This window comes from Lelliottia sp. CFBP8978 (assembly GCF_034046055.2).
Taxonomy (GTDB): Bacteria; Pseudomonadota; Gammaproteobacteria; order Enterobacterales; family Enterobacteriaceae; genus Enterobacter.
Genome location: NZ_CM188253.1, coordinates 4,248,158 through 4,363,500, shown reverse-complemented (window position 1 = coordinate 4,363,500; position 115,343 = coordinate 4,248,158). Strand labels below are relative to the sequence as shown.

At 54.4% G+C, this 115,343-nt stretch carries 97 protein-coding genes, 8 tRNA genes, 3 rRNA genes and 1 riboswitch (2 of these 109 running past the window's edge); of the genes, 72 read left to right on the top strand and 36 right to left on the bottom strand.

Features of this window, described 5'->3' with window-relative positions; all coding sequences use genetic code 11:
• The 5 genes from fieF to SOM82_RS20470 form a co-directional block, all read left to right on the top strand.
• On the top strand, positions 1-811 hold the 3' portion of the coding sequence (fieF, locus tag SOM82_RS20490) for a CDF family cation-efflux transporter FieF (RefSeq protein WP_154128689.1). It extends 83 nt beyond the left edge of the window; only the last 811 of its 894 coding nucleotides appear in the window; its start codon lies beyond the left edge, outside the window; its stop codon occupies positions 809-811.
• Positions 812-986: 175 nt separating this feature from the next.
• Positions 987-1,949, top strand: a complete 963-nt coding sequence (pfkA, locus tag SOM82_RS20485; protein ID WP_095283980.1) for a 6-phosphofructokinase — start codon at positions 987-989, stop codon at positions 1,947-1,949.
• A 209-nt stretch (positions 1,950-2,158) separates the two neighbouring features.
• Positions 2,159-3,148 (top strand): sulfate ABC transporter substrate-binding protein, encoded by a 990-nt coding sequence (locus SOM82_RS20480; RefSeq protein WP_320461593.1) that lies wholly within the window; start codon positions 2,159-2,161, stop codon positions 3,146-3,148.
• 111 nt (positions 3,149-3,259) lie between these two features.
• Positions 3,260-4,003: a CDP-diacylglycerol diphosphatase gene (locus tag SOM82_RS20475; RefSeq protein ID WP_320461594.1), complete on the top strand. Its 744-nt coding sequence runs from the start codon at positions 3,260-3,262 to the stop codon at positions 4,001-4,003.
• 73 nt (positions 4,004-4,076) lie between these two features.
• Positions 4,077-5,381, top strand: coding sequence for an SLC13 family permease (locus SOM82_RS20470; protein ID WP_320461595.1), 1,305 nt, complete (start codon positions 4,077-4,079; stop codon positions 5,379-5,381).
• Positions 5,382-5,463: 82 nt separating this feature from the next.
• Here SOM82_RS20470 and tpiA read toward each other — a convergent pair whose 3' ends face one another.
• Together tpiA and SOM82_RS20460 are read right to left on the bottom strand one after the other, a co-directional pair.
• Positions 5,464-6,231, bottom strand: coding sequence for a triose-phosphate isomerase (tpiA, locus tag SOM82_RS20465; protein WP_154128693.1), 768 nt, complete (start codon positions 6,229-6,231; stop codon positions 5,464-5,466).
• 111 nt (positions 6,232-6,342) lie between these two features.
• Positions 6,343-6,939: a DUF1454 family protein gene (locus SOM82_RS20460; RefSeq protein ID WP_154128694.1), complete on the bottom strand. Its 597-nt coding sequence runs from the start codon at positions 6,937-6,939 to the stop codon at positions 6,343-6,345.
• 112 nt (positions 6,940-7,051) lie between these two features.
• Here SOM82_RS20460 and SOM82_RS20455 point away from each other — a divergent pair, with 112 nt between their 5' ends.
• Positions 7,052-7,471, top strand: a complete 420-nt coding sequence (locus tag SOM82_RS20455; protein ID WP_154128695.1) for a DUF805 domain-containing protein — start codon at positions 7,052-7,054, stop codon at positions 7,469-7,471.
• On the opposite strand, the gene fpr is transcribed toward SOM82_RS20455, so the two are convergent.
• The 4 genes from fpr to SOM82_RS20435 form a co-directional block, all read right to left on the bottom strand.
• Positions 7,472-8,218: a ferredoxin--NADP(+) reductase gene (fpr, locus tag SOM82_RS20450; RefSeq protein WP_320461596.1), complete on the bottom strand. Its 747-nt coding sequence runs from the start codon at positions 8,216-8,218 to the stop codon at positions 7,472-7,474.
• Between the two features lie 96 nt (positions 8,219-8,314).
• On the bottom strand, positions 8,315-9,325 hold the full coding sequence (glpX, locus tag SOM82_RS20445; protein ID WP_320461597.1) for a class II fructose-bisphosphatase: 1,011 nt from the start codon (positions 9,323-9,325) through the stop codon (positions 8,315-8,317).
• Positions 9,326-9,668: 343 nt separating this feature from the next.
• The gene (glpK, locus tag SOM82_RS20440) at positions 9,669-11,177 is read right to left on the bottom strand and encodes a glycerol kinase GlpK (RefSeq protein WP_154128698.1); all 1,509 of its coding nucleotides are present in this window, start codon (positions 11,175-11,177) and stop codon (positions 9,669-9,671) included.
• A 21-nt stretch (positions 11,178-11,198) separates the two neighbouring features.
• On the bottom strand, positions 11,199-12,044 hold the full coding sequence (locus SOM82_RS20435) for an MIP/aquaporin family protein (RefSeq protein ID WP_320461598.1): 846 nt from the start codon (positions 12,042-12,044) through the stop codon (positions 11,199-11,201).
• A gap of 393 nt (positions 12,045-12,437) precedes the next feature.
• On the opposite strand from SOM82_RS20435, the gene zapB reads away from it, so the two are divergent.
• Positions 12,438-12,683 carry a septal ring assembly protein ZapB gene (gene zapB, locus SOM82_RS20430; protein WP_154128700.1) on the top strand — a complete coding sequence of 82 codons (246 nt, stop codon included), beginning with the start codon at positions 12,438-12,440 and terminating at the stop codon, positions 12,681-12,683.
• 199 nt (positions 12,684-12,882) lie between these two features.
• On the opposite strand, the gene rraA is transcribed toward zapB, so the two are convergent.
• The 7 genes from rraA to priA all read right to left on the bottom strand — a co-directional run bounded on the left by rraA (position 12,883) and on the right by priA (position 20,878).
• Entirely contained in the window at positions 12,883-13,368 is a 486-nt protein-coding gene (gene rraA, locus SOM82_RS20425) for a ribonuclease E activity regulator RraA (protein ID WP_154128701.1), read from the bottom strand.
• Between the two features lie 92 nt (positions 13,369-13,460).
• Positions 13,461-14,387 (bottom strand): 1,4-dihydroxy-2-naphthoate polyprenyltransferase, encoded by a 927-nt coding sequence (gene menA, locus SOM82_RS20420; RefSeq protein WP_320461603.1) that lies wholly within the window; start codon positions 14,385-14,387, stop codon positions 13,461-13,463.
• Between the two features lie 62 nt (positions 14,388-14,449).
• A complete protein-coding gene (gene hslU, locus SOM82_RS20415; protein WP_320461599.1) occupies positions 14,450-15,781 on the bottom strand; it encodes an ATP-dependent protease ATPase subunit HslU in 1,332 nt (443 codons plus the stop codon).
• A gap of 9 nt (positions 15,782-15,790) precedes the next feature.
• Complete coding sequence (gene hslV / locus SOM82_RS20410; RefSeq protein ID WP_320461600.1) at positions 15,791-16,321, bottom strand: ATP-dependent protease subunit HslV; 531 nt, start codon at positions 16,319-16,321, stop codon at positions 15,791-15,793.
• A 92-nt stretch (positions 16,322-16,413) separates the two neighbouring features.
• Positions 16,414-17,433, bottom strand: a complete 1,020-nt coding sequence (gene ftsN / locus SOM82_RS20405; protein WP_320461601.1) for a cell division protein FtsN — start codon at positions 17,431-17,433, stop codon at positions 16,414-16,416.
• A 93-nt stretch (positions 17,434-17,526) separates the two neighbouring features.
• The gene (cytR, locus tag SOM82_RS20400) at positions 17,527-18,594 is read right to left on the bottom strand and encodes a DNA-binding transcriptional regulator CytR (RefSeq protein WP_501083537.1); all 1,068 of its coding nucleotides are present in this window, start codon (positions 18,592-18,594) and stop codon (positions 17,527-17,529) included.
• A gap of 88 nt (positions 18,595-18,682) precedes the next feature.
• Complete coding sequence (priA, locus tag SOM82_RS20395; RefSeq protein WP_154128706.1) at positions 18,683-20,878, bottom strand: primosomal protein N'; 2,196 nt, start codon at positions 20,876-20,878, stop codon at positions 18,683-18,685.
• 273 nt (positions 20,879-21,151) lie between these two features.
• On the opposite strand from priA, the gene rpmE reads away from it, so the two are divergent.
• Positions 21,152-21,364, top strand: a complete 213-nt coding sequence (gene rpmE, locus SOM82_RS20390) for a 50S ribosomal protein L31 (RefSeq protein WP_015960996.1) — start codon at positions 21,152-21,154, stop codon at positions 21,362-21,364.
• A 49-nt stretch (positions 21,365-21,413) separates the two neighbouring features.
• On the opposite strand, the gene metJ is transcribed toward rpmE, so the two are convergent.
• Positions 21,414-21,731, bottom strand: a complete 318-nt coding sequence (gene metJ / locus SOM82_RS20385; RefSeq protein WP_015960995.1) for a met regulon transcriptional regulator MetJ — start codon at positions 21,729-21,731, stop codon at positions 21,414-21,416.
• Between the two features lie 276 nt (positions 21,732-22,007).
• On the opposite strand from metJ, the gene metB reads away from it, so the two are divergent.
• The 4 genes from metB to katG all read left to right on the top strand — a co-directional run bounded on the left by metB (position 22,008) and on the right by katG (position 29,479).
• On the top strand, positions 22,008-23,168 hold the full coding sequence (gene metB / locus SOM82_RS20380; protein WP_154128707.1) for a cystathionine gamma-synthase: 1,161 nt from the start codon (positions 22,008-22,010) through the stop codon (positions 23,166-23,168).
• Between the two features lie 2 nt (positions 23,169-23,170).
• Positions 23,171-25,603 (top strand): bifunctional aspartate kinase/homoserine dehydrogenase II, encoded by a 2,433-nt coding sequence (locus SOM82_RS20375; RefSeq protein WP_154128708.1) that lies wholly within the window; start codon positions 23,171-23,173, stop codon positions 25,601-25,603.
• Between the two features lie 603 nt (positions 25,604-26,206).
• The gene (gene metF, locus SOM82_RS20370; RefSeq protein ID WP_320461602.1) at positions 26,207-27,097 is read left to right on the top strand and encodes a methylenetetrahydrofolate reductase; all 891 of its coding nucleotides are present in this window, start codon (positions 26,207-26,209) and stop codon (positions 27,095-27,097) included.
• Between the two features lie 201 nt (positions 27,098-27,298).
• Complete coding sequence (katG, locus tag SOM82_RS20365; protein ID WP_320461604.1) at positions 27,299-29,479, top strand: catalase/peroxidase HPI; 2,181 nt, start codon at positions 27,299-27,301, stop codon at positions 29,477-29,479.
• 46 nt (positions 29,480-29,525) lie between these two features.
• Here katG and SOM82_RS20360 read toward each other — a convergent pair whose 3' ends face one another.
• The 4 genes from SOM82_RS20360 to ptsP all read right to left on the bottom strand — a co-directional run bounded on the left by SOM82_RS20360 (position 29,526) and on the right by ptsP (position 35,199).
• Positions 29,526-30,731, bottom strand: coding sequence for an ISL3 family transposase (locus SOM82_RS20360; RefSeq protein ID WP_320461766.1), 1,206 nt, complete (start codon positions 30,729-30,731; stop codon positions 29,526-29,528).
• 173 nt (positions 30,732-30,904) lie between these two features.
• Entirely contained in the window at positions 30,905-32,008 is a 1,104-nt protein-coding gene (gldA, locus tag SOM82_RS20355) for a bifunctional L-1,2-propanediol dehydrogenase/glycerol dehydrogenase (RefSeq protein ID WP_320461717.1), read from the bottom strand.
• A 12-nt stretch (positions 32,009-32,020) separates the two neighbouring features.
• Positions 32,021-32,683: a fructose-6-phosphate aldolase gene (gene fsa, locus SOM82_RS20350; RefSeq protein ID WP_320461718.1), complete on the bottom strand. Its 663-nt coding sequence runs from the start codon at positions 32,681-32,683 to the stop codon at positions 32,021-32,023.
• Positions 32,684-32,697: 14 nt separating this feature from the next.
• Positions 32,698-35,199: a phosphoenolpyruvate--protein phosphotransferase gene (gene ptsP, locus SOM82_RS20345; RefSeq protein ID WP_320461719.1), complete on the bottom strand. Its 2,502-nt coding sequence runs from the start codon at positions 35,197-35,199 to the stop codon at positions 32,698-32,700.
• A gap of 315 nt (positions 35,200-35,514) precedes the next feature.
• Between ptsP and SOM82_RS20340 the strand changes: the two genes are divergently transcribed.
• From SOM82_RS20340 to SOM82_RS20320, 5 genes are read left to right on the top strand one after another with little or no spacing between them, the layout of a single operon-like run.
• The gene (locus SOM82_RS20340) at positions 35,515-36,594 is read left to right on the top strand and encodes a PTS fructose transporter subunit EIIC (RefSeq protein WP_320461720.1); all 1,080 of its coding nucleotides are present in this window, start codon (positions 35,515-35,517) and stop codon (positions 36,592-36,594) included.
• A gap of 14 nt (positions 36,595-36,608) precedes the next feature.
• Positions 36,609-36,929, top strand: a complete 321-nt coding sequence (locus SOM82_RS20335) for a PTS fructose-like transporter subunit IIB (protein ID WP_320461721.1) — start codon at positions 36,609-36,611, stop codon at positions 36,927-36,929.
• 51 nt (positions 36,930-36,980) lie between these two features.
• Entirely contained in the window at positions 36,981-39,275 is a 2,295-nt protein-coding gene (locus SOM82_RS20330) for a formate C-acetyltransferase (RefSeq protein ID WP_320461722.1), read from the top strand.
• Positions 39,241-40,116 (top strand): [formate-C-acetyltransferase]-activating enzyme, encoded by an 876-nt coding sequence (locus SOM82_RS20325; RefSeq protein WP_320461723.1) that lies wholly within the window; start codon positions 39,241-39,243, stop codon positions 40,114-40,116. Before SOM82_RS20330 ends, SOM82_RS20325 begins: the two co-directional genes overlap by 35 nt.
• A gap of 1 nt (position 40,117) precedes the next feature.
• Positions 40,118-40,474, top strand: coding sequence for a PTS fructose-like transporter subunit IIB (locus tag SOM82_RS20320; protein WP_320461724.1), 357 nt, complete (start codon positions 40,118-40,120; stop codon positions 40,472-40,474).
• Here the strand turns inward: SOM82_RS20320 and SOM82_RS20315 are convergent.
• From SOM82_RS20315 to argE, 3 genes are all read right to left on the bottom strand, one after another.
• A complete protein-coding gene (locus SOM82_RS20315; protein WP_320461725.1) occupies positions 40,461-41,309 on the bottom strand; it encodes a helix-turn-helix transcriptional regulator in 849 nt (282 codons plus the stop codon). The genes SOM82_RS20320 and SOM82_RS20315 overlap by 14 nt on opposite strands.
• Positions 41,310-41,404: 95 nt before the next feature.
• Positions 41,405-44,056 (bottom strand): phosphoenolpyruvate carboxylase, encoded by a 2,652-nt coding sequence (gene ppc / locus SOM82_RS20310; RefSeq protein WP_320461726.1) that lies wholly within the window; start codon positions 44,054-44,056, stop codon positions 41,405-41,407.
• Positions 44,057-44,313: 257 nt separating this feature from the next.
• Positions 44,314-45,465, bottom strand: coding sequence for an acetylornithine deacetylase (gene argE, locus SOM82_RS20305; protein WP_154128720.1), 1,152 nt, complete (start codon positions 45,463-45,465; stop codon positions 44,314-44,316).
• A gap of 88 nt (positions 45,466-45,553) precedes the next feature.
• On the opposite strand from argE, the gene argC reads away from it, so the two are divergent.
• The 4 genes from argC to oxyR all read left to right on the top strand — a co-directional run bounded on the left by argC (position 45,554) and on the right by oxyR (position 50,011).
• Positions 45,554-46,558 carry an N-acetyl-gamma-glutamyl-phosphate reductase gene (gene argC / locus SOM82_RS20300; protein WP_320461727.1) on the top strand — a complete coding sequence of 335 codons (1,005 nt, stop codon included), beginning with the start codon at positions 45,554-45,556 and terminating at the stop codon, positions 46,556-46,558.
• Between the two features lie 6 nt (positions 46,559-46,564).
• Positions 46,565-47,341: an acetylglutamate kinase gene (gene argB / locus SOM82_RS20295; RefSeq protein WP_154128722.1), complete on the top strand. Its 777-nt coding sequence runs from the start codon at positions 46,565-46,567 to the stop codon at positions 47,339-47,341.
• 53 nt (positions 47,342-47,394) lie between these two features.
• A complete protein-coding gene (gene argH / locus SOM82_RS20290) occupies positions 47,395-48,768 on the top strand; it encodes an argininosuccinate lyase (protein ID WP_154128723.1) in 1,374 nt (457 codons plus the stop codon).
• A 325-nt stretch (positions 48,769-49,093) separates the two neighbouring features.
• Entirely contained in the window at positions 49,094-50,011 is a 918-nt protein-coding gene (oxyR, locus tag SOM82_RS20285) for a DNA-binding transcriptional regulator OxyR (protein WP_154128724.1), read from the top strand.
• Here the strand turns inward: oxyR and sthA are convergent.
• Positions 49,994-51,394 carry a Si-specific NAD(P)(+) transhydrogenase gene (gene sthA / locus SOM82_RS20280; RefSeq protein ID WP_100778401.1) on the bottom strand — a complete coding sequence of 467 codons (1,401 nt, stop codon included), beginning with the start codon at positions 51,392-51,394 and terminating at the stop codon, positions 49,994-49,996. The two genes, oxyR and sthA, sit on opposite strands and share 18 nt — an antisense overlap.
• 196 nt (positions 51,395-51,590) lie before the next feature.
• Between sthA and fabR the strand changes: the two genes are divergently transcribed.
• On the top strand, positions 51,591-52,232 hold the full coding sequence (gene fabR / locus SOM82_RS20275) for an HTH-type transcriptional repressor FabR (protein WP_320461728.1): 642 nt from the start codon (positions 51,591-51,593) through the stop codon (positions 52,230-52,232).
• Between the two features lie 3 nt (positions 52,233-52,235).
• Positions 52,236-52,595, top strand: a complete 360-nt coding sequence (locus tag SOM82_RS20270; RefSeq protein WP_154128726.1) for a YijD family membrane protein — start codon at positions 52,236-52,238, stop codon at positions 52,593-52,595.
• 63 nt (positions 52,596-52,658) lie between these two features.
• On the opposite strand, the gene trmA is transcribed toward SOM82_RS20270, so the two are convergent.
• Positions 52,659-53,759 carry a tRNA (uridine(54)-C5)-methyltransferase TrmA gene (trmA, locus tag SOM82_RS20265; RefSeq protein ID WP_320461729.1) on the bottom strand — a complete coding sequence of 367 codons (1,101 nt, stop codon included), beginning with the start codon at positions 53,757-53,759 and terminating at the stop codon, positions 52,659-52,661.
• 104 nt (positions 53,760-53,863) lie between these two features.
• Positions 53,864-54,041, top strand: a riboswitch (cobalamin riboswitch).
• Between the two features lie 66 nt (positions 54,042-54,107).
• On the opposite strand from trmA, the gene btuB reads away from it, so the two are divergent.
• The 9 genes from btuB to SOM82_RS20220 all read left to right on the top strand — a co-directional run bounded on the left by btuB (position 54,108) and on the right by SOM82_RS20220 (position 62,596).
• Positions 54,108-55,958 (top strand): TonB-dependent vitamin B12 receptor BtuB, encoded by a 1,851-nt coding sequence (gene btuB, locus SOM82_RS20260; RefSeq protein ID WP_320461730.1) that lies wholly within the window; start codon positions 54,108-54,110, stop codon positions 55,956-55,958.
• Complete coding sequence (gene murI / locus SOM82_RS20255) at positions 55,903-56,754, top strand: glutamate racemase (protein WP_320461731.1); 852 nt, start codon at positions 55,903-55,905, stop codon at positions 56,752-56,754. The genes btuB and murI overlap by 56 nt, the downstream gene beginning before the upstream one ends.
• 383 nt (positions 56,755-57,137) lie before the next feature.
• Positions 57,138-58,677 (top strand): 16S ribosomal RNA (locus SOM82_RS20250).
• Positions 58,678-58,748: 71 nt separating this feature from the next.
• Positions 58,749-58,825, top strand: a tRNA-Ile gene (locus tag SOM82_RS20245).
• 110 nt (positions 58,826-58,935) lie between these two features.
• Positions 58,936-59,011: transfer RNA gene (locus tag SOM82_RS20240), tRNA-Ala, on the top strand.
• 207 nt (positions 59,012-59,218) lie between these two features.
• Positions 59,219-62,125 (top strand): 23S ribosomal RNA (locus SOM82_RS20235).
• A gap of 92 nt (positions 62,126-62,217) precedes the next feature.
• Positions 62,218-62,333, top strand: a 5S ribosomal RNA gene (gene rrf / locus SOM82_RS20230).
• The 16S, 23S and 5S rRNA genes sit together here with 4 tRNA genes alongside, the layout of an rRNA operon.
• A 55-nt stretch (positions 62,334-62,388) precedes the next feature.
• Positions 62,389-62,465, top strand: a tRNA-Asp gene (locus SOM82_RS20225).
• A gap of 55 nt (positions 62,466-62,520) precedes the next feature.
• Positions 62,521-62,596 (top strand) — tRNA-Trp (locus SOM82_RS20220).
• A 91-nt stretch (positions 62,597-62,687) separates the two neighbouring features.
• Here the strand turns inward: SOM82_RS20220 and hdfR are convergent.
• The gene (hdfR, locus tag SOM82_RS20215) at positions 62,688-63,509 is read right to left on the bottom strand and encodes an HTH-type transcriptional regulator HdfR (protein ID WP_320461514.1); all 822 of its coding nucleotides are present in this window, start codon (positions 63,507-63,509) and stop codon (positions 62,688-62,690) included.
• Between the two features lie 118 nt (positions 63,510-63,627).
• Here hdfR and SOM82_RS20210 point away from each other — a divergent pair, with 118 nt between their 5' ends.
• On the top strand, positions 63,628-63,966 hold the full coding sequence (locus SOM82_RS20210) for a MaoP family protein (protein ID WP_154128957.1): 339 nt from the start codon (positions 63,628-63,630) through the stop codon (positions 63,964-63,966).
• A gap of 32 nt (positions 63,967-63,998) precedes the next feature.
• Here SOM82_RS20210 and SOM82_RS20205 read toward each other — a convergent pair whose 3' ends face one another.
• Positions 63,999-65,519, bottom strand: a complete 1,521-nt coding sequence (locus SOM82_RS20205) for a YifB family Mg chelatase-like AAA ATPase (protein ID WP_320461513.1) — start codon at positions 65,517-65,519, stop codon at positions 63,999-64,001.
• Between the two features lie 343 nt (positions 65,520-65,862).
• Here SOM82_RS20205 and ilvL point away from each other — a divergent pair, with 343 nt between their 5' ends.
• The 7 genes from ilvL (at position 65,863) to ilvA (ending at position 72,411) form a co-directional block, all read left to right on the top strand.
• The gene (gene ilvL, locus SOM82_RS20200) at positions 65,863-65,961 is read left to right on the top strand and encodes an ilv operon leader peptide (RefSeq protein ID WP_023620831.1); all 99 of its coding nucleotides are present in this window, start codon (positions 65,863-65,865) and stop codon (positions 65,959-65,961) included.
• A gap of 86 nt (positions 65,962-66,047) precedes the next feature.
• Complete coding sequence (gene ilvX, locus SOM82_RS20195) at positions 66,048-66,098, top strand: peptide IlvX (protein WP_414672135.1); 51 nt, start codon at positions 66,048-66,050, stop codon at positions 66,096-66,098.
• Positions 66,099-66,100: 2 nt separating this feature from the next.
• Positions 66,101-67,747 (top strand): acetolactate synthase 2 catalytic subunit, encoded by a 1,647-nt coding sequence (ilvG, locus tag SOM82_RS20190; RefSeq protein ID WP_154128955.1) that lies wholly within the window; start codon positions 66,101-66,103, stop codon positions 67,745-67,747.
• Positions 67,744-68,007 carry an acetolactate synthase 2 small subunit gene (gene ilvM / locus SOM82_RS20185; protein ID WP_320461512.1) on the top strand — a complete coding sequence of 88 codons (264 nt, stop codon included), beginning with the start codon at positions 67,744-67,746 and terminating at the stop codon, positions 68,005-68,007. Before ilvG ends, ilvM begins: the two co-directional genes overlap by 4 nt.
• 18 nt (positions 68,008-68,025) lie before the next feature.
• Entirely contained in the window at positions 68,026-68,958 is a 933-nt protein-coding gene (gene ilvE / locus SOM82_RS20180; RefSeq protein ID WP_320461511.1) for a branched-chain-amino-acid transaminase, read from the top strand.
• A gap of 55 nt (positions 68,959-69,013) precedes the next feature.
• Complete coding sequence (gene ilvD, locus SOM82_RS20175; RefSeq protein WP_320461510.1) at positions 69,014-70,864, top strand: dihydroxy-acid dehydratase; 1,851 nt, start codon at positions 69,014-69,016, stop codon at positions 70,862-70,864.
• Positions 70,865-70,866: 2 nt separating this feature from the next.
• Complete coding sequence (gene ilvA / locus SOM82_RS20170; RefSeq protein WP_320461516.1) at positions 70,867-72,411, top strand: threonine ammonia-lyase, biosynthetic; 1,545 nt, start codon at positions 70,867-70,869, stop codon at positions 72,409-72,411.
• Here ilvA and ilvY read toward each other — a convergent pair.
• Positions 72,408-73,298 (bottom strand): HTH-type transcriptional activator IlvY, encoded by an 891-nt coding sequence (ilvY, locus tag SOM82_RS20165; RefSeq protein ID WP_320461509.1) that lies wholly within the window; start codon positions 73,296-73,298, stop codon positions 72,408-72,410. The two genes, ilvA and ilvY, sit on opposite strands and share 4 nt — an antisense overlap.
• A 151-nt stretch (positions 73,299-73,449) precedes the next feature.
• Between ilvY and ilvC the strand changes: the two genes are divergently transcribed.
• Entirely contained in the window at positions 73,450-74,925 is a 1,476-nt protein-coding gene (ilvC, locus tag SOM82_RS20160; RefSeq protein ID WP_154128950.1) for a ketol-acid reductoisomerase, read from the top strand.
• 175 nt (positions 74,926-75,100) lie between these two features.
• Here the strand turns inward: ilvC and ppiC are convergent, their stop codons facing one another.
• Entirely contained in the window at positions 75,101-75,382 is a 282-nt protein-coding gene (gene ppiC, locus SOM82_RS20155) for a peptidylprolyl isomerase PpiC (protein WP_015960967.1), read from the bottom strand.
• A gap of 150 nt (positions 75,383-75,532) precedes the next feature.
• On the opposite strand from ppiC, the gene rep reads away from it, so the two are divergent.
• Positions 75,533-77,554 (top strand): DNA helicase Rep, encoded by a 2,022-nt coding sequence (gene rep / locus SOM82_RS20150; protein WP_320461508.1) that lies wholly within the window; start codon positions 75,533-75,535, stop codon positions 77,552-77,554.
• Positions 77,555-77,561: 7 nt separating this feature from the next.
• Here rep and gppA read toward each other — a convergent pair whose 3' ends face one another.
• Positions 77,562-79,046 carry a guanosine-5'-triphosphate,3'-diphosphate diphosphatase gene (gppA, locus tag SOM82_RS20145; RefSeq protein WP_320461515.1) on the bottom strand — a complete coding sequence of 495 codons (1,485 nt, stop codon included), beginning with the start codon at positions 79,044-79,046 and terminating at the stop codon, positions 77,562-77,564.
• A gap of 5 nt (positions 79,047-79,051) precedes the next feature.
• Positions 79,052-80,317: an ATP-dependent RNA helicase RhlB gene (gene rhlB / locus SOM82_RS20140; protein WP_154128948.1), complete on the bottom strand. Its 1,266-nt coding sequence runs from the start codon at positions 80,315-80,317 to the stop codon at positions 79,052-79,054.
• A 144-nt stretch (positions 80,318-80,461) separates the two neighbouring features.
• Between rhlB and trxA the strand changes: the two genes are divergently transcribed.
• From trxA to SOM82_RS20045, 19 genes are all read left to right on the top strand, one after another.
• Complete coding sequence (gene trxA / locus SOM82_RS20135) at positions 80,462-80,791, top strand: thioredoxin TrxA (protein ID WP_006179218.1); 330 nt, start codon at positions 80,462-80,464, stop codon at positions 80,789-80,791.
• 330 nt (positions 80,792-81,121) lie between these two features.
• A complete protein-coding gene (rho, locus tag SOM82_RS20130; protein ID WP_061706582.1) occupies positions 81,122-82,381 on the top strand; it encodes a transcription termination factor Rho in 1,260 nt (419 codons plus the stop codon).
• A 239-nt stretch (positions 82,382-82,620) separates the two neighbouring features.
• Entirely contained in the window at positions 82,621-83,724 is a 1,104-nt protein-coding gene (wecA, locus tag SOM82_RS20125) for a UDP-N-acetylglucosamine--undecaprenyl-phosphate N-acetylglucosaminephosphotransferase (RefSeq protein ID WP_320461507.1), read from the top strand.
• Positions 83,725-83,737: 13 nt separating this feature from the next.
• Positions 83,738-84,784 carry an ECA polysaccharide chain length modulation protein gene (gene wzzE / locus SOM82_RS20120; protein ID WP_154128947.1) on the top strand — a complete coding sequence of 349 codons (1,047 nt, stop codon included), beginning with the start codon at positions 83,738-83,740 and terminating at the stop codon, positions 84,782-84,784.
• A gap of 56 nt (positions 84,785-84,840) precedes the next feature.
• Positions 84,841-85,971: a non-hydrolyzing UDP-N-acetylglucosamine 2-epimerase gene (gene wecB, locus SOM82_RS20115; RefSeq protein ID WP_320461506.1), complete on the top strand. Its 1,131-nt coding sequence runs from the start codon at positions 84,841-84,843 to the stop codon at positions 85,969-85,971.
• Positions 85,968-87,230, top strand: a complete 1,263-nt coding sequence (wecC, locus tag SOM82_RS20110; protein ID WP_320461505.1) for a UDP-N-acetyl-D-mannosamine dehydrogenase — start codon at positions 85,968-85,970, stop codon at positions 87,228-87,230. The genes wecB and wecC overlap by 4 nt, the downstream gene beginning before the upstream one ends.
• Positions 87,227-88,294, top strand: coding sequence for a dTDP-glucose 4,6-dehydratase (gene rffG, locus SOM82_RS20105; RefSeq protein ID WP_320461504.1), 1,068 nt, complete (start codon positions 87,227-87,229; stop codon positions 88,292-88,294). Before wecC ends, rffG begins: the two co-directional genes overlap by 4 nt.
• A gap of 14 nt (positions 88,295-88,308) precedes the next feature.
• Positions 88,309-89,190, top strand: a complete 882-nt coding sequence (gene rfbA / locus SOM82_RS20100; RefSeq protein ID WP_320461503.1) for a glucose-1-phosphate thymidylyltransferase RfbA — start codon at positions 88,309-88,311, stop codon at positions 89,188-89,190.
• Positions 89,168-89,842 carry a dTDP-4-amino-4,6-dideoxy-D-galactose acyltransferase gene (gene rffC / locus SOM82_RS20095; RefSeq protein ID WP_320461502.1) on the top strand — a complete coding sequence of 225 codons (675 nt, stop codon included), beginning with the start codon at positions 89,168-89,170 and terminating at the stop codon, positions 89,840-89,842. The genes rfbA and rffC overlap by 23 nt, the downstream gene beginning before the upstream one ends.
• 4 nt (positions 89,843-89,846) lie before the next feature.
• On the top strand, positions 89,847-90,977 hold the full coding sequence (rffA, locus tag SOM82_RS20090; protein ID WP_320461501.1) for a dTDP-4-amino-4,6-dideoxygalactose transaminase: 1,131 nt from the start codon (positions 89,847-89,849) through the stop codon (positions 90,975-90,977).
• 1 nt (position 90,978) lies between these two features.
• Positions 90,979-92,229, top strand: a complete 1,251-nt coding sequence (wzxE, locus tag SOM82_RS20085) for a lipid III flippase WzxE (RefSeq protein WP_320461500.1) — start codon at positions 90,979-90,981, stop codon at positions 92,227-92,229.
• On the top strand, positions 92,226-93,305 hold the full coding sequence (locus SOM82_RS20080) for a TDP-N-acetylfucosamine:lipid II N-acetylfucosaminyltransferase (RefSeq protein WP_320461499.1): 1,080 nt from the start codon (positions 92,226-92,228) through the stop codon (positions 93,303-93,305). The genes wzxE and SOM82_RS20080 overlap by 4 nt, the downstream gene beginning before the upstream one ends.
• Positions 93,302-94,651: an ECA oligosaccharide polymerase gene (wzyE, locus tag SOM82_RS20075; RefSeq protein ID WP_320461498.1), complete on the top strand. Its 1,350-nt coding sequence runs from the start codon at positions 93,302-93,304 to the stop codon at positions 94,649-94,651. Before SOM82_RS20080 ends, wzyE begins: the two co-directional genes overlap by 4 nt.
• A gap of 12 nt (positions 94,652-94,663) precedes the next feature.
• Complete coding sequence (wecG, locus tag SOM82_RS20070) at positions 94,664-95,404, top strand: lipopolysaccharide N-acetylmannosaminouronosyltransferase (protein ID WP_320461497.1); 741 nt, start codon at positions 94,664-94,666, stop codon at positions 95,402-95,404.
• Between the two features lie 195 nt (positions 95,405-95,599).
• Entirely contained in the window at positions 95,600-96,982 is a 1,383-nt protein-coding gene (gene thrP, locus SOM82_RS20065) for a bifunctional threonine/serine APC transporter ThrP (RefSeq protein WP_320461496.1), read from the top strand.
• 105 nt (positions 96,983-97,087) lie between these two features.
• Positions 97,088-97,164, top strand: a tRNA-Arg gene (locus SOM82_RS20060).
• Positions 97,165-97,232: 68 nt separating this feature from the next.
• Positions 97,233-97,308 (top strand) — tRNA-His (locus SOM82_RS20055).
• A 20-nt stretch (positions 97,309-97,328) separates the two neighbouring features.
• Positions 97,329-97,415: transfer RNA gene (locus tag SOM82_RS20050), tRNA-Leu, on the top strand.
• A 42-nt stretch (positions 97,416-97,457) separates the two neighbouring features.
• Positions 97,458-97,534 (top strand) — tRNA-Pro (locus tag SOM82_RS20045).
• Between the two features lie 572 nt (positions 97,535-98,106).
• Here SOM82_RS20045 and hemY read toward each other — a convergent pair.
• Genes hemY through hemC form a run of 4 tightly spaced genes read right to left on the bottom strand, consistent with a single transcriptional unit; the run spans position 98,107 to position 102,193 of the window.
• Positions 98,107-99,303 carry a protoheme IX biogenesis protein HemY gene (hemY, locus tag SOM82_RS20040; protein WP_320461495.1) on the bottom strand — a complete coding sequence of 399 codons (1,197 nt, stop codon included), beginning with the start codon at positions 99,301-99,303 and terminating at the stop codon, positions 98,107-98,109.
• A 2-nt stretch (positions 99,304-99,305) separates the two neighbouring features.
• Positions 99,306-100,493: a uroporphyrinogen-III C-methyltransferase gene (hemX, locus tag SOM82_RS20035; RefSeq protein WP_320461494.1), complete on the bottom strand. Its 1,188-nt coding sequence runs from the start codon at positions 100,491-100,493 to the stop codon at positions 99,306-99,308.
• Positions 100,494-100,514: 21 nt separating this feature from the next.
• Entirely contained in the window at positions 100,515-101,255 is a 741-nt protein-coding gene (hemD, locus tag SOM82_RS20030; RefSeq protein WP_154128934.1) for a uroporphyrinogen-III synthase, read from the bottom strand.
• Positions 101,252-102,193 carry a hydroxymethylbilane synthase gene (gene hemC, locus SOM82_RS20025; RefSeq protein ID WP_320461493.1) on the bottom strand — a complete coding sequence of 314 codons (942 nt, stop codon included), beginning with the start codon at positions 102,191-102,193 and terminating at the stop codon, positions 101,252-101,254. Before hemC ends, hemD begins: the two co-directional genes overlap by 4 nt.
• 347 nt (positions 102,194-102,540) lie before the next feature.
• Between hemC and cyaA the strand changes: the two genes are divergently transcribed.
• Complete coding sequence (gene cyaA / locus SOM82_RS20020) at positions 102,541-105,084, top strand: class I adenylate cyclase (RefSeq protein WP_320461492.1); 2,544 nt, start codon at positions 102,541-102,543, stop codon at positions 105,082-105,084.
• Between the two features lie 97 nt (positions 105,085-105,181).
• On the opposite strand, the gene cyaY is transcribed toward cyaA, so the two are convergent.
• Entirely contained in the window at positions 105,182-105,505 is a 324-nt protein-coding gene (gene cyaY / locus SOM82_RS20015; protein WP_320461491.1) for an iron donor protein CyaY, read from the bottom strand.
• Positions 105,506-105,643: 138 nt separating this feature from the next.
• On the opposite strand from cyaY, the gene lptM reads away from it, so the two are divergent.
• The 8 genes from lptM to corA all read left to right on the top strand — a co-directional run bounded on the left by lptM (position 105,644) and on the right by corA (position 112,573).
• Positions 105,644-105,847, top strand: a complete 204-nt coding sequence (gene lptM, locus SOM82_RS20010; protein WP_154128930.1) for an LPS translocon maturation chaperone LptM — start codon at positions 105,644-105,646, stop codon at positions 105,845-105,847.
• Positions 105,848-105,882: 35 nt separating this feature from the next.
• Positions 105,883-106,707 carry a diaminopimelate epimerase gene (gene dapF / locus SOM82_RS20005; protein WP_154128929.1) on the top strand — a complete coding sequence of 275 codons (825 nt, stop codon included), beginning with the start codon at positions 105,883-105,885 and terminating at the stop codon, positions 106,705-106,707.
• A complete protein-coding gene (locus SOM82_RS20000; RefSeq protein ID WP_154128928.1) occupies positions 106,704-107,411 on the top strand; it encodes a DUF484 domain-containing protein in 708 nt (235 codons plus the stop codon). Before dapF ends, SOM82_RS20000 begins: the two co-directional genes overlap by 4 nt.
• Positions 107,408-108,310 carry a tyrosine recombinase XerC gene (xerC, locus tag SOM82_RS19995; protein WP_320461490.1) on the top strand — a complete coding sequence of 301 codons (903 nt, stop codon included), beginning with the start codon at positions 107,408-107,410 and terminating at the stop codon, positions 108,308-108,310. Before SOM82_RS20000 ends, xerC begins: the two co-directional genes overlap by 4 nt.
• A complete protein-coding gene (gene yigB / locus SOM82_RS19990) occupies positions 108,310-109,026 on the top strand; it encodes a 5-amino-6-(5-phospho-D-ribitylamino)uracil phosphatase YigB (RefSeq protein WP_320461489.1) in 717 nt (238 codons plus the stop codon). The genes xerC and yigB overlap by 1 nt, the downstream gene beginning before the upstream one ends.
• A 78-nt stretch (positions 109,027-109,104) precedes the next feature.
• The gene (uvrD, locus tag SOM82_RS19985; protein ID WP_154128925.1) at positions 109,105-111,267 is read left to right on the top strand and encodes a DNA helicase II; all 2,163 of its coding nucleotides are present in this window, start codon (positions 109,105-109,107) and stop codon (positions 111,265-111,267) included.
• 149 nt (positions 111,268-111,416) lie between these two features.
• Positions 111,417-111,473, top strand: coding sequence for a YsgD/CorL family protein (gene ysgD / locus SOM82_RS19980; protein WP_212743980.1), 57 nt, complete (start codon positions 111,417-111,419; stop codon positions 111,471-111,473).
• A gap of 149 nt (positions 111,474-111,622) precedes the next feature.
• Positions 111,623-112,573 carry a magnesium/cobalt transporter CorA gene (gene corA, locus SOM82_RS19975; RefSeq protein WP_154128924.1) on the top strand — a complete coding sequence of 317 codons (951 nt, stop codon included), beginning with the start codon at positions 111,623-111,625 and terminating at the stop codon, positions 112,571-112,573.
• 68 nt (positions 112,574-112,641) lie between these two features.
• Here corA and rarD read toward each other — a convergent pair whose 3' ends face one another.
• Both rarD and yigI read right to left on the bottom strand, forming a co-directional pair.
• Positions 112,642-113,538 (bottom strand): EamA family transporter RarD, encoded by an 897-nt coding sequence (gene rarD / locus SOM82_RS19970; RefSeq protein WP_154128923.1) that lies wholly within the window; start codon positions 113,536-113,538, stop codon positions 112,642-112,644.
• A 51-nt stretch (positions 113,539-113,589) separates the two neighbouring features.
• Entirely contained in the window at positions 113,590-114,057 is a 468-nt protein-coding gene (yigI, locus tag SOM82_RS19965) for an acyl-CoA thioesterase YigI (protein WP_154128922.1), read from the bottom strand.
• Positions 114,058-114,217: 160 nt separating this feature from the next.
• On the opposite strand from yigI, the gene pldA reads away from it, so the two are divergent.
• Together pldA and recQ are read left to right on the top strand one after the other, a co-directional pair.
• The gene (pldA, locus tag SOM82_RS19960; protein WP_154128921.1) at positions 114,218-115,087 is read left to right on the top strand and encodes a phospholipase A; all 870 of its coding nucleotides are present in this window, start codon (positions 114,218-114,220) and stop codon (positions 115,085-115,087) included.
• A 91-nt stretch (positions 115,088-115,178) separates the two neighbouring features.
• On the top strand, positions 115,179-115,343 hold the start of the coding sequence (gene recQ / locus SOM82_RS19955; RefSeq protein ID WP_320461488.1) for an ATP-dependent DNA helicase RecQ. The gene runs 1,665 nt beyond the window's last position; 165 of the gene's 1,830 nt are visible here — the first part of the coding sequence; its start codon is at positions 115,179-115,181; the stop codon falls past the right edge of the window.

The following is a 115,343-nucleotide window of genomic DNA, read 5'->3' as shown; positions in this document are numbered from 1 at the left end:
TTTCGCCTGGTGGTATACCGGCTCGGTCAGTATTTTGGCGGCGCTGGTGGATTCGCTGGTGGATATTGCCGCGTCGCTCACCAATCTGCTGGTGGTGCGCTACTCCCTGCAACCGGCTGATGAAGAGCACACTTTTGGTCACGGCAAGGCGGAATCGCTGGCGGCGCTGGCGCAAAGTATGTTTATTTCCGGTTCTGCGCTTTTCCTCTTTTTAACCGGAATTCAGCACCTCGTTTCGCCTACTCCGATGAACGATCCGGGCGTCGGCGTTATCGTCACGGTAATTGCACTTATTAGCACACTTGTTCTGGTAACGTTCCAGCGATGGGTGGTTCGAAGAACGCAAAGCCAGGCGGTACGCGCAGATATGCTTCATTATCAGTCTGATGTTATGATGAATGGCGCGATTCTTATTGCGCTCGGTCTGGCGTGGTATGGATGGCATCGCGCCGACGCGTTGTTCGCGTTAGGGATTGGGGTTTATATTTTATACAGCGCCCTGCGTATGGGTTATGAAGCGGTGCAATCGCTTCTCGACCGCGCGCTTCCCGATACCGAACGGCAAGAAATCTTCGAAATCGTGACCTCCTGGCCGGGCGTCAGCGGTGCCCACGATCTTCGGACGCGGCAGTCAGGGCCGACCCGCTTTATTCAGATTCATTTAGAAATGGAAGACAATTTACCCCTTGTTCAGGCGCATTTAGTCGCTGAACAGGTTGAGCAGGCGATTTTGCGGCGTTTTCCGGGTTCAGATGTGATTATTCACCAGGATCCCTGCTCAGTTGTACCCGGACATTTTGAGCTTTCGTAATTCGTTTCAAAAAAGTGAGCCAGGCCAGCATTTTGTGGATAAATTACCGCCATTTGGTCTGACCTGAATCAATTCAGCTGGAAGTGATTGATATACTATTTGCAGTATTGGTTGGTCGAACAGACGTCTTCCGGCAACAGATTTCATTTTTGCATTCCTAAGTTCAGAGGTAGTCATGATTAAGAAAATCGGTGTGTTGACAAGCGGCGGTGATGCGCCGGGCATGAACGCAGCCATTCGTGGAGTGGTCCGCGCGGCATTGACGGAAGGCCTGGAAATTTTTGGTGTTTATGATGGTTACCTCGGTCTGTACGAAGACCGCATGGTGCAACTCGATCGCTATAGCGTATCTGACATGATTAACCGTGGCGGTACCTTCCTCGGTTCTGCACGCTTCCCGGAATTCCGCGAAGAGCACATCCGTCAGGTAGCGATTGAAAACATGAAGAAACGCGGCCTGGACGCGCTGGTTGTTATCGGCGGTGACGGCTCCTACATGGGTGCAAAACGTCTGACTGAAATGGGCTTCCCATGCATCGGTCTGCCAGGCACTATCGACAACGACATCAAAGGCACCGACTACACCATCGGCTTCTTCACCGCTCTGGGTACAGTTGTTGAAGCGATTGACCGTCTGCGTGACACCTCTTCTTCTCACCAGCGTATCTCCATCGTTGAAGTGATGGGCCGTTACTGCGGCGATCTGACCCTGGCGGCAGCCATTGCTGGCGGCTGCGAGTTCATCGTGGTTCCGGAAGTCGAATTCAGTCGCGAAGATCTGGTTAACGAAATCAAAGCCGGTATCGCGAAAGGTAAAAAACACGCCATCGTCGCGATTACTGAGCACATCTGCGATGTAGATGAGCTGGCGAAATACATCGAAACTGAAACCAAACGCGAAACGCGCGCCACGGTTCTGGGCCACATCCAGCGCGGCGGTTCCCCGGGTCCTTACGACCGTATCCTCGCTTCCCGTATGGGCGCATATGCCATCGATCTGCTGCTGCAAGGCCACGGCGGTCGTTGCGTGGGCATCCAGAACGAAAAACTGGTTCACCACGATATCATCGACGCGATTGAAAGCATGAAGCGTCCATTCAAAGGTGACTGGCTGGACTGCGCGAAAAAACTGTATTAATTGCGGTGTGATGCCTTCATCCCAGCCATTTAACACGGGGAGAGGGCAAAAACGGAAAACGGTAACCTTTGGGTTACCGTTTTGCTTTTATCTCCGCCGACTATTTTTTATTCCGCTTAGTTATAGCCAATCTTTTTTTATTCTTTAATCATTGGTTAGCTTTCTGGCACGCTGCATTCATCAAACACAACATTCAAGAGAGTTGGAAGATGAATAAATGGGGCGTGGGCTTAACTTTATTGCTGGCATCGACCAGCGTTCTGGCTAAGGATATCCAGTTACTTAACGTGTCTTACGATCCGACGCGTGAGCTTTACGATCAATACAACAAAGCCTTTGCGGCGCACTACAAACAGGAAACCGGCGATAACGTGGTGATTCGCCAGTCGCACGGCGGCTCTGGCAAGCAGGCGACTTCTGTCATCAACGGTATTGAAGCCGATGTGGTAACGCTGGCGCTGGCCTATGACGTCGATGCCATTGCTGAACGCGGTCGTATTGATAAAAACTGGATTAAACGCTTGCCGGACAACTCCGCGCCGTATACCTCCACCATCGTTTTCCTGGTGCGCAAAGGTAACCCGAAACAGATTCATGACTGGAATGACCTGGTTAAGCCGGGCGTATCCGTGATCACCCCGAACCCGAAAAGCTCCGGCGGCGCTCGCTGGAACTATCTGGCGGCATGGGGCTATGCCCTGCATCACAACAACGGCGATCAGGCCAAAGCTCAGGATTTCGTCAAATCCCTGTTTAAAAACGTCGAAGTGCTGGACTCCGGCGCACGCGGTTCAACCAACACCTTCGTGGAGCGTGGAATCGGCGATGTGCTGATCGCCTGGGAAAACGAAGCCCTGCTGGCAACCAACGAACTGGGCAAAGATAAGTTCGAAATCGTCACCCCAAGCGAATCTATTCTGGCAGAACCGACCGTCTCGGTTGTCGACAAAGTGGTCGAGAAGAAAGACACCAAAACCGTAGCGGAAGCCTACCTGAAGTATCTCTACTCTCCGGAAGGCCAGGAGATCGCGGCGAAGAATTTCTATCGTCCACGTGACCCGGCGGTGGCGAAGAAATATGACAGCGCGTTCCCGAAACTGAAGTTGTTCACCATCGACGAGGAGTTTGGCGGCTGGGCGAAAGCGCAGAAAGAGCACTTCTCTAACGGCGGCACGTTCGACCAGATCAGCAAACGCTAAACGCGTAGCCACGAATGACACGGTGACCCGGTGTGAGAAATCTGCCGGGTTTTTTATTTGGTCATTATTTTGCGTTACTCTTTCGCTTCAAAGGAATACAGGGAACGCGTAATGAAAAAACTGATGGTCTTGATGGCGGTCGCCATTCTCCTCGCCGTAGGCGGCTGGATCTGGATAAAATCCGGCAATCCCGACGCGTTACGCCATATCGTTGTCGATCGGTGCTTGCCTAATCAGCAACACAACCGCAATCCAGCCCCGTGTGCGCAGGTGAAACCGGACGCCGGTTATGTGGTATTCAAAGATCGCAACGGACCGCTGCAATATCTGCTTATGCCCACTTATCGCATCAACGGCACCGAAAGCCCGCTGCTTACCGAGCCACAGACGCCTAACTTTTTCTGGCTGGCATGGCAGTCACGTAATTTTATGAGCATGAAGCGCGGGGCAGATGTGCCGGACAGCGCGGTTTCTCTGACGATCAACTCCCCGACCGGCCGTACGCAAAATCATTTTCACATTCATATCTCATGCCTGCGCCCTGACGTGCGCGAAAAGCTCAATGCGCATCAGGGGGAAATCAGCACCCAGTGGCTGCCGTTTCCCGGTGGGCTGGAAGGACATGAATATCTTGCGCGTCGGGTAACGGAAAATGAGCTGGTAAAGCGCAGTCCGTTTATGATGCTGGCGGATGAAGTCCCCGAGGCGCGCAACCATATGGGACGTTTCGCGCTGGCGATGGCGCAGCAGTCGGACGGCTCGTTTGTACTGCTGGCGACCGAACGCAATCTGCTGGTGTTAAACCGCGCTTCGGCTGAGGAATTACAGGATCATCAATGCGATATCCTCCAGTGACCCCACTATAAATAGCGTTTACTCGCACTGCCTGTCGCCGTAGACTTGCTGAAAAAATCTACAGGAGACAGGTATGTCGCTCTGGTTTACTCACCCTCTGTTTCTGCCCTCACTCATTGTTGGCGTCACGATTGTGCTGTGGGCGACATCGCTCCTGCCGGAATTTATCACCGCGCTGCTGTTCTTCACGGCGGCGATGACCGCCAAAATCGCGCCACCGGACGTGATTTTTGGCGGTTTTGCGTCGTCAGCATTCTGGCTGGTGTTCAGCGGATTTGTGCTGGGTGTCGCGATCCGCAAAACCGGGCTGGCGGACAGGGCCGCAAGGGCGCTCTCGGCGAAACTCACCGATTCGTGGATGCTGATGGTCGCGAGCGTGGTGTTGCTGAGCTACGCGCTGGCGTTTGTGATGCCATCTAATATGGGGCGCATCGCGCTGCTGATGCCCATTGTGGCGGCAATGGCGAAAAGAGCGGGGATTGCCGATGGTTCAAGAGCGTGGTTTGGCCTGGCGCTGGCCGTCGGATTTGGCACTTTTCAGCTCTCTGCGACGATCCTCCCGGCCAACGTACCGAATCTGGTGATGAGTGGTGCGGCGGAAGGTTCCTACGGCATCCACCTGAATTACATGCCCTATCTGCTGCTGCACACGCCGGTGCTTGGCATTCTCAAAGGATTGATTCTGATTGGTCTGATCTGCTGGCTGTTTCCCGGTGCGCCCAAACCCGCGCGGGATCTTGCGCCAGCCGCCCCAATGGGAAGGGATGAAAAGCGTCTGGCGTGGCTATTAGCGGTGGTGCTGGTTATGTGGGTAACGGAGAGCTGGCATGGCATTGGCCCTGCGTGGACAGGGCTTGCTGCGTCGATCATTGTGATGCTGCCGCGCATTGGCTTCATTACCGGAGAGGAGTTCTCGGCGGGCGTCAATATGCGCACCTGCATCTATGTGGCGGGGATTCTGGGGCTGGCCATTACCGTGACGCATACCGGTATCGGCAACGCGGTGGGTGAGGCGTTGCTGCGGATGATGCCGCTGGATGCAGCCAAACCGTTCACCAGCTTCCTGGCGTTGACCGGCATTACCACGGCGCTCAATTTCATCATGACGGCGAATGGCGTTCCGGCGCTTTATACGACGCTGGCGCAAAGTTTTTCCGATGCGACCGGTTTCCCGCTGCTGTCGGTGATTATGATTCAGGTTCTGGGCTATTCCACACCGCTGTTGCCTTATCAGGCGTCGCCGATTGTGGTGGCGATGGGTCTTGGAAAAGTGCCTGCGAAGGCGGGAATGTTGCTGTGTGTGGCGCTGGCAGTAGCGACCTGGCTGGTGCTGTTGCCGCTGAATTATCTGTGGTTTAGCGTGTTGGGACGGTTGTAAAAAAGCCCGGTGGCGACTCGCGCTAACCGGGCCTGGCGTTTTGTCGGACGGGTCAGCGAAGCGCCACCCGCCACAACAGCGATTACGCCTGTTTAGCTGCTTCTGCTGCTTTCACAATCACCGCGAAAGCGTCTGCTTTCAGGGATGCGCCGCCAACCAGCGCGCCGTCGATGTCCGGCTGGGTGAACAGTTCTGCCGCGTTTGCTGCGTTTACGGAACCGCCGTACTGGATGATCACTTGTTCAGCCACTTTGGCGTCTGCTTTAGCAATGTGGTCACGGATGAATTTGTGTACAGCCTGTGCCTGTGCTGGGGTGGCAGATTTGCCGGTGCCGATTGCCCATACTGGCTCGTAAGCGATAACCGCGCCTTCGAACGCCGCTGCGCCCTGAGTTTTCAGCACGGCGTCGATCTGACGTGCGCACACTTCTTCGGTTTTGCCTGCTTCGTTTTCTGCTTCGGTTTCACCGATGCACAGTACCGGGATCAGACCCTGTTCTTTCAGCACGGCGAATTTCTTCGCGATGAACTCGTCGGATTCTTTGTGGTAAGTACGACGCTCAGAGTGACCGATGATGATGTATTTCGCACCGATATCTTTCAGCATTTCAGCGGAAGTTTCGCCGGTGAATGCGCCAGACAGGTTAACGTCAACGTTCTGCGCGCCCAGCACGATGTGGCTGCCGTCAGCGGCGTGTTTGGCCAGATCCAGATACATGTCCGGCGGAGCGATTGCTACAGCACAGCCTGTTACGCCAGCCAGCTCTTTACGCAGGTTCGCGATCAGCTCGTTTACCATGTGGCGGCTGCCGTTCAGTTTCCAGTTACCCATCACTAAAGGATGTCGCATTTCAATTCTCCACGCTAAAAAAGCGAATTAAGGATTATGGCCGCCCGTGAGAGCAGCATGGTCTGTGAATCAGTATAGAGATTTTCCCTCGAAAGGCTTTGCTTTTTGTCATTAATTCGCCCCTCCGAGTGTGTCAGATAGTGCCAGCTTAATCGGTTCAACAGCGAAGGTCAGTCCCTTTTCGCCGTTATCTGCGACAACATAGCGGATCGCGCCGTCTGTTTCGGCGTAGTAGCGCTTGTTTTTCCCGGCAGTCAGCAATTTTTGCAGCTTTTGCTGGCTCTGTGCTTTGGTCAATATCGGCGTGAAAGCCCGCAAAATGGCGCTCATATATTCCAGCGCTTTGGCTTTTGCGGCCTTTTGCTCCGGCCCCTGAATGGGAAGCCAGGTGATCTGCATGCTTTTAATTTTTAAGGTGCCGCGCTCCAGTGCGGTGGAGGCGTACAGATTTTCATTAATTTTACTGGCGGCACGCGTCAGAGTGGGCGTGTCCCGTGCGCCGTCAATGGCGCGGAATTCACCCAGTGCCAGCGCAGGATTGTCTTTATTGAAGTTTTCACGAAACGCGCTAATGGATTGATCGAACGAGGGCGCGCCTTGTAGCAGGTATGGCGCGGTCGCTGGCGCGGAGGTGTCATTTGCGTGCAGAGAAAAGCTGGCGCTCAACATGGTGAAACACAGCAAAAAAGGGTGAGCCCATCTTTTCATCAATATTGTCCCTGGTCGTCACTGTTCATGATTAAAACGATATCTGGTCTTCTTGTCAAAAGGTCACAACTCCAGGGTAAACTACGCAGCATACGATAATAAGGAACCTGACATGACCATACAGCAGTGGCTGTTTTCATTCAAAGGGCGTATTGGACGCCGTGATTTTTGGATCTGGATGGGCACGTGGATTGTTGCGATGCTGGTGCTTTTCGGTGTGGCATATAATAACTGGTTGAGCACCCAAACGGCGGCGTTTGCGCTTGTTTGCCTGCTTTGGCCGACAGCGTCGGTCATGGTTAAACGCCTGCACGATCGCGGACGTTCGGGGCTATGGGCGTTGCTGGTGATTCTGGCGTGGATGCTGCTGGCAGGAAACTGGTCAATGCTGCCGTCAGTGTTGCCCTGGGTGGTAGGAAAACTCATTCCAACCGTTATTTTTGTGATGACGGTTATCGACTTGGGCGCGTTTGTCGGCACCCAGAGCGAGAACAAGTACGGCAAGGACACGCTGGAAGTAAAATACTTTTAATTACCAGTAGTGTTCAGCCGTCATATGACCCGGCCGACGACGCAAATGTTTGGTCATCTGTCGGGAATCTTTCAGCAACTGCTGGGTATCACGCACCATCTGCGGGTTGCCGCACAGCATCACATGGCTGGTTTCCGTATTCATCGCTAAACCGACGGCGTTTTCCAGCGCGCCGCTTTCAATCAGCGCCGGAACGCGCCCGGTCAGCGAACTTTCTGCCGTTTCGCGACTGACCACGGTCTGGATTTTCAGTTTCCCTTCGTAGCGCTTTTCCAGCTCCTGCATCAGCGGGAGATAGCTCAGATCGGCCGCATAGCGCGCAGCGTGAACCAGCACGATATGTTTGAAGCGCTCCAGATCCTGTCCGTACTGCAAAATAGAGAGATACGGCCCGATAGCCGTACCGGTTGCCAGCATCCACAGCGTGTCGCAGTCCGGGATTTCATCCAGCACGAAGAAACCGGCGGCCTCGCTAACGATCTGGATCTCATCGCCAGGTTTGAGCGCGGCCAAACGCGGACTCAGCTTGCCGTCGGGAACGGTGACCAGGTAAAACTCCAGATCAGGATTATCCGGCGCGTTAACGTAGGAATAGGCGCGTTGCACGCGTTCGCCGTCAATTTCCAGCCCCAGCTTGGCAAATTGCCCTGCGGAAAAAGGATGAACGGGGGCATGCACGGTGAGGCTAAATAGTGCATCAGTCCAGAACTCTACCTTTGTGACTTTTCCTGTTACCCACTCCGCCATGATCTTCTCCTGTGCTGGTTTCTTACACTATCTTCCTTTCTTGCGGGGGAGATTTCCAGCCTGCGTCGGCTGGAAAGCTCAATCGATCAAATACGCTTACAGAATGTGCGTTTGTACATTCGGGTCTTTGCGGTCCAGATAGTGAATCGACTGGATACGACGAATTGTGCGTGACTTACCGCGAATCAGCAGCGTTTCGGTGGTCGCCATGTTGCCCTTACGCGTGATGCCGTCCAGCAGGTCGCCTTTGGTGATGCCGGTCGCTGAGAAGATAACATTGTCGCTGCGCGCCATTTCGTCCAGACGCAGCACTTTGTTGGTCTCGATGCCCATCGCTTTGCAGCGTGACAACTCTTCCTCACCGATGCGGCGGTTCTCTTCGCTGTCGCCTTTAACGTCGTGACGTGCCAGCAGGCGGCCCTGCATATCGCCATCCAGCGCGCGAATCACGGCGGCTGACACTACGCCTTCGGGGGCGCCGCCAATACCGTACAGAACATCCACTTCGCTGTCCGGCATACAGGTCAGAATCGAGGCAGCAACGTCGCCATCGGGGATGGCGAATACGCGCACGCCCAACTGCTGCATCTGCATAATGATGCTGTCATGACGCGGTTTTGCCAGAATAGTGACCGTGAGTTCGCTCAGCGGTTTATCCAGCGCAGCGGCGATGTTACGCAGGTTATCTTCCAGCGGCAGGTTGAGATCGATTGACCCTTTTGCGCCCGGACCGACAATTAGCTTTTCCATGTACATATCCGGTGCGTTGAGGAAGCAGCCTTTATCGCCGACGGCCAGTACAGCGAGTGCGTTGGCCTGGCCCATGGCGGTCATGCGCGTGCCTTCGATCGGATCGACCGCGATATCCACGGCGTCGCCGTTGCCGGTGCCCACTTTCTCACCGATAAACAGCATTGGCGCTTCGTCGATCTCGCCTTCGCCGATGACGATAGTGCCATCAATGTTGACCTGGTTGAGCATAATGCGCATCGCGTGGACGGCAGCGCCATCAGCAATATTTTTGTCGCCACGGCCTAACCATTTATAGCCTGCCAGCGCGGCGGCTTCGGTTACGCGGGAAAATTCGATAGCAAGTTCACGTCTCATCAGATACTCGTGCAGTCAAAAGGAATTGCTCGAAGTTTATCACAGAGTGGGGGAGGGTGCGGTTTGGTGACCCCTCACCCCGGCCCTCTCCCCAAAGGGGCGAGAGTGAAAGGTCCGGAGTAGTCCTGTCCCCAAAGGGGTGAGGGTGAAGATACGGTCCGGAGCGGTCCCTCTCCACATAGGGACGAGGGTGAAAGGTCCGGAGCAGTCCTGTCCCCAAAGGGACGAGAGTGAAAAGTCGGCCCGGAGCAGTCCCCGTCCCCAAAGGGGCGGGGGTGAAGAGCGGCGCGGAGTAATCCCCTCTCCCCTATGGGGAGAGGGTTAGGGTGAGGGGAATGGTCTATTACTCTTCGTGCTCTTCCCACGCCAGCGCGCGTTTCACCGCTTTTTTCCAGCCGCTGTAGCGATAGTTACGCTCGGTGGTTTCGATACCTGGGCGGAATTCGCGTTCGATAACCGCTTTCTCCTGCAGCTCATCCAGGTTCTGCCAGAAACCAACCGCCAGACCGGCCAGATACGCCGCGCCCAGCGCCGTCACTTCGCGTACTTCAGGACGCTCAACGCGGGTGCCCAGAATGTCGGACTGGAACTGCATCAGGAAGTTATTCGCAACCGCGCCGCCGTCAACACGCAGAGCGTGCAGACGAATACCGGAGTCAGCCTGCATCGCTTCCAGAACATCGCGCGTTTGATAAGCGATAGATTCCAGCGTGGCGCGGATGATGTGGTTAGAGTTCACCCCACGCGTCAGGCCGAAAATCGCGCCGCGAGCATACGGGTCCCAGTATGGCGCGCCCAGACCGGTGAAGGCGGGCACCACGTACACGCCGTTGGTGTCTTTCACTTTGGTCGCAAAATATTCGGAATCGAATGCATCGCTGATGAGTTTCATTTCGTCGCGCAGCCACTGGATGGAGGCGCCCGCCATAAACACGGCACCTTCCAGTGCGTAGTTCACTTCGCCGCGTGGGCCGCAGGCGATGGTGGTCAGCAGGCCGTTCTCAGATTTCACCGCTTTTTCACCGGTATTCATCAGCATAAAGCAGCCGGTACCGTAGGTATTTTTCGCCATCCCTTCTTTTACGCACAGCTGGCCAAACAGCGCTGCCTGCTGGTCACCGGCGATACCGGAGATCGGAATACGCGTGCCGCCTTTACCACCGATATTGGTCTGACCGTAAACTTCGGAAGATTTGCGGACTTCCGGCAGCATGGCGCGCGGGATATCCAGCGCGTCCAGCATTTTATCGTCCCAGTCCAGATCGTGGATGTTGAACATCATGGTCCGCGAGGCGTTGGTGTAATCCGTAACGTGTACGCGCCCCTGAGTCATTTTCCAGATAAGCCAGGTGTCAACAGTACCGAACAGCAGCTCGCCGCGTTTTGCACGCTCACGCGAACCCTCCACGTGATCGAGGATCCACTTCACTTTGGTGCCAGAGAAGTAGGGGTCAACGACCAGGCCGGTGGCGCTACGGATGTAATCTTCCATGCCGTCACGCTTGAGCTTCTCGCAGATTTCTGCGGTACGACGGCACTGCCAGACGATGGCATTGTAAATCGGTTTACCGGTTTCGCGTTCCCACACGATGGCAGTTTCACGCTGGTTGGTGATACCAATCGCGGCAATCTCATCGGAACTGATATCGGCTTTCGCCAGCACTTCGACCAGCGTGGAGCTTTGTGATGCCCAAATCTCCATTGGGTCGTGTTCAACCCAGCCTGGCTTAGGGTAAATCTGCTCGAATTCGCGCTGTGACACGCTGACGATGTTCGCGTCATGATCCATTACGACAGCGCGGGAGCTGGTAGTGCCCTGGTCGAGCGCAACGATATATTTTTTGTCAGTCATAGTATTTGTCCCGTAGTCAGATTACAGCGAAGCTTTTTGTTGTGCGGCAGAGGGAGTTTCCTTCTCTTCTTCCACACAGGTGTCGCACGGTAAGTGGCGACCAATGAATTTACGATAACCGAATGCACCCAGCGCTGCGCCGACAACCGGGCCGAACAGAGGCACCAGGAAATACGGAATATCTTTGGCGCCGGTGAAGGCAACTTCGCCCCAGCCCGCGAAGAACGCAAAGGTTTTCGGTCCCAGGTCACGCGCCGGGTTCATCGCAAAGCCGGTCAGTGGACCCATAGAAGCACCAATCACGGCGATCAGTAAACCGATCAGCAGAGGCGCCAGCGGACCACGCGGGATGCCGTTACCGTCATCGCCCAGCGCCATAATGACACCCATCAGAATAGCGGTAATCACCATTTCAACCGCGAAGGCCTGCACAAAATTGATATGCGGATTTGGATAGGTGGAGAAGATGCCCGCCAGATCCAGACTTTCGACGCTACCGCGCACCATATGATGCGTCTGTTCGAAGTCGATGAAAAGATTGTAATAAAGCCCGTAAACTAATGCCGCTGCGCAAAAGGCGCCGGCAAATTGAGAAAGGATAAAAGGGACGACTTTGCGTCCGTCGAAGCACGCGAACAGCCACAACGCGATGGTTACCGCCGGGTTAAGATGTGCGCCGGAAACCCCTGCGGTCAGGTAGATGGCCATTGCCACGCCCAGACCCCAGATGATGCTGATTTCCCACTGGCCGAAAGTAGCACCCGCCACTTTCAGTGCAGCGACGCAGCCTACCCCGAAGAAAATCAACAACCCGGTACCAAGGAACTCGGCGATGCACTGGCCTTTTAAGGTTGATGTCTGACTCATAATCGGAATCCTGAAAAAGATGAATGTTATTGTTAGCGCAGCGACAGCGGACAGCCACGATGTCCTGTAGACATGGTGTTAATTTATCGTTAACGAGCAAAAACGAGAAATATCGAAATCAAAATGTGTGTGCTGTGTCAATAAAATGAGCGTTATCGCGCCATAAAGCGCATTTTTGCACCATTTCACAAGTGTGAGCTGAATCATTTCATTAACTAAAGTGTTAACAATTTAGTGGTAGTTGCGCCGAACGCACCAGGACCAGACCTAAAAGTGTTGCAAACCGCGATCTACGCGGCATGCCGCTGGACAGCGACGGCGGTGCTCCATACAATCGACACAATATGTTGTGCGCGTTTATCTTAAAGCGTCGCCTTGCAATTCAGGAGAGGTATGACCATGTCATTAGAAGTGTTTGAGAAACTGGAATCGAAAGTACAGCAGGCGATTGACACCATTACGCTGCTGCAGATGGAAATCGAAGAGCTGAAAGAAAAGAACAACTCGCTGGCGCAGGAAGTGCAGTCTGCACAGCACGGTCGTGAAGAGCTTGAGCGTGAAAACAGCCAGCTGCGTGAACAGCAGAACGGCTGGCAGGATCGTCTGCAGGCGCTGCTGGGACGTATGGAAGAAGTCTAATTCCCCGTTATCTTTCGCGCCGTAGCGGCGTTGGCAGCGCTCATTCACCCCAGTCACATAGGTTTCTATGTTCCTGGGGGATTGATTCGCTTGCTGCCTTGCAACAACGCGAAATCGCCAGGGGAATGAGCAATCTCCAGGGAATGAATAGTGACGCAGAAAAGTAGGCCGGGTAAGCGCTAGCGCCACCCGGTTTTTTTTATTCGATATCCAGCGGATCTTCGGAAAGGATAATACCGGTGTTGTCGGCATAAAGATGGTCGCCAGAGAAGAAGGTGACACCGCCGAAATTAACGCGCACGTCGCTTTCGCCGATCCCTTCACCTGCCGCACCCACTGGAATTGCCGCAATGGCCTGGATACCCAGATCCAGCTCTTCCAGATCGTCCACCTGACGCACCGCGCCATACACCACAATGCCTTCCCACTCGTTTTGCGTGGCAAGACGGGCCAGATCGGCGTCGATTAACGCACGACGCGTTGAACCGCCGCCATCGACCAGCAAAATGCGGCCACGGCCATTCTCTTCGAGCAGATCATAAAGCAACCCGTTGTCCTCGAAACATTTCACCGTGATGATTTGTCCGCCAAATGACGACCGTCCACCAAAGTTGGAAAACAGCGGTTCAACGACGTTGACATCTTCCTGGTAGATGTCACAAAGCTCGGAAGTATCGTATTTCATAGGATTAACTTCTGGTTGCTGCGAATGTGTTCAGTATATCGCGCGAAACGTGTTGTTGGCAAAATCATCAATTGTTAATTGATATTTGTCAGTTAACCCACGGTCTGGCTCAGGACAATCCCAATCACGAACAACAGGTTAGTCAGCAGTGCGCCTTTTACCGTGCGTTCGAGCATCGGAGGCATCGCGGCTGCGCTTTTCTCACGCATCACGAAAAGTGCCTGTTTGACCAGCAATGGGGCCGCCAGAATGAATAACCAGCCCCAGAGACTCTGTAGATAAATCAGGTTAAACAGCGCCAGACAGACCAAAGCGCCCATCAGCAGACCGGTATGATAGCGGCGAGCATTGACCGGGCCTAACCGTACCGCCAGCGTGTTTTTACCGTTCACCCGGTCGCTGTCGATATCGCGCAGGTTATTGATATTCAGAACCGCCGTCGCCAGCAATCCGCACGCTGTGGCAGGCAAAAACAGTGCCGGGATCAGCGTATGTGCCTGTAAATATCCGCTCCCCATGACGCTCAGCCAGCCGAAAAACACCAGCACTGAAATATCACCCAGACCAATATAACCATACGGGCGCGTGCCAACGGTGTAAGTGATAGCCGCCACGATAGCCAGCCCGCCCAGCACCATAAAGCCGATGAAATCCGCGGTGGTTTTACAGGCCACCGATACCAGCGACAGACCCGACAGACAAATCAGCACCACGGTGACGATCAGCGCGCGCTTCATCTGCGCCTGAGTAATGGCACCTTTCTGCATCCCGCGCAGTGGCCCGATACGGTCAGGTTTGTCGCTGCCTTTTACGGCATCGCCATAGTCATTAGCGAGATTGGAGAGAATTTGCAGAAGACCAGCGGTGACAAGCGCCAGAAGCGCAACCAGCGGATCGAAATGACCCTGCCACCAGGCCAGTGCAGTACCAACGACAATAGCGGCAAATGCCAAAGGTAATGTCTTAGGGCGCAGGCTTTCCAGCCACGCCTGAGTACGGCTGATATCAGTCATAGTAATTTAGCCAATAAAAATGGGGGCATTAGCCCCCATCAACAGTGATGAAAATGCAGTAACCGCGATTATAGGATAAAACGGCTCAGATCTTCATCTGCCACTAACGCATCAAGATGTTTACTCACATATTCTGCATCAATGGTAATGCTTTGACCGTTCAGGTCGCTGGCATCATAGGAGATATCTTCCATCAGGCGTTCCAGCACGGTATGCAAACGACGAGCACCGATGTTCTCGGTGGTTTCGTTCACCTGCCACGCGGCCTGTGCGATACGTTTGATGCCATCTTCGGTGAACTCAATGTTCACGCCCTCGGTGCCCATCAGCGCTTTGTACTGCACGGTGATGGACGCATTCGGCTCAGTCAGGATGCGTTCAAAATCTTCTGTGGTCAGCGCCTGCAGTTCAACGCGGATCGGCAGACGGCCTTGCAGCTCCGGAATTAAATCCGAAGGCTTGGCGACCTGGAATGCGCCGGAAGCGATAAACAGAATGTGATCGGTTTTGACCATCCCGTGTTTGGTCGACACGGTACAACCTTCTACCAGCGGCAGCAGGTCGCGCTGCACGCCTTCGCGCGAAACGTCCGGACCGTTGGATTCACCGCGCTTACAAATCTTGTCGATTTCGTCGATAAACACGATGCCGTGCTGTTCAACGGCGTCGATAGCGTCCTGCTTCAGCTCTTCAGGATTAACCAGTTTTGCCGCCTCTTCTTCAATCAGCAGCTTCATTGCGTCTTTGATTTTCAGCTTACGCGGTTTCTGTTTCTGACCGCCCAGGTTCTGGAACATGGACTGCAGCTGGCTGGTCATCTCTTCCATACCCGGAGGAGACATAATTTCTACGCCCATAGGTGCTGCGGCGAGATCGATTTCAATCTCTTTGTCGTCCAGCTGTCCTTCACGCAGTTTTTTGCGGAATGACTGACGCGCGGCAGACGGCTCAGCAGTCTGCTCAGACTGGCCCCAGTTATTTTTTGCAGGCGGGATCAGCACGTCGAGAATACGCTCTTCCGCCATTTCTTCTGCGCGGTAGCGGTTTTTTTCAATCGACTGGATACGCACCATTTTGATCGCGGAATCGGTCAGATCGCGGATGATAGAGTCCACTTCCTTCCCGACATAGCCCACTTCGGTGAATTTAGTCGCTTCCACTTTGATGAACGGCGCGTTGGCCAGTTTCGCCAGACGACGAGCGATTTCAGTTTTACCGACACCGGTCGGGCCGATCATCAGAATATTTTTAGGGGTCACTTCATGGCGCAGCTCTTCTTCGAGCTGCATGCGACGCCAGCGGTTACGCAGGGCGATGGCAACGGAGCGCTTGGCGTTATCCTGGCCGATAATGTGTTTGTTCAGCTCGCTGACAATTTCGCGTGGGGTCATTTCAGACATGGGAGATCCTTACGCTTTAGAGTTCAATTCTTCGATGGTATGGAAGTGGTTGGTGTAAATGCAGATATCACCTGCAATTCCCAACGCCTTCTCGGCAATTTCACGGGCGCTTAAATCGGTGTTTTCGAGCAGCGCGCGTGCTGCGGCCTGGGCGTACGGGCCGCCAGAGCCGATGGCAATCAGATCGTTTTCTGGCTGAACGACGTCACCGTTGCCGGTGATAATCAGAGAGGCATTCTCATCCGCCACTGCCAGCAAAGCTTCAAGCTTGCGCAGCATGCGGTCGGTACGCCAGTCTTTTGCCAGCTCAACGGCGGCTTTCACCAGGTGACCCTGATGCATTTCCAGTTTGCGTTCAAACAGTTCAAACAGCGTAAAGGCGTCAGCAGTACCACCCGCGAAACCGGCGATCACTTTGTCGTTGTACAGACGGCGCACTTTCTTCACGTTGCCTTTCATGACGGTATTCCCCAGCGTGGCCTGGCCATCACCGGCAATCACCACCTGGCCGTTACGGCGTACACTTACTATTGTTGTCACGAGCAGACCCCCTGGTTACAAAATCGGAACAGGTGCCCTGAGCCTGTGCTCAGGGCTGAATAGTATGATAGATGGGGGGGATTTCGGGGGTTTCAACCCCCGGAAGCGAGTCGAATGCAGTTTGTGTGGCCGGCGATCTTAAGACGGCTAATGGTGCCATCGGCGTTTTCTTTGCCTTTGACCGGGCCGATAACCACGCGATTCCAGCCATTGTTAGTGGTGATGCGGGAATCAAATCCTTCGAACGCGAGCTGAGCGCGCACGGTTTCTGCCTGCTCTGCGCCCTTAAATGAACCGCACTGAACCATCCAGCGGCGCTCATCTTTTTTCTCAGCCGTTTGCTTTGGCGCTTCGGTTTGCTGCGTCACCGGCGCGCTCTGCTGTTGCTGGGCTTTAGGCTGCTGTGCGGCGGTATGCGCAGGCGTTTGCAACAGATCCTGATACGGCTGGGCCGACGTGGCGGGTTTCTGCGGCTGTGCTTTAGGCTGCTGCTGAACGGGCTGTGTCTGCACCGTGCGCGTTTGCTGCTGCGGCTGCTGATACGGTTGTTCCGTTACGCGCGGCTGAGACCGGGGCTGTTGTACCGGCTGCGTTTGCGTCCACTGTTGTTGCTGTTGCTGCTGCACTTGTTGCTGAACCTGGCGCTGACGTTGCAGCGTTTGCTGACGCTGCTGCGGCGTCTGCTCATTCCACGGCACTTCATTCAGCTGAGTCGGCTGCTGACGCATATCGGCCTGCATTTGAGCCAGTAACTGGCGCTGCTCGTTGGTCAGCTGATCGGCATTTTTCACCTCGCCACCGGCAGAAGGCTCGGTAGGCGCACGCACGCCCGGCTGGCGGCTTTCCAGCTCTTTGATGTAGCGCCAGCGCTCTTCAGGTTTTGGCGGCAAGCCATTCCCGGCAACTTTGTTACCCTGCAGCGCTTCAGACTCTTCTTTCTTGTGGTGAGTAATAAAGTACAGACCGCCAATAAAGGCCACCAGGACAGCCGCGGCAATAGCCACCATTGCTGGCGAGACAGAAGACAGGCTACGTTGCTTGCTCCGTGATGTGCTCTTTTTGCGTCGCGAAGGTGCCGGCTGGCCGCGACGTACATAATCTCGTTGTGCCACTATCGTTTCGCTGTATTTATTCGTTCGTCAGCCCGCCATGTTACTTAAGCGGCGGGCCTTTGACCAGATGAGGGAGTCTGAAAGCCGTTTACTTTAAGTAAGAGCCTGTGTTGAACCCCGGATGATGAGTTCACAATCGAGTAAACGCGACCCGCTGTTGACCGTTTGCCCGTGTAATTGATCGAGAAGCAACAGCATCGCCTCGCGCCCAATATCATAGCGTGGCTGGGCCACCGTCGAGAGCGGAGGATCGCAAAACTCGGACAAGGAAATATTATCGAAGCCGATGATAGACAAATCTTTTGGCACCCGCAGACCCCGACGTTTTGCGCAGGACAACGCGCCCAGCGCCATCACATCGCTATGGCAGAAAACCGCCGTTGGCGGCTCAGGGAGCGCCAGCAGTTTTTCCAGCGCCAGGCCACCGGCTTCGAGGGTGAAATCACCGCGAGCAATATAGTGTGGATCGACCGTAACTCCGGCCCGGCGCAGCGCCTGCACATAACCCTGCAGGCGGTAGTGGCACAGCGGCATCTCTTCTGGCCCGGCAATACAGCCGATGCGTTTATGTCCGAGCTCCTGAAGATAGTTGACGGCGTTAAAAGCTGCCGTCAGGTTATCAATATGGACGGTGGGCAGCTCAAGTTCTGGGGCAAATTCATTCGCCATTACCATTGGCGGCAGGTTGCGCTGCTCTTCGATGCTGGCATCAAACGGCAGGCGTGAGCCGAGCAACAGCATGCCGTCGATTTGCTTGGTGATAATCAGGTCAATGAAGGTTTTTTCTTGCTGATTCTGATGGGCGCAGTCGCCAATCAGCACCAGATAGCCTTGCCTGGCGGCGGTGACTTCGATGCCGCGTATAATTTCGCTGAAAAAGGGATCGCAAATATCCGGCACAATCACCAGAATCGTGCGTGATTCGTTACGCTTGAGGTTACGCCCCATGGCTTGTGGTAAATAGCCCACTTCCAGCGCCGCCTGCTCCACCCGATTGCGAGTGGCCTGAGAGACTTTATCCGGATTCATCAACGCGCGTGATACCGTTGCCGTGGATACTTTGGCTTTCTGGGCAACGTCTTTCATGGTCGCCGGAGCAACCTCTTTCCTGGACTTCAACGTCTTCTCCTCGCAGGACCAACGAACTTCTGACTCACTCATTTTTACAGATAGTTTGTGGAAGCGGTTACAGAATTTTCATAAAAAGTGTGAGGTACGTTAGATTTCTCGATCACTCTCGCATCGTTCTTTAACCTTCGATCGGATCGACGTCGAGAACCCACTTCACCTTGCGCGCTTCAGGCAGGGTATTGATCAACGCCAGCGCGCCGCTGATAACGTGTTGCAGACGGACGCGGGAAGGGTGCTGGAGTAAAATCTGCCAGCGATAGCGGCCGCCGCGTTTGGGGGCCAGCGCCGGGACCGGGCCTAAAATCCACAGCTGATTATCCACCAGCGGGCTGGCCTGCAGCAGATTTCGTAACTGCTGAAGGAATAGGGGAGCCTGCTGATTATTATGATCTTCCGCACGGATAATGACGTGGCTGGTCCACGGCGGGAGCTGCATGGTCTGGCGTTCGGCCAGCGCCTGTTCGGCAAAAGCGTCATAGCCTTTGTGAAGCAGCGTTTGCAGCAGGGGATGTTCCGGATGATGGGTTTGCAAAACCACTTCGCCCTGTTTGCCTGCGCGTCCGGCACGCCCCGCAACCTGCGTGTAGAGCTGCGCAAAGCGTTCGGCCGAGCGGAAGTCGGCAGAGAACAGAGCGCCATCGACATCCAGCAGCGCGACCAGCGTAACGTCCGGGAAGTGATGCCCTTTTGCCAGCATCTGTGTGCCAATCAGAATACGGGCGCCACCGCGATGAACCTCGGCCAGCTGTTGCTCAAGCGCCCCTTTTCGACTGGTGGTGTCGCGGTCGATGCGCGAGAGCGGCACGCCAGGGAAGAACGGTGCCAGCGCCTGTTCCAGTTGTTCTGTCCCCAGACCCACGGGCACCATATGCGTCGAGCCGCATGACGGGCACTGGCGTGGAACAGGGCGCTGGCTGTCGCAGTGGTGACAGCGGAGATGATGTTGCGCCTGATGGAGCGTGTAGTAATGATCGCAACGCGGGCACTCGGCTATCCAGCCGCAGTCATGGCATAACAGTGCCGGGGCGAATCCACGGCGGTTAAGGAACAAAATCACCTGATTATCGGCCTGCAAATGCTGGCGCATACGGCTGATTAACGCGGGCGCTAATCCGGCCTGTACCTGCTGACCTTTCAAATCGAGCACATGCTGAGTGGCCGGGCGGGCATTTCCTGCGCGGCGCGTGAGGCGGAGCATATGATATTTACGCTGTCGCACATTGTGCAGCGTCTCCAGTGCCGGAGTTGCAGAGCCCAGAATAATCGGAATTTGTTCGCTGTGCGCACGGTACACGGCCAGATCGCGGGCATGATAGCGCCAGCCTTCCTGCTGTTTATAAGAGCTGTCATGCTCTTCATCAATGACGATCACGCCCAGGTTTTTAAACGGCGTAAACAGCGACGAGCGCGTGCCAATCACGATCGCTGCCTCGCCGTTTTTCGCTTTTAGCCAGGCGTTCAGGCGCTCAGTATCGTTTAGGCCCGAGTGCAAAACTTCCACCGGCGCATGAAAACGTTCGCGAAAACGGGCGATTGTTTGAGGCGTCAAACCGATTTCCGGCACCATCACCAGCGCCTGTTTACCCTGCGCGAGGACATTTTCCAGAACGCTCAGATAGACTTCAGTCTTTCCCGAGCCGGTGACACCAGCTAATAGCCATGCAGAAAAACGATCGGAGGCGCTATGAATGGCCCCTACCGCGGTCGCTTGTTCGGTATTGAGACGCAGACGCTCGCCGGTGACCGTGTAGCCGTCGCGCCAGTCCATCAGGGCCGGAGTTTCGCTGGCCAGCTCGCTCAGACCTTTCTTTCTTAACCCCTGAAGCGCGGCATCGTTAAACTCAAGATCGTTGACCTGATGACGCCAGATCCTCCCCTGACGCAGCGCCGCCAGGGCCTGCTGCTGTTTGGGCGAACGCTTCAGGCTGTTGATATCCACTGCCTGCCCCTGCTCCGTGGCAAACCAGTACCACGTTGGCGCATGGCTGGCGCTTTTACCCTGACGTAGCAAAATGGGTAAGGCGTGGAACAGCACATCGCCAATCGGGTGATGATAATACTCTGCGGCCCACAGCAGCAGTCGCCAGACGCTGGCGGAGTAAACCGGCTCGTCGTCCAGCACTTCAACCACGGCTTTGAGTTCATTGAGCGGCAATTCGCTTTTTTCGCTCACTGATACTACGATCCCGACGCGCTGTTGCTTGCCAAACGGCACGCTCACGCGACAGCCCGCTTTGGCGGTCATGCTGTCGGGCAGCAGATAGTCAAAGGTGCGTGGAAGCGGAACGGGCAGGGCAACGTGAGCGACGGACATCTAATCTTCCTGACTTGAAAAGTGGCGCGTTAGTATACACATTAGTCACTGTAGACGTGCGGATCAGTTTGCATACGCTGGTTGAATTCTGTATGATTCGCCGCCTTTGGTGTCGGTTTATCCGCATCAAAATAGCTATTACCCGAGGATTTCGCGCTGCTTGCATGCAGCTAACGCATCAGCGGCGTGAAAGGTAACGGGCAATTATTAACATCGCGTGGTGTCTGGCGTTAGGGCTGGAAGAGCGACGCGGCCTTAACTGAGGTTCTCCCCATGAAAAAAGATATTCACCCGAAATACGATTTTATTACTGCAAACTGCTCTTGCGGTAACGCGATCAAAATCCGCTCTACAGTGGGTCACGATCTGAACCTGGACGTGTGCGGCCAGTGCCACCCGTTCTACACTGGTAAGCAGCGTGATGTTGCAACCGGTGGCCGTGTTGACCGCTTCAACAAGCGTTTCAGCATCCCGGGCGCTAAATAAGCTACCCCGAAAAAAAAGCGCCGAAAGGCGCTTTTTTTGTGTCTGTAAATCAGTATTCCCACGTATCCGGGTCAATCCCCAGTTCACGCATGATCACTTTCGCCGCTTCCGGGATTTCATCGCTACGCTCTTTGCGCAGGTCTTCATCGTTCGGTAACGGTTGGCCAGTAAACGCATGCAAAAATGCTTCGCAAAGCAGTTCGCTATTGGTTGCGTGACGCAGGTTGTTCACCTGACGACGCGTGCGTTCATCGGTGAGGATCTTCAACACTTTCAGAGGAATGGAAACCGTAATTTTCTTTACTTGCTCACTCTTCTTACCGTGCTCAGCGTATGGGCTGATATATTCGCCGCTCCATTCAGCCATGAGACCTTTAATCCTCTTTGTCATTAATAAAGGTACAACACCCTAAATAAAATGGGGGTTTTGCACCGTAATCTCGCGTAGTTTACCGTAGAGACGATACCGTGACACGGATATTGCGCCTGCGGCGTGCACTAAAGCATGTAATTTTAACGGCTATTCTCGCATTGCTCAATCTATACGCAAAGAAGTTTAGATGTCCAGATGTATTGACGTCCATACTTTCAGTGTTTACTCTGGTGCCTGACTTTTCACCTCATTAGCCAGGAAGCCTTCACCATGACGCGTAAACAGGCCACTATCGCAGTGCGTAGCGGATTGAATGATGACGAGCAGTACGGCTGCGTTGTCCCGCCGATTCATCTTTCCAGTACCTACAATTTCACCGGATTTAATGAACCCCGTGCGCATGACTACTCGCGTCGTGGCAACCCTACGCGTGACGTGACTCAACGCGCGCTGGCTGAGCTTGAAGGCGGAGCGGGCGCGGTATTGACCAATACCGGCATGTCGGCCATTCACCTGGTCACCACGGTGTTTCTGAAGCCTGGCGATCTGCTGGTGGCTCCGCATGACTGCTATGGCGGCAGCTACCGTCTGTTTGATAGCCTGGAAAAGCGCGGCTGTTACCGCGTTCTTTTTGTCGATCAAAACGATGAACAGGCGCTAAAACAGGCGCTTGCGCAGAAACCCAAACTGGTTCTGGTGGAAAGTCCAAGCAATCCGTTATTGCGTGTCGTCGATATTGCGAAAATTTGTCAGCTCGCAAGGGATGCAGGAGCGATAAGTGTAGTGGATAATACCTTCCTCAGTCCGGCGCTTCAGAACCCGCTTTCGCTGGGTGCGGATCTGGTTTTGCATTCATGCACAAAATATTTGAACGGCCACTCTGACGTGGTTGCGGGCGTGGTGATTGCAAAAGATCCGGAGGTTGTCACCGAACTGGCATGGTGGGCCAATAACATTGGTGTCACCGGCAGCGCATTCGACAGCTATTTACTGCTGCGCGGTTTGCGCACGCTGTCGCCGCGTATGGAAGTGGCACAGCGCAATGCCCAGGCGATTGTCGATTTCCTGAAAACCCAGCCGCTGGTGAAAAAGTTGTATCACCCGTCGCTGCCGGAAAATCAGGGCCACGAGATCGCCGCGCGCCAGCAGAAAGGCTTTGGCGCGATGTTAAGTTTTGAACTGGATGGCGACGAGCAAACGCTGCGTCGTTTCCTGAGCGGGTTGTCACTGTTTACGCTGGCGGAATCGTTAGGGGGTGTTGAAAGCTTGATCTCCCACGCCGCAACCATGACGCACGCGGGCATGGCGCCAGAGGCGCGTGCCGCCGCCGGCATTTCTGAGACGCTGTTGCGTATCTCAACCGGCATTGAAGATTGTGAAGATTTAATTGCCGATCTGGAAAATGCCTTCCGGGTCGCAGCCAAGGGGTAATCATGAGTGTGATAGCGCAGGCAGGGGCGAAGGGTCGCCAGCTGCACAAGTTTGGTGGTAGTAGTCTTGCTGATGTGAAATGTTACCTGCGTGTCGCAGGGATCATGGCGGAGTATTCGATGCCGGGCGACATGATGGTTGTCTCGGCGGCGGGCAGCACTACCAACCAGTTGATTAGCTGGCTCAAATTAAGCCAGACCGATCGCCTTTCTGCGCATCAGGTTCAACAAACATTACGTCGCTATCAGAGTGATTTGATTTCTGGCCTGCTGCCTGCGCAAGCGGCTGACGGCCTGATCAGCGCCTTCGTTCACGATCTGGAGCGTCTCGCTGGATTACTGGACAGCGGCATTACCGATGCGGTGTATGCTGAAGTGGTCGGCCATGGCGAAGTGTGGTCTGCGCGCCTGATGGCCGCGGTGCTTGAGCATCAAGGGCTGGAAGCCGCCTGGCTGGATGCGCGCGATTTCCTGCGCGCCGAGCGTGCGGCACAACCCCAGGTCGACGAAGGATTATCCTACCCGCTGCTGCAACAGCTTTTAGTTCAGCATCCCGGCAAACGCATCGTGGTGACCGGCTTTATCAGTCGCAGCAATGCGGGTGAAACCGTGCTGCTGGGCCGTAACGGTTCTGACTACTCAGCAACGCAAATCGGAGCGCTGGCGGGGGCTTCTCGCGTCACCATCTGGAGTGACGTTGCCGGTGTTTACAGCGCCGATCCGCGTAAAGTCAAAGACGCGTGCCTGCTGCCGTTGCTGCGCCTGGACGAAGCGAGTGAGCTGGCGCGCCTGGCGGCTCCGGTGCTGCACGCCCGTACTTTGCAGCCTGTCTCCGGCAGCGATATCGACCTACAGCTGCGCTGTAGCTACACGCCGGACCAGGGGTCAACCCGAATTGAACGCGTGCTGGCCTCCGGTACAGGCGCGCGCATTGTCACCAGCCATGATGACATTTGCCTGATCGAGTTCCAGGTGCCTGCCGGACAAGACTTCAAACTGGCGCACAAAGATATCGACCTGATCCTCAAGCGTGCGCAGATACGACCGCTGGCCGTTGGCGTTCACAACGACCGCCAGTTGCTGCAATTCTGCTATACCGCCGAAGTGGCCGATAGCGCGCTTAAAACTCTCGATGAAGCGGGCCTGCCGGGCGAGCTTCGTCTGCGTCAGGGGCTGGCGCTGGTCGCCATGGTCGGCGCGGGCGTCACCCGTAACCCGCTGCATTGCCACCGTTTCTGGCAACAGCTGAAAGGCCAGCCGGTTGAATTTACCTGGCAGTCGGAAGAGGGCATCAGCCTGGTTGCGGTACTGCGTAAAGGCCCAACCGAGAGCCTGATTCAGGGGCTACACACCACGCTGTTCCGCGCGGAAAAACGCATCGGCCTGGTGCTGTTTGGGAAAGGTAACATCGGTTCCCGCTGGCTGGAGCTGTTTGCCCGCGAGCAAACGACGCTCTCTGCACGCACCGGTTTTGAATTTGTCCTGGCGGGCGTGGTGGACAGCCGCCGCAGCTTGTTGAACTACGACGGGCTGGATGCCAGCCGCGCGCTTGCGTTCTTCAACGATGAAGCCGTTGAGCAGGACGAAGAGTCCCTGTTCCTGTGGATGCGCGCGCACCCGTATGACGATTTAGTGGTACTGGACGTGACCGCGAGCGAACAGCTTGCCGATCAGTATCTCGATTTTGCCAGCCACGGTTTCCACGTCATCAGTGCGAACAAACTGGCTGGCGCAAGCAGCACCGATAAATACCGCCAGATCCACGATGCGTTCGAAAAAACGGGTCGTCACTGGCTGTATAACGCTACCGTCGGGGCAGGTTTGCCGGTTAACCACACCGTCCGTGACCTGATCGACAGCGGCGACAGTATTCTGGCTATCAGCGGTATCTTCTCCGGGACGCTCTCCTGGCTGTTCCTGCAGTTTGATGGCACCGTACCGTTTACCGATCTGGTGGATCAGGCGTGGCAGCAGGGGCTCACAGAGCCTGACCCGCGCGTTGACCTTGCCGGTAAAGACGTCATGCGTAAGCTGGTGATTCTGGCGCGTGAGGCGGGTTACGATATCGAGCCTGGGCAGGTTCGCGTGGAGTCGCTGGTCCCTGCGGGCTGCGAAGAAGGTTCCGTCGATCACTTCTTTGAGAACGGCGACGAGCTGAACGATCAAATGGTGCAGCGTCTGGAAGCAGCTCGCGAGTTAGGCCTGGTGCTGCGCTATGTGGCACGCTTCGATGCGAATGGTAAAGCGCGTGTGGGCGTTGAGGCCGTGCGTCCGGAACATCCGCTGGCCGCCTTGCTGCCGTGTGATAACGTCTTCGCTATCGAAAGCCGATGGTATCGTGATAACCCGCTGGTGATCCGCGGTCCAGGGGCGGGGCGCGACGTTACCGCCGGGGCGATTCAGTCTGATATCAACCGTCTGGCGCAGCTGCTGTAGATTTTTTCCCCTCACCCCGGCCCTCTCCCCAAAGGGGCGAGGGGGAGAAGACAGCTCGAAGCAATTTCCTTTCCCCATATGGGCGAGGGGGAAAAGACAGCTCAGAGCAATTCCCTCTCCTCAAATGGGCGAGGGGGAAAGACGGCTCGCAGTAATTTCCTTTCCCCATATGGGCGAAGGGAAAAAGACAGCTTGAAGCAATTCCCTCTCCCCAAATGGGCGAGTGGGAGAAGACAGTTCGCAGCAATTCCCTCACACCAAATGGGCGAGGGAGAAAAGACAGCCCGAAGCAATTCCCTTTCCTCAAATGGGCGAGGGGGAAAGACGGCTCGCAGTAATTTCCTTTCCCCATATGGGCGAAGGGAAAAAGACAGCTTGAAGCAATTCCCTCTCCCCTGCGGGGAGAGGGTGAGGGTGAGGGGACCAGACCGCACTCACCTCACCATCATGAACGTTCTTCATCTTCCCTGAACATTCCTCACCGTTATTACTGATGATTTCTGTTGACGCCATCCGGCTTTTCCGTCATTTTTACATCCAGACGTCTAAATGGATAGATGTTCATAAACAGCAATAATTATCACGCGATTGATGAGGTAAGGTATGAGCTTTTTTCACGCCAACCAGCGGGAAGCCCTGAATCAGAGCCTGGCTGAAGTGCAGGGCCAGATTAACGTCTCTTTTGAATTCTTTCCGCCGCGCACCAGTGAAATGGAGCAAACCCTGTGGAGCTCTATCGATCGCCTGAGCAGCCTGAAGCCGAAGTTTGTGTCAGTGACTTACGGCGCTAACTCCGGTGAGCGCGACCGGACACACAGCATTATTAAAGGCATCAAGGATCGTACCGGCCTGGAAGCGGCACCGCACCTGACCTGTGTTGATGCAACGCGCGACGAGCTGCGCACTATCGCCCAGGATTACTGGAATAACGGTATTCGTCATATTGTTGCCCTGCGCGGTGACCTGCCGCCAGGCAGCGGCAAGCCGGATATGTATGCCACCGATCTGGTCGCGCTGCTGAAAGAGGTGGGCGATTTTGATATCTCCGTGGCGGCGTACCCGGAAGTGCACCCGGAAGCGAAAAGCGCGCAGGCCGATTTGCTCAACCTGAAACGCAAAATTGATGCCGGCGCGAATCGCGCTATCACGCAGTTTTTCTTCGATGTGGAAAGTTATCTGCGCTTCCGTGATCGCTGCATCACGGCCGGTATTGATGTCGAAATCATTCCGGGCATCCTGCCAGTCTCGAATTTTAAGCAGGCGAAGAAATTCGCTGACATGACCAACGTGCGTATCCCGCTGTGGATGTCGAAAATGTACGAAGGTCTGGACGATGACGCCGAAACCCGCAAACTGGTCGGGGCGAATATCGCGATGGACATGGTGAAAATTTTAAGCCGCGAAGGGGTGAAGGATTTCCACTTCTACACGCTCAACCGCGCCGAAATGAGTTACGCCATCTGCCATACCCTCGGCGTCCGCCCTGGAGTGTAATCGACAAGCCCTCTTCGGAGGGTTTTTCGTCTCCTCCTCTTTTCCCGTCATATCAACGTTCCCGCTCCGCGCGATAAAGCACATATAATTTCCATGGTGAATTAAACGGAATTAACTATCGAATCCGTGCGTTATCTCAACTATACCTTCTTAGCAGGCGTGTATATCTTTAAGGTACTACTGTAGAGGGAGCATAGAGTGATGAGCACAGCAGACGATACCCATAATACGTTATCAGCCGGAAAGTGCCCTTTTCATCAGGGCGGGCACGATCAGAGTGCGGGCGCTGGCACCAGCAGTCGAGACTGGTGGCCAAAGCAACTCCGCGTCGATCTTCTGAACCAACATTCCAACCGTTCAAACCCATTGGGTGAAGACTTCGATTACCGCAAAGAATTCAGCAAACTTGACTACTCCGCCCTGAAAGGCGATCTCAAAGCCCTCCTGACCGATTCCCAGCCCTGGTGGCCTGCCGACTGGGGTAGCTACGCTGGCCTGTTTATTCGTATGGCCTGGCATGGCGCAGGCACCTATCGTTCTGTTGACGGACGAGGCGGAGCAGGTCGCGGCCAGCAGCGTTTTGCGCCCCTCAACTCCTGGCCGGATAACGTGAGTCTCGATAAGGCTCGTCGCCTGTTATGGCCGGTTAAGCAAAAATACGGACAGAAAATTTCCTGGGCCGACCTGTTTATCCTGGCGGGTAACGTGGCGCTGGAAAACTCTGGCTTCCGTACGTTTGGATTTGGCGCCGGGCGTGAGGATGTCTGGGAGCCGGATCTGGATGTGAACTGGGGTGATGAAAAAGCCTGGCTGGAGCACCGTGACCCGGAAGCGCTGGCGAAACGTCCTTTGGCCGCCACTGAAATGGGCCTTATCTACGTCAACCCGGAAGGGCCAAACGCCAGCGGTGAACCGCTGTCAGCGGCGGCGGCCATTCGTGCCACCTTTGGCAACATGGGGATGAATGATGAAGAAACCGTCGCGCTGATCGCCGGTGGACATACGCTGGGCAAAACCCACGGTGCCGCAGAAGCGACGCATGTCGGCGTTGATCCGGAAGCCGCACCTATCGAATCTCAGGGCTTGGGCTGGGCCAGCACCCACGGTAGCGGTGTCGGTGCAGATGCGATCACCTCCGGTCTGGAAGTGGTTTGGTCGCAAACGCCAACCCAGTGGAGCAACTACTTTTTCGAGAACCTGTTTAAATTCGAATGGGTACAGACGCGCAGCCCGGCAGGCGCTATTCAGTTTGAAGCCTCTAATGCACCAGAGATTATTCCTGACCCGTTCGACCCGTCGAAAAAACGTAAGCCAACCATGCTGGTCACCGACCTGACTCTGCGTATGGACCCGGAATTCGAGAAGATTTCTCGTCGTTTCCTCAACGATCCGCAGGCGTTTAACGAAGCCTTTGCCCGTGCGTGGTTCAAACTGACGCACAGAGACATGGGGCCAAAAGCGCGGTATATCGGCCCTGAAGTACCGAAAGAAGATCTGATCTGGCAGGACCCGCTGCCGCAGGCGGTTTACCATCCAACGAAAGAGGACATTGACAGCCTGAAAGCGGAAATCGTGGCTTCCGGGCTTTCCGTCAGTGAACTGGTGTCGGTGGCCTGGGCGTCTGCCTCCACCTTCCGTGGGGGCGACAAGCGCGGCGGAGCCAATGGCGCTCGTCTGGCGCTTGCGCCGCAGCGTGACTGGGATGTTAACGCAGCAGCGGTACGTGCGTTGCCAGCGCTTGAGGCTATTCAGCGCACCACCAACAAAGCCTCGCTGGCCGACATTATTGTGCTGGCTGGTGTGGTCGGTGTTGAGCAGGCAGCGAAAGCGGTGGGTATCTATATCACGGTGCCGTTTACGCCAGGGCGCGTGGATGCGCGCCAGGATCAGACCGATATTGAGATGTTCGACCTGCTTAAACCTGTTGCGGATGGTTTCCGTAACTATCGCGCGCAGCTTGATGCTTCCACAACGGAATCGTTGCTGATCGATAAAGCGCAGCAGCTGACGTTAACCGCACCAGAACTGACCGTGCTGGTGGGTGGGCTGCGTGTTCTGGGGGCTAACTTTGATGGTAGCCAGAATGGCGTTTTCACCGATCGTGTGGGCGTGCTCAACAATGATTTCTTTGTGAATCTGCTGGATATGAACACCCAGTGGAAAGCAACGGATGCCTCGAATGAACTGTTTGCAGGCAGCGATCGTCAAAGCGGAGAGGTGAAATACACCGCAACGCGTGCCGATCTGGTGTTCGGCTCTAACGCGGTTCTGCGTGCTCTGGCTGAAGTCTACGCCTGCCAGGATGCTAACGAGAAGTTCGTGAAGGACTTTGTTGCGGCCTGGGTGAAAGTGATGAACCTGGATCGTTTCGACGTTCAGTAATCTTGTGCTCATAAAAATCCCCGCATTGGCGGGGATTTTTTTTGGTTCATCGCGCCTTACCGGGGAACGCTGCTTTTATCTTCATAAAAAAGTAGTCGTTATCCCGGTATCCGTATGCCATTCGTTTTATCACTTTGATCTTGTTGTTCATTCCCTCAAGTACGCTGGTATTCAGACGATGCGTGGCACTCGCGATTATGCCGCTCACGTAACCCTTCAGCTTATCAGCGAACTGCTGCAACGCCCTGATGCCACTTTCCTGTGCCTGCCTGTACCACTCATTCCAGCGACGCTTCGCAACGTCTTTATCCGGGGCATACCACAGCTCTTTCAGGGCTGTTTTCATCACATACACCGTATTTAACGGCTGGTTCGCCGCCAGCAACTCTGCCAGTTTCACCTCATGCCCGGCCGGCAGGTTCTCTGGATTACGCAACAGCAACCAGCGGCTGCGTTTGATAACCTTCCGCGCCTTGCTGTTGTCACGCAACTGATTCGCCTGATCGACCCTCACTCTGTCGATGACTTCCCGGCCGAACTTCGCCACAACATGGAACAGGTCATACACCACTTCCGCCTGCGGGCACTGCGCTCTCACTTCCAGGTCCAGCGCCGTATTCATATCCATCGCGACAGATTCGATGGCGGCACATCCTTCCGGGCCCAGCCAGGTGAAGAACGGACGGAAGGCTACCCGGCTGCGCCCTTCACCGACCCACAGCACCCGTTGTGTATCTGCATCCACCACAACCGTGGCATAGCGATGCCCTTTGAACAGCGCGAACTCATCCATTATCAGGCGGCGCAGCGTGTGCCGTTCAGGCTCCCGGAGTTCCCGCCGCAGGCGTCGGCAGTCGATATTTTTAATGGTGTGCCAGTGCAGACCGGTCAACTGTGCCACATGCTTAACCGGCAATAACCGGGTAAGAGATTCCACCCAGGTCGCTAACGAGGACGTGTAACGTTGCCGTTCAGGCACCCATGAGATGCGCTCGGTGACAATCCCGCAGCGGGAACAGCGCAGACGGCGAACGGGAAGCTGAAGTGTGACGCGCCAGTGAAGTAAATCGCGCTCACGAACCCGTCGCACAGAGACATCATGGACAGCACAGTCTCTACAGCCACATCGACGGCAGGACGGCGCAAAACCGGGGTCAGGCCGGAGCGTAATAAGCAGAGCATCCGGTGCAGGATGAGTGAAGGAATCAACAGTGAAACCTTCCCAGAAGAGGGAAGAAAGATTAGCATTCATGGCAGACGGCGGTTGAGTGGCTGGTTAGTGTTTTGGCGAATACAAAACTAACCACTTTTACCGCCGTTTTCTATTGGTTCACGCTTAACCGCGATGAACCTTTTTTTTGCCCGGCGGCGCTACGCTTGCACGGACCTACGATTTTTGTAGGCAGTGCCACCCGGCACTTTCAACTATTCCCACTCATGCAAAAAACGCTGCCCATATTGGTCGGCAACTAACAATGCTGCGTACACCTGATCCGGTATCACACCGCCCGGCATGTTGTGAATCGTCTCGCCTTCCGCACAGGACGCCTCTGCCACCAGACGCATTTTCCCCGGAATATCCTCTTTAATATCCAGCTGCGCCAGGGTAATCGGCAAGCCCACACTGTGACACAGCGCGGCAACCGTTTCGATCTCGTCAAGCGGTGCGTTTTCCAGCACCAGTTGAGTGAGCGTGCCAAATGCGACTTTTTCACCGTGATAATAGTGGTGGGCATCCGGGATGGCGGTCAGGCCGTTGTGAATCGCATGGGCCGCGGCTAATCCGCCGCTTTCAAAGCCCACACCGCTCAGGTAGGTATTGGCTTCAATTACGCGTTCGAGGGCGGGCGTCACCACATGCTGCTCGGCCGCCAGCATTGCTTTTTCACCCTCTTCGAGAAGTGTTTTGTAGCACAGCTCGGCGAGTGCCAGAGCGGCCTGAGTGCATTTACCGCCCGCCATGGTGGTCGCTCCGCTTCGGGAACACGCCCGCGCTTCGAACCAGGTGGCCAGCGCATCGCCAATCCCCGCCGCCAGTAAACGTGCAGGCGCACCGGCCACCACTTTGGTGTCGACGATAACCATGTTTGGGTTATGCGGCAGCATCAGATAGCGATCGAATTCGCCGCTGTCGGTGTAGATGACGGAAAGCGCGCTGCACGGCGCATCCGTGGAGGCAATAGTTGGCGCGATGGCGACCGGCACATTCATAAAGTGGGCCAGTGCTTTGGCGGTATCCAGCGTTTTCCCGCCGCCAATACCCAGCACGGCCTGGCAATCGGCACTTTTCGCCAGCTTGCGCAGGCGGTCGATTTCATTCTGGGAACATTCGCCGCCAAAGGGTGCAATTTCGACATGCAGTTCAGCATCTTTGAAGCTTTTACGCAGAGTCTCTTCAGCAAAGCCGAGAACGAATTTATCACCGACGACCAGCCAACGTGCGGCCAACGGTTTCAGATAGTCGCCAAGACGGGTAAGAACATCCGCGCCCTGAATGTATTTGCCTGGTGATTGAATGATACGGTCCATAACGTTTCTCCCTTAGAGATTGAGGTTACCAAACGCGTTTTTCCAGTCGTACTCGAACTTCTCTATTGCTGACTCTACCGCTGGCGTGCCGAGCATTTGTTGCGCTACATCTAAAGGAAGTGTGATTGCCTGACATCCGGCAAGCAGACAGTCGAGGGCCTGGCGTGGGGTTTTGAAACTGGCGGCCAGCACTTTGCTCTCTGGCGCGTGAAGTTCCAGCAGGGATTGCAGTTCCTGAACCATGCGAATGCCGTCTCCTCCTTGCGCGTCAACGCGATTCACGTAAGGCGCAACGTATTTCGCGCCAGCAACCGCCGCCAGTAAACCCTGCGCTGCGCTATAAACGGCGGTGCCGAGTGTCGTAATACCTTCTTTTTTCAGGATCTTGATTGCCGCCAGACCCTCTGCGGTTACCGGGATTTTCACCACGATACCCGCAAACTCATTGTTCAGGCGTTTAGCTTCGGCCACCATACCGTCGGCGTCGCGAGCTAAGGTCTGCGCAAACAGAATGCCCTCCGGACCGATGGCTTGTTGCAGGCGTGGCAGCACATCCCAGAGGGGGTCGTGGCTCGCAGCGACTATGCTCGGGTTGGTGGTGACGCCAGCAATCGGAAAAATACGGGCCAGACGTTCAACTTCCGCCACGTTGGCGGTATCCAGATACAGTTCCATGACTCTTCCTCTGTTTACAGTTCTAATTCACGTTGCAGCAGGGCCGCGATGGCCTCTTCGGAGCTGGCGTTCACCAGCGCGTTGCGGAAATCTGCGTGCATGATGCGCCGCGCCAGACGCGAGAAAATACGCATGTGCTGATCGCCCGCCGCGTGTTTATTGAGGGTCAGCATGATGATGAATTGTGCCTCTTCATCGCCCCACTGCACGGGGGCTTTAAGGCGCGCGACGCTGATGGTGGATTGTTCAATATGCTCGGATTTGCTGTGTGGAATGGCAAAACTGAAACCCAGACCGGTCGAGAACACGGCTTCACGCGCCCACAAATCGGCTTCCAGTTTGCGCGGATAACGGCAGCGTCCGGCGAGCAGCAGCTTATCGGTCATGCCTTTCATGACCTCTTCCTTGCTGGCCCAGTCGTTATCCAGCGAAATGCAGTACGGCGTCACCAGCGGCGTATCCTGATGATTCATGCGGAACTGGGCGAGCAGATGCTCCACTTCCAGCGAGGTGCGACACGCCATTGCCTGATTGAGCAACTGGCGGCACGCGCGGCTGTCCAGCTGTGCCAGGCGCGCTTTGGTCGCGGGAATCGACGGTGATCCCATGCTGAGCTCATCCAGCCCCAGCCCGACCAGCAGCGGCAGCACCGACCCTTTTGCCCCCAGCTCACCGCAAAGACCAATCCATTTTCCCTGGCGATGCACGGCCTGCACGGCGAAATCGAGCGCCCGCAGGAACGCCGGATTCAGGCTGTTGTAATGACGCGTCACTTTGGCGTTATCCCGGTCGACCGCCAGCAGATATTGCGTCAGGTCATTACTGCCGATGCTAAAGAAATCAATCTCTTCACAACACTGGTCGATGATGAACATCACCGACGGCACTTCGAGCATGATGCCGAGCGGGATCTTCTCTTCGAACGGAATATGCTCGGCGCGCAGTTGTTGTTTGGCTTCGGCGAGTTTTTCTTTCACCCATAGGATCTCTTCCATCGAGGAGATCATCGGGATCATTATCTTGAGACTGCCGTGGGCAGAGGCGCGGAGGATCGCCCTGAGCTGAGTGGTGAACAGCGCGGCGTACTCTTCGTAAATACGTACCGCGCGATAGCCGAGGAACGGGTTGTTCTCTGCCGGAATGTTGAGGTATTCAACAGGTTTGTCACCACCAATATCCATAGTGCGCACGATGATGCTGCGCCCGTTCGCACTCTCCAGGGCCTGACAAAAAATGTTGTACAGTTCGTTTTCACAGGGGGCGCTGGCGCGGTCCATGTACAGCATTTCGGTGCGGAACAGGCCAACGCCCTCGGCCCCGTTACCAAATGCGGCCTGCGCTTCAGCTGAATGGGCAATGTTGGCTGCAATTTCAATGCGTAGACCGTCTGCGGTTCTCGCTTCGCGATTGAGCCAGACGCTCTGCTGCTCGCGCAGCATCTGCTGTACGTCGCGTTCCTGCTGGTAATAACGCTCAACGGCGATGCTGGCATTCACCACCACCACACCGGCGTTCCCGTCTATAAATACCGGCTGGTCGCGCCACGAAAGCAGGCTGTCGCTGTCGACGCCGACCAGCGTTGGGATGTTAAAGGAACGCGCCAGAATCACAGTGTGTGAAGTGGTCCCGCCACTTTTCAGCAGCAGACCTTTCAACAGCGTTTTATCCAGTTCGAGGAACTGGCCTGGCGTGAGGTCGTCGGCAAGACAAACGGACGGCTGCGTGAGTTGGCCCGGAGCCGGAAAGCGCTCCTCGCTGTAGATTTGCTGTAACAGCTGATAGCAGACATCGCGCACGTCGAGCACACGCTCCTGTAAATAGCTGCTGCTGGAGCGCGAAAACTCGGCGCAGAAATGATTTGCCGTGGCGATGACCGCTTGCGCACAGCTCAGTCCCTGGTTGACGCCCGTCAGCAGATGCTGGCGCAGAGAGGTGTCTGTCGCCAGCGAGCGGTGGGCTTCCAGAATCGCACTCGCGGTGCTGTCGCTATCCAGCGCGCGCAGCCCAATGTTTTTTACCAGCAGCGTCAGGCCCTGATCCAGCGCAGACTGTTCCTCTTCTGTGCCCCGGGCATCAGGAAGAGAGGTGAGTGCGTTGAGATCGAGTGAAGTAAGTAACGTCAGCACGCCGTGCTCGCTCCCGCTGCACACGGGCAGGGCGCGAAACAGCGTTGGATTCAGGCGAGTCAGGGATTCCGGCAGTGGGTCGAGATCGGTGCTGATGGCGGCGGCCAGCGGCGCATCACAGTGGGGGAACTCCTCTTTTAGCCACTGTGCCAGACGTTCAAAGGCGCTTTGCTCATCTTCGCCCGTGATAATCAACCGGCAGGAGTCACCTGTTAGCGTATCGGTACCAATCAGCGCCAGCGCACTTTTAGCATCACCTGTGCGGTCAGTGCGCAGGTTATGCCACTCAATTTTCGATGAAAATGTATTGCACAGCGTTTCAACGCAACTTGCCGGGCGGGCATGTACGCCATTAGGTAACTCACAGATAAATTCCACTACCAGAGACATACGCTCACTCCTGAAATCCAAAACCATCATTAGTGGAAAGCATACGAGCGTGACGGTGAAGCGCGCCATGTGACAAAACTGCCAAAAGCTGGACAAATGTAATGTCTGGTGAAAAGTGAGATTTAACTCACAGGTTGGCTGTTTTTGCTCATTGCTAAGCGGGGCGTAAATTTCGAGGCGGATCGCATTTTTCTTTCTACATTACAAAAATCCAGCAAATGGCCTTTTTGTCCACTGTCAGGCCGCTTCCCGATTGCCTATTGTTTGCCACAACATCTCTATGGATAAGGGCGGGCATAAGCTCAGGAGCGACACATGAAAGAGTTGGTGCATATTCTCAAGAACACGCGGCAGCATCTGATGACGGGGGTGTCGCACATGATCCCCTTTGTCGTCGCAGGCGGTATTTTGCTGGCTATTTCGGTCATGCTCTACGGCAAAGGGGCTGTCCCGGACGCTGCCACCGATCCTAATCTGAAAAAATTGTTCGATCTCGGCGTGGCAGGCTTAACGCTGATGGTGCCTTTTCTGGCGGCCTATATCGGTTACTCCATTGCTGAACGTGCGGCGCTTGCGCCCTGCGCTATCGCGGCATGGGTTGGTAACAGCTTCGGCGCAGGGTTCTTCGGCGCGATCATCGCCGGGATACTCGGCGGTATTGTTGTCTTCTATCTGAAAAAACTGCCGGTGCCGAAAGTGCTGCGCTCGGTGATGCCAATTTTCATTATTCCTATCATCGGCACCTTCATCACCGCAGGCATCATGATGTGGGGACTCGGCGAACCGGTCGGCGCGCTCACCAGCGGTTTAACACACTGGCTGCAGGGCATGCAGCAGGGAAGCATCGTGGTACTCGCCGTCATCATGGGGCTGATGCTGGCCTTCGACATGGGTGGCCCTATCAACAAAGTGGCCTACGCCTTCATGCTGATTTGCGTGGCGCAGGGGGTTTATACGGTGGTCGCCATCGCGGCGGTCGGAATCTGTGTTCCACCGTTAGGTCTCGGGCTGGCGACGCTAATTAACCGCAAGAATTTCAATGCAGAAGAGCGTGAAGCGGGTAAAGCGGCGCTGGTTATGGGCTGCGTTGGCGTGACGGAAGGGGCGATTCCCTTTGCCGCCGCCGATCCGCTGCGCGTGATCCCCTCCATCATGCTTGGCTCTGCCTGTGGCGCAGTCACCGCCGCCGTATTTGGCGCGCAGTGCTATGCCGGATGGGGCGGCCTGATTGTTTTGCCGGTAGTGGAAGGCAAACTCGGGTATATCGCCGCCGTCGCCGTGGGTGCGGTAGTCACTGCGGTCAGCGTCAACGTGCTCAAAAATATTGCGCGAAAGAACACGAAACAGGTTGAGGAAAAAGAAGACGACCTGGATCTGGATTTTGAAATTAACTGAGTGAGGAAGAGAACATGGTCCGAATTATTGCAGTCACTGCCTGTCCGTCTGGCGTTGCCCACACCTATATGGCCGCTGAAGCGCTGGAAAGTGCCGCCAAAGCCAAAGGCTGGGAAGTCAAAGTCGAAACTCAGGGCTCTATCGGCCTGGAAAACGAACTGACCGCTGAAGACGTTGCGGCGGCGGATATGGTCATCCTGACCAAAGATATCGGCATTAAGTTTGAAGAGCGTTTCGCCGGGAAAACCATTGTGCGCGTTAACATCAGCGATGCGGTGAAACGCGCAGACGCCATCATGAACAAAATTGATGCCCACCTGGCGCAAACCGCCTGACGTCCTCCCGCCCTTTGGGGCGGGCTTGTTTTCAGCTACAGGAGTTCCCTCATGACGAATCGTATTCAGCGCCTGAAAGACGCCTTGTTCGCCAGCCCACGTGAAATATCCCTTGAACGTGCGCTGCTCTATACCGAATGCCATCAGCAGACGGAAGGCGAACCGGTCATTTTGCGCCGGGCGAAAGCGACGGCGTATATTCTTGACCACGTCGAGATAGCGATTCGTGATGACGAACTGATTGCCGGTAATCGCACGGTCAAACCGCGCGCCGGGATTATGTCGCCCGAAATGGACCCATACTGGCTACTGAAAGAGCTGGAGCAATTCGCCACCCGACCGCAGGATCGTTTTTCTATCTGCGAAGAGGATAAACGCCTCTATCGCGATGTGCTTTATCCGTACTGGGAAAAACGGTCGATGAAGGATTTCATCAACAGCCAGATGACGGATGAAGTGAAAGCGGCGGTGAGCACGCAGATTTTCAGCGTTAACCAGACGGACAAAGGCCAGGGACACATCATCATTGATTACCCGCGCCTGCTCAATAACGGGCTGGGGGCGCTGGTGGCAGAAATGGACGAACACTGTCAGCGCGAGCCGCAGAATCATTTCTATCAGGCCGCGCTGCTCCTGCTTGAGGCCTCTCAGCGCCATATTCTGCGCTACGCAGCGCTGGCGGAGGCGATAGCGGAACGCAGTGACGAACCGCGTCGCCAGGAATTGCTGACCATCGCCGCAAATTCGCGCCATAACGCGCGGTATAAGCCGCAAACTTTCTGGCAGGCCTGTCAGCTGTTCTGGTACATGAACGTCATTTTGCAGTATGAATCCAACGCCAGCTCGCTCTCTATCGGGCGCTTCGACCAGTATATGCTGCCGTTTTATCAGGCCTCTCTGACTCAGGGCGAAGACCCTGCGTTCCTCAAAGAACTATTAGAATCCCTGTGGGTAAAATGCAACGATATCGTGCTGCTGCGCTCGACCAGCAGCGCCCGCTATTTTGCTGGTTTCCCGACCGGTTACACCGCGCTGTTAGGTGGCCTGACGGAGAATGGTCGCAGCGCGGTTAACGTGCTCTCATTCCTGTGTCTCGATGCGTATCAGAGCATCCAGCTTCCCCAGCCGAACCTCGGCGTGCGGGTGAATGAGTTTATCGACAGACCCTTCCTGCTCAAGACGGCAGAAACCATCCGTCTGGGCACCGGTATTCCGCAGATTTTCAATGACGAAGTGGTGGTGCCTGCGTTCCTGAACCGCGGCGTGTCGCTGGAAGACGCGCGCGATTATGCGGTTGTCGGCTGCGTGGAACTCTCCATTCCGGGCAAAACCTACGGACTGCACGATATCGCCATGTTTAACCTGCTGAAAGTGATGGAAATCGCGATGCAGGAGAACGAAGGCAATGCTGATCTCAGTTATGACGGGCTGCTCGAACATATCCGCCATAAAATTAACCACTACATTGCGTTGATGGTGGAGGGCAGCAATATCTGCGACATCGGCCATCGCGACTGGGCGCCGGTTCCGCTGCTCTCTTCGTTTATCAGCGATTGTCTCGTTAATGGCAAAGACATCACGGAGGGCGGAGCGCGGTATAACTTCTCCGGCGTTCAGGGCATTGGTATCGCCAATCTGAGTGACTCACTTCATGCGCTGAAAGGGTTGGTGTTTGAACAGCAGCGCTTAAGTTTTGATGAACTGCTGGCGGTACTAAAGGCAAACTTCGCTACGCCGGAGGGCGAAAAGATTCGTGCAAGGCTGATCAATCGCTTTGAAAAGTATGGCAATGATATCGATGAAGTCGACAATATCAGCGCTGAACTCCTGCGTCATTACTGCAAAGAGGTCGAGAAATATCGAAACCCGCGCGGGGGGCAATTCACGCCGGGGTCGTACACCGTCTCAGCGCACGTGCCGCTTGGCGCTGTCGTTGGAGCCACGCCAGATGGACGCTTTGCCGGTGAACAGCTGGCCGACGGTGGGCTATCGCCGATGCTCGGTCAGGACATGCAGGGCCCGACGGCAGTGCTGAAATCTGTGAGTAAGCTGGATAACTATCTGCTCTCGAATGGCACCTTACTGAATGTGAAATTCACACCGGCGACCCTAGAAGGGGATGCAGGTTTACAAAAACTGGCCGATTTCCTGCGCGCTTTTACTCACCTCAAGCTCCAGCATGTGCAGTTCAACGTGGTGAATGCGGATACGCTTCGCGAAGCGCAGCAGCGCCCGCAAGATTTCGCCGGGCTGGTGGTCCGCGTCGCCGGGTACAGCGCCTTCTTTGTCGAGCTGTCGAAGGAGATTCAAGATGACATTATCCGCCGCACCGCGCACCAGCTGTGAAGTGATCGAAACCCGCGCCGATGTGGCGCGGATTTTCAACATCCAGCGTTACTCCCTGAACGATGGGCGGGGCATACGTACTGTCGTGTTTTTCAAAGGCTGCCCCCACTCCTGCCCGTGGTGTGCGAACCCGGAATCCATCTCGCCAAAGATTGAAACCGTGCGCAGAGAGAGTAAATGTCTGCACTGTGCGCCCTGTCTGCGGGATGTCGAGGAGTGTCCTTCCGGTGCGTTTGAGCACATTGGGCGTGATGTGACGTTGGATGAACTCGAACGCGAGGTGATGAAAGACGAGGTCTTCTTTCGCTCATCCGGCGGGGGTGTGACGCTCTCCGGTGGTGAAGTCCTGATGCAGGCCCCGTTTGCCACTGCGCTTTTGCAGCGACTGCGTCGATGGGGGATTCACACCGCCATTGAAACTGCAGGCGATGCGCCGATTTCCCGCCTGTTACCCCTCGCAAAGCAGTGCGATGAAGTGCTGTTCGATCTAAAAATCATGGATGCAGACCAGGCGAAAACGGTGGTGAAGATGAATTTACCACGGGTGCTGGATAACCTGCTGCGTCTGGCGGAAGAGGGTATCAGCGTGATCCCACGCGTGCCGCTCATCCCCGGTTTTACGCTGAGCGAAGCGAATATGAATCGCGTGCTGGCATTTCTGATACCCTCAGGAATACGGCAGTTGCATTTGCTGCCCTTTCATCAGTACGGGGAACCGAAATACCGGCTGCTCGGACACGAATGGACGATGAGTCAGGTGGCTGTACCCACGGAAGAGGAGATCGCCACAATGCAACAAATGGCCGAACGGGCAGGATTTTTGGTTACCCTTGGAGGTTAACATGACAGCGAACGCAGGGCACCGTATCGCCGCCGTCACCGCCTGTGTCAGCGGTGTCGCTCATACCTACATGGCTGCCGAACGGCTGGAAAAGCTCTGTTCACAGGAAAAATGGAGCGTTCGGATTGAAACTCAGGGCGCTCTGGGCATTGAGTGCGAACTGACTGACGAAGACATTCGTCAAGCGGAGGTCGTTCTGCTGATTACCGATATAGAGCTGTCTGGAATGGAACGCTTCGAACAGTGTCGCTATGTGAAGTGCGGTATCAATGCCTTCTTACGTGAGCCGCAAAAGGTGATGAGTGCAGCGCGTAAGATGCTTTCTGCTCCACAGCATACCCATCTTATTCTGGATTAACTGTTTTGCCGGTGAGCTGGCTGTGATACTGGCGGCGATACTCCGACGGCGAACGCTCTGTATTCTTGCGAAACAGTCGGCAAAAATAGTTACTGTCTACAAACCCGCAGCTGTGCGCGATCTCTTTGACCTTCAGATCATACCCTTTCAGTAACTGGCGCGCGTGCTCCAGCCGGGTATGTGTCAGATATTCGTTAAACCCTACCGCACCGGTCTTCTGGAAAAGATGCGACAGATAGTTGGGTGAGATGTAGAACGCTTTAGCGACGGATTCGCGGGTGAGCGGTGAGGCGTAGTGCTCATCAATATAGTCGCGAACGGCGCCGAATAAGGCTTCGCTGCGTGATGCGGTCTGAATCTGGCTGCCTAGCAGGTCGGTACAATGGCTGAGCAGGCTTAACGTTATCAGGCGCGCGGTGTGTTGTTCCTGCGGTTGCATCTGCATTTCATGCAGCGTTTGTAACAGGAAAGAGCCAATGCGCGGGCCACGGCGTGCAACGTGCTGCTTGGCCAGATTGCGAAGGACGACGCCGTCCCATTGCACCAGGCTAAATCCAAGCTGCTGCTTGCCAAACAGAATGCTCAGGGCGGTTGCAGGCTGCTGCCATTGTGGAAAGTTCCAGCCACCCGCCGGGACGTACAGAACATCATTCGGGTGCAAAACCCCCGTTGATGCATTCTGCACTGAGCCTTCCAGCACGATCTCCAGACGCGGAAAATCGACCTGCAGTGCCAGCTCGGGTGCGAGAGAGGTGGGGTTAGCGAAATGCACCTGCCGCAGTGATGTCGGGCCATTAATCAATCCGGCCAGGATCAGGCTGATATCTTGCTGCATGGTGTTTCCTTTCACGTTGACCAAAGAGAAAACCTTACCTGCAGGCATAAAAAAAGGCCACACATAGTGTGGCCTGATAAGCGTAAAACAAGAGGTTAGCCCGTGTTACGCATGCCTGCGGCGACGCCCGCGATGGTGACCATTAGCGCTTGCTCAACGCGCGGATCCGGCTCTTTGCCTTCTTCTTCCGCTTGACGAGAGCGATGCAATAGCTCTGCCTGCAGTACGTTCAGTGGGTCGGTGTAGACATTACGCAACTGGATAGACTCAGCAATCCACGGAAGATCTTCCATCAGATGTGAGTCGTTGGCGATATCCAGTACCACTTTGATATCGCCTTCCAGCAGCTCGCGCAGCTCTTTACCCAGGCCCCACAGCTCGGGTTTTACCAGCCGCTGATCGTAGTATTCTGCCAGCCACAGGTCGGCTTTGGAGAACACCATCTCAAGCATGCCCAGACGGGTGGAGAAGAATGGCCAGTCGCGACACATTGTTTCCAGCTCATGCTGTTTGCCATCTTCGACCACTTTTTGCAGCGCCGCACCGGCACCGAGCCAGGCGGGCAGCATCAGACGGTTTTGCGTCCAGGCGAAAATCCACGGAATGGCGCGCAGGGATTCCACACCGCCTGTCGGGCGACGTTTCGCAGGGCGAGAGCCGAGTGGCAGTTTGCCCAGCTCTTGTTCAGGCGTGGCAGAGCGGAAGTAAGGAACGAAATCTTTGTTTTCACGCACGTAGCCGCGGTACAGGTCGCAGGAGATGTCCGACAGCTCGTCCATGATGTGACGCCATGCGTCTTTCGGCTCCGGAGGTGGCAGCAGGTTCGCTTCCAGAATCGCGCTGGTGTAGAGCGACAGGCTGCTGATGGTCACTTCCGGCAGACCGTATTTAAAGCGGATCATCTCGCCTTGCTCGGTGACGCGCAGGCCGCCTTTCAGGCTGCCCGGCGGTTGCGAAAGCAGTGCCGCGTGAGCCGGCGCGCCGCCGCGGCCAATGGAGCCGCCGCGTCCGTGGAACAGCGTCAGTTCGATACCCGCTTTTTCGCAGGTCTTGATCAGCGCGTCTTGTGCCTGGTACTGCGCCCAGGATGCCGCCATTACGCCCGCATCTTTTGCCGAGTCGGAATAGCCAATCATCACCATCTGTTTGCCCTGAATAAAGCCGCGATACCAGTCGATATTCAGCAACTGGGTCATGACATCGTTGGCGTTGTTCAGGTCGTCGAGGGTTTCAAACAGCGGCGCTACGGGCAGCGCAAAAGTGATCCCGGCTTCTTTCAGCAACAGGTGAACGGCCAGCACGTCGGAAGGGGTCTTCGCCATGGAGATCACATAGGCGGCGACAGATCCTTTTGGCGCATCAACGATCGCTTTACAGGTGTTGAGCACTTCGCTGGTTTCTTCGCTCGGTTCCCAGCTACGTGGCAGGAGTGGGCGTTTTGAATTCAGTTCGCGGATCAGGAACGCCTGTTTATCGGCTTCTGACCAGCTTTCGTAATCGCCGATACCGAGATAGCGAGTCAGTTCGCCCAGCGCTTCGGTGTGGCGGGTACTTTCCTGACGCACGTCGATACGCACCAGCGGCACGCCGAAACACTTCACGCGGCGCAGGGTATCGAGCAGTTCGCCGTTGGCGATGATGCCCATGCCGCATGCCTGCAGGGATTTGTAACACGCGTAGAGCGGGTCCCACAGCTGTTCGTTCTGGCTCAACAAACCTGCAGGTTTTGGCAGACGCTGGCCTTTCAGACGCGCTTCCAGCCATGCCTGGGTTGCCAGCAGCTGGCTGCGCAGGTTTTTCATCAGATAGCGGTACGGCTCGCTGGCCCCCGCTTCGCCCACCAGTTCCAGCAGCTCTGGCGTGGCTTCTACCATCGACAGCTCGGAAATCAGGATCTGAATATCTTTCAGGAACAGGTCGGTCGCTTTCCAGCGGCTGAGCAGCAGGACGTGACGGGTGATTTCAGCGGTGACGTTCGGGTTGCCGTCGCGGTCGCCACCCATCCATGAGGTGAAGCGTACCGGCACAAAATCCACCGGCAGGCGATAACCCAGATTCTCTTCGAGCTGCTCGTTAAGCTCGCGCAGATAATTCGGCACGCCTTCCCAAAGACTGTTTTCGACGACCGCAAAGCCCCATTTGGCTTCGTCGACCGGGCTTGGGCGATATTTACGGATTTCATCGGTGTGCCAGGATTGCGCAATCAGCTGGCGCAGACGACGCATCAGCTGGTTACGTTCGTAATCAACGATGTCTTTGTTATCTAACTGCTTCAGGCAGTTGTTCACTTCCACCATTTTGTGGATCAGCGTACGACGGGTGATCTCGGTGGGGTGTGCGGTGAGCACCAGCTCAAGTGACAGCGATTCGACCGCTTTTTTAATCGTCGCTTCGTTAAGGTCGGGTTGCTCTTTGAGTTTTCTGAGCGTACGGGCAATGACTTCCGGGTTGCTGGCAGCTTCGCCGTTTGGCGAGATGCTGTGGTATTGCTCGGCTGTGTTGGCCAGGTTCAGAAACTGGCTAAACGCGCGCGCAACGGGCAGAAGCTCATCGTTAGACAGGTTCTGCAAGGTGGTGAGCAACTCCTGACGGTTCGCTTCATTTCCAGCACGGGAGGATTTGGACAGCTTACGGATTGTTTCAACGCGGTCGAGAATGTTCTCCCCCAACGCATCCTTGATGGTATCTCCCAGCACTTTGCCGAGCATACTGACATTACTACGCAACGCGGAATATTGTTCGTTCATAAAACCCAGACACCCCATCATTTTTGTTTATGCCCATTCAGAACTCTTTTGGACATTATTTTGTCATCTCCCTTTATAAAGCCACGTAAAACCCCTGTCGTCAATTGCTGCGAAAACGGTTCAGCAAACGAATAAATGTGGGCAATTTACGAAATTTAATTCGCTTCGCGTCAGATAAGAGATGCTTATGAGAATGTGATGGCGATCATGCGTTTTAGTGCCCTCTCCCACACGGAGAGGGAACCAAAGCGGGAACGTTAGTGCCAGCAGAAGTGATGCACAACCTGGGTAATTAATTCGCGGGTCGGCTTAATAAAACGGGTTTCCAGATATTCATCCGGCTGGTGGGCCTGGTTGATAGAGCCTGGACCCAATACCAGCGTCGGGCACAGCGTCTGGATAAACGGCGCTTCGGTGCAGTAGTTAACGACCTCGGTTTGCGCACCGAGCAGTTTTTCAACCACCTCCACCAACTGATGATTTGGCGGACACTCATAGCCCGGGATCGGCGGATGCAGTTCCGTGACGGTCAAACGGCCAGGCCAGCGCTCGCTCACCGGGGCCAGCGCTTCTGTGAGTAATCCATCCAGATCGCTCAGGGTCATGCCGGGTAGCGGACGGATGTCCATATGTAATTCGCAACAGGCGCAGATGCGGTTAGACGCGTCGCCGCCGTGCAAACTGCCAAGGTTGAGCGTGGGATACGGCACGGTGAATGCATCGTGGTGATAGCGCTCTTTGAGGGAGTCGCGCAGCTGCATGATGCGACCAATGGCATCGTGCATTAGTTCGATAGCGTTGACGCCGCGTGCCGGATCGCTGGAGTGGCCAGACTGCCCCAGGACGCGCACGGCGGTAGAGATGTGGCCTTTATGTGCCCGGACCGGCTGGAGCGAAGTCGGTTCGCCGATAATCGCACAATCGGGACGCAGTTCGGTGTTTTCAGCAAAATAGCGCGCACCTGCCATACTGGTTTCTTCGTCGGCGGTCGCCAGAATATAGAGTGGCTTTTTCAGCTTTGTGACATCGACGTCACGCAGCGCATCGAGAATGAACGCGAAAAACCCTTTCATGTCTGCCGTGCCCAGACCGTAAAGCTTGTTGTCGTGTTCAGTCAGGGTGAACGGATCGCGCGTCCAGCGTCCATCATCGAAAGGCACGGTATCGGTATGTCCAGCCAGCAGCAGGCCGCCTGCACCCTGTCCGGTACTGGCCAGCAGGTTAAATTTGTGGCGGGTTCCTGGTACGGGTTGAACTTCCACCTTAAACCCGAGTTCGCTAAACCAGCCAGCCAGTAAATTGATTAAAGACTCATTGCTCTGGTCGAGCGCTTCTTCGGTCGCGCTGATGGACGGCGTGGCAATCAGAGCGCGGTAGATCTCGATAAAGGGTGGTAAATTCATTTTCATTGTTGACATACCTTAGGTCGTGATAGTATCAATATTCATGCACTAAATGTGAATAAAAATACACTAACGTTGATCGTAAAGGAACCCGATGTTGAATACGCTGATTGTGGGCGCTAGCGGTTATGCGGGCGCAGAGCTAGTGAGCTACGTGAATCGCCATCCTCATATGACCATAACCGCTTTGACCGTGTCAGCGCAAAGCAATGATGCGGGAAAGTTAATTTCCGATTTGCATCCGCAACTTAAGGGGATCGTCGACCTGCCGTTGCAGCCGATGTCCGACATCAGCGAGTTTAGCGATGGCGTGGATGTGGTGTTTCTCGCCACCGCTCACGAAGTCAGCCACGACCTGGCGCCGCAGTTTCTGGCTGCCGGCTGCGTGGTGTTTGATCTCTCTGGCGCGTTCCGGGTTAACGATAGTGCGTTCTACGAAAAATATTATGGCTTTACTCACCAGCATCCGGATCTGCTTAAAAAAGCGGTTTATGGTCTGGCGGAGTGGAGCGCGGATAAGCTGAAAGAAGCCAATTTGATTGCCGTTCCAGGATGTTATCCAACGGCGGCACAGCTTTCGCTGAAACCGTTGATCGACGCGAGCCTGCTGGATCTCAATCAGTGGCCGGTGATCAATGCGACCAGTGGCGTAAGCGGTGCCGGGCGTAAGGCCGCGATGTCGAACAGCTTCTGTGAAGTGAGCCTGCAACCGTATGGCGTGTTCAACCACCGTCATCACCCAGAAATCACCACCCATCTGGGCGCGGAGGTGATTTTCACCCCGCATCTGGGCAACTTCCCGCGCGGGATCCTCGAAACCATCACCTGCCGTCTGAAACCGGGCGTGACGAAAGAACAGGTGGCAGCGGTCTTTAATGAGGCATATGCCGACAAGCCGCTGGTGCGTCTGTATGACAAAGGTGTTCCGGCGCTGAAAAACGTGGTTGGTCTGCCGTTCTGCGATATTGGCTTTGCCGTTCAGGGTGAACACCTGATCGTGGTTGCCGCAGAAGATAACTTACTTAAAGGCGCTGCCGCACAGGCCATGCAGTGTGCAAATATTCGTTTTGGCTTCGCTGAAACCCAGTCTCTTATTTAAGGTGTGATGATGAACCCATTAATTATCAAACTCGGTGGTGTCCTGCTGGACAGCGAAGAAGCGCTGGAACGCCTGTTTACCGCGCTGGTTAACTATCGCGAATCACATCAGCGCCCGCTGGTGATTGTTCATGGCGGCGGCTGCGTGGTGGATGAGCTGATGAAAGGGCTTAACCTGCCGGTGAAAAAGAAAAACGGCCTGCGCGTGACCCCTGCCGATCAGATCGACATCATTACCGGCGCGCTGGCGGGAACCGCCAATAAAACGCTGCTGGCGTGGGCGAAGAAACAAGGTATCGCGTCAGTGGGGCTTTACCTGGGCGATGGCGACAGCGTTAAGGTTACGCAACTCGACGAAGAGCTCGGTCACGTTGGGCTGGCGAAGCCGGGGTCACCTGCGCTGATTAACATGTTGCTGGAAGGCGGGTTCTTACCTGTTGTCAGCTCTATCGGTGTGACCGACGAAGGGCAACTGATGAACGTCAATGCGGATCAGGCGGCGACGGCCCTGGCGGCAACGCTGGGCGCTGATCTGATTCTGCTCTCTGACGTGAGTGGCATTCTGGACGGTAAAGGCCAGCGCATCGCTGAGATGACGGCGGCGAAAGCCGAGCAGTTGATCGATCAGGGCATTATTACTGATGGCATGATTGTGAAGGTGAATGCCGCACTGGATGCCGCCCGCACGCTGGGTCGCCCGGTCGATATCGCCTCATGGCGTCATGCGGAGCAACTCCCGGCGCTGTTTAACGGTACGCCGATTGGCACCCGTATTCTGGCATAAGTTTTTTCCCCTTCTCTGAGGGGCATCATTAAACGAATTTAAGGAAGCATGTTATGGCACTTTGGGGTGGGCGTTTTACACAGGCAGCGGATCAGCGGTTCAAACAGTTCAACGACTCTTTGCGCTTCGACTACCGCCTGGCCGAACAGGATATCGTCGGCTCTGTGGCCTGGTCCAAAGCGCTGGTCACGGTAGGTGTGCTGAGCGCGGATGAGCAGCTGCAGCTGGAAGAGGCGCTGAACAATCTGCTGGAAGAGGTTCGCGTGAACCCGCAGCAAATCCTCGAAAGCGATGCTGAAGACATTCACAGCTGGGTGGAAGGCAAGCTTATCGACAAAGTCGGCCAGTTGGGTAAAAAGCTGCACACCGGGCGTAGCCGTAACGATCAGGTCGCGACTGACCTGAAGCTGTGGTGCAAAGATACCGTTGGCGAGCTGTTGTCGGCGAATCGCCAGTTACAAAGCGCGCTGGTCGAAACTGCACACAGCAATCAGGATGCGGTCATGCCGGGTTATACCCACCTGCAACGTGCGCAGCCGGTGACGTTTGCACACTGGTGTCTGGCCTATGTTGAGATGCTGGCCCGTGATGAAAGTCGTTTACAGGATACGCTGAAGCGTCTGGACGTTAGCCCGCTGGGCAGCGGTGCGCTGGCCGGAACGGCCTACGAAATCGATCGTGAACAGCTGGCCGGCTGGCTGGGATTTGCCAGCGCAACCCGCAACAGCCTGGACAGCGTCTCGGATCGTGACCATGTTCTTGAACTGCTTTCAAACGCTTCCATTGGCATGGTGCATCTGTCGCGCTTTGCCGAAGACCTGATTTTCTTCAACTCTGGCGAAGCCGGATTTGTTGAGCTGTCTGACCGTGTGACGTCCGGATCATCGCTGATGCCGCAGAAGAAAAACCCGGATGCTCTGGAGCTGATTCGCGGCAAGTGTGGTCGCGTTCAGGGTGCGCTTACCGGCATGATGATGACCCTGAAAGGCCTGCCGTTGGCTTACAACAAAGATATGCAGGAAGATAAAGAAGGGTTGTTCGACGCGCTCGACACCTGGCTGGATTGTCTGCACATGGGAGCGTTAGTTTTGGACGGTATTCAGGTGAAACGTCCGCGTTGCCAGGAAGCGGCGCAGCAGGGTTATGCGAACTCCACTGAACTGGCGGATTACCTGGTCGCAAAAGGTGTACCGTTCCGTGAGGCGCACCATATTGTGGGCGAAGCGGTGGTTGAGGCGATTCGTCAGGGCAAGCCGCTGGAAGACCTTACGCTGGCTGATTTGCAAAAATTCAGTGCGGTGATTGGCGATGATGTCTATCCGATCCTGGCGCTGCAATCGTGTCTGGATAAGCGTGCTGCGAAAGGCGGCGTGTCGCCGAAGCAGGTGGCGCAGGCGATTTCCGATGCGAAAGATCGGTTGATTTAGTGGCGTGCGGGCTGATGCCCTCACCCCGGCCCTCTCCCACGGGGAGAGGGAGAAAATACTAAAAACGGTCACTGGTGTGGCCGTTTTGCTTTTGCCTTGGGCGTTTTTACGCAAAAAAAAGCGGACACGGAGTCCGCAAAAGTTCACGTTGGCTTTAGTTGTTCGAGTTTGAGAGAAACTCGTATGACGCGGCGGAGACTTCAAGGGTCAAACAGGTCCCGCCCCGTCTATGTGGTGTATTATTCAACAGAATGCTTGATAGGGATAATCGTTCGTTGCTATGCTATCTATCGCCATGAACTATCGTGGCGACGGAGGATGAATAATGAATATTCGTGATCTTGAATACCTGGTAGCGTTAGCTGAGCATCGTCATTTTCGCCGCGCGGCAGATTCCTGCCACGTCAGCCAGCCGACCCTGAGCGGTCAGATCCGCAAGCTGGAAGATGAGCTGGGCGTGATGCTGCTGGAACGTACCAGTCGTAAAGTGCTGTTCACCCAGGCCGGTTTGCTGCTGGTGGATCAAGCGCGCACTGTGTTGCGTGAGGTCAAAGTGCTGAAGGAAATGGCAAGCCAGCAGGGGGAAGCCATGTCTGGCCCGCTGCATATTGGCCTGATCCCCACCGTTGGCCCGTATCTGTTACCGCAAATTATTCCGATGCTGCATCAGACGTTCCCGAAGCTTGAAATGTATCTGCATGAAGCGCAGACCCATCAGCTGTTGGCTCAGCTTGATAGCGGCAAACTGGATTGCGCGATTCTGGCGCTGGTCAAAGAGAGTGAAGCCTTTATCGAAGTGCCGCTGTTCGATGAGCCGATGATGCTGGCGATCTATGAAGATCACCCGTGGGCGAACCGCGATCGCGTGCCGATGTCCGATCTGGCGGGTGAAAAGCTGCTGATGCTGGAAGACGGCCACTGTCTGCGCGATCAGGCGATGGGCTTCTGTTTTGAGGCGGGTGCGGATGAAGATACGCATTTCCGTGCAACCAGCCTGGAAACGCTGCGCAATATGGTGGCGGCGGGCAGCGGAATTACTTTGCTGCCAGCCCTGGCCGTGCCGCGCGAGCGTAAGCGTGACGGTGTGGTTTATCTGCCGTGCATTAAACCGGAGCCGCGCCGTACCATTGGCCTGGTTTATCGTCCGGGATCACCGCTGCGCAGCCGCTATGAGCAGCTGGCAGAGGCCATCCGCAGTTCGATGGATGGCCATTTTGACAGTGCGTTAAAACAGGCGGTTTAAGCCATTTAGCGCCGCTACCCGATAGGCTTCTGCCATTGTCGGGTAGTTAAAGGTGGTGTTAACGAAGTACTCGATCGTGTTACCGCCACCTTTTTGCTCCATGATCGCCTGCCCGATATGAATGATTTCCGCGGCGCGTTCACCAAAGCAGTGAATCCCCAGGATCTCTTTCGTCTCGCGATGGAACAAAATCTTCAGCGTGCCCACGCTCATTCCCACGATTTGCGCCCGCGCCAGATGTTTAAACTGCGCACGACCTACCTCGTAAGGCACTTTCATTGACGTCAGCTGCTGTTCGGTTTTACCCACCGAGCTGATCTCCGGAATGGTGTAAATACCGGTCGGGATATCTTCGATCAGATGCGCTGTCGCTTCGCCTTTGACCAGCGCCTGTGCAGCGATGCGACCCTGATCGTAAGCGGCGGAAGCCAGGCTCGGATAGCCAATCACATCACCCACCGCGTAGATATGCGGTAAGGCAGTCTGGTACATGCTGTTGACCTTCAGCTGACCACGGCTGTCGGTTTCGAGGCCGATGTTTTCCAGCGCCAGTGAATCGGTGTTGCCGGTACGGCCATTGGCATACAGCAGGCAGTCGGCTTTGAGCTTTTTGCCGGACTTCAGGTGCATGATCACACCGTCATCGCAACCTTCGATTTTCTCGTACTCTTCGTTGTGGCGAATAACCACGCCGCTGTTCCAGAAGTGGTAGGAGAGGGAGTCGGACATCTCCTGATCGAGAAACGCCAGCAGACGGTCGCGGGTGTTAATCAGGTCCACTTTCACGTCCATTCCGCGGAAGATCGACGCATATTCGCAGCCAATCACCCCTGCGCCGTAGATCAGTACGTGTCGCGGCTCATGATGCAGGCTCAGAATGGAGTCGCTGTCATAAACGCGCGGGTGCGAGAAATCAACGTCCGTAGGATGGTACGGGCGAGAGCCGCAGGCGATAACAAATTTCTCGGCGGTAATCGTCTCAACGGAACCGTCATGGCACTTCAGCGCCAGCGTGTGCTCGTCAACAAAGTGCGCATCCCCCTGCAAGATCTCGCAGTGGTTACGTTCGTAGAATCCCTGGCGCATCCGCGTTTGCTGGTTAATCACGTTATCGGCGTGGTTAAGGATGTCGGCAAAGGAAGAACGAAGAAGTCGGGAATGGTCGCTGTAAAGAGGGTTTTGATTGAATTCGATAATGCGGCTAACGGCGTGGCGGAGGGCTTTTGAAGGGATGGTGCCCCAGTGGGTGCAACCGCCACCAACATTATGATAGCGCTCTATGACCGCTACTCTGGCTCCCTGTTTCACCAGTCCCATCGCAGCGCCTTCGCCGCCGGGGCCGGAACCAATAACTATTGCGTCGTAATCGTAGGTGTGTGGCATGGCAAGGCTTACCTGTTCTTATACATAAAAGCAACAGAATAGTAACATCATTGGTCGGATAACCCAATTATCGTTGTGCTCTTTTCGAGCTGTGGAGCACAAACCGCGCGTAAACAATCATTCACAAAGCCGCGTAAACAGATTAATTTTATTCTCTGGTATAGTGCCAGCAGGCCTTTGGAAGGATTCGATTAAAGTGATGGGCGTAAGAGCACAACAAAAAGAGAAAACCCGGCGTTCGCTGGTGGAAGCGGCATTCAGTCAGTTGAGTGCAGAGCGGAGTTTTGCCAGTTTGAGCTTGCGCGAAGTTGCACGCGAAGCAGGGATTGCGCCAACGTCCTTCTATCGTCATTTCCGTGATGTGGATGAACTGGGTCTGACCATGGTGGATGAGAGCGGCCTGATGCTGCGCCAGCTCATGCGTCAGGCGCGTCAGCGTATTGCCAAAGGCGGCAGCGTTATCCGCACGTCGGTATCTACCTTTATGGAATTTATCGGCAACAATCCCAACGCGTTTCGCCTGTTACTGCGTGAACGCTCGGGAACATCTGCCGCGTTTCGTGCCGCTGTGGCGCGGGAAATTCAGCATTTTATCGCGGAACTTGCCGACTATCTTGAAATCGAAAACCATATGCCACGCGCCTTCACGGAAGCGCAGGCCGAGGCGATGGTGACGATTGTTTTCAGTGCGGGCGCTGAAGCACTGGATGTTGGCGTTGAACAACGCAAGCAACTCGAAGAGCGACTGGTCCTGCAGCTGCGGATGATTTCCAAAGGGGCGTATTATTGGTATCGCCGTGAACAAGAAAAGTTGGCGCATCAAATCGACGAAGGGTGAGAAATGAAACAGTCAGGTCAGGATAAAGGTACGTTGTTGCTGGCATTGATCGCTGGCTTATCAATCAATGGTACGTTCGCAGCCGTGTTTAGCTCCATCGTGCCATTTTCGATTTTTCCGATCATCGCTGTGGTGCTGACGGTTTACTGTTTGCATCAGCGCTATCAGAATCGCACCATGCCGGTAGGATTACCGGGCCTGGCTGCCGCGTTCTTTGTTCTGGGCGTTCTGCTGTATAGCACCGTAGTGCGCGCGGAATATCCGGATATCGGCTCTAACTTCCTGCCTGCTGTACTTTCTGTGGCGCTGGTATTCTGGATCGGCGTTAAAATGCGTCACCGTAAGCACCAGATATCGGAATAAACGAAGCGCTATCAGACACTTTCAGGCAGGTAGCGCAAGGCTTACCTGCCCTGTAAAAGCTGATTATTTCGCCGTCAGCAGTACGCCGCACTCCATATGGTGCGTATAAGGGAACTGATCGAACAGCGCCAGCCGCTCAACCTTGTGCGTCTGGCTTAATGTTTCCAGATTCTTGCATAAGGTTTCCGGGTTGCAGGAAATGTACAAAATCCGCGGATAAGCCTGCACCATTTTCTCGGTTTCGCTGTCCAGCCCGCTGCGCGGGGGATCGACGAAAATCGTCTCGCACTGGTAGCTCTTCAGATCGATTCCCTGCAAGCGGTTGAATTCGCGCACGCCATTCATTGCCTGAGTAAACTCTTCAGCCGCCATACGAATGATCTGTACGTTATCAATGTGGTTTGCCGCAATGTTGTATTGCGCCGCCGCAACGGACGGTTTGGCGATCTCGGTAGCCAGCACGCGTTCAAAATTACGCGCCAGCGCCAGCGAAAAGTTGCCGTTACCGCAGTATAGCTCCAGCAAATCACCCGTTGCCCCTTCGGTGGCGTTCAGTGCCCACTCCAGCATCTGGACGTTCATCGCTGCATTTGGCTGAGTGAAGCTGTTTTCGACCTGGCGATAGATCATCTCTTTCCCGGCCACCGGCAGCCGTTCGTCAACGTAATCCTGATCGAGCATAATTTTGGTTTTCGTCGCGCGGCCAATCAGATGCACATTGATGTTCTTCGCACGCAGCGCATCGCGCAGAGTTTCGGCTTCCTGACGCCATTCATCGTTCAACGCTTTGTGATACAGCAGTGAGACGATGGCCTGGTTGCTTTGCGTGGTGAGGTAATCAATCTGGAAAAGCTTGTGGCGCAGAACGGGGTTCTCGCGAACGCTTTCAATCATCAACGTCATCAATTGATTAATTAATTCGCTGGCCGCCGGAAAACTATCCACGCGGATACGAGATTTTGTCTGCTGGTCGAAAATGATGTGATAGAGGTCATCGCCATCATGCCAGATGCGGAACTCGGCGCGCATGCGGTAGTGGCTGACCGGTGAGCGAAACACCTCTGGAACGGGCGCAGCGAAAGGCGTCATCATACTTTGCAGGCGGACCACTTTCTCTGCCAGCTGCGCGTCGTACTGTTCTGTCGGGAGGTGTTCGGGGGTCATGATGCATCCTGAGTGGTAGACAATTTCGCGGGGATTGTAAGCACTGTACAGGGGATGTCCAGATTTAATCATGCATAGCTGTCTGGACATCCATACGTTTCTAATTGTAGCATTCTGTTTCCGGTCTTCTTTTAGTGAAAAGGGAATCCAGTGTAAATCTGGAGCTGACGCGCAGCGGTAATGACTGGCGGGATGAATGTTGTAGACACTGCTGTAAAGCGGGAAGTCTTCATCCGTAAAACGCCACCAAGCCCGAAGACCTGCCGGAACCACGTCGCATTTGGTTTCATCATCGCGTGCTATAGATGACGCCTGCGGCATCCTTCTTATATTGTGGATGCTTTAACAATGATTAAAAAAGTATCGCTGATGACGGCGCTTTCCGTCACGGCATTTTCGGGCTGGGCGCAGGAAAGCGCTGACTCGTTGGTGGTGACAGCAAACCGTTTTGAGCAACCGGCAAATACCGTTCTGGCACCGACGTCTGTGGTGACTCGTGAAGATATCGAACGCTGGCAGGCCAAGAGCGTCGTTGAAGTCATGCAGCGTTTGCCGGGGGTGGATATCGCCCAAAGCGGTGGCATGGGGGCAAACGCTTCTACTTTTATACGCGGCACGGAATCACGTCACGTGCTGGTGCTGATTGACGGCATTCCTCTGAACAACGCCGGGATCAGCAACGTTGCCGATCTCAGCCAAATCCCTACCTCTCTTATCCAGCGTATTGAGTACATTCGCGGTCCACGCTCGGCGCTGTATGGTTCCGATGCGATTGGCGGGGTGATCAACATTATTACCGGGCGCGATAAGCCTGGCGGTGAAATCTCTGCGGGCGTGGGGTCGAAGGGCTACCAGGCGTACGACGGTTCATTCCAGCAGGTATTTGATAAAACCAAAATTACCCTGGCTGGCAACTATACCTATACCCGTGGCTTTGATATTGATGCGCAGGACGCGCCGCGTCAGCCGGATCGCGACGGTTTTATGAGTAAGTCTCTGTACGGTTCCGTGGAACAGCAGATCACCGATAGCGTGAGCGGCTTCTTCCGCGGCTTTGGCTATGATAACCGCACTGCTTATGACGGTTATGATAGCTATGACCATAACCACAACATGACCGGCACGCCAGATACCCGTCAGCTTTACAGCCAGAACTGGGATACCGGGTTGCGCTACAACCAGGGGATTTATCAGTCACAGTTGGTTGCGGGCTATGGTCGTAGTAAAGATCAGAACTATGATCCGAAAAAAGGCCGTTATGCTGATTCTGCTACAACCGATGATGTGAAGCAGTACACCACCCAGTGGGTAAACACCTTTAGCGTCGGACACGGCAATGTCGGTGTGGGTCTGGACTGGCAGAAGCAGAAAACCGAAGCGGGAACGGGTAGCATGAAAAATGGCTACGATCAGCGTAACACTGGCGTGTTCCTTTCTGCGATGCAGCAGTTTAATAGCGTGACGCTGGAAGCGGCTGCGCGTAACGACGATAACTCTAACTTTGGTAACCACAGCACCTGGCAAACCAGCGCTGCATGGGAATTCATCGAGGGCTATCGCGTTATCGGTTCTTATGGCACGGCCTATAAAGCGCCAACCATGAGCCAGATCCACAGTGAGGATTATGGTAATCCAAATCTTAAACCCGAAGAGAGCAAGCAGTGGGAAGGTGGGTTTGAAGGATTGACGGGGCCGGTTAACTGGCGCGTGACGGGTTATCGCAATGATGTCGATAACCTGATTGGGTACGACTCAAACTTCCGTTTCTATAACGTGAATGAAGCCAGAATCAAAGGGATTGAAGCGACGGCGCAATTTGATACCGGGCTGCTGAGCCATCAGATCTCTTATGATTATGTTGACCCACGTAACGCCAAAACCGATGAAGTGCTGGCTCGTCGCTCTAAGCAACAGGTTAAGTATCAGTTGGACTGGCAGGTATGGGACCTCGACTGGAACCTCGCCTACCGTTATCTGGGGACGCGTTATGATGTCGCAGTCGATCGCGATACCTATGCGACTGAACGTGTGAAAATGGGGGGGGTAAGTTTGTGGGATGCCGCAGTTTCATATCCTGTCACCTCACACCTGACAGTTCGTGGTAAAATAGCCAACCTGTTCGATAAAGATTACGAGACAGTATATGGCTACCAAACTGCAGGACGGGAATACACCTTGTCTGGCAGCTACACCTTCTGATCCACGTCCCACCGTGCTGGTGTTTGACTCCGGCGTCGGTGGGCTTTCGGTCTATGATGAGATTCGGCATCTCCTGCCGGATCTCCATTACATTTATGCTTTCGATAACGTGGCATTCCCTTATGGGGAAAAGAGCGAAGACTTTATTGTTGAGCGCGTAGTCGAAATCGTCACTGCCGTACAACAGTGTTACCCCTTAGCGCTGGCCGTGATTGCCTGTAATACCGCAAGCACCGTTTCTCTTCCTGCCTTACGCGAAAAATTCCCGTTCCCGGTTGTTGGCGTGGTACCAGCGATTAAGCCTGCTGCCCGTCTGACCGCAAATGGCATCGTTGGCCTGTTGGCCACACGCGCAACGGTAAAGCGTCCTTATACCCGTGAGCTGATCGAACGTTTTGCTAACGAATGTCAGATCGCTATGCTCGGGTCTGCTGAGCTGGTGGAGATGGCTGAAGCGAAACTGCACGGTAAGCCGGTGTCGCTGGAGGAGCTGCGTCGTATTCTGCGCCCGTGGCTGCTTATGGCCGAACCGCCGGATACGGTGGTACTGGGTTGCACGCACTTTCCTCTATTGCAGGAAGAGCTGCTCGCGTTATTGCCGGAAGGCACTCGTCTGGTTGACTCTGCTGCAGCAATTGCCCGGCGTACCGCCTGGCTGCTTGAACATGAAGCGCCTGATGCCAAATCCACTGATGCAAATATTGCCTATTGTATGGCGCTGACGCCTGAGACTGAGCGACTTTTACCCGTTTTACGCCGTTATGGCTTTGAAACGCTCGAAAAACTAGCGCTTTAGCAGGGTTTTGAGCAAAAAAGAGACGGTTGAAAGTTTTTTTTAAAAGAGGGGTTGTCAACGTCAGAGAACTCCCTATAATGCGCCTCCACTGACACGGAACAACGGCAAGCAAGCCGCCGGGGCAGAAGGGGTTCAGCGATGAACGCCGACAGAGAAAAGCGAAAATAAACGCTTGACTCTGAATGAGGAAAACGTATTATACGGGACCTCGCAACGGTGAGCGAAAGCCGCGTTGCACTGCTCTTTAACAATTTATCAGACAATCTGTGTGGGCACTCAAAGTGACATGGATTCTAAACGTCGCAAGACGCTAAATGAATACCCAAGTCTCTGAGTGAACATACGTAATTCATTACGAAGTTTAATTCACGAGCATCAAACTTAAATTGAAGAGTTTGATCATGGCTCAGATTGAACGCTGGCGGCAGGCCTAACACATGCAAGTCGAGCGGTAGCACAGAGAGCTTGCTCTCGGGTGACGAGCGGCGGACGGGTGAGTAATGTCTGGGAAACTGCCTGATGGAGGGGGATAACTACTGGAAACGGTAGCTAATACCGCATGACGTCGCAAGACCAAAGAGGGGGACCTTCGGGCCTCTTGCCATCAGATGTGCCCAGATGGGATTAGCTAGTAGGTGGGGTAACGGCTCACCTAGGCGACGATCCCTAGCTGGTCTGAGAGGATGACCAGCCACACTGGAACTGAGACACGGTCCAGACTCCTACGGGAGGCAGCAGTGGGGAATATTGCACAATGGGCGCAAGCCTGATGCAGCCATGCCGCGTGTATGAAGAAGGCCTTCGGGTTGTAAAGTACTTTCAGCGAGGAGGAAGGCATTGTGGTTAATAACCGCAGTGATTGACGTTACTCGCAGAAGAAGCACCGGCTAACTCCGTGCCAGCAGCCGCGGTAATACGGAGGGTGCAAGCGTTAATCGGAATTACTGGGCGTAAAGCGCACGCAGGCGGTCTGTCAAGTCGGATGTGAAATCCCCGGGCTCAACCTGGGAACTGCATTCGAAACTGGCAGGCTAGAGTCTTGTAGAGGGGGGTAGAATTCCAGGTGTAGCGGTGAAATGCGTAGAGATCTGGAGGAATACCGGTGGCGAAGGCGGCCCCCTGGACAAAGACTGACGCTCAGGTGCGAAAGCGTGGGGAGCAAACAGGATTAGATACCCTGGTAGTCCACGCCGTAAACGATGTCGACTTGGAGGTTGTTCCCTTGAGGAGTGGCTTCCGGAGCTAACGCGTTAAGTCGACCGCCTGGGGAGTACGGCCGCAAGGTTAAAACTCAAATGAATTGACGGGGGCCCGCACAAGCGGTGGAGCATGTGGTTTAATTCGATGCAACGCGAAGAACCTTACCTACTCTTGACATCCACGGAATTTAGCAGAGATGCTTTAGTGCCTTCGGGAACCGTGAGACAGGTGCTGCATGGCTGTCGTCAGCTCGTGTTGTGAAATGTTGGGTTAAGTCCCGCAACGAGCGCAACCCTTATCCTTTGTTGCCAGCGGTTCGGCCGGGAACTCAAAGGAGACTGCCAGTGATAAACTGGAGGAAGGTGGGGATGACGTCAAGTCATCATGGCCCTTACGAGTAGGGCTACACACGTGCTACAATGGCGCATACAAAGAGAAGCGACCTCGCGAGAGCAAGCGGACCTCATAAAGTGCGTCGTAGTCCGGATTGGAGTCTGCAACTCGACTCCATGAAGTCGGAATCGCTAGTAATCGTAGATCAGAATGCTACGGTGAATACGTTCCCGGGCCTTGTACACACCGCCCGTCACACCATGGGAGTGGGTTGCAAAAGAAGTAGGTAGCTTAACCTTCGGGAGGGCGCTTACCACTTTGTGATTCATGACTGGGGTGAAGTCGTAACAAGGTAACCGTAGGGGAACCTGCGGTTGGATCACCTCCTTACCTGAAAGAACCTGCCTTTGTAGTGCTCACACAGATTGTCTGATGAAAAATAAGCAGTAAAAAATCTCTGCAGGCTTGTAGCTCAGGTGGTTAGAGCGCACCCCTGATAAGGGTGAGGTCGGTGGTTCAAGTCCACTCAGGCCTACCAAATTTATCCTGATACTGCGTTGTGAAAAGACTCGCATACTTCAGTATGCTTCGTCATTCCACGCCTTGTCTCAGTCTAAATTACCGGTAATGAGATTTAGTCTTTGCGATGGGGTTATAGCTCAGCTGGGAGAGCGCCTGCCTTGCACGCAGGAGGTCTGCGGTTCGATCCCGCATAGCTCCACCATCCTTTTACTGCTGAAAACAAGAAAACTTCAGAGTGTACCTGAAAAGGTTCACTGCGAAGTTTTGCTCTTTAAAAATCTGGATCAAGCTGAAAATTGAAACGACACACTGTGTCTGTTCTCCGTAATAAGAACAGACAGGCGGTGTGTTCGAGTCTCTCAAATTTTCGCAACACGACGATGTTTTACGAAACATCTTCGGGTTGTGAGGTTAAGCGACTAAGCGTACACGGTGGATGCCCTGGCAGTCAGAGGCGATGAAGGGCGTGCTAATCTGCGATAAGCGTCGGCGAGGTGATATGAACCTTTGACCCGGCGATACCCGAATGGGGAAACCCAGTGTGTTTCGACACACTATCATGTCATGAATACATAGTGGCATGAGGCGAACCGGGGGAACTGAAACATCTAAGTACCCCGAGGAAAAGAAATCAACCGAGATTCCCCCAGTAGCGGCGAGCGAACGGGGAGGAGCCCAGAGTCTGAATCAGCGCGCGTGTTAGTGGAACGGTCTGGAAAGTCCGACGGTACAGGGTGATAGTCCCGTACACAAAAATGCACGCGTTGTGAACTCGAAGAGTAGGGCGGGACACGTGGTATCCTGTCTGAATATGGGGGGACCATCCTCCAAGGCTAAATACTCCTGACTGACCGATAGTGAACCAGTACCGTGAGGGAAAGGCGAAAAGAACCCCGGCGAGGGGAGTGAAAAAGAACCTGAAACCGTGTACGTACAAGCAGTGGGAGCCTACTTGTTAGGTGACTGCGTACCTTTTGTATAATGGGTCAGCGACTTATATTCTGTAGCAAGGTTAACCGTATAGGGGAGCCGAAGGGAAACCGAGTCTTAACTGGGCGTTAAGTTGCAGGGTATAGACCCGAAACCCGGTGATCTAGCCATGGGCAGGTTGAAGGTTGGGTAACACTAACTGGAGGACCGAACCGACTAATGTTGAAAAATTAGCGGATGACTTGTGGCTGGGGGTGAAAGGCCAATCAAACCGGGAGATAGCTGGTTCTCCCCGAAAGCTATTTAGGTAGCGCCTCGTGAACTCATCTTCGGGGGTAGAGCACTGTTTCGGCTAGGGGGCCATCCCGGCTTACCAACCCGATGCAAACTACGAATACCGAAGAATGTTATCACGGGAGACACACGGCGGGTGCTAACGTCCGTCGTGAAGAGGGAAACAACCCAGACCGCCAGCTAAGGTCCCAAAGTCATGGTTAAGTGGGAAACGATGTGGGAAGGCACAGACAGCCAGGATGTTGGCTTAGAAGCAGCCATCATTTAAAGAAAGCGTAATAGCTCACTGGTCGAGTCGGCCTGCGCGGAAGATGTAACGGGGCTAAACCATGCACCGAAGCTGCGGCAGCGACGCTTATGCGTTGTTGGGTAGGGGAGCGTTCTGTAAGCCGTTGAAGGTGAACTGTGAGGTTTGCTGGAGGTATCAGAAGTGCGAATGCTGACATAAGTAACGATAAAGCGGGTGAAAAGCCCGCTCGCCGGAAGACCAAGGGTTCCTGTCCAACGTTAATCGGGGCAGGGTGAGTCGACCCCTAAGGCGAGGCCGAAAGGCGTAGTCGATGGGAAACAGGTTAATATTCCTGTACTCGGTGTTACTGCGAAGGGGGGACGGAGAAGGCTATGTTAGCCGGGCGACGGTTGTCCCGGTTTAAGCATGTAGGCGGAGAGTTTAGGTAAATCCGGACTCTTATCCAACGCTGAGGTGTGATGACGAGGCACTACGGTGCTGAAGTAACAAATGCCCTGCTTCCAGGAAAAGCCTCTAAGCATCAGGTAACATCAAATCGTACCCCAAACCGACACAGGTGGTCAGGTAGAGAATACCAAGGCGCTTGAGAGAACTCGGGTGAAGGAACTAGGCAAAATGGTGCCGTAACTTCGGGAGAAGGCACGCTGGTGTGTAGGTGAAGTCCCTGCGGACGGAGCTGAAACCAGTCGAAGATACCAGCTGGCTGCAACTGTTTATTAAAAACACAGCACTGTGCAAACACGAAAGTGGACGTATACGGTGTGACGCCTGCCCGGTGCCGGAAGGTTAATTGATGGGGTTAGCCGCAAGGCGAAGCTCTTGATCGAAGCCCCGGTAAACGGCGGCCGTAACTATAACGGTCCTAAGGTAGCGAAATTCCTTGTCGGGTAAGTTCCGACCTGCACGAATGGCGTAATGATGGCCAGGCTGTCTCCACCCGAGACTCAGTGAAATTGAACTCGCTGTGAAGATGCAGTGTACCCGCGGCAAGACGGAAAGACCCCGTGAACCTTTACTATAGCTTGACACTGAACACTGGTCCTTGATGTGTAGGATAGGTGGGAGGCTTTGAAGCGTGGACGCCAGTCTGCGTGGAGCCAACCTTGAAATACCACCCTTTAATGGCTGGTGTTCTAACGTAGACCCGTAATCCGGGTTGCGGACAGTGTCTGGTGGGTAGTTTGACTGGGGCGGTCTCCTCCTAAAGAGTAACGGAGGAGCACGAAGGTTAGCTAATCCTGGTCGGACATCAGGAGGTTAGTGCAATGGCATAAGCTAGCTTGACTGCGAGAGTGACGGCTCGAGCAGGTGCGAAAGCAGGTCATAGTGATCCGGTGGTTCTGAATGGAAGGGCCATCGCTCAACGGATAAAAGGTACTCCGGGGATAACAGGCTGATACCGCCCAAGAGTTCATATCGACGGCGGTGTTTGGCACCTCGATGTCGGCTCATCACATCCTGGGGCTGAAGTAGGTCCCAAGGGTACGGCTGTTCGCCGTTTAAAGTGGTACGCGAGCTGGGTTTAGAACGTCGTGAGACAGTTCGGTCCCTATCTGCCGTGGGCGCTGGAGAATTGAGGGGGGCTGCTCCTAGTACGAGAGGACCGGAGTGGACGCATCACTGGTGTTCGGGTTGTCATGCCAATGGCATTGCCCGGTAGCTAAATGCGGAAAAGATAAGTGCTGAAAGCATCTAAGCACGAAACTTGCCCCGAGATGAGTTCTCCCTGACTCTTTAAGAGTCCTGAAGGAACGTTGAAGACTACGACGTTGATAGGTCGGGTGTGTAAGTGCAGCGATGCATTGAGCTAACCGATACTAATGAACCGTGAGGCTTAACCTTACAACGCCGAAGATGTTTTGGCGGAAAGAGACGATATTCAGCTTGATACAGATTAACTGATGCGCGGAGAAGCGTGTTGGTAACAGAATTTGCCTGGCGGCTTTAGCGCGGTGGTCCCACCTGACCCCATGCCGAACTCAGAAGTGAAACGCCGTAGCGCCGATGGTAGTGTGGGGTCTCCCCATGTGAGAGTAGGGAACTGCCAGGCATCAAATTAAGTAGTAAGCCGGTGCATTAATCCGGTGGTTACAGAAGTCTTCGGTGGAGCGGTAGTTCAGTCGGTTAGAATACCTGCCTGTCACGCAGGGGGTCGCGGGTTCGAGTCCCGTCCGTTCCGCCACTTATTATAAAAATTAAGCCTGCTAAACAAGCAGGCTTAATAGTAAGAAAAATTTAGGGGCGTAGCTCAGTTGGTAGAGCACCGGTCTCCAAAACCGGGTGTCGCGAGTTCGAGTCTCTCCGCCCCTGCCATATAATAATCCTTTGCTTAGGCAAAGGATTTTTTTTGCTTTGAATATACCCTCAAACGTCCTCTTTCTTGCGTCCCTGCAAGCCTTCCTTGTTAATCCATTACATTGATTTTCAAAAGATCTTTTATTTGTGCATGTTTATCGCTGTTCCCAAGCCAAATGGCGTAGAGAGGCCGTAACAGCGTTGCTGAGTCGGTAACCCTGTGCAGCCCTGGTTTCTGATCCGCCCAATGCACTGGCAACCAGGTGCAACCTTTCAACGCAGGCAACTGTTGGCAAGCTATCTCTGCTGAGCTGGTTGTTAGCGGGGGAACTTCATCGGCTGCGATCAAACCTGTCTCATTCTGTTGGAAATCAGGTCCCCACTCCAGCCTCAAGTAGTTGAGGTCGGCCTTCATTACGGCGGGTTCAGAAGCATAGAGCGCAAGGCTGAATTGCCCCAGGATCTGGCTGCTAAATTCGTCCATTTTGGGGGCTTCTGTCGTGATCAAAAGATCCAGCTGGCGTTCATGTAACTGCTTAACAAGCGACTGCCGCTGTGCGATTCTGGCGTCAAACTGCAGGTTATTATGAGCATTGTACAGACGCGTAAGCCACTGACTCAGCATACATTCCCACAAAGACGCGCTGGCACCGATTGAAAACTCATTATATCTGGAGGTATGTGCTACCTCCTTTCGCGCTGCTTGCCAGGTGTTCATCAGCGTTTCAGCGTAGGGTAAGAGCTTCTCTCCGGCTGCGGTTAATCGTATGTTGTTGCGATGTCGGGTAAAAAGATTTACACCCAGTTGATTCTCAAGCTGGCGAATACGAAAACTCACCGCTGACTGAGTCAGGTAGAGTGCTTCCGCTGCTCGCCCAAAGTGACGCGTTCTGCTCACTTCGAGGAAAGTTTTTAGCAATTCCGTATCCACATCTTTCTCCGCAAAATTATTTGTCGTTATGATTTAAATGTTTTGTTTGACGCTCTGTCAAGCGTAACTAATACTCCGCGCCATAAATAGCTCGGCCAAAGAATTAGGAGCGTGTAGGATGGCGGAAAGCTTTACGACAACTAATCGTTTTTTCGACAATAAAAATTACCCGCGCGGGTTCTCTCGTCATGGCGATTTCACCATCAAAGAGGCGCAAATGCTTGAGCGCCATGGTTATGCCTTTAACGAGTTGGATCTGGGGAAACGTGAGCCTGCAACTGAAGACGAAAAACTGTTTGTTGCCGTTTGCCGTGGAGAACGTGAGCCTGTATCTGAAGCGGAACGTGTATGGATCAAATATATGGCTCGCATCAAGAGACCAAAGCGTTTTCATACACTATCTGGCGGTAAGCCACAGGTCGAAGGTGCTGAAGACTACACCGAATCCGACGACTGATACGATATAAAAACGGGGCTTCGGCCCCTTTTTTACGTCAGCATCTTTTGCAGATGCAGTAGCAAACGGTCTATTGCGCGATAGCTCAGCGCTTCCTGCAAATGCCGTCTTTCAATTCCCTCATTTCCCTCTAAATCAGCGATAGTCCTCGCTACCTTCAATAAGCGCTGCCACGCCCGTACTGACAGCCCAAATCGCGTCAGCGTCTCTTCCAGCCAGCGAGCATCATCGTCGGCAAGTGAACAAAGCGTACGAATTTCTGCATTATCGAGACGCGCATTCAGTTTGTTCTGGCGTAGGTACTGACGTTGCTGAGCATCCATAACTCTTTGCCGTACGGCGCTGCTACCTTCACCTGTTGCATTTTTCTTGCTAAGCACTCCGGGTGGCGGTAAGGGGATTTCAAGTGATAAATCGAAACGGTCGAGGAAAGGGCCAGATAATCTACCCAGGTAGCGAAGAGTCTGTTCGGGTGTGCTCCGATTATGATTTCCCTGATAGTGGCCTGAAGGGCTGGGATTCATGGCCGCAATGAGCTGGAATTGCGCCGGGTAGCTAATCTTGGCCCGAGCACGAGAAATATGAATCTGTCCCGATTCGATAGGCTCTCTCAGTGCGTCCAGGACTCGCCTTTCAAACTCCGGTAGTTCATCAAGAAACAGTATGCCGTGATGCGCCAGTGAGATCTCGCCGGGCTCAGGAATTGAACCACCACCGACCATCGCACTGAGTGAAGCGCTGTGGTGCGGGGAGCGAAACGGTCGTTTCCGCCATTGTTTCTGGAGGGCAATTGAATTTGTCAGACTAATAATTGCTGCGCTCTCAAGCGCCTCCTGATTGTTCAATGGAGGCAGCAGTCCGTTAAGTCTGCTGGCCAGCATTGTCTTCCCTGTACCGGGAGGACCGATGAGCAACAGGTTGTGCCCGCCTGCTGCGGTGATCTCCAGCGCACGCTTTCCCTGCTCCTGGCCAATAATATCGCTCAGGTCTTCACGGGTATCCGGGGCAGTCAGTCGATTCTCTTCAGGTTCTGCAAGCTCATGGCGTCCTTCGAGGAAAGCGCACACCTCCTGTAAATGCCCTGCTATCAGGCAACCTTTCTCCTCGATAAGTCCGACTTCGGGCGCGTTCTCCGTGGCGACTATTATCTGCCTTCCTGCTTTCAAAGCGGCTAACGCTCCCGAGATTGCACCAGGAACGCCCCTCAAGGCGCCTGTAAGCGCCAGTTCGCCCACAAACTCGTACGTATTCAGTCTGGGAGCGTTGAGTTGCTCAGAGGCGGTGAGAAGCGCTATAGCGATAGGTAAATCATATCGCCCACCCTCTTTAGGCAAGTCGGCGGGAGCCAGGTTAATGGTGATCTTCTTTGCCGGGAACGTATAACCGCTATTAATGATCGCGCTGCGAACGCGGTCTCTGGCCTCTTTCACCGTGGTTTCAGGGAGTCCAACAAGCGTTAAGCCGGGGAGACCATTACTCAGATGGACTTCCACCGAGATGAGAGGGGCCTGAACCCCTAATGCAGCACGAGTATATACAACCGACAGCGACATAAGCGCCTCCTTAAACGGCTACTGTGCCAGCGTCTTTTTTTGTTTTTTAGTGACAATTAGCAGCAATACGATGCGCGTTCAGGTTTTTTTATCAAACTTTGTAACCGTTGCTTTATGGCTGAATCAGGCTCGCAAAGGCGTGAAAAAGAGCATATCGGTGACCAGGAGGGCGTTGTAAAAAATGAAAAATATTCATTTTCTTTTTTCTTCATATAAAACAAACATTTTCCGCAGAACAGTTAGCGGGATCAGAAATTCAGCCATAAATATTTCTTGTGTTGAATTTATTATCTGTGTTACCTCTTTAGGTATTCCTTCGAACAAGATGCCAAAAGAAATCAAAATGACAGCCCTTCTACTAGTGATTAGCCTGGTCGTGATTAGCGTGGTGGTGATTATTATCCCACCGTGCGGGGCTGCACTTGGACGAGGAAAGGCTTAAAAAACAAGCCTTAACGAACTAAGACCCCCGCACCGAAAGGTCCGGGGGTTTTTTTATGACTTAAAAACTAAAGCGAGGAGCAGAGAATGACAACTAGCATAAAATTCTGTTTCTCCATATTTATGACGGGGAACTAACTATGAACGGAGCACAATGGGTAGTACATGCGTTGCGCGCGCAGGGAGTCGAAACCGTATTCGGTTATCCGGGTGGCGCAATTATGCCGATTTACGATGCATTGTATGACGGCGGCGTGGAACATCTGTTGTGCCGTCACGAGCAAGGCGCAGCCATGGCCGCGATTGGTTTTGCCCGCGCGACGGGGAAAACGGGCGTCTGCATGGCGACATCCGGGCCTGGTGCCACCAACCTGATCACTGGTCTGGCGGACGCGTTGCTTGATTCTGTTCCCGTTGTGGCCATCACCGGGCAGGTTGCCTCACCGTTCATCGGTACCGATGCCTTCCAGGAGGTCGATGTCCTCGGATTGTCCCTGGCATGCACTAAACACAGCTTTCTGGTGCAATCGCTTGAAGAGTTGCCGCGCGTGATGGCAGAAGCGTTCCAGGTCGCTAACTCAGGGCGCCCTGGACCGGTTCTGGTTGATATTCCGAAAGATATCCAGCTCGCGTTTGGCGATCTGGAGCCCCATTTCTCCACTGTCACTAATGAAGACAGCTTCCCGTATGCGGAAGTTGAAGAGGCCCGTCAGATGCTGGCTCAGGCTCAACAACCGATGTTGTACGTCGGTGGTGGCGTGGGCATGGCTCAGGCGGTTCCGGCGCTGCGCGAATTTATCGCCGCAACGCAGATCCCTGCAACTTGTACTCTGAAAGGTCTGGGGGCTGTTGATGCTGACTACCCGTATTATCTGGGGATGTTAGGGATGCACGGCACCAAAGCTGCAAACCTGGCGGTTCAGGAGTGCGATCTGCTGATTGCGGTGGGAGCGCGTTTCGACGACCGCGTCACCGGTAAGCTCAACACCTTCGCGCCGAATGCGAAAGTGATCCATATGGATATCGATCCGGCTGAAATGCACAAATTGCGTCAGGCGCATGTCGCGCTGCAGGGCGAGCTGAATGCGTTGCTGCCGGCATTGCAGCAGGCTTTGTCCATTGATGCATGGCGTCAACACACAGCGCAGATGCGCGCAGAAAATGCCTGGCGTTACGATCATCCAGGCGAGGCAATTTACGCTCCGCTGCTGTTAAAACAACTGTCTGATCGCAAACCGGCGGACAGCGTGGTGACCACCGACGTCGGGCAACACCAGATGTGGTCTGCTCAGCATATGACCTACACCCGACCGGAAAACTTCATCACTTCCAGCGGCCTCGGGACAATGGGCTTCGGCCTGCCAGCAGCCGTAGGCGCTCAGGTTGCGCGCCCAAATGACACGGTAATCTGCGTTTCGGGCGATGGCTCATTCATGATGAACGTGCAGGAGTTGGGCACGGTCAAACGCAAACAGCTGCCGCTGAAAATCCTGTTACTGGATAACCAGCGTTTGGGGATGGTTCGCCAGTGGCAACAGCTCTTTTTCCAGGAACGCTATAGCGAAACCACGCTCACGGATAATCCCGATTTCCTCGTACTGGCCAGCGCCTTCGGCATTCCTGGCCAGCACATCACCCGTAAAGACCAGGTTGAAGCGGCACTCGACACTATGCTGTCCAGCGAAGGGCCTTATCTGCTTCATGTCTCAATCGATGAGCTTGAGAATGTCTGGCCGTTGGTGCCGCCCGGTGCCAGTAACGCACAAATGATGGAGAAATTATCATGATGCAACATCAGGTCGCCGTTCAGGCCCGCTTCAACCCAGAAACATTAGAACGCGTATTGCGCGTAGTCCGTCACCGGGGTTTTCAGATTTGTGCCATGAATATGGAAACCGCCACCGATGCCCAGAACATAAATATCGAATTGACCGTTGCCAGCCCACGGTCGGTCGACTTACTGTTTAGCCAGTTAAATAAACTGGTCGATGTTGCCCACGTTACCATCTGCCAGAGCACAACCACATCACAACAAATCCGCGCTTAAGCGTGACAGGAAGAGAAAATGACGACAAAGAAAGCTGATTACATTTGGTTCAACGGTGAGATGGTTCGTTGGGAAGATGCCACGGTACACGTGATGTCACACGCCCTGCACTACGGTACTTCTGTGTTTGAAGGTATCCGTTGCTACGACTCTCACAAAGGACCAGTGGTGTTCCGCCATCGCGAACACATGCAGCGTCTGCATGACTCAGCCAAAATTTATCGTTTCCCGGTGTCTCAAAGCGTTGATGAGCTGATGGAAGCGTGCCGCGAAGTGATTCGTAAAAACGGCCTGACCAGCGCCTATATTCGTCCATTGGTTTTCGTGGGTGATGTCGGCATGGGCGTTAACCCGCCAGCCGGTTACTCCACTGACGTTATCATTGCCGCGTTCCCGTGGGGGGCTTATCTCGGTGCAGAAGCGCTGGAGCAGGGGATCGACGCAATGGTTTCTTCCTGGAATCGCGTCGCGCCAAACACCATCCCAACTGCCGCTAAAGCGGGCGGTAACTATCTGTCCTCTCTGTTAGTGGGGAGCGAAGCACGCCGTCATGGCTATCAGGAAGGTATCGCCTTAGACGTAAATGGCTATATCTCTGAAGGGGCGGGGGAAAACCTGTTCGAAGTGAAAGACGGCATTCTGTTCACCCCGCCATTCACCTCCTCTGCACTGCCGGGCATCACCCGTGATGCGATCATCAAGCTGGCGAAAGATCTGGGTATCGAGGTTCGCGAACAGGTCCTGTCCCGCGAATCGCTGTATCTGGCAGATGAAGTATTTATGTCTGGCACCGCGGCAGAAATCACCCCTGTTCGCAGCGTCGATGGTATTCAGGTAGGCGAAGGCCGCCGTGGCCCGGTCACCAAACGTATTCAGCAAGCATTCTTTGGCCTCTTTACCGGTGAAACGGAAGATAAATGGGGCTGGTTGGATCAAGTTAATCCTAAATAAAACAATGGGACGGCACGCACCGTCCCATTTTACAGATAGACGGGAGTAAAAGAGCATGCCTAAGTATCGTTCCGCCACCACCACCCACGGCCGTAATATGGCCGGTGCCCGCGCGCTGTGGCGCGCAACCGGGATGACCGACGCCGACTTCGGAAAGCCGATTATCGCCGTGGTTAACTCCTTTACCCAGTTTGTGCCGGGTCACGTCCACCTGCGCGATCTCGGTAAACTGGTCGCCGAGCAAATCGAAGCTGCCGGCGGCGTGGCGAAAGAGTTCAATACTATCGCTGTCGATGATGGTATCGCGATGGGCCACGGGGGCATGCTCTATTCACTGCCGTCTCGCGAGCTAATCGCTGATTCGGTCGAGTACATGGTCAACGCCCACTGTGCCGATGCGATGGTCTGCATCTCCAACTGCGACAAAATCACCCCCGGGATGTTGATGGCTTCTCTGCGCCTGAACATTCCGGTGATCTTTGTCTCTGGTGGCCCGATGGAAGCCGGTAAAACCAAGCTTTCCGACAAGATCATCAAACTCGATCTGGTCGATGCGATGATTCAGGGCGCGGACCCGAAAGTTTCTGATGAGCAGAGCGATCAGGTTGAGCGCTCTGCGTGTCCAACGTGCGGCTCCTGTTCCGGGATGTTCACCGCTAACTCTATGAACTGTTTGACCGAAGCGCTGGGTCTTTCACAGCCGGGCAATGGCTCGCTGCTGGCAACCCATGCTGACCGCAAACAGCTGTTCCTCAACGCCGGTACTCGCATTGTGGAGCTGACGAAACGTTATTACGAGCAAGATGACGACAGCGCGCTGCCGCGTAATATTGCCAACAAAGCGGCATTCGAGAACGCAATGACTCTCGATATTGCCATGGGCGGCTCCACTAACACCGTTCTGCATCTGCTGGCCGCGGCGCAAGAAGCGGAAATTGATTTCACCATGAGTGACATCGACAAACTCTCCCGCAAAGTGCCACAGCTGTGTAAAGTCGCGCCGAGCACCCAGAAATATCATATGGAAGACGTTCACCGTGCCGGTGGCGTGCTGGGTATTCTCGGTGAGCTGGAACGCGCCGGTTTGCTGAACCGTGAAGTGAAAAACATTCTCGGTCTGACCCTGCCGCAAACGCTGGAGCAGTACGACGTGATGCTGACCAAAGACGAGGCGGTGAAGAAAATGTTCCGCGCCGGTCCGGCAGGCATTCGTACTACGCAGGCATTTTCTCAGGATTGCCGCTGGGACACGCTGGATGACGATCGTGCTGAAGGGTGTATTCGCTCTCTGGAACACGCATACAGCAAAGACGGTGGTCTGGCGGTACTGTACGGCAACTTTGCAGAAAATGGCTGTATCGTCAAAACCGCAGGCGTGGACGACAGCATCCTGAAATTTACCGGTCCGGCGAAAGTCTACGAAAGCCAGGACGATGCGGTAGAAGCGATTCTGGGCGGGAAAGTGGTGGCGGGTGATGTTGTGGTGATTCGCTATGAAGGGCCAAAAGGCGGACCGGGCATGCAGGAAATGCTCTATCCGACCACCTTCCTGAAGTCGATGGGCCTGGGCAAAGCCTGTGCGCTGATCACCGACGGTCGTTTCTCCGGCGGCACGTCCGGCTTGTCTATCGGCCACGTTTCTCCGGAAGCGGCGAGTGGCGGCAATATCGCCATTATCGAAGACGGTGACATGATTGCCATCGACATCCCGAACCGCGGCATTCAACTGCAGCTGAGTGAGCAGGAAATCGCCGCGCGTCGTGAAGCACAGGAAGCCCGTGGCGACAAAGCCTGGACGCCAAAAGATCGTCAGCGTCAGGTCTCTTTCGCTCTGCGTGCTTATGCCACCCTTGCCACCAGTGCGGATAAAGGCGCGGTGCGCGATAAATCCAAACTTGGGGGCTAATGATGGCTGAATCACAACCCTTATCCGCCGCCCCTGAGGGGGCGGAATATCTGCGGGCGGTGCTGCGTGCACCGGTCTACGAGGCCGTGCAGGTCACGCCTCTGCAAAAAATGGAAAAGCTCTCTTCACGTCTCGACAACGTGATCCTGGTGAAACGCGAAGATCGCCAGCCTGTTCACAGCTTTAAGCTGCGCGGGGCTTACGCGATGATGGCGGGACTGACGGAAGAGCAAAAAGCGCGCGGTGTCATCACCGCATCAGCGGGGAATCACGCCCAGGGCGTGGCGTTTTCTGCCGCGCGTTTAGGGCTGAAAGCACTGATCGTGATGCCGGTGGCCACGGCGGATATCAAAGTGGACGCGGTTCGTGGTTTCGGTGGCGAAGTGTTGCTTCACGGTGCCAATTTTGATGAAGCGAAGGCGCGCGCCATCGAACTGGCGCAGCAGCAGGGCTTTACCTGGGTTCCTCCTTTCGATCACCCGATGGTGATTGCAGGGCAAGGCACGCTGGCGCTGGAGCTGTTGCAACAGGACGCGCATCTCGATCGGGTGTTTGTCCCGGTCGGCGGTGGCGGTCTGGCGGCAGGTGTGGCGGTGCTCATCAAACAGTTGATGCCGCAAATCAAAGTGATTGCGGTGGAAGCGGAAGATTCTGCCTGCCTGAAAGCCGCGTTGGACGCTGGTCATCCGGTGGACTTACCGCGCGTGGGCCTGTTTGCAGAGGGCGTGGCGGTCAAACGCATCGGCGATGAGACCTTCCGCGTGTGTCAGGAGTATCTCGACGACATCATTACCGTCGACAGCGATGCGATTTGCGCCGCCATGAAAGACTTGTTCGAAGACGTCCGTGCGGTGGCGGAGCCGTCTGGCGCCCTGGCGCTGGCCGGGATGAAAAAATACATCGCTCAGCACAACATTCGCGGGGAACGGCTGGCGCATGTGTTGTCCGGCGCGAACGTTAACTTCCACGGCCTGCGCTATGTTTCCGAACGCTGCGAGCTGGGTGAACAGCGTGAAGCGTTGCTGGCTGTCACCATTCCGGAAGAGAAAGGCAGTTTCCTGAAATTCTGCCAGCTGCTGGGCGGGCGCTCGGTGACGGAGTTTAATTACCGTTTTGCCGATGCCAAAGATGCCTGCATTTTTGTCGGTGTGCGTCTGAGTCGCGGGCTGGAAGAGCGTAAAGAGATCCTGAGCCTGCTTCATGAAGGCGGTTATAGCGTTGTGGATCTTTCCGATGACGAAATGGCGAAGCTGCATGTGCGCTATATGGTAGGGGGCCGTCCGTCGAAGCCGTTACAGGAACGTCTGTTCAGCTTCGAGTTCCCGGAGTCGCCAGGCGCATTGCTCAAATTCCTGCATACGCTAGGGGCGCACTGGAACATTTCTCTGTTCCATTATCGTAGCCACGGTACTGACTACGGTCGTGTTTTAGCGGCATTTGAACTGGGCGAGCACGAGCCGGATTTCGAGACACGGCTCAACGAACTGGGCTACGATTGCCACGACGAAACCCATAACCCGGCGTTCAGGTTCTTCCTGGCGGGTTAGTGGTTTGGCAAAATCTGCCAGAACGCATCAATAAGCGGCTCATGTAGCCGCTTTTTTTGTGCGCATACGCCAAGCTCAAACGGCGTTTTCTCATCGCTGCGTTCCAGGATCATCACGCGATTACGCACCGGTTCCGGGCTATTTTCCAGCACCACTTCCGGCAGCAACGCCACGCCACAGCCGAGCGCCACCATCGACACCATCGCTTCATGCCCGCCTACGGTTGCGTAGATCGACGGGTTGCTGATTTTTTGCCGACGGAACCATAGCTCGATACGGCGGCGAACCGGACCTTGATCGGCCATGATAAACGGTACCGTTGACCAGTCAGGATTATCGACGGATATCTGATTACGCACCGGGCACGGAAGCGCCGGAGCGATTAACACGACGGCCAGATTCTCGAGCATCGAAAACGCGACCGCACCGGGCAGCGTTTCGGGCTTGCCCGCAATCGCCAGATCCGCTTCACCCGTCACCACCTTTTCCATCGCGTCAGCGGCATCACCGGTAGTGAGCTTGATTTCAACCGATGGGTGCTCGGCGCGAAAGCGGTCAAGGATGGGCGGTAAGTGGCTATAGGCTGCCGTGACGGAACAAAAAATATGCAGCTCGCCAGAGAGAGACGGCCCTTGCTGATCGATAGTATGTCGCAACTGTTGATACTGCAGCAGCGTCTGCTGGGCGAAGGTGCGTAACTCTTCCCCTGCTTCGGTAAGCGTCACCGTGCGGTTATCGCGGATAAACAGCGCCTGACCGAGGTCATCTTCCAGGCGTTGGATCTGCCGGGAGAGCGTAGAGGGACTGACGTGCATGGCCCGTGCGCTGCGGCCAAAATGACGGCTTTCTGCCAGATGCAGAAAGGTTTTGAGATCGCGTAAATCCACAGCTCGCACTCCACGATTTTGCATTGCAGAAATTGCAACGTGACGTTGTGAATATATCAATTTCCGCAATAAATTTCCTGTCATATAGTAAGTTCATTCTCGCATAAGCGATCCGAACAATAAGCACGACACATAACGACGAGGCATCACCATGGCTAACTACTTTAATACTTTGAATCTGCGTCAGCAGCTGGCGCAACTGGGCAAATGCCGCTTCATGGCACGCGATGAATTTGCCGATGGCGCAAGCTACCTTCAGGGGAAAAAAGTAGTCATCGTCGGCTGTGGCGCACAGGGCCTGAACCAGGGTCTGAACATGCGTGATTCCGGTCTGGATATCTCTTATGCCCTGCGTAAAGAAGCGATTGCTGAGAAGCGTGCTTCATGGCGTAAAGCGACCGAAAACGGCTTCAAAGTGGGCACCTACGAAGAGCTGATCCCGCAGGCAGATCTGGTTGTTAACCTGACGCCGGACAAACAGCACTCCGACGTTGTGCGCTCTGTTCAGCCGCTGATGAAAGACGGCGCGGCGCTGGGTTATTCTCACGGTTTCAACATCGTTGAAGTGGGCGAGCAGATCCGTAAAGATATCACCGTCGTCATGGTGGCGCCAAAATGCCCGGGCACCGAAGTGCGTGAAGAGTACAAACGTGGATTCGGCGTGCCGACGCTGATCGCCGTTCACCCGGAAAACGATCCGAAAGGTGAAGGGATGGCGATCGCGAAAGCATGGGCAGCGGCTACCGGCGGTCACCGTGCGGGTGTTCTGGAATCTTCCTTCGTGGCAGAAGTGAAATCTGACCTGATGGGTGAGCAGACGATTCTGTGCGGTATGCTGCAGGCGGGTTCACTGCTGTGCTTCGATAAGCTGGTGGAAGAAGGTACCGACCCGGCTTATGCAGAAAAACTGATTCAGTTCGGCTGGGAAACCATCACCGAAGCGCTGAAACAGGGCGGCATTACGCTGATGATGGATCGTCTTTCTAACCCGGCAAAACTGCGTGCTTACGCACTGTCTGAGCAGCTGAAAGAGATCATGGCACCGCTGTTCCAGAAACATATGGACGATATCATTTCCGGTGAATTCTCCTCCGGCATGATGGCGGACTGGGCCAACGACGATAAGAAGCTGCTGACCTGGCGTGAAGAGACGGGGAAAACCGCGTTCGAAACCGCTGCGCAGTTTGACGGAAAAATCAGCGAGCAAGAATACTTCGACAAAGGTGTTCTGATGATTGCGATGGTAAAAGCGGGCGTTGAACTGGCGTTCGAAACCATGGTGGATTCCGGCATCATCGAAGAGTCGGCGTACTACGAGTCTCTGCACGAGCTGCCGCTGATTGCCAACACCATCGCCCGTAAGCGTCTGTATGAAATGAACGTGGTTATCTCCGATACCGCCGAATACGGTAACTATCTGTTCTCTTACGCCTGCGTTCCGCTGCTGAAAGAGTTCATGACCACTCTGCAGGCAGGCGATCTGGGCAAAGCGATAGCGGAAGGCGCGGTAGATAACGCCCAACTGCGCGACGTGAACGAAGCGATTCGAAGCCATGCGATTGAGAGCGTGGGTCATACGCTGCGCGGTTATATGAAAGATATGAAGCGTATTGCGGTGGCAGGCTGATTCCTCGTCGCCTTTCGACTTGCAGATGCGTTGGCTGCATTCGCACAGCCTGGTCACATAGTTATCTATGCTCCTGGACTGTGCTTATTTGCCGCCTTCCTGCAAATCGAAATGCTTAGAGGAATCCCCGAATGTAGGCCCGGTAAGGCGAAGCCGCCACCGGGCTTTTTGCTGCTTAGTTGCGGTAAAGCACTTTAATGATGTGGTAACCGAACTGAGTGTGCAGTGGGCCAGTTGGCTCCAGCACCGGGCAGGAGAAGACCACTTTATCAAACGCCGGAACCATCTGGCCCTGACGGAATTCACCGAGGTGACCGCCTTTTTTGCCGGAAGGACAGGTAGAGTGTTTCTTAGCCAGCTTCTCGAAATCTGCGCCATTTTTAATCTGCTCCAGAAGATCCAGAGCCAGTTTCTCTTCTTTAACAAGGATATGCAGTGCTGCCGCTGTTTTTGCCATGATCGTGCCTTGAGTGGTATGGATTAGGCTCGCTATACTACCACGCTGTTATACCCGTCAAAATTCAAATTGCAGGTGCATGGCCTTGTCTGCCATTCGAATGAATCAGGCGATTTTCTCTCCCCCCGACTTTCATTGAGTGAACTTCTTATGCGTTTAAACCCCGGACAACAACAAGCCGTCGAATTCGTCACCGGACCTTGCCTGGTGCTGGCGGGGGCGGGCTCCGGAAAGACGCGCGTCATTACCAACAAAATCGCTCATCTGATCCGCGGCTGCGGCTATCAGGCTCGTCATATCGCGGCGGTCACTTTTACCAATAAAGCGGCGCGCGAGATGAAAGAGCGTGTCGGGCAGACGCTGGGGCGTAAAGAGGCGCGGGGATTGATGATCTCCACGTTCCACACGCTGGGTCTGGACATCATCAAGCGTGAATACGCCGCGCTGGGGATGAAATCGAACTTCTCACTGTTTGACGATACCGATCAGGTTGCGCTGCTCAAAGAACTGACCGAGGGGCGGATCGAAGATGACAAACTGATTCTGCAGCAGCTGATCTCGACGATCTCTAACTGGAAAAACGATCTGATGACGCCAGCGCAAGCGGCGGCGAGCGCGAAAGGCGAACGCGATCGGATCTTCGCCCACTGTTATAGCCTCTATGATGACCATCTAAAAGCCTGCAATGTGCTTGATTTTGACGATCTCATCCTGTTGCCCACGCTGCTGCTGCAGCGCAACGAAGAGGTGCGCGAGCGCTGGCAAAACAAGATTCGCTATCTGCTGGTGGATGAATACCAGGACACCAACACCAGCCAGTATGAGCTGGTAAAACTGCTGGTGGGGCAGCGTGCGCGCTTTACGGTAGTAGGCGACGATGACCAGTCGATCTACTCCTGGCGCGGGGCGCGCCCACAAAACCTGGTGCTGCTGAGCAAAGATTTTCCGGCGTTGCAGGTGATTAAGCTTGAGCAAAACTACCGATCGTCAGGCCGTATTCTCAAGGCGGCGAACATTTTGATCGCCAACAACCCGCATGTCTTTGAAAAACGTCTCTTCTCTGAGCTGGGATACGGCACCGAGCTGAAAGTCTTAAGTGCCAACAATGAAGAGCACGAGGCCGAACGCGTTGCCGGTGAGTTGATTGCCCATCACTTCGTCAACAAAACGGCGTACAAAGACTACGCCATCCTGTATCGCGGTAACCATCAGTCACGCGTTTTTGAAAAAATGCTGATGCAAAACCGTATCCCGTACAAAATTTCCGGCGGGACCTCGTTCTTCTCCCGCCCTGAAATCAAAGACTTGCTTGCCTATTTACGCGTTCTGACCAACCCGGACGATGACAGCGCCTTTTTGCGCATTGTGAATACACCGAAGCGCGAAATCGGTCCGGCGACCCTCCAGAAGCTGGGTGAGTGGGCGATGACCCGCAATAAAAGCATGTTCACTGCCAGCTTTGATATGGGGCTCAGTCAGACGTTAACCGGGCGCGGTTATGATTCGCTCACCCGCTTCACGCAGTGGCTGGCTGAAGTGCAGCGTCTCGCCGAGCGCGAGCCGATCGCCGCCGTGCGCGATCTGATCCACGGCGTGGATTATGAGTCCTGGCTATATGAAACCTCTGCCAGCCCGAAAGCGGCGGAAATGCGCATGAAAAACGTCAACCAGCTTTTTTCCTGGATGACCGAAATGCTGGAAGGCTCCGAGATCGATGAGCCGATGACGCTGACTCAGGTGGTCACGCGGTTTACTCTGCGCGATATGATGGAGCGGGGTGAGAGCGAAGAAGAGGCGGATCAGGTTCAGCTAATGACGCTGCATGCGTCCAAAGGCCTGGAGTTCCCGTATGTCTATCTGGTGGGAATGGAAGAGGGTTTATTACCGCACCAGAGCAGTATTGATGAAGATAACGTTGATGAAGAACGACGTCTGGCCTACGTGGGTATCACACGTGCGCAAAAAGAGCTGATTTTTACCCTGTGCAAAGAGCGTCGCCAGTATGGTGAGCTGGTACGCCCTGAACCGAGTCGATTTTTACTCGAGCTTCCGCAGGACGATCTGATCTGGGAGCAGGAACGAAAAGTGATTACTGCGGAAGAGAGGATGCACAAAGGGCAGGCGAACGTGGCGAACATTCGCGCCATGCTGGCAAAAGCGAAAGAGAAATAACGCAGCGTTATTTGACTTCAAGAGCCCAGTGGACGTAACTCTGCCACTGACATTCTTGTTCGATCAATTCTGCGCCCAGTGGATGATGGATAAGCCAGTTCTCTGGCAGCGTGAGGGTGAGACTTTCACCTTCCGCAGTGAGGGTCATCGCTGGCAGCAAATCGTCACGACGACGGCTGGCAAACAGAATCGCCAGCCGCAGCAGGCGACAAAGGTGCTCTGCGACGCGTGGTGGGACGGCATTCTGCTGATGCAAAGAAGAGAGATCGACCGTGTTTGTCTGGTTAAGCAGTAATGTGGCCAGCAGCTTTTTTTGCGCAGGCGTAAAGCCAGGCAAGTCCAGATTACGTACCAGGTAAGCGGCATGGCCGGGTGCCTGTTTAAAATCAATGCTCAAACCAATTTCATGTAGCGCACAGGCGCTGAGTAACAGATCGCGGCTTAACGGCTCAATGGCCCACGTGGCGGCTACCTGACTGGCAAAGCTGGAGGCCAGTTGTGCCACGCGCTGTGCCTGTTCGGTATCGACCATAAAGCGACGCTGAACATTGCGTAGCGTTCGGCTGCGGATATCCTGCTCCACCGTCAGATGCAGCATGCCGTACACCAGCCCTTCACGTAATGCGCCACCCGCCAGGGTCATGCAATGAATGTTTAGCTCGGAAAAAATCGCGATCAGGATGGCCAGACCGCTGGGGAATACCAGCGCCCGCTCAAGCGTCAGCCCTTCAATTTCCAGTTCTTCAAGGCGACCGCACTGAATGGCGCGCTGCTTAAGCTGCTGGAGCTTGGCAAGCGTAATACGCTCGTCCATCCCCTGTGCCATCATGATTTCTTGCAGAGCCTGAACCGTGCCTGAAGCACCGACACACACTTTCCAGCCGTGATAACGCAAATTTTCCATTACCGGATGCAGCACTTCGCGCGCCGCTTTTTCCGCTTCGTCGAAGTTCTCCTGGCCGAGATTGCGATCGCTAAAATAGCGTTCAAGCCAGGTCACACATCCCATCGACAGGCTAAACAGCGACGTTGCCTGCGCCCCCGTTCCGGTTACCAGTTCGGTACTGGCGCCACCAATATCCACCACAAGACGGCGATCGTCGCCACCGGTCGTGTGGGCGACGCCCTGGTAAATCAGCCGCGCTTCTTCTTCGCCGCTGATGACCTGTACCGGACAACCGAGAATTTCCTGTGCTTTATCAATAAAATCAGCGGCATTAACTGCCAGCCGCAATGTGGCCGTTGCCACCACGCGGATTTGATTGTGCGGAATATCCTGAAGGCGTTCAGCAAAGAGACGTAAACACTGCCAGCCACGTTCCATGGCTTCGGGGGAGAGGTGATTATCACTACTCAGGCCCGCCGCGAGGCGGACCTTACGCTTGATGCGTGTCAGGGTTTGGATACTCCCCGCCACCTCGCGCACTACCAGCATATGAAAACTATTTGAACCTAAATCAATAGCTGCATAGAGCGAGGCAGTGCTGAGCATCATAGTTAGCCTGAACGACGACGGTTACGTGGTGCGCCGGTACGACGCGGACCGTTACCCGAGCGGGCACGCGTTAAGCGTTTCGCTGGCGGCAGATCGTTCAACAAGGCGTCCGGATTGTATTTACTCTGCGGAATCATGTGACCGATGTAGGTCTCGATGGCTGGAAGATTCAGGGCATACTCTTCACACGCCAGGCTGATAGAGTGGCCGCTGGCCCCGGCACGACCGGTACGACCGATGCGGTGAACGTAATCTTCGCAATCGTCAGGGAGATCGTAGTTGAAGACGTGCGTTACGGCCGGGATATGCAGGCCACGCGCGGCAACGTCAGTCGCAACCAGGATATCCAGATCGCCACGGGTGAACTCTTCGAGGATACGCAGGCGTTTTTTCTGTGCCACGTCGCCCGTCAGCAGACCAACACGGTGTCCATCTGCGGCTAAATGGCCCCAGATATCTTCACAGCGGTGCTTAGTGTTTGCAAAGATAATGGCGCGATCTGGCCACTCTTCTTCGATCAGCGTTTGCAGCAGACGCATCTTCTCTTCATTTGATGGATAGAAGAGTTCTTCTTTAATGCGGTGGCCCGTTTTCTGCTCTGGCTCGACTTCCACATATTCGGCGTTGTTCATCTGTTCGAACGCCAGTTCGCGGACGCGGTAAGACAGGGTCGCAGAGAAAAGCATATTCAGACGCTGCGGAGTTGGCGGCATACGACGGAACAACCAGCGAATATCTTTAATGAAGCCCAAATCGTACATACGGTCGGCTTCATCGAGTACCACAACCTGGATAGCGCCAAGGTTGATATGGTTTTGTTTAGCGTAATCAATCAGACGGCCCGTAGTGCCGATCAGAATATCAACGCCGCTTTCCAGCACTTTAAGTTGCTTATCATAGCCATCGCCGCCATAAGCCAGGCCCAGCTTCAGACCTGTGGTCTGTGCAAGAGGCTCAGCGTCAGCATGGATTTGCACCGCAAGTTCTCGCGTTGGGGCCATAATCAGCGCACGCGGTTGGTTAACTTTTCGGTCAGCAATTGCCGGGTGAGAGAGTAAATAATGAAACGTTGACGTCAAAAACGCCATCGTTTTGCCAGTACCGGTTTGCGCCTGCCCTGCAACATCGCGACCAGCCAGCGTGAGCGGCAGGGCGAGGGCTTGAATGGGCGTGCAGTTATGAAAGCCTTTATTTTCAAGGGCTTCGATAACTTTTGCGTGCAGGGCGAAGTCGGAAAACTTCTGTTCTGTTAAATGTGTTTTGCTCATAGTGTGGTAGAATATCAGCTTACTATTGCTTTACGAAAGCGTATCCGGTGAAATAAAGTCAACCTTTAGTTGGTTAATGCTACATCAACACGTCGTTGATTAATCCTACACCAACACGCCAGGCTTATTCCTGTGGAGTTATATATGAGCGATAAAATTATTCACCTGACTGACGACAGTTTTGACACGGACGTACTTAAAGCTGACGGGTTGATCCTCGTCGATTTCTGGGCTGAATGGTGTGGTCCTTGCAAAATGATCGCCCCGATTCTGGATGAAATCGCTGACGAATATCAGGGCAAACTGACGGTTGCCAAGCTGAACATCGACCAGAACCCGGGCACAGCGCCGAAATATGGCATCCGTGGCATCCCAACACTGCTACTGTTCAAAAACGGCGAAGTGGCTGCAACCAAAGTGGGCGCGCTGTCCAAAGGTCAGCTGAAAGAGTTCCTGGACGCCAATCTGGCTTAAGGTTTCTCGGCCGGCGTCCGGATTCCGAAATTCTGCGGATCTCTGGACGCCCGGCTTTAGTCGTGCTAAGTTACCTATGACTTCGATTTAAACATACCTTGTCGTTCTTGTTTTACCCGATACTTCCCATTGTAAAATTCACGATGCGAGAAGTAGAAAGATTCCGGGCTTGTCACTCAATCCGTCTTGTCGTTTCAGTTCTGTGCTTTCCCTGTGACCAGACAGCGAACAGACATGAGTTGATGGCCGCTAACAGGCATGGATGACCCTGCCATACCATTCACAACATTAAGTTCGAGTATCACCCCGAGTTTAAGAACCCACACCATTATGAATCTTACCGAATTAAAGAATACGCCGGTTTCTGAGCTGATTACTCTCGGCGAAAATATGGGGCTGGAAAACCAGGCTCGTATGCGCAAGCAGGACATTATTTTTGCCATCCTGAAGCAGCACGCAAAGAGTGGCGAAGATATCTTTGGCGACGGTGTCCTGGAGATATTGCAAGACGGATTTGGTTTCCTCCGTTCTGCAGACAGCTCCTACCTCGCCGGTCCTGATGACATCTACGTTTCCCCTAGCCAAATCCGCCGTTTCAACCTCCGCACAGGTGACACCATTTCCGGTAAGATTCGTCCTCCTAAAGAGGGTGAACGCTACTTTGCGCTGTTGAAAGTTAACGAAGTTAACTACGATAAACCGGAAAACTCACGCAATAAGATCCTGTTTGAAAACTTAACGCCGCTGCACGCAAATTCACGTCTGCGTATGGAGCGTGGTAACGGTTCTACCGAAGACCTGACCGCTCGCGTTCTGGATCTGGCCTCTCCGATTGGTCGTGGTCAACGTGGTCTGATTGTGGCGCCACCGAAAGCCGGTAAAACAATGCTGCTGCAGAATATTGCGCAGAGCATCGCTTACAATCACCCGGACTGCGTGCTGATGGTTCTGCTGATCGATGAGCGTCCGGAAGAAGTGACCGAGATGCAGCGTCTGGTTAAAGGTGAAGTGGTTGCTTCTACCTTTGATGAGCCAGCGTCTCGCCACGTTCAGGTTGCTGAAATGGTGATCGAGAAGGCTAAGCGTCTGGTTGAGCATAAGAAAGACGTTATCATTCTGCTCGACTCCATCACTCGTCTGGCGCGTGCTTATAACACCGTGGTCCCGGCGTCCGGTAAAGTGCTGACCGGTGGTGTGGATGCGAACGCCCTGCATCGTCCTAAGCGTTTCTTCGGTGCTGCGCGTAACGTGGAAGAGGGCGGCAGCCTGACCATCATCGCAACGGCGCTGATCGATACTGGCTCCAAAATGGATGAAGTTATCTACGAAGAGTTTAAAGGTACAGGCAACATGGAACTGCACCTCTCTCGTAAAATTGCTGAGAAGCGCGTCTTCCCTGCGATTGACTACAACCGTTCCGGTACCCGTAAAGAAGAGTTGCTCACCACTCAGGAAGAGCTGCAGAAAATGTGGATCCTGCGCAAGATCATTCACCCAATGGGCGAAATCGACGCAATGGAATTCCTCATCAATAAGCTGGCGATGACCAAGACCAACGACGAATTCTTCGATATGATGAAACGCTCGTAATACAAATAAACCCAGCAAACGCCACGTTTTTACGTGGCGTTTTCTTTTTTTGGACTATACGCTATAAGCACTGACTCCCATTTTTGACTGAGCAATGCGACAATTAGAATGTTTGTTACGTCAAATTTTAATTGATTGAAAAACATACAAAGGGAGTTGTCAGAGGCCTGTTTTTTTCTTTCTGAAGTGATGGCTTCATCGTTATACTCCAGGACTAACTTTTGTTGAGAGCATGCATTGTGAATCTACTCACTGCGGTTACTGAGCTAATCAGTATTTTTCTATTCACAACCTGTTTTTTATTCATTGCCCGCAAAGTGGCAAAAAGAATCGGGTTAGTGGACAAGCCTAATTATCGTAAACGACATCAAGGTTTGATCCCGTTGGTTGGTGGGATCTCTGTTTACGCAGGCATTTGCTTCACGTTCAGTATCGCAGATTATTATATCCCACACGCTGCGCTGTATCTGGCCTGTGCGGGTGTGCTGGTGCTGGTGGGAGCTCTCGATGACCGCTTTGATATCAGTGTAAAATTCCGTGCTTCAGTTCAGGCCGCTATTGGCATCATTATGATGGTGGTCGGCAAACTCTATCTCAGCAGCCTTGGATATATTTTCGGTACCTGGGAAATGGTTCTCGGGCCATTCGGTTTCTTCCTCACGCTATTCGCCGTATGGGCTGCAATCAACGCCTTTAATATGGTCGATGGTATTGATGGACTGCTTGGCGGTCTTTCGTCCGTTTCATTTGCCGCGATCGGTATTATTTTATGGTTTGACGGTCAATACAGCCTTTCAATGTGGTGCTTCGCGATGATTGCCGCCATCTTGCCTTATATTTGCCTCAACCTCGGTGTGCTTGGGCGTCGCTATAAAGTGTTTATGGGTGATGCGGGAAGTACGCTGATCGGTTTTACCGTCATCTGGATTCTGCTGGAAACCACGCAGGGGAAAACCCACCCTATTAGCCCGGTAACTGCGCTGTGGATTATTGCTATTCCGCTGATGGATATGGTGGCGATCATGTATCGTCGACTGCGTAAAGGCATGAGTCCTTTCTCACCAGACCGTCAGCATATTCATCATTTGATCATGCGTGCGGGCTTTACTTCACGTCAGGCATTTGTGCTGATTACTCTTGCCGCAGCGCTTCTGGCCGGTATTGGTGTGGCAGCGGAATACGCCCATTTTATTCCTGAATGGGTAATGTTGGTATTATTCTTGCTAGCATTCTTCCTGTATGGCTACTGCATCAAACGCGCATGGAAAGTGGCGCGCTTCATTAAACGAGTAAAACGCCGGATGCGTAGAAACAGTGGCAAAAATCCAACATTAACCAAGTAAAACCGGGATTGTGATGACTCAACCGTTGGCGGGAGCGAAATCAGTGGTAACTGAGAATGAACTGGATATTCGTGGATTGTTTCGAGTCTTATGGGCGGGCAAGCTATGGATTGCAGGAATCGCGCTGGGGTTCGCGCTGTTGGCGCTGGCGTATACCTTTTTTGCAAAACAAGAGTGGAGCGCTACGGCGATAACAGACAGACCAACGGTCAATATGCTGAGCGGTTTTTACTCGCAGCAGCAATTCCTGCGTAACCTTGACATTAAGGCCAACCTCGCTTCTTCGGATCAACCTTCGGTGATGGACGAGTCTTATAAAGAGTTCATCATGCAGCTGGCCTCCTGGGATACGCGTCGCGATTTCTGGTCTCAGACGGATTACTACAAGCAGCGTATGGTGGGTAACAGTAAGGCTGACGCCGCTCTGCTTGATGACCTGATCAACAACATCCAGTTTATGCCTGGTGATATTCTGCGCAATATCAATGACAGCGTTAAGCTGATTGCAGAAACCGCACCGGACGCCAATAACCTTCTGCGTCAGTATGTCGCCTTTGCCAGCCAGCGTGCTGCAAGCCATCTGAATGATGAGCTGAAAGGCGCATGGGCAGCGCGCACGATTCAAATGAAGGCGCAGGTGAAGCGTCAGGAAGAAGTGGCGAAAGCGATATTCTCCCGCCGCGTTCATAACATTGAACAAGCCCTGAAAATTGCCGAGCAGCGCAATATTTCCCGCAGTGAAACCGACGTCCCCGCTGATGAGTTGCCAGACTCTGAGATGTTCCTGTTGGGCCGCCCGATGCTGCAGGCACGTCTTGAAAATCTGCAGGCTGTTGGCCCTGAATTTGATCTCGACTACGATCAAAACCGCGCAATGCTGAATACCCTGAATGTAGGGCCAACGCTGGATCCGCGTTTTCAGACCTATCGTTATTTGCGAACGCCTGAAGAACCTGTAAAACGCGATAGTCCGCGTCGCGCATTCCTGATGATCATGTGGGGGATTGTGGGCGCGCTGACGGGCGCTGGCGTGGCGTTAACGCGTCGTCGCACAAATTAAGAACGCCGTCTACGATGAAGGCTCCGGCCTTCATCGCCTAATCGAAGAGAATCGATGTGAAAGTACTTACCGTATTTGGCACAAGGCCGGAGGCCATCAAGATGGCACCTCTGGTTCATGCCCTTGCAAATGACCCCTGGTTTGAGGCCAAAGTTTGCGTCACCGCGCAGCATCGGGAGATGCTTGATCAGGTCTTAAATCTCTTTTCTATTGTTCCCGACTACGATCTTAATATTATGAAACCGGGACAAGGATTGACCGAGATTACCTGCCGTATTCTGGAAGGGCTGAAACCTATTCTGGAGTCTTTTAAGCCTGACGTGGTGTTAGTCCACGGCGATACCACTACCACTATCGCGACAAGCCTGGCGGCGTTCTACCAGCGGATTCCGGTGGGGCATGTTGAAGCGGGTTTACGCACCGGCGATCTCTATTCTCCGTGGCCTGAAGAGGCTAACCGTACGCTTACCGGTCATCTGGCGATGTATCACTTCGCGCCAACCGAAAACTCCCGGCAGAACCTTCTGCGCGAAAACATTGCGGATAATAAAATTTTCGTTACCGGAAATACGGTGATTGACGCGCTGATCTGGGTTCGCGATCGCGTGATGGCCAGCGATACGCTGCGAGCCGAACTGGAAGAAAATTATCCGTTCCTCTCCAGTGACAGGAAGATGATTCTGGTCACCGGACACCGCCGCGAGAGCTTTGGCCGTGGATTTGAGCAAATCTGTCATGCGCTGGCGGAGATTGCTGCACAAAATAAAGATGTTCAAATTGTCTATCCGGTACACCTCAATCCTAACGTTAGCGAGCCGGTAAACCGCATTCTGGGCCATATTGATAACGTGATTCTGATTGAGCCGCAGGATTACCTGCCGTTCGTCTGGTTGATGAATCATGCGTGGTTAATTCTGACGGACTCCGGCGGGATTCAGGAGGAGGCGCCATCTCTGGGTAAACCGGTGCTGGTTATGCGTGAAACCACCGAACGTCCGGAGGCGATTAAAGCCGGAACGGTACGACTGGTGGGAACCGAGACAAAACGTCTGGTGGACGAGGTCACGCGCCTGCTGCACGACGAAAAAGAGTACCAGGCGATGAGTCACGCGCATAATCCTTATGGTGACGGACAAGCCTGCAGCCGTATTTTGCATGCACTTAAACACAATCGGGTATCGCTATGAGTTTTTCTATCATCTCTGTCATTGGTCTTGGCTACATTGGACTGCCTACAGCAGCAGCCTTTGCATCGCGTCAAAAGCAAGTTGTCGGGGTGGATATCAACCAACATGCGGTTGATACCATTAACCGGGGTGAAATTCATATCGTCGAACCCGATCTCGATAACGTGGTCAAAACGGCGGTCGAAGGCGGTTTTCTTAAGGCCAGCACGACGCCGGTTGAAGCCGACGCTTATCTGATTGCGGTTCCCACGCCATTTAAGGGCGAGCATGAGCCGGATATGGTTTACGTCGAAGCGGCGGCGAAATCGATCGCGCCAGTGCTGAAGAAAGGCGCTTTGGTGATTCTGGAATCCACTTCTCCGGTGGGAGCGACTGAGCAAATGGCGCAGTGGCTGGCAGAAGCGCGTCCTGATTTGACCTTCCCGCAGCAGGCGGGAGAGCAGGCTGACATCAATATCGCCTATTGCCCGGAGCGCGTTTTACCGGGTCAGGTCATGGTTGAGCTGATTAAAAACGATCGCGTGATCGGCGGGATGACGCCTGTCTGTTCCGCGCGTGCCAGCGAGCTCTACAACATTTTCCTCGAAGGCGAGTGTGTTGTTACCAACTCCCGGACGGCTGAAATGTGCAAGCTCACAGAAAACAGCTTCCGTGATGTCAACATCGCCTTTGCCAACGAGTTGTCGCTGATTTGCGCCGATCAGGGAATCAACGTCTGGGAACTCATCCGCCTGGCGAATCGCCATCCACGGGTCAATATTCTCCAGCCAGGCCCGGGTGTGGGCGGTCACTGTATCGCCGTGGACCCCTGGTTTATCGTGGCGCAAAACCCGGAGCAGGCTCGCCTGATCCGTACCGCGCGCGAAGTGAACGATGGCAAACCGCACTGGGTCATGAACCAGGTCAAAGCTACCGTTGCCGATTGCCTGGCCGAAAGTGGCAAACGTGCCAGCGAGCTAAAAATTGCCTGCTTCGGTCTGGCCTTTAAACCCAATATTGACGATCTGCGCGAAAGCCCGGCAATGGGAATTGCCGAGATGATTGCCGCCTGGCATACCGGGGAAACGCTGGTCGTAGAGCCCAATATTCACACCTTGCCTAAGAAACTGGCCGGGCAATGCCAGCTCACGACGCTGGACGATGCGCTAAAAACCGCAGATGTACTGGTTCTGCTGGTGGATCATAACGAGTTTAAAGCCGTCAGCGCCGATGCCGTGCATCAGCATCATATTGTTGATACTAAAGGAGTGTGGCGGTGAAACGGATCCTCGTTACCGGCGGCGCAGGCTTTATTGGTTCCGCCGTCGTCCGCCATATTATCCAGCACACAGCGGACTCTGTTGTGGTGGTGGATAAGTTAACCTACGCGGGCAATTTAGCCTCTCTGGCTCCGGTGGCGAACGACCCACGCTTTGCCTTTGAGCACGTCGATATTTGCGATCGTGACGCGTTAAAAAAAGTCTTTTCGACCTGGCAGCCTGATGTGGTGATGCATCTGGCCGCAGAAAGCCATGTTGACCGTTCTATTGACGGTCCGGCGGTGTTCATCGAGACAAATATCGTCGGCACCTACAATCTGCTTGAGACTGCGCGGGCATTCTGGAGTGGCTTATCAGGCGATAAAAAAGCGCAATTCCGCTTCCACCACATCTCGACCGATGAAGTGTACGGGGATCTGCATTCAACGGATGATTTCTTCACTGAAACCACACCTTATGCGCCAAGTAGCCCTTACTCAGCGTCGAAAGCCAGCAGCGATCATCTGGTTCGCGCCTGGCAGAGAACCTATGGCCTTCCCGCGCTGGTGACCAACTGTTCCAACAATTACGGCCCGTACCATTTCCCGGAAAAACTGATCCCACTGGTGATTCTCAATGCAGTGGCCGGGAAACCGCTGCCGGTCTATGGCAACGGACAGCAAATTCGGGACTGGCTGTATGTCGAAGACCATGCGCGAGCGCTTTATCTGGTTGCCACCCAGGGCAAGCCCGGCGAAACCTATAATATCGGCGGCCATAATGAGCGCAAAAATCTGGATGTCGTGACCACCATTTGCGCGCTTCTGGAAGAACTGGTTCCTGTTAAACCGGGTGGCGTGGCTCATTATCGCGATTTGATCACCTATGTGGCCGACAGACCGGGACATGATCTTCGCTATGCCATTGATGCATCGAAGATTGAACGTGATTTAGGCTGGACGCCGCAAGAAACCTTTGAAAGCGGCATCCGTAAAACGGTGCAGTGGTATCTGGCCAATGAAGCCTGGTGGCAGCAGGTGTTAGATGGTAGCTATCAGGGCGAGCGTCTGGGTCTTCAGGGATAACGCAAGGGGAATCTATGAAAGGTATTATTCTGGCGGGTGGTTCAGGAACACGTCTGCATCCCATTACTCGCGGGGTGTCAAAACAGCTGTTGCCTGTATACGATAAGCCAATGATTTATTACCCGATTTCCGTGCTTATGCTGGCCGGTATTCGCGAGATTTTGATCATCACCACACCGGAAGACAGCACTTCTTATCAGCGTCTCTTAGGGGACGGTTCTGAGTTTGGTATCGAACTGCACTATGCGGAACAACCGAGTCCTGACGGGCTGGCGCAGGCGTTTATCATTGGCGAATCGTTTTTGAACGGTGAATCATCCTGCCTGGTGCTTGGGGATAATATCTTCTTCGGTCAGGGGTTTAGCCCCAAGCTACGCCAGGTCGCTGCCCGCGCTGAAGGCGCTACTGTTTTTGGTTATCAGGTGATGGATCCTGAGCGTTTTGGTGTGGTGGAGTTTGACGACAATTTCCGCGCCATCTCGCTCGAAGAAAAGCCCAAAGAGCCTAAATCCAACTGGGCTGTTACAGGGCTGTATTTCTATGACCATAACGTGGTCGATTACGCGAAGCGGGTGAAACCGTCTGCGCGTGGTGAACTGGAGATCACCTCCATCAACCAGATGTATCTGGACGATGGAAAACTGACCGTTGAATTGTTAGGCCGTGGTTTTGCCTGGCTTGATACCGGCACGCACGACAGCCTGATTGAGGCCAGCACCTTTGTGCAGACGGTCGAGAAGCGTCAGGGGTTTAAGATCGCCTGCCTGGAAGAGATTGCATGGCGCAATGGCTGGCTCGACGATGAAGGCGTCAAACGCGCCGCAAGCCAGCTGTCCAAAACCGGCTATGGCCAGTATTTGCTGGAGTTGCTTCGTGCGCGTCCACGCCAGTATTGAGCCACTCGTCTGGGAGAACCAGTTTTTTGGTCTCTCTTCGGCGATCGTGCGTTTTCACGATGACGCCCCTGCGCTGACGGCTTCCGATCTCTCGCCGTGGCAGCGCGTTCAAGCCAAAATCCCGGCCGGGCGCACCGACTATCTTGATGGCCTTCAACAGCTGGGTTTTCAGCTGGTTGAGGGAGAGGTGGATCTGACCATTGCGGTGACCCCTTACGAGCCGTCAGATGAAGAGATCGCGACTGACCAGGATATCCCCGCACTGCGCCAGATGGCCGCGCTTGCCTTTGCTCAGAGCCGATTCCGCGCACCGTGGTATGCATCTGACGACAGTGGTCGTTTTTACGCGCAGTGGATAGAAAACGCCGTCAAAGGCACGTTTGATCATGAGTGTCTGGTTTTTCGCCGTCAGGAAGGCCAGATTCAGGCTTTTGTTTCTTTGCGTCAGCTAAACGAGCGAGAAGCGCGAATTGGCCTTCTTGCCGGACGCGGAATGGGTGACAAACTGATGCAGGCCGCCATTCATTGGGCGGCGAAGCGTCAGCTATCAACTTTGCGGGTGGCGACCCAGATGGGCAACACCGCCGCGCTTAAACGTTACATTGCAAGCGGTGGCAACATAGACACTACCGCTTACTGGCTATACAGGTGACAAGATGATTCCCTTTAACGCGCCTCCCATTGTGGGAACCGAACTCGATTACATGCAGTCAGCGATGGCCAGCGGTAAGCTTTGTGGTGACGGTGGTTTTACCCGTCGCTGCCAGCAGTGGATGGAACAGCGTTTTCAGAGCGCAAAAGTATTGCTGACGCCGTCCTGCACCGCGTCGCTGGAGATGGCCGCACTGCTGCTGGATATCCAGCCGGGTGACGAGGTCATCATGCCAAGCTATACCTTCGTATCCACCGCCAATGCGTTCGTCTTGCGCGGCGCTAAAATTGTGTTTGTCGATATCCGCCCGGACACCATGAACATCGACGAAAACGGTATTGAAGCGGCAATCACCGATAAAACGCGGGCGATCGTTCCGGTTCATTACGCGGGAGTGGCCTGTGAAATGGACACCATTATGGCGCTCGCGAAAAAGTACAATCTGTTTGTGGTAGAAGACGCCGCTCAGGGTGTCATGTCCACCTACAAAGGCCGCGCGCTGGGTACGATCGGCCACATCGGCTGCTTCAGTTTCCATGAAACCAAAAACTACACCGCAGGCGGTGAAGGCGGCGCGACGATGATTAACGACCGTGCGCTGGTGGAACGTGCTGAGGTGATTCGGGAAAAAGGCACTAACCGCAGTCAGTTTTTCCGCGGACAAGTCGATAAATATACCTGGCGCGACATCGGTTCCAGCTATCTGATGGCTGACCTGCAGGCGGCCTATCTTTGGGCACAGCTTGAGGCCGCTGAACGTATCAACCAGCAGCGTCTGTCCCTGTGGCAAACCTATTACGACGCGCTGTTGCCGCTGGCACAAAAAGGGCGTATCGAACTGCCGACGATCCCGGCAGACTGCGTTCACAATGCGCACATGTTTTACATCAAAATGCGCGACAACGAAGACCGCAGTGAGCTGATTTCGTATCTGAAAGAAGCGGAAATTATGGCGGTGTTCCATTACATTCCGCTCCATTCCAGCCCGGCGGGAGAAGCGTTCGGCACTTTTGTGGGTGAAGACCGCCATACGACCAAAGAAAGTGAGCGTTTGCTTCGCTTACCGCTTTTCTACAACCTCGCGCCAGTGAATCAGCGTACTGTCATCAATACCCTTCTGAGCTATTTCCGCTGATATGTCTTTGGCTAAAGCATCGGTGTGGACCGCCGCGTCCACACTCGTCAAGATTGGCGTAGGGCTGCTGGTTGTTAAGCTTCTGGCGGTCTCGTTTGGTCCCTCCGGCGTCGGACAGGCGGGAAACTTCCGCCAGTTAGTCACCGTGCTTGGCGTTCTGGCAGGGGCGGGTATTTTTAACGGCGTGACCAAATATGTCGCGCAATATCATGATGATCCCGCCTCTTTGCGTAAAGTGGTTGGCACGTCTTCGGCGATGGTGCTGGGGTTCTCGACGCTGCTGGCGGTCGTGTTTTTACTGGCGGCCGCTCCCATCAGCGTCGGATTATTTGGCAATGCGCAGTATCAGGGGCTGGTGCGTCTGGTGGCACTGGTGCAAATGGGGATCGCCTGGGCCAACCTGCTGTTAGCCCTGATGAAAGGCTTTCGCGACGCTGCCGGAAACGCGCTGGCGTTGATTCTGGGCAGTCTGATTGGCGTGGTGGCCTATTACGTCTGCTATCGTCTTGGTGGTTATGAAGGCGCTCTGCTGGGTCTGGCGCTGGTGCCTGCGCTGGTGGTGATTCCGGCGGCGTTTATGATGATACGCAGGCGCACCATCCCACTGCATTATCTCAAGCCGCAATGGGACAAGGTTCTGGCAGGGCAATTGGGGAAATTCACCCTGATGGCGCTGATTACCTCCGTTACGCTTCCCGTCGCCTACGTGATGATGCGAAACCTGCTGGCAGCGCATTACAGCTGGGATGAAGTGGGTATCTGGCAAGGGGTAAGCAGTATTTCAGACGCTTACCTTCAGTTTATTACGGCTTCTTTTAGCGTCTATTTGCTGCCAACCTTGTCGCGCCTGACGCTGAAGCAAGAGATTACCCGCGAAATTGGCCGCTCACTGCGTTTTGTGCTTCCCGCAGTGGCTGCCGCCAGTTTGACCGTCTGGTTGCTGCGTGATGTCGCCATCTGGCTGCTGTTTTCCGCGAAATTTACCGCGATGCGCGATCTGTTTGCCTGGCAGCTGGTGGGCGATGTACTGAAAGTGGGTGCTTACGTTTTCGGTTATCTGGTGATTGCCAAAGCGTCGCTGCGGCTGTATATCCTGGCGGAGATCGGCCAGTTCGCGCTCTTGACCGCTTTCTCTCACTGGCTGATCCCGATACATGGCGCACTGGGTGCGGCTCAGGCCTACATGGCCACTTACATCGTTTATTTTGCTGCCTGTTGCGGCGTATTTTTACTTTGGCGTAGACGCGCATGACGACACTGATTCACGTGTTGGGTTCGGATATTCCGCATCACAACCAAACCGTTTTACGGTTCTTCAACGATGACCTGGCGACAACGAGCGCTGACGCGCGCGAGTTTATGGTGGTGGGAAAGGATAATGGCCTGAGCGCCGCCTGTCCTGCGCTGTCGTTAACCTCCTGGCCAGACAAAACGACGCTGGCAAAAGCGGTTATTGCCAGGGCTAAAGCGAATCGCGAGCAACGTTTCCTCTTTCACGGGCAGTTTAATACCGGTTTATGGCTGGCTTTGCTGAAGGGTGATATCAAGCCTGCGCAATTTAGCTGGCATATCTGGGGCGCGGATTTGTATGAAGTCTCCCGCGGCTGGAAATTCCGGCTGTTCTATCCGCTGCGCCGGATGGCTCAGGGGCGCGTGGGGTGCGTGTTTGCCACCCGCGGCGACCTTAACTATTTTGCGCAACAGCATCCGAACGTACGCGGCGAGTTGCTCTACTTCCCGACCCGCATGGATCCTGCGCTCAACGGGATGGCGAACGAAGCGCATCGCGAGGGTAAGCTGACCATTCTGGTCGGTAACTCTGGCGATCGCAGCAACGAACATATTGCCGCCTTGCAGGCCGTACATCAGCAGTTTGGCGATACGGTGAACGTTATTGTGCCGATGGGCTATCCTGCTAATAATGACGCCTATATTGCCGAGGTTCGCCAGAGCGGGCTGTCGTTATTCAGCGCGGACAATTTACAAATTCTCAGTGAGAAGCTGGAGTTTAGCGACTACCTGGCGCTGCTTCGCCAGTGCGATCTCGGTTATTTCATCTTCGCACGCCAGCAGGGGATTGGGACGCTGTGTCTGCTGATTCAGGCGGGGATCCCGTGTGTCCTGAACCGCGAAAACCCCTTCTGGCAGGACATGGCCGAGCAGAATATTCCGGTACTGTTTACGACGGATTCCCTGAATGAGAGTGTGGTGCGCGAAGCGCAGCGTCAGCTGGCGCTGGTGGATAAAAATGCCATCGACTTTTTCAGCCCAAATTACCTGGCGCCGTGGCATCAGGCGCTGCGAATTGCTTCAGGAGACACGGCATGAGCCAGTTGCAATTTAGCGGTTTATTGGTGATTTGGCTTCTGAGCTCGCTGTTTATCGCGACGCTGACCTGGTTTGAGTTCCGCCGCGTGCGTTTCAACTTCAACGTCTTCTTTTCGTTGCTGTTTTTACTGACGTTTTTCTTTGGTTTCCCGTTGACCAGCATTCTGGTTTTCCGTTTTGACGTGGGCGTAGCGCCGCCAGAGATCATGATGCAGGCGTTGTTATCAGCGACCTGTTTCTACGCGGTTTACTATGTGACGTATAAAACGCGCTTACGGCCTGTCAGCCGCGCCCCGCGCCGCCCGCTGTTCACCATGAACCGTGTCGAAACGCACCTGACCTGGGTGATGTTGATGATTATTGCGCTGGTGAGCGTCGGTATCTTTTTTATGCACAACGGCTTCTTGCTGTTTAAGCTGCACTCTTACAGCCAGATTTTTTCGGCTGAGGTCTCCGGCGTGGCGCTGAAAAGATTCTTCTACTTCTTCATTCCGGCGATGCTGGTGGTCTATTTTCTCCATCAGAACAGTAAGGCATGGCTCTTTTTCCTCGTCAGTACGGTGGCATTTGGCTTGCTGACGTACATGATTGTCGGCGGGACTCGCGCCAACATCATTATCGCCTTCGCTATCTTCCTGTTTATTGGCATTATTCGGGGTTGGATCTCTTTGTGGATGCTGGTTGCTGCGGGCGTGTTTGGTATCGTAGGCATGTTCTGGCTGGCGCTGAAGCGCTATGGCCTGGACGTGAGCGGTGACGAGGCGTTTTACACCTTCCTGTACCTCACCCGCGACACCTTCTCGCCGTGGGAAAACCTGGCGCTGCTGCTGCAAAACTACGACAAAATCGAGTTTCAGGGGTTGGCACCGATCGTGCGCGATTTTTACGTCTTTATTCCGACCTGGCTGTGGCCAGATCGCCCGGGCATTGTGCTGAATACGGCAAACTATTTCACCTGGGAAGTGCTGAACAACCATTCCGGGTTGGCTATCTCTCCGACGCTGATTGGCTCGCTGGTGGTGATGGGGGGCGTCTGGTTTATTCTGCCAGGGGCGCTGGCCGTTGGCCTGATTATCAAATGGTTTGACTGGCTCTACGTGCGCGGAAACGAAGAAACCAATCGCTACAAAGCCGCGATTTTGCACAGTTTCTGTTTTGGTGCCATTTTCAATATGATTGTTCTGGCGCGCGAAGGGCTTGATTCGTTTGTCTCGCGCGTGGTGTTTTTCATGGTGGTATTTGGTATCTGCCTGTTACTGGCGAAACTGTTGTACTGGCTGTTTGACAGCGCGGGCCTGGTTCACAGGCGCGAGCCGCGGCCCGTCAGGACGCTTTCCCAAGTCTGAGTAAGGATAATAATGACTGACATGACCTCTGCGCCGGTTTACACGCTGCGCGGCCTGCAGCTGATTGGCTGGCGTGATATGCAGCATGCGCTGGATTATCTGTGTGCCGGTGGCCAGATTAAATCCGGTACGCTGGTGGCGATTAATGCGGAAAAAATGCTGGCGATTGAAGATAACGCGGAAGTCAAAAGCCTGATTGAAGCCGCTGAATTTAAATATGCGGATGGCATCAGCGTGGTCCGCTCGATTCGTAAAAAGTATCCGCAGGCCCAGGTTTCTCGCGTCGCCGGGGCTGACCTGTGGGAAGCGCTGATGGCGCGGGCTGGCCAGCAGGGGACGCCGGTGTTTTTGATTGGCGGCAAGCCGGACGTTCTGGCACAGACGGAGCAAAAACTCCGCGACCAGTGGAACGTGAATATTGTCGGGAGTCAGGACGGATACTTCAAACCGGAAGATCGTCAGGCACTCTTTGAGCGTGTTCGCGACAGCGGCGCAAAGATTGTGACGGTGGCGATGGGATCCCCACGTCAGGAAATCCTGATGCGCGACTGCCGTCAGGTGTGTCCGGAAGCACTCTATATGGGCGTTGGTGGGACGTATGATGTCTTCACCGGGCATGTGAAACGAGCGCCTAAGGTGTGGCAGAATCTGGGGCTGGAGTGGCTGTACCGACTCTTATCCCAACCGAGTCGCATCAAGCGACAGATTAAACTCCTGCGCTATCTGGCCTGGCATTACACCGGTCGTATGTAACCAAAATGTAGCGCGATATGCTATTCGCGCTGCAACTCTCCTGCAAAACTGCTGCGTTTGTGTGCAATACATTCATTTTTTTAACGCATCGTTTGCCATTTCGTAGAATTTAAGAAACCATTCCTCCCCGTATTTCAGTACCCAAAAATAATAACCGGCAAAAGCCGGGACAACAGCAAACACAACCGAGGATTTATGGCAGAGAAAAAACCTGAGCTTCAGCGTGGGCTGGAGGCTCGACATATAGAATTAATCGCCCTTGGCGGCACAATCGGCGTCGGCCTGTTTATGGGCTCCGCCAGCACGCTGAAATGGGCTGGTCCGTCCGTCTTACTGGCTTATATTGTCGCCGGGCTGTTCGTTTTCTTCATCATGCGCTCGATGGGCGAAATGTTGTTCCTCGAGCCGGTTGCCGGTTCGTTCGCCGTTTACGCGCACAAATACATGAGCCCGTTTTTTGGCTATCTCACGGCCTGGTCTTACTGGTTTATGTGGATGGCGGTGGGGATATCGGAGATCACCGCGATAGGTGTCTATGTCCAGTTCTGGTTCCCGGAAATGGCGCAATGGATACCCGCGCTCATCGCCGTAGGGCTGGTGGCGCTCGCGAACCTTGCTGCCGTGCGTCTGTACGGCGAAATCGAGTTCTGGTTTGCGATGATCAAAGTCACCACCATTATCGTGATGATTGTCGTTGGCCTGGGGGTGATCTTCTTTGGCTTTGGGAATGGCGGGCAGGCGATTGGTTTTGGCAATCTGACTGAACATGGCGGTTTCTTTGCTGGCGGCTGGAAGGGCTTTCTGACGGCGCTGTGTATCGTGGTGGCATCCTATCAGGGCGTGGAACTGATCGGTATCACCGCAGGTGAAGCCAAAAATCCGCAGGTCACATTGCGCAGCGCTGTCGGCAAAGTGTTGTGGCGCATCCTGATTTTCTACGTCGGCGCGATTTTCGTTATCGTCACCATTTTCCCGTGGAACCAGATTGGCACCACCGGCAGTCCATTCGTACTGACCTTCGCGAAAATCGGTATCACGGCGGCGGCCGGTATCATTAACTTTGTGGTCCTGACGGCGGCGCTCTCCGGCTGTAACAGCGGTATGTACAGCTGTGGGCGTATGCTCTATGCGCTGGCGAAAAACCGTCAGCTTCCGGCGGCAATGGGCAAAGTCTCCCGTGCGGGTGTGCCTGTCGCGGGCGTAGCGGTCTCCATTGCCATTCTGCTGATTGGCTCGTGCCTGAACTACATCATCCCGAATCCGCAGCGCGTATTCGTCTATGTCTACAGCGCCAGCGTGCTGCCGGGCATGGTGCCGTGGTTTGTGATCCTGATTAGCCAGCTGCGTTTTCGCAAGGCGCACCAGAAGGCGATAGCCAGCCATCCGTTCCGTTCAATTATGTTCCCGTGGGCGAACTATTTAACGATGGCATTTCTGATCTGTGTTTTGATCGGGATGTACTTCAATGAGGATACCCGCATGTCGCTGTTTGTCGGGATTATCTTCATGGCTGCAGTCTCGGTCGGATATAAGATTTTTGGTCTCAGCCGTCATGCTGTAAGCCCAAAAGTGGAGTAATAAGCGACAAAATGCGCAAAGCATAACCAAACGCGCATTTATTTTAAAAAAGCACTAGACAGCAGACCGAGACCTCCGTAATATCCAGCCCCGCAACGGCGCTAAGCGCCCGTAGCTCAGCTGGATAGAGCGCTGCCCTCCGGAGGCAGAGGTCTCAGGTTCGAATCCTGTCGGGCGCGCCAATATTTTCCCGGCGCTAGAGCTGCGGTGGTCTGGAAGTTTCAGAACCGCGTGAAAGAATAAAGTAGTGGTGGCTATAGCTCAGTTGGTAGAGCCCTGGATTGTGATTCCAGTTGTCGTGGGTTCGAATCCCATTAGCCACCCCATTATTGATAAGTTGTGACATGCGACGGTGGCGGAATTGGTAGACGCGCTAGCTTCAGGTGTTAGTGTCTTAACGGACGTGGGGGTTCAAGTCCCCCCCCTCGCACCACGACTTAAAGTATTGAACTAAAAATTCAAAAAAGCAGTATATCGGCGAGTAGCGCAGCTTGGTAGCGCAACTGGTTTGGGACCAGTGGGTCGGAGGTTCGAATCCTCTCTCGCCGACCAATTTTGAACCCCGCTTCGGCGGGGTTTTTTGTTTTCTGTCATTCCTGCATGCTGTTGTCATTTCCCGACAACGCTATCACCATTTGTCGCGATTCAGAGACAAATAACCCTCTGATTTAAATATACTTTTCTTGAAAGGCATAATCCTGTCGCTCTCAGGAGACACTTATTCTCCGCTCTCATTGAGCTATCGCGCCCGAATAACGCTGTCGAATGAAAAACTCCTTTAATCTTAAAATGTTGCACAATGTAAAACTTCTGGATGCAACGTTGGCACGTTACGTGCAATAATATACGTGTAGATGCTCATTCCATCTCTTATGTTCGCCTCAGGGCCTCATAAACCCAGGAATGACGCAGAGCCGTTTACGGTGCTTATCGTCCACTGACAGATGTCGCTTCGGCCTCATCAAACACCATGGACACAACGTTGAGTGAAGCACCAATATATGTTGTCGAATAGATCTGTTTAACGCCTGCTTTTTAGCAGGCGTTTTTTTATGGGCGATGCTCAGGTTTCGACAATAAAAAAGGAGGCCAGAGGCCTCCTGATTCTCAACGGCTCTTCGCCGTTACTGACTACCGTTGTTCTGCAACGTTAACAGCAAGCCATCACGACGCATGGCGGCGGCTTCTTCCGGCTTATGCTGTTTATCCAGCGTATCCGCAAGCCAGGCGTAGTCAAACGCGTCCGGACGCTGTTTCAGCGCTGCGCGGAAGGCAAGACTCGCCTCTTGCCACTCACCGTGTTTCATCAGCGACTGACCTAACGTACTCCACAGCAGTGGGCGATCGCCGACCGTTTTAATCTGCTGGCGGAGCATTTTTTCCATCTGCTCAGGATTGTTAGTTCTGAGACGCGGGATCGCCATTACCAGCCGATCGTCATACTGGCGCTTCAGGCCATCGAGAATAATCTCCTGCGCGGTGTCATGATCGTCACATTCGATAAGATGCTCTGCCATCGCCACCTGCAATGGAACTTGCTGACGCGTTTTACGGCTCTGATTTTTCCACCAGGTCTTCAGACCGTCGCTACCCAGATCGGCGCGAGCCTGATCCATCAGGCCAATCCACGCCTGACGCTGCAATGCATCACGGTGGTCATCATCGCCGACCTCAGCTTTCGCCATCGAAGGAATGATATCCAGCAATGAACCCCAGGCACCGGTGCGAATATAGGCCTGTTCGGCAAGGCGCAGCACTTCCGGATGGCGCGGTGTGATCTCCAGCAGACGGTCGACTCCGTGACGCGCGGCGTGATTCTCGTTACGCGCCAGCTGCAAACGAACGCGGGTGATCTCAACCGGAATCTGATCGTTTGAGGCCAGCTCAGAAGCGCGCTCCAGATGCTGATTTGCACGCACTTCATCGCCGCGCTGTTGTGCGGCTTCTGCTGCCAACAGATAGTTCACGACGGGCTGCTCGGCATGATCGGCGTTTTTCGACATCAGTTTTTCAACCTGCTGATAATCGCCTTCGGCCAGCTTGAGCAGCGCCTGTTCGGTTTGTTTGCGTGCGCGACGACGTTTGCGACCAACGAACCAACCGCGGGTGTGCGCGCCGGTACGGAAAATACGGCGCAGGATCCATTCGATCACAAACAACACCACCATGGTGAGGATCAAAATGATCACCAGACCGGTGACGCTGGTTTCGACGTTGTAGTTATCGGTCTGGATCAGGACATAGCCCTGATGTCCGGCCAGCATTGGCCCCAGGACGATCCCGGCGATCAACAATAAGAAGAGTAATAAGACTTTTAACATGATTACTCTCCTTGAGGTGCGCTTTCAGGGGCTGGCGCAGGCGCTGCGGCATTCGGCTCCGCTGCCACGCCCGGCTGTGCCAGCAGGTTACGCACGCGGGTTTGCATCAGCTTTTCGAGAATCGGCTGGCTTTCCAGTTTGTCCGGGACATTCATGGTGATATTTTGCTGACTGAGTTTGTCCACATCGTCAAGGAACGCGGTTGTCGTGGCATCGCTGGTATCGTAATACGCGCGTACCCAGGTCGAGACATTATCCAGCGCCTGTTTGTACGTCTCTTCCTGATGACGCGGGACGGCCTGTGCGGCAACCAGCAGGCGGGAACGAATGTTTTCACGCAGATAAACATCCTGATTCGGGGCCAGCAGCGGGACGGCCGTTTCGTCACGGCGGCGAACGGTGATAAAGCTGTCCATAAAGTTCTGCCAGCTTTTCTGCAGGTTGATGCGCCACTCGCTCAGGGAACTCGACAGTTCAGTCCCGTCAGAATCCATCGGGGAATCATCGTCGTTATTATCCGCAAGCCGCAGATTATCAATTTGATTCGAAAGCTGATTTACCCTAAGGATGATACCGTCATAATCCACCTGAGAAACGGCGCCCAGGCTGGCAATATCTTCGGTAATGGCGCGACGAGCGGTGATTAAGCTCGGGTCGTTCATGTCGGCCAGGCTGGCATCGGCGCTTTTTAACAGTGCGGCGGCCGTTGTGACATCCTGATCGCTCCACAGCTTACGTCCTGCCAGTTTGACCAGGAAATCAGCCTGTGACAGCAGCCAGGTTTTGGCGTCAGTGCCGGAAATGGTCGCGACTTTTTGCTGGACTTCACCAAGCTGTTTCGCCAGCTCTTCTCGCCGGGTATTGGCCTCGGCAAGCTGGGATGACTGCTGCTTAATGATATTTTCCAGCTCGGTTTTCTGCGTCTCCTGCGCTTTTTGCAGCGCGGTGATCTGATTCACCAGCGCATCGCTGGTTTCCGACTGGGTGGTCGCCTGTTTTTTCACTACGCCATACAGACCGACACCGGCAGCCAGAGCAATGGCGATAGCGACAGCGCTGAGCGCCAGGCTGGTTTTATTGCTGCCGTTTTTCTTCTCAACTGTATTTTCTGTCTTCTCTGGCTGTGGCGTGATCTCCACAGTCTCCCTGGTCTCTTCAACCACGGCGGAGGATTTTTCTTGTTCCGTCATTATGGCTTCCCATTATGAGAGTTATTGTAATGCGCGCAGCAGCGCATCGTTGTCGGCGTTATCAGCGATCCGAATATCTTGCCAGCCCAGTTCCCGGGCGAGGTTCGCCAGACGCTCACTGACGACCAGTAGCCGACAGCGGAGTAACCAGTTTTCACGATACCATTGTGGAATCAGCGACCAGAGCTGATGCAGCATTTCGCCGCTGGTGATTACCAGCGTATCGACACCGCGCGTATGCCAGCGCATCGCTTCTTGCGCACCGTCATAATACTTTGCACAGCGCTGATAGCATTCGCAGAAGGTGACGTCAGCGCCACGGGCACTCAGGGTTTCACCCAGTAATTCACGGCCACCGTTACCGCGCAGTATCAACGCGCGCTTTCCCGCAACAGATTGTAATTCAGGTAATTGTAGCAAGACTTCGCTGATTTCCCGATCTAACGGATACTGAATATCTATTCCGCTGACGGCGTGCAGGGCCAGCGCAGTGGTGCGACCAATCGCGAAATAGCGTGGCGCGGTCGGCCAGCTCTTCTTCTCTTGTTGCAATTGGGCGTGGGCGAATTCGACCGCATGTTGTGATAAGACGAACACAAGATCGCTGGCGTTCAGGGCATCAAGATGGCCGGAGAGCATGGATAACTCCCGGCCCGGAGAAAATTCGATCAGCGGAAAGCTCCATGCCACCTGCCCCAGTGCGCGCAGACGGCTCACTAACTGCTCTCCTGCGGGAGAAGGGCGGGTGACGAGAATACTCATGCTGGGGGTTCTCCGTTATAGACATCGGCCAGGATCTCGCGCGCGCCGTTATCAAGTAGCTCTTCCGCAAGTGATACGCCAAGCATTTCTGCATCTTGCGCCGGGCCGCGACGTTCACCGCGGACCATCTGTGAACCATCCGGCGCGCCAACCAGCGCACGCAGCCACAGTTCACCGTCACTCAATTCAGCATAGCTGCCGATCGGCACCTGGCAGCCACCTTCGAGACGAGTATTCATTGCACGTTCGGCTTTGACGCGGACAGCGGTCTCATCGTGATTAAGCGGGGCGAGCAGGTGACGGGTACGCTCGTCATCAAGACGGCACTCAATCCCGACCGCGCCCTGACCCACTGCGGGCAGAGACAGCTCTGGCGGAAGGGCAACGCGCACGCGTGATTCCAGCCCCAGGCGCTTCAGGCCAGCGACTGCCAGAATAATGGCATCGTAATCACCGTTATCAAGCTTGCCGAGGCGCGTTCCAACGTTGCCGCGAAGAGAGCGGATCACCAGATCCGGACGCCGTTCCGCCAGCTGACACTGGCGGCGTAAACTTGACGTGCCAACCACGCTGCCGTGAGGTAAATCATCCAGCGAGTCGTAACGATTTGAGACGAACGCGTCACGCGGATCTTCGCGCTCGCAAATGGTGACCAGGCCTAATCCTTCAGGGAATTCGACCGGCACATCTTTCATGGAGTGGACGGCGATATCGGCGCGGTTTTCAAGCAGTGCGACTTCCAGCTCTTTTACAAACAGACCTTTACCGCCCACTTTCGCCAGCGGCGTATCAAGGATCACATCACCGCGCGTCACCATGGACACCAGTTCGACACGTAAGCCCGGATGGCAGGCTTCGAGGCGCTGCTTAACATATTGTGCCTGCCAGAGCGCAAGAGGGCTTTGGCGTGTGGCAATTCTCAAAACATTGTCTAACATGCTTGTTACCGTCATTATCGTCCGTTGACCATCCTAACATTGTTGACTCTGGGATGTCAGTTTTACGGTCGATGAAGGGGTGAGGGACAAGGCGGTGCTCAGGTCATCCGCAGCCGTATTAAGGAATTTACACGTGCAGAACGGTGCTACACTTGTATGTAGCGCATCTTTCTTTACGGTCAATCAGCAAGGTGTTAAATTGATCACGTTTTAGACCATTTTTTCGTCTGCACGACCAAAAAGATAAGGGCGAAAAAAGGTAACGGTTCTTTTTTGAAATACTGCGGGCTCGTAATCATTCGCTCTTATGAACGATTGCTACGTCCGGCAACATCAGGCGATATGTCTTGTACCTCTATATTGAGACTCTGAAACAGAGACTGGATGCCATAAATCAATTGCGCGTGGATCGCGCGCTTGCTGCCATGGGACCTGCTTTCCAACAGGTTTACAGTCTGCTGCCAACGTTATTGCATTATCACCATCCGTTGATGCCGGGTTACCTCGATGGTAACGTTCCCCAGGGCATTTGCCTCTTCACGCCCGACGAAACCCAACAGCACTATCTGACTGAGCTGGAACTCCACCGTGGTATGCCGCCGCAAGTGTCACCGAAAGGTGAACTGCCGATTACCGGCGTTTACTCGATGGGCAGTACCTCGTCGGTAGGCCAAAGCTGTTCCTCTGATCTCGATATCTGGGTCTGCCATCAGTCATGGCTCGATAACGACGAACGCCAGCTCCTGCAGCGTAAATGCAGCCTGCTGGAAAGCTGGGCAGCATCGCTCGGTGTGGAAGTGAGCTTCTTCCTGATTGACGAAAACCGTTTCCGCCATAACGAAAGCGGCAGCCTCGGCGGTGAAGACTGCGGTTCAACCCAGCACATGTTGCTGTTGGATGAATTTTATCGCAGCGCTGTACGTCTGGCCGGTAAACGTATTTTGTGGAATATGGTGCCGTGCGAAGAAGAAGAGCATTACGACGACTACGTCATGTCGCTCTATTCGCAGGGCGTGCTGACGCCAAACGAATGGCTGGATTTGGGCGGCTTAAGCTCCTTGTCCGCTGAAGAATATTTCGGCGCAAGTCTGTGGCAGCTCTACAAAAGTATTGATTCACCGTATAAAGCGGTGCTGAAAACGCTGCTGCTTGAAGCGTACTCCTGGGAATACCCCACGCCACGCCTGCTGGCAAAAGACATTAAACAGCGTCTGCATGACGGAGAGATTGTCTCCTTTGGCCTTGATGCCTACTGCATGATGCTGGAACGCGTCACCGAATACCTGAAAGCCATTGATGACACCACGCGTCTCGATCTGGTGCGTCGATGTTTCTATCTCAAAGTCTGTGAAAAACTCAGCCGCGAACGTGCGTGTGTCGGCTGGCGTCGTGAAGTGGTCAGTCAGTTAGTCAAAGAGTGGGGATGGGACGAAGAACGCTTATTCATGCTCGATAATCGCGCCAACTGGAAAATCGATCAGGTGCGTGAAGCACACAACGAATTGCTCGATGCCATGATGCAAAGCTACCGTAACCTGATTCGCTTTGCTCGCCGCAACAACCTCAGCGTTTCCGCCAGCCCGCAGGATATCGGTGTGTTGACCCGTAAACTGTACGCGGCTTTCGAAGCGCTCCCGGGCAAAGTGACCCTGGTTAACCCGCAGATTTCCCCCGATCTGTCAGAGCCAAACCTGACCTTTATCTACGTTCCGCCAGGACGCGCGAACCGGACGGGCTGGTATCTTTACAACCGTTCGCCAAACATGGATTCGATCATCAGCCATCAGCCGCTGGAATATAACCGGTATCTCAATAAGCTGGTGGCCTGGGCATGGTTTAACGGCCTGCTGACTTCACGGACTCGCCTGTTTATCAAAGGCAACGACGTGGTCGATTTAGCCAAATTGCAGGAAATGGTCGCCGATGTGTCGCACCACTTCCCGCTGCGCTTACCTGCGCCGACGCCGAAAGCGCTCTACAGCCCGTGTGAAATCCGTCATCTGGCGATTATTGTCAACCTGGAGTACGACCCGACGGCGGCTTTCCGCAATCAGGTGGTCCATTTTGACTTCCGCAAGCTGGATGTCTTTAGCTTTGGCGAGCAGCAAAACTGCCTCATTGGCAGCGTTGATCTGCTGTATCGCAACTCGTGGAACGAAGTGCGTACCCTGCATTTCAACGGCGAGCAGGCGATGATCGAAGCGCTGAAAACCATTCTCGGTAAAATGCACCAGGATGCCGCGCCGCCGGATAGCGTGGAAGTGTTCTGCTACAGCCAGCACCTGCGTGGTCTGATTCGTACCCGCGTGCAGCAACTGGTGTCGGAATGTATTGAACTGCGTCTTTCCAGTACGCGTCAGGAAACGGGCCGCTTCAAAGCGCTGCGCGTCTCTGGCCAGACCTGGGGGCTGTTCTTCGAGCGTCTGAATGTTTCAGTGCAGAAGCTGGAAAACGCCATTGAATTCTACGGTGCGATCTCTCACAACAAGCTGCACGGCTTGTCGGTGCAGGTTGAAACCAACCACGTCAAACTGCCGCAAGTGGTGGACGGTTTTGCCAGCGAAGGCATTATTCAGTTCTTCTTTGAAGAGGTGGGGGATGACGCCGGGTTCAATATTTATATCCTGGATGAAACCAACCGCGCCGAAGTGTATCACCACTGCGAAGGCAGCAAAGAGGAGCTGGTGCGCGACGTGAGCCGCTTCTATTCCTCCTCACACGATCGCTTCACCTACGGCTCAAGCTTTATCAACTTCAACTTGCCGCAGTTTTATCAGATTGTGAAAGTCGACGGCCGTGCGCAGGTCATACCGTTCCGGACCCAGGCTATTCCTGCGGTGCCTGCCAACCAGGATGCCAATACGCCGCTGTTACAGCAATATTTCTCCTGAGTGCGGGGGAGTGCACTCTGATGCTCTCACCCCGACCCTCTCCGGCTGGAGATGGAGCAGAAACAAAAAACCTCTCATAAGAGAGGTTTTTTTGTCATTAATCCCGGAAGCTCACATTTTCGCCAGCCTGCTGCGTTGCCGCCTGTTCCAGCAGATCCCAGAACTTTTCGCCGCTACGATCGCAAATCCACTCATCGCCTTTGAGATCGAAATGGTAGCCACCCTGTTTGGTTGCCAGCCAGACCTGATGCAGCGGCTCCTGACGGTTGATAATAATTTTGCTGCCGTTCTCAAAGCTTAAGGTCAGTACGCCACCGTTGATTTCACAATCAATGTCGCTGTCGCCATCCCAGTCGTCCAGCTGCTCTTCAATGGTTTGCCACAGGGTATCGGCAAGGCGATGGAATTCACTGTCGTTCATGGTTATGTTCCTGTTTTTCGTGATGGCGGCAGTATAACGCTAAATAATTCCCGTTGCAGGAAAGCGGCAAACTCTTGCTTTTGTGTCTTCTCCTGCGATGATAGAAAGCAGAAAGCATGAACTTACGGGCAACCCATAATGAAAAACGTTTTTCGAACGCTTGCCGTTCTCGTCACTCTGTTTAGTCTGACCGGCTGTGGATTGAAGGGACCGCTGTACTTCCCGCCGGCAGATAAGTCAGCGCCACCGCCGACCAAACCGGTGCAAAGTCAGATCGAGTCATCGACGCCGGATAGCAACGATCGCGGCGACAACGGTGGCCCAAGCCAGGTGAACTACTGATAATCACGTTCTGTACCCGCGCAATGGAGTAGATGATGCAGTTCTCTAAGATGCATGGCCTTGGCAACGATTTTATGGTCGTCGACGCGGTAACGCAGAATGTCTTTTTTTCCCCGGAGCTGATTCGCCGTCTGGCGGATCGTCATCTGGGTGTCGGTTTTGATCAGCTGCTGGTCGTTGAGCCGCCGTACGATCCCGATCTGGATTTTCACTATCGCATCTTCAACGCTGACGGAAGTGAAGTCTCGCAGTGTGGCAATGGCGCGCGCTGTTTCGCACGTTTTGTGCGCCTCAAAGGCCTGACCAACAAGCGCGATATTCGCGTCAGCACGGCGAATGGCCGCATGGTCTTAAGTGTGACCGACGATGAGCTGGTGCGTGTGAATATGGGGGAGCCCAACTTCGAGCCATCAGCGGTCCCCTTTCGGGCCATCAAAGCGGAAAAGACCTATATCATGCGGGCGTCCGAGCAGACAGTATTGTGTGGCGTAGTCTCAATGGGCAATCCCCATTGCGTGATTCAGGTTGATGATGTTGATACCGCTGCGGTAGAAACGCTTGGGCCGGTGATGGAAAGCCATGACCGCTTCCCTGAGCGCGCCAATATTGGTTTTATGCAGGTAGTCAAACGTGAACATATCCGCCTGCGCGTCTATGAGCGCGGTGCGGGCGAAACGCGAGCCTGCGGCAGCGGTGCGTGTGCTGCGGTCGCCGTCGGCATCTCACAAGGTTTACTGGCCGAAGAGGTTCGCGTGGAATTGCCAGGCGGTCGTCTTGATATCGCCTGGAAAGGTCCGGGTCATCCGCTGTTTATGACTGGCCCGGCGGCACATGTATACGACGGGTTTATCCATTTATGAAACAACCAGGGGAAGAACTGCAGGAAACAATGACGGAACTGGACGACCGGGCTGTTGTTGATTATCTGCTGCGCAATCCTGAGTTTTTTATCCGCAATGCACGCGTTGTCGAACAGATGCGCGTCCCGCATCCGGTCCGCGAGACGGTATCGCTGGTCGAATGGCATATGGCGCGTTCGCGCAAACACATCGATCAGCTTGAAGAAAACATGACGCTGCTGATGGAACAGGCCAGCAATAACGAAAGCTTGTTTTACCGACTGCTGCATTTGCAGGCGCGGCTTGCGTCGGCGCACAGCCTGGAAGAATTTCTCAGCCGTTTTCACCGCTGGGCGCGTGAGCTCGGGCTGGCAGGGGCGACCATTCGTCTGTTCCCCGATCGCTGGCGTATTGGCGCACCGTCCGGTTTTACCCATCTGGCGTTAAGCCGTCAGGCGTTCGAACCGCTGCGCATTCAGCGCCTTGGCCATGAGCATCACTATCTTGGGCCATTGAACGGTCCTGAGCTGCTGGTGGTGTTGCCTGAAGCCAAAGCGATTGGCTCAGTGGCAATGTCGTTGATGGGGCGTGAGGGCGATCTGGGCGTGATGTTATTCACCAGCCGCGACGCACACCACTATGAGCAAGGACAGGGCACGCACCTGCTACAGGAAATAGCCCTGATGCTGCCTGAGCTGCTGGAGCGCTGGATTGAACGCATATGACGGAGTCACTGCTTAATCCCCTTGTCGCGCGTTTTCTGCGTTATCTTGGCGTTGAACGCCAGCTTAGCCCGATCACGCTGCTGAATTATCAGCGTCAGCTTGATGCCATCATGCAGATCGCCGAAGAGATCGGTCTGAAAAGCTGGCAACAATGTGACGCTGCGATCGTGCGCGGATTTGTGGTGCGCAGCCGGCGCAAAGGTTTAGGCCCGGCGAGTCTCGCGTTACGGCTTTCTGCCCTGCGCAGTTTCTTCGACTGGCTGGTGAGCCAGGGCGAGCTAAAAGCCAATCCGGCAAAAGGCATCGCCACCCCAAAAGCGCCGCGCCATCTGCCGAAAAATATCGACGTTGATGACGTGAATCGTCTGCTGGATATCGATCTTAACGATCCGCTGGCGGTGCGCGATCGCGCGATGCTGGAGGTAATGTATGGCGCGGGTTTACGTCTTTCGGAACTGGTGGGATTAGATCTTAAACATCTCGATCTGGATACCGGCGAAGTGTGGGTGATGGGCAAGGGCAGCAAAGAGCGCCGTTTGCCGATAGGCCGCAATGCGGTGGCGTGGATTGAGCACTGGCTGGATCTGCGCGGCCTGTTTGGTACAGAAGAAAATGCGCTGTTTCTCTCAAAACTGGGGAAACGCATTTCCGCGCGCAACGTGCAAAAGCGTTTTGCCGAATGGGGTATCAAGCAGGGGCTGAACAGCCACGTACATCCGCATAAACTGCGCCACTCCTTTGCGACGCATATGCTGGAGTCCAGCGGCGATCTGCGCGGCGTGCAAGAATTGCTGGGCCACGCGAATCTGTCGACCACCCAAATCTATACCCATCTCGATTTTCAACACCTTGCCTCGGTGTACGACTCGGCCCATCCACGCGCAAAACGGGGGAAATAATGCGTTTTTACCGCCCACTGGGTCAGATATCTGCCCTGACTTTCGATCTCGATGACACCCTTTACGACAACCGTCAGGTGATTCTGCGCACCGAACAGGAAGCGCTGGCGTTTGTGCAAAACTATCACCCGTCTTTAAAAACGCTACAAAACCGTGATTTTCAACGGATGCGTCAGGCGTTACGCGAGACGGAGCCAGAAATCTATCATGATGTGACGGAATGGCGTCGCCGCGCCGTTGAACAGACGATGCTGCATGCCGGGCTGAGTGCGCAAGACGCGGCGCTTGGCGCGGAAGCCTCGATGGCTCACTTTGCCAAATGGCGTAGCCGCATTGATGTTCCGCAGGAGACTCACGACACCCTGGCTATGCTCGCCAAAAAATGGCCGCTGGTGGCGATAACTAACGGTAACGCCCAGCCCGAGCTGTTCGGCCTTGGCGATTATTTTGAGTTTGTATTGCGTGCTGGCCCGCACGGGCGCTCGAAACCGTTCAACGATATGTACCATCTGGCGGCAGAAAAACTGGCTCTGCCGCTGGGCGAAATCCTGCATGTGGGCGATGACCTGACCACTGATGTCGCTGGTGCGATACGCTGTGGGATGCAGGCCTGCTGGATCAAACCGGAAAATGCCGACCTGATGCAGACCGCTGACAGTCGCCTGTTGCCGCACGTAGAAATTTCGCGGTTGGCATCCCTCACCACGCTGATATAATCACCAGCAGTATTGTATAAATTAACAGTATGTCCGGAAGCGAAACGGCGACCGGGCAGATGACTTCTGGCGGTGCCAATGGACGTTTCTTACCTGCTCGACAGCCTTAATGACAAACAGCGTGACGCGGTTGCCGCGACGCGTACCAATATGCTGGTGCTGGCAGGGGCGGGCAGTGGTAAGACACGTGTTCTGGTGCATCGTATTGCGTGGCTGCAAAGCGTGGAAAACTGCTCGCCGTATTCCATTATGGCCGTGACGTTTACCAACAAAGCGGCAGCGGAGATGCGCCATCGTATCGCGCAGCTGATGGGAACCAGCCAGGGGGGCATGTGGGTGGGGACTTTCCACGGACTGGCTCATCGCCTGCTGCGCGCGCACCATATGGACGCGAACCTGCCGCAGGATTTCCAGATCCTCGACAGCGAAGACCAGCTTCGTCTGCTGAAGCGTCTCATCAAGGCGATGAATCTTGACGAGAAGCAGTGGCCGCCGCGTCAGGCGATGTGGTACATCAACGGCCAGAAAGACGAAGGGCTGCGCCCGCATCATATTCAGAGCTTCGGTAACCCGGTCGAGCAAACGTGGCAGAAGGTTTATCAGGCCTATCAGGAAGCGTGTGACCGCGCCGGGCTGGTGGATTTCGCCGAGCTGCTGCTGCGCGCCCATGAGCTGTGGCTCAACAAACCGCATATTCTCCAGCACTATCGTGAACGCTTTACCAACATCCTGGTGGACGAATTCCAGGATACCAACAACATTCAGTACGCGTGGATCCGTCTGTTAGCGGGCGATACCGGCAAGGTCATGATCGTCGGCGATGACGACCAGTCCATCTACGGCTGGCGTGGGGCGCAGGTGGAAAACATCCAGCGTTTCCTCAACGATTTCCCCGGCGCAGAAACCATTCGTCTGGAACAAAACTACCGCTCAACCAGCAATATTCTGAGCGCCGCCAACGCCCTGATTGAAAACAACAACGGGCGTCTGGGCAAAAAGCTGTGGACCGACGGCGTCGATGGCGAACCGATTTCGATCTATTGCGCATTCAACGAACTGGATGAAGCGCGCTTTGTAGTCAACCGGATTAAAACCTGGCAGGACAACGGCGGAGCGCTGGAACAGTGCGCCATTCTCTATCGCAGCAACGCCCAGTCGCGCGTGCTGGAAGAGGCGTTGTTGCAGGTGAGTATGCCGTACCGTATTTATGGCGGTATGCGCTTCTTCGAGCGTCAGGAGATCAAAGATGCGCTCTCGTATCTGCGCCTGATTGCGAATCGTAACGACGATGCGGCGTTTGAGCGCGTGGTGAATACGCCAACACGCGGGATTGGCGATCGCACGCTCGACGTAGTACGTCAGGCGGCCCGTGAACGTCAGCTAACGCTCTGGCAGGCCTGCCGGGAGCTGTTGCAGGAAAAAGCGCTGGCTGGCCGTGCGGCAAGCGCATTACAACGCTTTATTGAACTGATTGACGCGCTGGCGCAGGAAACGGCCGATATGCCGCTGCACGTCCAGACTGACCGGGTCGTAAAAGATTCGGGTCTGCGCATGATGTATGAGCAGGAAAAGGGCGAGAAAGGCCAGACGCGTATTGAGAACTTAGAGGAACTGGTGACGGCAACGCGCCAGTTCAGCTACAACGAAGAAGACGAAGATCTGATGCCGCTTCAGGCGTTTTTGTCGCACGCCGCGCTGGAAGCAGGCGAAGGGCAGGCGGATACCTGGCAGGACGCGGTGCAGTTAATGACGCTGCACTCCGCAAAAGGGCTGGAGTTCCCGCAGGTGTTTATCGTCGGCATGGAAGAGGGGATGTTCCCAAGTCAGATGTCGCTGGATGAGGGCGGTCGTCTGGAAGAAGAACGCCGCCTGGCCTACGTCGGCGTGACGCGTGCGATGCAAAAACTGACCCTGACTTACGCCGAGACCCGCCGTTTGTACGGCAAAGAGGTTTATCACCGTCCGTCGCGTTTCATCGGTGAACTGCCGGAAGAGTGTGTGGAAGAGGTGCGTTTGCGCGCCAGTATCAGCCGTCCGGTGAGCCATCAGCGAATGGGCACGCCGATCTCGGAAAACGATACCGGCTACAAGCTTGGCCAGCGCGTCCGTCACTCAAAATTTGGCGAAGGCACCATTGTGAATCTGGAAGGCAGCGGTGAGCACAGCCGCCTGCAGGTGGCGTTCCAGGGGCAAGGGATCAAATGGCTGGTCGCGGCCTACGCGAAGCTGGAAACGGTGTAACATTCAGAAAAATATCATTATTTTGTAATAATCTGCTAGCCTTAATAGCTGAAGGCTATTTATTGCTCTTCAGCGTTCCGTTGCGTGTTGACGCCGCAGTTACTGCTGGCGTAACATGCGCGCACGATTACGCTAAGAGGACATTCGCCTTGGACACACCCAGTAGATACTGGCTCAATTCCCTGTCATCCAGGAACAACTCCTAAGGCTATCTCCTCTTGCTGATGGCCTTAGTGGTTGTCAGCGACCTATTTTTCCCGTCGCGCTGAGTCAGGCTGTTTAATGGTCTGAAACCCATATTGTTTCTGTGTGCCCACCGAACTGTCCGATATTTTTTGCATTGGGAGTCCCGGTCATGTTGAGCGCATTTCAACTCGAAAATAACCGACTGATTCGGCTTGAAGCTGAAGAGTCACAGCCCCTCATTGATGCCGTATGGGTGGATCTGGTCGAGCCGGACGACGATGAGCGCCTTCGCGTACAATCAGAGCTCGGACAAAGCCTGGCTACCCGCCCGGAACTGGAAGATATCGAAGCATCCGCGCGTTTCTTTGAAGACGAAGACGGCCTGCATATTCACTCCTTTTTCTTTTTTGAAGATGCGGAAGACCACGCCGGTAACTCCACCGTCGCGTTTACCATTCGTGATGGCCGCCTGTTCACGCTGCGCGAGCGCGAACTGCCTGCGTTTCGTCTCTATCGTATGCGCGCCCGCAGCCAGGCAATGGTCGATGGCAATGCCTATGAACTGCTGCTTGATCTGTTCGAAACCAAAATCGAACAGCTGGCGGATGAGATCGAAAACATCTACAGCGATCTGGAAAAGCTGAGCCGCGTCATCATGGAAGGCCATCAGGGCGATGAATACGATGAAGCGCTCTCCACGCTGGCGGAGCAGGAAGATATCGGCTGGAAAGTGCGTTTGTGTCTGATGGATACCCAGCGAGCGCTGAATTTCCTGGTGCGTAAAGCGCGTCTGCCTGGCGGTCAGCTTGAACAAGCGCGGGAGATCCTGCGCGATATCGAATCCCTGCTGCCGCATAACGAATCGCTGTTCCAGAAAGTGAACTTCCTGATGCAGGCGGCGATGGGCTTTATCAACATCGAGCAGAACCGCATCATCAAGATCTTCTCGGTGGTATCCGTGGTGTTCCTGCCGCCGACGCTGGTGGCATCAAGCTACGGGATGAACTTCGAGTTTATGCCGGAACTGCGCTGGAGCTTTGGCTATCCTGGCGCGATTATCTTTATGATCCTTGCCGGGCTGGCGCCGTATCTGTATTTCAAACGTCGCAACTGGCTGTAAATTCGCAACTCATATGAGCCCGTTCGGGTTCAGAATGCCCTCTCCCTCAGGGAGAGGGCAGGGCAATATTACCGCCCTCTCTTCACTCTGCGTTGCGTATAAATCGCATCCGCGACAAAAACAGCCAGTGCGACCCAGATAAACGCAAAGGTCACCATCTTATCGGCGCCAGGGACTTCGCCGTAAAAGACCACGGCCAGCAGGAACATCAGCGTTGGACCGATGTACTGGAAGAACCCGAGCGTGGAGAGGCGTAAACGCGTTGCCGCGCCGGTAAAGCACAACAGTGGAATGGTGGTCACGACGCCTGCGGCCATCAGCATCAGGTTCAGCGACCACGGATTACTTCCCATATGGCTGGTGCTGCTGTCGGCAATGCCAAACAGATAAATGGCCGCCAGCGGCAGTAACCACAGCGTTTCGAACAGCATTCCGGTCTGCGCTTCTACGGCAATTTTTTTACGCACCAGACCATAAAACGCAAAGCTAAACGCCAGCCCCAACGCGATGATCGGCAGCGAACCAAACGTCCACAGCTGTACCAATACGCCGCAGAAGGCCAGTAAAACGGCGACCCATTGCATACGACGGAAACGTTCGCCGAGGAACAGCATCCCCAGCACAATATTTACCAGCGGGTTAATAAAGTAGCCAAGACTGGCTTCCAGCATGTGATGGTTATTGACCGCCCAGATGAACAGCAGCCAGTTGCCGCCAATCAGCACCGCCGACAGCGCCAGCAGGAAAATCTTCTTCGGAGTTTGCAGCAGCGTTTTCACGCCCGACCACTGACGGCTGATGCTCATCAGCGCCACCATAAAGAAAAAAGACCAGATTACGCGGTGGGTGAGAATTTCGTCTGCTGGGACGTAGTAGATCAGCTTGAAGTACGCGGGCGCGATACCCCAAATAAAATAAGCGGCAAGGGCGAGTAAAACGCCCTGCCGCGTCTGTTTAGCATCCATCGGGAAAATCCGTTACAAGAAAGTGAATTAATTTTACCCGATTTTAGCGTCTCAACCCACCATATAAGTGGCAGTTGCGCTGGCGATATAAACCTGCTCTTCGTTATGCAATTCGACGCGGGCGACAGCCACCTTATTGCCTGCGCGCAGCAGACTGCTGGTGGCGGTAAAGCGATTACCTCGTCCCGGACGTAAATAGTCCACGCGTAAATCAATGGTCCCCATCCGCGAAAGACGCTGCCGTAATTCATCTTCGTTGATGGTGTCGTGACGCGCCAGCGTGCTGCCCACACAGACCAGACCTGCCGCGACGTCCAGCGCCGAGGCGATCACCCCGCCGTGTAAAATACTTTGCGCCCAGTTTCCCACCATCATTGGCTGATTGTTGAAACCCAGCTGGGCGAACCCTTTTTCGTAACGTTCCAGCTCCAGCCCCAGCGCGCGGTTAAATGGCATGTGGTAAACAAAAATCTCTCCCACCAGTTTCAGGGCTTCTTCAGCGGTAAGCGTGGCTGACATGAAAAGTCGCATCCTTTGTTGTTAACAAAATGTTGATTTTATGCCTCAAGCATAAGGATTTCCACTTTCAGAAACGAAGAGGGGAAGTTAGCGAAGAAACAGGTAGAATGTGGCCCACATAACTCTTCACATAATCTTATTTCGCAGGAGAACCCCACCGATGCGGACGTATCTGGGTTGGTTACTGGCGGCGGTTTCGCTGCCCCTCACGGCATTTGCGCAGGAAGCGACGCTGAAAGAAGTGCATGATAAGCCCGCCGTTCGCGGCAGTATTATCGCGAATATGCTTCTGGAGCATGATAATCCGTTTACGCTCTATCCGTACGACACTAACTATGTGATTTACACCCAAACCAGCGACCTTAACAAAGAAGCGATCAGCTCCTATAACTGGTCCGATAATGCGCGCAAAGATGAAGTGAAGTTCCAGCTCAGTCTGGCGTTCCCTTTCTGGCGCGGTATTTTGGGGCCGAACTCGGTTCTGGGCGGTTCTTATACCCAGAAATCCTGGTGGCAGCTGTCCAATAGCGGTGAATCGTCGCCGTTCCGTGAAACCAACTATGAGCCGCAATTGTTCCTCGGCTTTGCCACGGACGACGAATTTGCTGGCTGGACGCTGCGCGACGTGGAGTTTGGCTATAACCACGATTCCAACGGTCGTTCCGATCCGACATCGCGTAGCTGGAACCGTCTCTATACGCGTCTGATGGCGGAGAACGGTAACTGGCTGGTGGAAGTCAAACCGTGGTATGTGATTGGCGATACGGACGATAACCCGGATATCACCAAATACATGGGCTACTATCAGCTTAAAATTGGCTACCAGCTGGGTGACGCGGTTCTGAGTGCGAAGGGCCAATACAACTGGAACACTGGCTATGGCGGTGCGGAGCTGGGCTTGAGCTATCCGATGACCAAACATGTGCGTATCTACACGCAGGTTTACAGCGGCTACGGCGAATCGCTTATTGATTATAATTTCAATCAAACCCGCGTTGGTGTGGGCGTGATGCTTAACGATCTTTTCTAGGCCATCCTGAATGTTTTTTCGTTAAACGTTGAAGTTTCTCTCTCAGGCGCTGAAAATAGCGCCTGTTTTATTTCTGGCATATGGGGTTAACGTGGCGCAGGCGGACGTATTGAATCAGGAATCGCTGGCTAAACAGGTTTTGCATGAAACCTTTGGCTATCAGCAATTCCGCCCTGGCCAGGAAACCATCATTAAAACCGTGCTGGAAGGCCGCGACTGTCTGGTGGTTATGCCCACGGGTGGCGGAAAATCGCTG

Coding starts and splice junctions, on each gene's coding strand:
- SOM82_RS20480 (WP_320461593.1), top strand. CDS start 2,159: ATGAATAAATGGGGCGTGGGCTTAACTTTATTGCTGGCATCGACCAGC.
- argC (WP_320461727.1), top strand. CDS start 45,554: ATGTTGAATACGCTGATTGTGGGCGCTAGCGGTTATGCGGGCGCAGAG.
- ilvM (WP_320461512.1), top strand. CDS start 67,744: ATGATGCAACATCAGGTCGCCGTTCAGGCCCGCTTCAACCCAGAAACA.
- wecC (WP_320461505.1), top strand. CDS start 85,968: ATGAGTTTTTCTATCATCTCTGTCATTGGTCTTGGCTACATTGGACTG.
- ptsP (WP_320461719.1), bottom strand. CDS start 35,199: ATGTCTCTGGTAGTGGAATTTATCTGTGAGTTACCTAATGGCGTACAT.
- ppiC (WP_015960967.1), bottom strand. CDS start 75,382: ATGGCAAAAACAGCGGCAGCACTGCATATCCTTGTTAAAGAAGAGAAA.
- ilvC (WP_154128950.1), top strand. CDS start 73,450: ATGGCTAACTACTTTAATACTTTGAATCTGCGTCAGCAGCTGGCGCAA.
- SOM82_RS20000 (WP_154128928.1), top strand. CDS start 106,704: ATGAAACAACCAGGGGAAGAACTGCAGGAAACAATGACGGAACTGGAC.
- yigB (WP_320461489.1), top strand. CDS start 108,310: ATGCGTTTTTACCGCCCACTGGGTCAGATATCTGCCCTGACTTTCGAT.
- cytR (WP_501083537.1), bottom strand. CDS start 18,594: ATGAGTGAGTCAGAAGTTCGTTGGTCCTGCGAGGAGAAGACGTTGAAG.
- SOM82_RS20475 (WP_320461594.1), top strand. CDS start 3,260: ATGAAAAAACTGATGGTCTTGATGGCGGTCGCCATTCTCCTCGCCGTA.
- btuB (WP_320461730.1), top strand. CDS start 54,108: ATGATTAAAAAAGTATCGCTGATGACGGCGCTTTCCGTCACGGCATTT.
- SOM82_RS20360 (WP_320461766.1), bottom strand. CDS start 30,731: ATGAATGCTAATCTTTCTTCCCTCTTCTGGGAAGGTTTCACTGTTGAT.
- rarD (WP_154128923.1), bottom strand. CDS start 113,538: ATGGATGCTAAACAGACGCGGCAGGGCGTTTTACTCGCCCTTGCCGCT.
- pfkA (WP_095283980.1), top strand. CDS start 987: ATGATTAAGAAAATCGGTGTGTTGACAAGCGGCGGTGATGCGCCGGGC.
- SOM82_RS20325 (WP_320461723.1), top strand. CDS start 39,241: ATGACATTATCCGCCGCACCGCGCACCAGCTGTGAAGTGATCGAAACC.
- sthA (WP_100778401.1), bottom strand. CDS start 51,394: ATGCCACACACCTACGATTACGACGCAATAGTTATTGGTTCCGGCCCC.
- trmA (WP_320461729.1), bottom strand. CDS start 53,759: ATGACCCCCGAACACCTCCCGACAGAACAGTACGACGCGCAGCTGGCA.
- katG (WP_320461604.1), top strand. CDS start 27,299: ATGAGCACAGCAGACGATACCCATAATACGTTATCAGCCGGAAAGTGC.
- hslU (WP_320461599.1), bottom strand. CDS start 15,781: ATGTCTGAAATGACCCCACGCGAAATTGTCAGCGAGCTGAACAAACAC.
- ppc (WP_320461726.1), bottom strand. CDS start 44,056: ATGAACGAACAATATTCCGCGTTGCGTAGTAATGTCAGTATGCTCGGC.
- rho (WP_061706582.1), top strand. CDS start 81,122: ATGAATCTTACCGAATTAAAGAATACGCCGGTTTCTGAGCTGATTACT.
- SOM82_RS20435 (WP_320461598.1), bottom strand. CDS start 12,044: ATGAGTCAGACATCAACCTTAAAAGGCCAGTGCATCGCCGAGTTCCTT.
- priA (WP_154128706.1), bottom strand. CDS start 20,878: ATGTCCGTCGCTCACGTTGCCCTGCCCGTTCCGCTTCCACGCACCTTT.
- fpr (WP_320461596.1), bottom strand. CDS start 8,218: ATGGCGGAGTGGGTAACAGGAAAAGTCACAAAGGTAGAGTTCTGGACT.
- dapF (WP_154128929.1), top strand. CDS start 105,883: ATGCAGTTCTCTAAGATGCATGGCCTTGGCAACGATTTTATGGTCGTC.
- hemD (WP_154128934.1), bottom strand. CDS start 101,255: ATGAGTATTCTCGTCACCCGCCCTTCTCCCGCAGGAGAGCAGTTAGTG.
- SOM82_RS20205 (WP_320461513.1), bottom strand. CDS start 65,519: ATGTCGCTGTCGGTTGTATATACTCGTGCTGCATTAGGGGTTCAGGCC.
- trxA (WP_006179218.1), top strand. CDS start 80,462: ATGAGCGATAAAATTATTCACCTGACTGACGACAGTTTTGACACGGAC.
- wzxE (WP_320461500.1), top strand. CDS start 90,979: ATGTCTTTGGCTAAAGCATCGGTGTGGACCGCCGCGTCCACACTCGTC.
- SOM82_RS20455 (WP_154128695.1), top strand. CDS start 7,052: ATGACCATACAGCAGTGGCTGTTTTCATTCAAAGGGCGTATTGGACGC.
- hemY (WP_320461495.1), bottom strand. CDS start 99,303: ATGTTAAAAGTCTTATTACTCTTCTTATTGTTGATCGCCGGGATCGTC.
- hemX (WP_320461494.1), bottom strand. CDS start 100,493: ATGACGGAACAAGAAAAATCCTCCGCCGTGGTTGAAGAGACCAGGGAG.
- wzyE (WP_320461498.1), top strand. CDS start 93,302: ATGAGCCAGTTGCAATTTAGCGGTTTATTGGTGATTTGGCTTCTGAGC.
- rep (WP_320461508.1), top strand. CDS start 75,533: ATGCGTTTAAACCCCGGACAACAACAAGCCGTCGAATTCGTCACCGGA.
- yigI (WP_154128922.1), bottom strand. CDS start 114,057: ATGTCAGCCACGCTTACCGCTGAAGAAGCCCTGAAACTGGTGGGAGAG.
- SOM82_RS20320 (WP_320461724.1), top strand. CDS start 40,118: ATGACAGCGAACGCAGGGCACCGTATCGCCGCCGTCACCGCCTGTGTC.
- lptM (WP_154128930.1), top strand. CDS start 105,644: ATGAAAAACGTTTTTCGAACGCTTGCCGTTCTCGTCACTCTGTTTAGT.
- glpK (WP_154128698.1), bottom strand. CDS start 11,177: ATGACTGACAAAAAATATATCGTTGCGCTCGACCAGGGCACTACCAGC.
- rpmE (WP_015960996.1), top strand. CDS start 21,152: ATGAAAAAAGATATTCACCCGAAATACGATTTTATTACTGCAAACTGC.
- murI (WP_320461731.1), top strand. CDS start 55,903: ATGGCTACCAAACTGCAGGACGGGAATACACCTTGTCTGGCAGCTACA.
- uvrD (WP_154128925.1), top strand. CDS start 109,105: ATGGACGTTTCTTACCTGCTCGACAGCCTTAATGACAAACAGCGTGAC.
- rfbA (WP_320461503.1), top strand. CDS start 88,309: ATGAAAGGTATTATTCTGGCGGGTGGTTCAGGAACACGTCTGCATCCC.
- SOM82_RS20375 (WP_154128708.1), top strand. CDS start 23,171: ATGAGTGTGATAGCGCAGGCAGGGGCGAAGGGTCGCCAGCTGCACAAG.
- SOM82_RS20470 (WP_320461595.1), top strand. CDS start 4,077: ATGTCGCTCTGGTTTACTCACCCTCTGTTTCTGCCCTCACTCATTGTT.
- rffA (WP_320461501.1), top strand. CDS start 89,847: ATGATTCCCTTTAACGCGCCTCCCATTGTGGGAACCGAACTCGATTAC.
- argH (WP_154128723.1), top strand. CDS start 47,395: ATGGCACTTTGGGGTGGGCGTTTTACACAGGCAGCGGATCAGCGGTTC.
- SOM82_RS20210 (WP_154128957.1), top strand. CDS start 63,628: ATGGCGGAAAGCTTTACGACAACTAATCGTTTTTTCGACAATAAAAAT.
- SOM82_RS20340 (WP_320461720.1), top strand. CDS start 35,515: ATGAAAGAGTTGGTGCATATTCTCAAGAACACGCGGCAGCATCTGATG.
- argB (WP_154128722.1), top strand. CDS start 46,565: ATGATGAACCCATTAATTATCAAACTCGGTGGTGTCCTGCTGGACAGC.
- argE (WP_154128720.1), bottom strand. CDS start 45,465: ATGAAAATGAATTTACCACCCTTTATCGAGATCTACCGCGCTCTGATT.
- corA (WP_154128924.1), top strand. CDS start 111,623: ATGTTGAGCGCATTTCAACTCGAAAATAACCGACTGATTCGGCTTGAA.
- fsa (WP_320461718.1), bottom strand. CDS start 32,683: ATGGAACTGTATCTGGATACCGCCAACGTGGCGGAAGTTGAACGTCTG.
- SOM82_RS20270 (WP_154128726.1), top strand. CDS start 52,236: ATGAAACAGTCAGGTCAGGATAAAGGTACGTTGTTGCTGGCATTGATC.
- hemC (WP_320461493.1), bottom strand. CDS start 102,193: ATGTTAGACAATGTTTTGAGAATTGCCACACGCCAAAGCCCTCTTGCG.
- ilvD (WP_320461510.1), top strand. CDS start 69,014: ATGCCTAAGTATCGTTCCGCCACCACCACCCACGGCCGTAATATGGCC.
- oxyR (WP_154128724.1), top strand. CDS start 49,094: ATGAATATTCGTGATCTTGAATACCTGGTAGCGTTAGCTGAGCATCGT.
- SOM82_RS20080 (WP_320461499.1), top strand. CDS start 92,226: ATGACGACACTGATTCACGTGTTGGGTTCGGATATTCCGCATCACAAC.
- zapB (WP_154128700.1), top strand. CDS start 12,438: ATGACCATGTCATTAGAAGTGTTTGAGAAACTGGAATCGAAAGTACAG.
- rraA (WP_154128701.1), bottom strand. CDS start 13,368: ATGAAATACGATACTTCCGAGCTTTGTGACATCTACCAGGAAGATGTC.
- SOM82_RS20315 (WP_320461725.1), bottom strand. CDS start 41,309: ATGCAGCAAGATATCAGCCTGATCCTGGCCGGATTGATTAATGGCCCG.
- pldA (WP_154128921.1), top strand. CDS start 114,218: ATGCGGACGTATCTGGGTTGGTTACTGGCGGCGGTTTCGCTGCCCCTC.
- ilvL (WP_023620831.1), top strand. CDS start 65,863: ATGACAGCCCTTCTACTAGTGATTAGCCTGGTCGTGATTAGCGTGGTG.
- tpiA (WP_154128693.1), bottom strand. CDS start 6,231: ATGCGACATCCTTTAGTGATGGGTAACTGGAAACTGAACGGCAGCCGC.
- thrP (WP_320461496.1), top strand. CDS start 95,600: ATGGCAGAGAAAAAACCTGAGCTTCAGCGTGGGCTGGAGGCTCGACAT.
- cyaY (WP_320461491.1), bottom strand. CDS start 105,505: ATGAACGACAGTGAATTCCATCGCCTTGCCGATACCCTGTGGCAAACC.
- SOM82_RS20460 (WP_154128694.1), bottom strand. CDS start 6,939: ATGAAAAGATGGGCTCACCCTTTTTTGCTGTGTTTCACCATGTTGAGC.
- wecG (WP_320461497.1), top strand. CDS start 94,664: ATGACTGACATGACCTCTGCGCCGGTTTACACGCTGCGCGGCCTGCAG.
- SOM82_RS20335 (WP_320461721.1), top strand. CDS start 36,609: ATGGTCCGAATTATTGCAGTCACTGCCTGTCCGTCTGGCGTTGCCCAC.
- ilvG (WP_154128955.1), top strand. CDS start 66,101: ATGAACGGAGCACAATGGGTAGTACATGCGTTGCGCGCGCAGGGAGTC.
- metF (WP_320461602.1), top strand. CDS start 26,207: ATGAGCTTTTTTCACGCCAACCAGCGGGAAGCCCTGAATCAGAGCCTG.
- metB (WP_154128707.1), top strand. CDS start 22,008: ATGACGCGTAAACAGGCCACTATCGCAGTGCGTAGCGGATTGAATGAT.
- SOM82_RS20330 (WP_320461722.1), top strand. CDS start 36,981: ATGACGAATCGTATTCAGCGCCTGAAAGACGCCTTGTTCGCCAGCCCA.
- ilvA (WP_320461516.1), top strand. CDS start 70,867: ATGGCTGAATCACAACCCTTATCCGCCGCCCCTGAGGGGGCGGAATAT.
- rhlB (WP_154128948.1), bottom strand. CDS start 80,317: ATGAGCAAAACACATTTAACAGAACAGAAGTTTTCCGACTTCGCCCTG.
- ilvE (WP_320461511.1), top strand. CDS start 68,026: ATGACGACAAAGAAAGCTGATTACATTTGGTTCAACGGTGAGATGGTT.
- gldA (WP_320461717.1), bottom strand. CDS start 32,008: ATGGACCGTATCATTCAATCACCAGGCAAATACATTCAGGGCGCGGAT.
- gppA (WP_320461515.1), bottom strand. CDS start 79,046: ATGCTCAGCACTGCCTCGCTCTATGCAGCTATTGATTTAGGTTCAAAT.
- glpX (WP_320461597.1), bottom strand. CDS start 9,325: ATGAGACGTGAACTTGCTATCGAATTTTCCCGCGTAACCGAAGCCGCC.
- metJ (WP_015960995.1), bottom strand. CDS start 21,731: ATGGCTGAATGGAGCGGCGAATATATCAGCCCATACGCTGAGCACGGT.
- wzzE (WP_154128947.1), top strand. CDS start 83,738: ATGACTCAACCGTTGGCGGGAGCGAAATCAGTGGTAACTGAGAATGAA.
- xerC (WP_320461490.1), top strand. CDS start 107,408: ATGACGGAGTCACTGCTTAATCCCCTTGTCGCGCGTTTTCTGCGTTAT.